Raw genomic sequence first — 115,343 nt, forward strand, 5'->3', positions numbered from 1 at the left:
CGCAGCAAGTGCTCCGCGAAAAGCTGCTTGCGTGCCTGCGTATCGCCATCGACAAACGCACGGCCCGATGCCGTCAGGATGATATCGCCTTCACGCACATCGGCAAACGCCAGAATCTGCAGCAGCTCCGCAACCGGGAACAGCTCATCGACTTCGAGCTGCAATGAGCGCGCAATTTCCGGCATATCGGCGCGACCGTTGTACGGCGCGGCCGCCAAGGTCTCGATCAACCCCGCCATCAAGTTTGTCGATACCGTGGGCAAACGGCTGCCCAACGTCAACTCCTTCTTGCCGCCCGCATCGCCGGCCCGGCTGGTCATGCGCGCGTAGATATCGTCGACCAGACGACGGAACACCGGGTCCAGGCGATTACGCGGATGCATGAACGGCACTTTGATTTCGGCGATCACGCGACCCGGATTCGATGACAGCACCAGAATGCGGTCGCACATGAACACCGCCTCCTCAATATTATGCGTCACGATCAGCACGGATTTGATCGGTAGCTTGCGCTGCGACCAGAGATCCAGCAAATCCGTCCGCAGCGTCTCCGCGGTCAGCACATCCAGTGCCGAAAATGGTTCATCCATCAACAAGATCGTCGGGTCGATGACCAACGCGCGTGCGAACCCGACGCGTTGCCGCATACCGCCGGACAATTCGCGCGGATAGGCATTCTCGAAGCCATCGAGGCCGATCAAGTCGATCGCGGCCAACGCACGGCGCCGACGCTCACGGGCATCGACGCCTTTTGCCTCGAGCCCCGCCTCGACGTTTTGCAGCACGGTCAGCCAGGGAAACAGCGCGAAGGTCTGGAAGACCATCGCCACGCCCTCCGCGGGGCCCTTCAACGGCTTGCCCTTGTATGTCACGTCGCCGCTGGTGGGCGCGATCAGGCCCGAGATGATGCGCAACAACGTCGACTTGCCCGAGCCCGAACGACCCAGCAATCCAACGACCTCGCCTTCATGCAGTGCCAGGTTGACCCCGTCCAGCACCAGGCGGTCGCCTTGACCGGCCTTCACGTCGCCGAATCCACGCGTGACGTCCTTGACTTCGAGAACTGGCGGATCGAGCAACATCGACGCTGCGGCGGTACGGTTTTGATGTGGTGTATTCATTTTTCTATCTCCTTCAATCCAGCCGCAGGCGTGACGCCGCGTACACATAAAGCGGACGCCAAAGCACCCGGTTGAACACCACGACGAAGATCGACATCATCGCAATCCCGAGAATGATCTTCGGGAAATCGCCGGCGGCCGTGGTTTCCGCGATATACGCACCCAGACCATGGGCGGAGAGACGCGTGCTACCCCACTCGACATATTCCGATACGATGCTCGCGTTCCATGCACCACCCGAGGCCGTGATCGCGCCCGTGATGTAATACGGCAGGATGGCCGGAAGCATGGCCTGACGCCACCATTGCCAGCCGCGGATGCCCAGGTTGGCGGTGACCTCGCGAAAATCGTTCGGGTAGGCGGTCGCTCCGGCAATGACGTTGAACAGGATGTACCACTGCGTGCCGAGCACGATCAACGGCGATAACCAGACATCGACGTTCAAGTGGAAGCGCACGATCACGACGACGAAGATCGGGAACAGCACGTTCGCCGGAAACGCCGCCAGAAACTGGGCCAGCGGCTGGATCTTTTCCGCCCAGGCGGGCCGCAGTCCGATCCATACGCCCACCGGCACCCAGATCAGCGACGACAAGGCGATCAGGACAATCACCCGCACCATCGTGATCAGCGCCAACCCGAAGACATGAAACACCTCGTCAAGGGTGACGCCGGTCCGGACAAACAGCACCACCCGCGCCATGACATAGAGGGTCAGCACGACAAGCGCGCAGGCCCAGACAATATCGCCCGGCTTGCCGATCGCCCAACGGCGGAGCACATCGATGGTCTTCGACCCAGCGGCTTCCCGCGACGCGGCGCGCACCACGTCGCGCGCCGCGTCGAGGTGCGCATTGCCACGCACCGGACGCCAGGCCATCGGCCAACGGGCGATGGCGCCAAGCATCAAGGCCATCGGGAACAACGCTTGCCGGATCAGCCGTGTGCGGCGAATCAAGTCGAGCACCCAGGAACGGGGTGCCGTACCGGAACTGGTGTTCTCCATCCGGAACTTGTCGGCCCAGGCCACCAGCGGGCGAAACAGTAACTGATCGTAGGCCAGGATCACGACGATCATCGTGGCGACCACCCAGCCAACCGCGGCCAGGTTACGGTGTGCAATCGCCAAGGACAGGAACGAACCCACGCCGGGCAACGTAATCGTATGATCGCCCACCGTAATCGCTTCCGCCGCGACGATGAAAAACCACCCGCCGGACATCGACATCATCATGTTCCAGATCAGACCCGGCGTTGCATAAGGGGCCTCAAGCTTCCAGAAACGCTGCCAACCACTCATTTGCAGATTGCGGGTGACCTCGTCCAGATCGTTCGGCACCGAACGCAAGGACTGGTAGACGCTGAATGCCATGTTCCACGCCTGACTGGTCCAGATCGCAAAGATGGCCGCCAGCTCGGCCCCCATCACGCGCGTGGGAAACAGTCCGATGAAAAAGGTCACCGTCAACGATACGAAACCGAGAATGGGAACCGATTGCAGGATATCGAGCGCCGGCACCAGCAGTTTCTCGGCACGGCGGCTCTTGGCCGCCATCGCGCCGTAGACCAAGGCGAAGACGACCGACGCCACCATCGCCGCCAGCATTCGGAGCGTGGTGCGCAACGCGTATTCGGGCAGGTTCCACGGATCGAGCGAGACGGCCTGGGTCTGCAAATTAGACACCGGCGCCATGGTTTCGTGGAATCCGACGGCAAACATCGCAATCAGGCATAGCATCAGCGGAAAGGCGCAGGCATCCCACCGATTGGGCAGCAAGCCACGCAGCGTACCGCTCACGCGTGATACGTGCGGCACCGGGGGTATATGGAAACGGAACGACATCAACGAACTCCCACAGCGTCTTGGGCGGGATTGCCGGAAGCGCGAACGGCAATGCGGAGGCGCGGCTTGGTGTCGTCCAATGCACGGCGCGCGGGAGAGGCCGCGTGCGCGAGCGTGGCGGCACGTGCCGGAAAGTCGGCGGCGGCACCGGCCGGGGTGAGGGCCGATGCGTAAAACGAAGCAGACACGGAGGTATGTGAAACCAACAGGCCGAAGAACATCATGGTGCTCCTAGCGTCATGCAAGACGCCTATCGCCGGAAAGCCTGTAGTCCGGCGACGTCGCTGCAGACGTAGGTCCAGGAGACTCCCGGTACCAGACGGCATGTCGACGCGGACTAGCGGCTTTCCTCAATCATTGAGAAAAAGGGCAGAACGTTCGGTATGGGACTACTGTCACCGTCGGTCATGGCCGCTCCTGGTAGGTTGATGAAACTTCACAAAAACAAAAGGAAACGATGAACGCTGCGCATCGACGATCTTGCATGGCGAGGTCCGTGAAGACGACGATGCACGACGACCAGGGTGCACGACACAACGCTCGATTCATCTGGACGGTATCCAGGAAACGAGACAGGTATCGATAAAGCGCGAAGAGAGAATCCGGGAATCGGCAAGGACCCAGGTTTAGACCAGGAATGCCATCGGAACTACGGCGCGCACCGTCCACCAGATTTGGCGGGACAGTGGCGTAAGGAAAAAGCAAGGGAGCCAGGTGTCCTGCCAATCAGGCAGCACTACAGATCGAAGATCGACAACTGCAACTGTCCAAGGCATCCGCCCCTTTCGTGAAGATGGCGCGATTGTACTGATGGTTTGGGAGACTGGTCAACAGGCGAATGCAGAACATTTAACGCATGTGCGCCGTACACGACGCTGTCACGGCAATGATGTAATGGCGACGAAAAACGACGCCATGCGCTCGCCTCGCTACAGGGCCGCCTTCTCTCCACCGCCCAGGTACGCATCGCGGATGCGCTGGTCGTTCAACAGATCCCGTGCCTTGCCTTCGAGCGCAACCTTGCCGGTCTGCAGCACATAGCCGTAGTGCGCGATTTCCAACGCCAGGCTTGCGTTCTGTTCCACCATCAGGAACGTCACGCCCTGCCGGTTGATCGTATGGATCATCTCCAGCACCTTGTCGACGAACAGCGGCGACAACCCCATTGTCGGTTCGTCCATGCAGATCATCTTTGGCCGGCTCATCAGCGCGCGTGCCATCGCCAGCATCTGTTGCTCGCCGCCGGACAAGGTGCCCGCCTTCTGCGTCAACCGTTCTTTCACGCGCGGAAAGAGATCCAGCATCCGGGCATAGTCTTCGTCGATTTCGGCGCGGTCGCGACGCGTGAACGCGCCCATCAGCAGATTCTCACGCACCGTCATCTCACCGAACAAGCGACGTGACTCGGGCACCGACCCCATGCCCCGCCGGATGATTTGCGGCGTGGTCAGGTCATTGATTGACTGGCCATCGAACGTGATCGTGCCCTTGCGTGGCTTGTGCAGCCCGAGCGCGATCTTCATCGTCGTCGACTTGCCGCTGGCATTCCCACCCAGCAAGCTGACAATCTGGCCTTTGCGCACCTCCAGATTCACATCGAAGTGCACCTGCACCGGGCCATAGAAGGTATCGATATGTTCGAGTTTCAACATCACGTCGCTCATACGGCGTCCTCCCCGGCCCGTGCCTTTGTGAAACGCGCGTCATCGAATACGGCGTCGACGCCGGTGTCGCGCGACCCGCCTTGCCGATCGACCCCTGCCTGCCCCGCTTGCGCCCCCCCCACATGCCGATGCCCGAGGTAAGCCTCGATGACGCGTGGATCGTTTCGTACTTCATTCGGGCGTCCTTCGGCGATCTTGCGACCGTTGTCCAAAACGATTACCCGATCCGATAACTGCATGACCATATCGAGCTTGTGTTCGATCAACAGGATGGTGATGCCGCGCTCGCGAAGTTTTTGAATCAGCACAAGCACTTCCGCGGTTTCGCTTTCGTTCATCCCCGCGGTAGGCTCATCCAGCAGCAATACCTTCGGGTGCGATGCCAGGGCCCTTGCAATCTCCACACGCCGCCGGTTCGCATACGAGAGGCTATGCGCCGCCTGTTCGATCCGCGGTGTCAAGCGCTCGCCAAAAAAAGTAAGGATCTCCTTCACCTCCTCACGCAAGGCCGCTTCCTCTCGCCGTTGCGCCGCGGACGACACCAGCGCGCGAAGCAGTTCCGCAATCGCACCAAGCAACGGCCAGCCCTTGCGCGCCGCCCGTAGACGGGAATGCGCGCCGATCAAGACATTGTCGAATACTGTCAGATTGCCGAACACCCGCCCATGCTGAAATGTCCGGGCCAATCCGAGCGACACCAACGCTTCCGGCTTCAACCGGCCGATGTCCTCCCCAACGAAATGCACACTGCCTTCGTCGAGCGAATCCAGATTGGTGATCAGATTGAATAGCGTCGACTTACCGGCGCCGTTCGGTCCGATCACGCTAACCAGTTCGCCTTCATGCAGCGTCAGACTGACGCCGTCAACCGCGGTCACCCCGCCGAAGCGGCGGCGCACGTCTTTTACCTCAAGCATTACCTTTGACATCGTGGCCATCCTTTCCCTCAGCGCGCGCCAAACAGGCCCTGCGGCCGGAACCGAACCAGCAACAACAGGACAAGGCCATAGATCAGCATCCGGTAGTCTGCTGCCCAGCGGAACGCTTCCGGCAACGCCACCAAAACCACTGCACCGAACACCGCGCCAAACACATTCCCCAAGCCACCCAGAATCACCATCGTCAATGCGAGGATGGACACCTGCGAATCGAACGTCTGGTAATTGATATAACTGTACAAGTGTGCGGAAATGCCGCCGCTGATACCGGCCAGCACGCCCCCGAAACCGAATGCGATCGCCTTATACCGATTCGGGCTGATGCCATAAGACCGCGCCGCCACTTCATCCTCGCGCACCGCGCGCAAGGTCCGGCCGAGATGAGAGCGGAGCAGATGAACCTGGATCAACCCGAGGACAACCAGCACGCCCAACGTGAACCAGTAGGTCGCGCGCGGACTGTCCAGCGCCACGCCGAAAACCGACAACGGTGCGATGCCCGTCACACCGAGTGGACCACGTGTCAGGCCATCCCAATTCAAGATGACCAGACCCACCACCTCTCCTACGCCGAGCGTTGCAATCGACACATAGTGACCGCGCAGGCGGAACGCCGGATAAACGAGCAACGTGCCCAATACCGCGGTGATCAAGCCCGCAAGCGGAATCGTCAGGCCCGGTGACCAGTTCAGGTTACTTGACAACAACGCCGATGCATACGCGCCGATCAACAGCAACGCCGCGTGCCCCAATGAAATCTGTCCCACAGTTCCAGCGATCAATGTCAGGCTCAGCGCAAGCACCGCATACAACCAGGCGTTGCTCAATGTTTGCAGGATGTAATCAATACTCCCGCCCACCGGCGCCCAGGGCACGAACGCCGCGATGAGCACCAGCATCAGCATTACGGGCCATCGTAACGTGACGGCTTTCCCTGCTGGGAAAAACGTTCCAGTCAGCGGTTCCGGCGGCAAACCGCGGCCCCGGCTGAACAAGCCATTCGGGCGCCAGATCAAGAAAACCAATAGCAAGCCAAACGCGAACAAATCACGATAGCTCGTGCCGAACAGCGCCACGCCATAACTTTCCACGAGGCCCAGGATCAAACTCCCCGCGATGGCGCCCGGCACGTTACCCAGGCCACCGATCAGCAGCGCAACGACCCCTTTCAACGTGGCCTGAAAGCCCATCGCCGGATCGATCGTGTTGTAGTACATGCCGACCAATAAACCACTGACACCGCCGAGCGCGCACGCGATGGCGAACACCGCCTGGTTCACGGCATTGACGTTGACACCCATCTGCTTGGCCGCGTCGCGATCCTGCGCGGCGGCCCGCACCGCCCAGCCGAGACGGGTAAAACGCAAGAACCAGAACAATACCGCGGCGGTCACCAGACCGATCGCCGCGATCAGGATGTCCAGCGAACCCAACGTCGCGCCAGCAATATGCAGATGCCAGTTCGGCAATGGACTGTCGACCGGGCGCGGGTCCGGCCCGAAAATCAACTGCCCGCACTGGTCAAGCACGAAGCTGATGCCGATGGTGGCAAGCAAAGGCGCAATGCGTGCCGCGCCCTGCAAGGGCCGCAACCCCACGCGCTCGATCAGCATGCCCAATAAACCGCAGGCGATGATGGTCCCGAGCAATGCGACCGGCAGCGGCAAGTGCAGCTTGACCAGGCAGAGCCAGCCGACGAAGGCGCCGACCATATAGACCGAGCCATGCGCGAAGTTGATCAGGTGCGACACGCCGAAGATCAGCGCAAGCCCCACCGCCAGCAGCGCGTAGATGTTACCCACGATCAAACCGTTGATCGTGTAGTCGAGCCATGCAGTCATTGTTTCCGTATCCGTCAGCTTTCAGATAATGCGGCATGAAGCGCGCGTGCCCGCGACGTCGCGGGCAGGTGACGATGCGCATGCGCCATTGGTGCTCAAGGCTGCGGATGCGCCGGCTGCTTGTCCCACAGCGCGAACTTGCCGTCCTTCACCTGTAACGAGATCGTGTTCGCACCCGCCACCCGACGGGTGGCCGGATCGAACGTAATCTGGTTGTAGATCACACTCGGGACATTCCGAATGACGGCCAGCTCGTCATGCACGCCTTGCCGTGTTGGCGCCTTTGCTTCGCGCAATGTGTAGGCCGCCACCATCACCGCGTCGTACGCCCGGGCAGCGAAAAAGCCCGGCTCCGTGTTGTACTTTGCCTTGTAACGCTTCACGAACTCCTGGACGTTCGGCCGCGGATCCTGCGGGAAGAAGTTCGACTGCGTATAAACACCATTGGCGGCTTCGCCCGCCAATTCGAGGAACTTCGGCGAATAAATCGACCCCACCGCCGCGATCGGTTGCTTCAACCCGGCACCGCGCGCCTGGCGTACGATCTGCGCGCCGTCGGCGTAATACGAGATCAATACGACCGCGTCCGGATTGGCGGCATTGATCCGCACCAGCGTCGCGCGGAAGTCCTTGTCCGTGGGCTGATAGCCCTCAGCCGCCACGACCTTCGCCCCATCGGCCTCGATCGTCTTCGTCAAGATCGCCTTGCTGGTCTGGCCCCAGTCCGTGTTCAGGTACAACACCGCAATGCGGTTGAAACCAAGATCCTTGACCGCGTAGTGCGCAAGCAGCGGCTGCTCTTCCGCCTGCGTCACCGCCGTGCTCCACATGTAGTCGCCGCCCTTGGTGAAATCAGGGTGCGAGTTGGTGAACCCGAACTGAACCAGCTTGCCGCGCTGGTAGATTGGCGAAGCCGCCATCGACGCCGCGCTGGAAAAATCACCCAGCTCCATCAGGATGTCCCGATTGCCGACGAACTTCTGCGCGATGGCAATCGACTGACGCGGGTCGCTGCGGCTGTCCTCGAAGTCATAAGCCAATGGACGCCCCTTGATGCCGCCGTTGCTGTTCACGTCTTCCAACGCCAGATCAAAACCGCGCTTCCATTGTTCGCCGTATTGGGCATCCTGGCCTGTCAACGGTCCGCTGACGCCCAACAAATAGGGCGTGCCGCTCACCTTCGCCGGCGTCTGCGCGAACGCGGCCGGCACCGCGACCAGCACGCTCGCGCCGACAACCGCCGCCAACAAAGTCCTCACCAGCCGGCGTTGCGTCCCGTGGGAATGGCCGCGGGACTCGGCACCGGTGCGTGACGCCAAGCGAATATTCTTCAGGATAGCCATCAATGTCTGGTCCTCGTTAGTCAGTGCTCGTCTGTCCGTCCGGTCGCGTCATTACGGCCTGGCGCCGCACACCGGTGGACATCGGTCAGGGGAAAATCTCTCGCTGGCGATGAAATCACAGCCCGTTTCTCGACAACAACGAAGCAATCGGCATATGCATATTGCTTTTTGGCATGACGCGTCATCGCGCGCCTCGAAAACTACTGCCACGGCGCGACACGGTTTGCCCGCCTTCACATGCGCCCGCTGCGGGCCGTATTTGCGCTCCCGTCTCAAAAAATATGCAAATCATTGAATTAAAAAACTATTCGACACGGTTACCCGTTGCTCGTCCACGCGTCATGACCTTGTTGGTCCGGCATCAGGGCGCCAAATCGATGCCGCGCTCCCGCAACGGCAAGCGACGTTTTCTGCCGAAAGTGATCTAAGGATATCGCAAATAAATATATGTTTTTTGCATTCTTGCAGCGCTAGAATTCGTAAATCGCATGATGCACGCCGTCACGCCCATGCCGTATGCGCACGTCACGAACCGGTCTTTCGATAGACGGCACGTGTAGGGACGGGCGTCGAACATCGGCAAGCACGGCGACCCTCTTGTCACGCTTCACCCGTTTTGCTCACGATCTCTACTTCATGGAACTGCATCAACTGGAAGCGTTCTCCGCCGTGATGTCGGTCGGCAGCATTACCGGCGCCGGCAAGCTGCTCGCGCGGTCGCAACCAGCGGTGACACGACAAATCCAGGAACTGGAAGCGGATCTTGGCTATGCCCTGTTCGCCCGAAATGGTCCGCGCGTCACGCCGACGCATGAAGCATTCCTGTTGTACGAGGAAGTCGAGCGTTCCCTGGTCGGTCTGGAAGCGATCACGCAACGTGCGCGGGCGATCGGCAATGGCACCGAACGGCCAATCGCCTTGGCGGCGACGTCGGCATTGGGCACCTCGATCGTTCCTGAAGCATTGCGTCGGGTACTCGAAGACGAGGCCCGCGGCAGCGACGGCGGAGCGGCATGCGGACGCGTGACGCCTGCGAACGCGATTGCGATGCCTCGCTGGCAGGTCAGGACGCAATCGGCGGAGCATATTGTCCATGCCGTACTGACGGATCACGCCGATATCGGGTTGACGACATTACCGGTCGCCCATGACGGGCTTGACGTCCATTGGATAGCGGAAGCGCCATGCGTATTGGCGCTTCCGCCCGGTCACCCGCTGGCGGTTGTGGCAGATCCCGAGCGTGAAGAGAATGGGCTATGGGATCTGCCACCGGTGCCTTTACGCGCACTGCATGGTGTGGGGCTTGCGACCGTGGCCAACCGGCATCGTTTGCGTCACCGGATTGACGCTGCGTTCGCCCGTGCACACGTGACCCCAGCCATCTGGCTCGAATCGAACAGCGGCGCGAACGCACTGATGGCTGCCCGCACGGGCGCCATGGCCGCTGTTGTCGATCCTGCCACCGCAATCGGCCATCAGGGCAATGGCGTGCACATTCGGGCGCTGGCGGAAAGCATTCCCTTCCTATTTGCCGTGGTCACACGTGCCGGCCGGACCCAGTCGCCTAGCGTACAGCGCCTGCTGCAGGCACTGCACGACAGTGCGCGTGGACTGCTGCGGCACGTCACCTTTCACGCAGCGGATGCACATGACGCATTGCTGCAGCAGGATCGATCTGTATCGACGCGGGGCAAAGCGCCCATTCGCACAACCCTGCGCCGTGGCGCCGACACACGGCAACAGATCAGCAACGACGGCGTGTCGATCGCGCGCCGCGCGGCGAAATCGACTGGCAGGCAATGAAGGACTTATTAGCAGGACGCATGATGACATCATCCACACCCACCGCCCATGAAGCCCCCTCGACGCTGCCCCGGTCCGTCGTCGCCAACGCAGAGGCGTCTCTCGACGCGCCGCCTCCCGCCGGTCTTGAGGCGCTGGAGGCGCGCCTCGCGCAAGATTTGAAATGGCTCGCATTACCGGCGGCGTCCTGGATTCCGCCTCGCTTCGTAGATGGCGCGCGCGTGCGCGACGTCGTGATCATCGGCGGCGGCATGGCGGGCCTCGCGCTTTCCGCGGAGCTGCACTTTCTCGGCGTCGACAATCGCCAAGCCTATGACCGCGCGGCCAAGGGTCGCGAAGGCCCGTGGGTCGACTTCGCCCGCATGCGCACGCTCCGCTCGCCAAAGGTGCTGACCGGTCCGGCACTGCGCGTGCCGACGCTGACCTTCCGCGCCTGGTTCGAAGCACAGTTCGGTGTGGCCGCATGGGAAGCGTTGGACAAGATTCCGCGCGAACAATGGATGACATACTTGCGGTGGTATCGCGATGTGCTCCAATTGCCGATCGACAATGGCGTGGCGTTGCGCCGAATACAACCGCGTGGCGATGGCGTGGTCGCGCTAACATTTGAAAGAATCCTTCCAACAACGGAGACACACGACCGGACGCCGCCATCGGCGACAGACCCGCGTGGCGCCTGCACCGCCGACGACCCGGTGCCGCATGCGAACGCCGAAGACGCCACGGTTGGTCGTGTGTGGACGGTCCTTGCCCGTCACGTCGTGTTGGCAACCGGGCGCGACGGCATAGGGGGGCCCGCCGTGCCGCCGCTCGCGAATACATTGCCACGCCATCGTTGGGCACACTCGGCCGATGCGATCGACTTCGGGGCACTCGTGGGCAAGCGGGTCGCGGTAATCGGCGCCGGGGCGTCCGCCTTCGACAACGCCGCGACGGCGCTCGAAGCCGGCGCCGCCAGCGTCGACATGGTGATCCGGCGCCCAGACATTCCGCGCGTCAACGCCCTCACGGGCATCAGTAGCCCCGGCTTGGCATACGGGTTCGAGGCACTGGAATCCGAGTGGAAGTGGCGCATCTTGCACTACGCAGGCAAGGTGCAAACACCTCCGCCACGAGACAGCGTACTGCGCGTCTCACGCTTTCGGAATGCACGATTCCATGTGGGAAGCGCGATTGCGTCGATGCAAGAAACGGATACCGGTGTGCGGATCGACACGGCCCGTGGTCCGATCGAAGTCGATTTCGTTATTTTCGGGACGGGCTTTCACTCACGCTTGTCGGCGCGCCCGGAACTCGCGGATATCGCACCGCATATCCGATTGTGGCAGGACCGTTTCACCCCCACGGAAGACGAGCAGGACCAGGAACTGGCGGAATCGCCGGATCTCGCGGAGGACTTTTCGTTCCAGGAAAAAGTGCCTGGCGCTTGTCCAGGCCTGTCCCGCATCCATTGCTTTAATTTTGCCGCCAGCCTGAGCGCCGGAAAGGTCTCGGGCGACATCCCGGCGATCAGCATTGGGGCGCAACGACTGGCACAACATGTGGTGTCGCGGCTGTTTCAGGACGATCAACAAGCGCACTACGCGGCGCTGCAAGCGTACGCGACGCCGGAATTGCAGGGCGACGAATGGCAACCGTATGTCGCGGACGACGGCCCGCGTTAAATCCGCGCAGAATAAAGTGACCGACCCTGCCTCGCTGGAGGCGCGATTTTTCAGCTATTGGAATTGGCCATGACCCCCTCGAATATTGCGCAAGACACAACCGCGAACAATCAGCAGGCCACGCTTGCGTCGGACAGTCTTTACGACCCGTCGCGGGACACCATCGATCTGGTGACGGCGCTGACGCCCGATGACGCCCGATACCAGATGCGTCACGCTCGTGAAAAAATCGCACGCCATACACAACTGAGCGAACTGGCGCTGTTCGACCCGGCGATCGACGATATCAGCGTCGGTGAGCGCCTCTTCGCCGCCTGGTATGCCGCTTCATTGAGCGGCGTGCCAGCGGTTGCCGGCCTTTACCGCCGTCGCATTGACGTCATGGACGGCAACGAACCGGCTCAGGCCGCAATGGCGACCCTCGATGCGCTGGCACCGGAAGAATCCGCACCGTCCAGCGCGTCGGTACGCGCCGACGGTGCCAACGACGTGGCCCGCATCGCGGGAAAACGCTTCGGCGCGATTGCCACCCATACCATTTTGCTTGCCGATGCGCCGGTACTTGCCGAGCCACACCATATCCAGCATCTGCAGCAGGCCGGGTTCACCACCCGGGCCATCGTCGTGCTGTCGCAGTTGATTGCCTTCGTGGCATACCAGACGCGCGTCGTCGCAATGGTCAATGCGATGGGCGAAAATGCGAACGGCAGCTATCGCCCCACTCCCGCCCCATTGGACCTGATCGAAAGCCGCACCTATACGTTCGACACGCTGGGCTGGAAGGCATGGGCCGATACGGTCCCGCTGGACCGCGCCTCGCCAGACCAGATCAAGGTGCTGGAGGAAAGTCATCCGAAGGCCAAGACGTCCGACTATTACCTGCTTCTGGTCCATGCACCTGAAATCCTGCGCCAACGCTCGCTGGTGTTCAACGCCATCATGTACGGCAACGGCGGCCTGTCGCGCGCGGAACGCGAGCTGGGCGCCACCGTCGTGTCACGCATCAACGGCTGCGTCTATTGCGCCTCGGTGCATGCGCAGCGGTTCGGGCAGTTGGCCAAGCGTGTGGACAGCATCGAGCAGGTGTATGCCGATCCAGAAAGCGCAGGCACCTCGCCGCGTGAACAAGCCATCGTGCAATTCGCCATTGCACTGACCCGTGCGCCTGCCGCGCTCGACACACAGGCGATCACGACGCTGCGCGAGGCGGGGTTGCAGGCCGAGGAAATTCTCGATCTGACGCACTCGATCGCCATCTTCGCCTGGGCGAACCGTTTAATGCTGACCTTGGGAGAACCCACCCACCCGAACGGTCCCGCGGTCATCTAGGCCGCTACCACGGTGCCGTGGGGCATGCCGTCGCCAAACCTGCTCGGCCCTGTCCGAGGCGAGCCGGTCAGGGCAATGCCCGGTGCCCGAAGCACGCCGATATCAGTGGTGTCAACTGCCCTTCCAGCCTCGCTGGAAACGTTCGGAATAACTGAACCGGCTGGCCGGATGAATGCTGATGGCCAGTTCGACGACCTCGGCGCGTCGATTGAAGTATCGCCGCTGCACCCATAACGCCGGATCACGGGATTTCGCGTTGAGCTGCCGCGCGGTACCGGTGGGCAGCGCCACGGCCCGTATTTCCTGTTCCACCTCCACGATCTGTTCGTTGAATTGGCCTTCGATCATCGAAAAAATCGGGGTCTGAAGCGCCTCCTCCAATCCGATTAGCGTGCGATACGCCGGGTGGATGTATACCTCCGTATGACAGATCGGGTCCGGGTGCTGCGTCGAGCGCCGTAACCCGTCCAGCCTTAGCCATCTGTCACCCGGCGTGGCCTGTAATTGCTCGCACAGTATTGGATCGGTGATTTCGGCCATCCGTTTCTGCTTCAATTGCAATACGGTATCCGCACTGTAACGCTGCAGATCGCTCAACTGCTGCATGACCTGCTTGTATCTGCCCGCCGCGTCCACCGCCGTCACCGTGGTGCCCACGCCAGCCTGGCGCTTTACCATACCTAACTGCACCAGTTGCTTGACGGCCTCCCGCACGGTCGATCGACTCGCGCCGTACTGGTCGCAAAGCGCAAACTCTGTCGGTATTGTCGTTCCCACCGGGAAACGCCCGCTCTGTATCTCGTTGATCAACGTTTGCGCCAGTTGCATATAACGCGGTTGCTGCGTTGCCACGATGCCCATCCTTCCCACGTCCAAGAAATGTTGCGTTTCTTATTACACTACAGCCTACGGGCGTAGCAGTTGCTATCGTCGCGTCGTTCCACTCGCAACCCCAGGCCCCTCCGATCAATGCGCGTGCGGCCCGCGGCGCTACTGCCAGCCTTCCAGGCGCAACGTCGCGCGCACGAGCCGTTGCTCATCCTCTTCGATTTCCTTCAAGCTGGCGCAGACACTGGCGATATGATCGGCCGCCGCCTGGCCGGCCTGTTCCGGTTGCTTGTCGATCACCGCACGATATAACGCCATATGTTGTGCGTCGATCGCTCGTTTGTACGGATCGCGGTGATAGAGATTATTAACGCAGGCAAAGACCGAGCACAGCATCAGGTCTGTCAGCGCGCTCAGCGTATGCACCAGCACGGGATTATGGGATGCCTCGCAAATCGCGAGATGAAAAGCGTGATCCCGCCGCGCATGTTCCGACGATGTGACATCACTGTCATGGGCGGCCAGCATCTCCTGATAACGCCGCGTTATCATCACATGGTCGGCCGGCGTGCCACGGAGCGCGGCCAATCGCGCCGCCTCGGTCTCGAGGAGGCTTCGCACCTCGAACAGGTCGTACAATGTACGCGGTTGTGCGCCGAGCAGATACATCAACGGCGATGCTTCCGCACGACCGCTCAGGTTCGCGACGAATGAGCCCTTGCCATGGTTGGTCTGGATAATGCCTCGTGCGCGCAGCACGCTCAGTCCTTCGCGCAACGCGGTGCGGGAGACGCGTAGTTTTTCGACAAGCCGTCTTTCTGACGGTAGCGGCTGCCCGGTCTTGAGCACACCATCGACGATCAGGCGCTCGATCCGCGTGGCCACCGAGGTGGCCACCTGGGTGGTCTCGTCGCCGTCTGCACCACGCAGGCTATCCTGTGCCGGGCGCGTCTTTGTGGCAGGTAGAATCATCATCGTTTGTCCATTCCCGGGCCGCGGTCAGTCGCGGGCGCGGCGTTACACTGGTAAGACCACCCTGCCCATGATAGCGCTTGATAGCCTGATCTACATCGAAAAAACTGGTCGGACCAGTACCACGTCCCATCGACAATCGCGGCGCACGCCGCCAGAATCATCGTCACCGCCGCGACACGCGAGCCTCACGCTCGTCACCCGTCCGCTCACCTGACCCGCCCGCATGGAGTACGCCATGGCCTCTTTTTCCCTTCGTGACGGCCTGCACGTCGCAGACGTCCTCGCCCAGTTCGTAGAAACCGAAGCCCTGCCCGGCAGCGGCATCGCCCCGGAGATTTTCTGGCGGGGCGTGACCGCGATCGTGCGCGACCTGCAACCGAAGAACCGCGCCTTGCTTGCGGAACGCGATCGCCTGCAAACGGCACTGGACGAATGGCATCGGGCGCATCCGGGCCCGATTGGCGCCGGCGCGTCGATGGCCGCGTATCACGCCTTCCTGGAGCAGATTGGCTACATCGTCCCGCCGCCGGCAAGTGTGCAAGCCGTCACAACCGATGTCGACACGGAAATCGCGGAACAGGCCGGCCCGCAGCTGGTCGTCCCGCTGTCTAATCCGCGCTATGCGTTGAACGCGGCAAACGCACGCTGGGGTAGTCTCTATGACGCGCTGTACGGCACCGATGCGCTCCCGGAGACGCAAGGCGCCGAACGCGGCACCGCCTTCAATCCAGCGCGCGGCGCACAGGTTGTCGCCTACGGCCGGCGCTTTCTCGACGATACGGTGCCGCTCGCCAAGGGCTCGCATGCCGACGTGACACGTTACCGCATCGTCGACGGCGCCTTGATGGCGGATCTGGCGACAGGCGCGGCGCCACTGGCATCGCCGGCGCATTTCATTGGATATCAAGGTACGGCCGATACACCCTCGGCGATATTGCTGAAACAGCATGGCCTGCATATCGAAATCCAGATCGATGCAACGGATCGCATCGGAAGCACTGATCGGGCACAGGTAAAGGATATCGTCGTCGAAGCAGCGCTGACGACGATCATCGACTGCGAGGATTCGGTGGCGGCCGTCGATGCGGAAGACAAGACGCAACTCTATCGCAACTGGCTGGGTCTGATGCGCGGCACATTGCAGGAACAGGTACACAAAGGCGGCAAGACCTTTACTCGCGCACTCAATCCGGACCGCCATTACATCGGCGCCAATGGGACGCCGTTGACGCTGCACGGGCGATCCCTGCTGTTCGTGCGTAACGTCGGGCATCTGATGACGAACCCGGCAATACGCGATGCCGACGGCAACGAGATTCCGGAAGGCATCCTCGATGCCATCATGACGACACTGTGCGCGCTGCCCGATTATCGACGCGCGCGCGATGCGTCCCACAGCGCGTCACCACGCGACGCTGCCGATGTACCGCGCAATTCGCGGACCGGATCAATCTATATCGTCAAGCCGAAAATGCACGGGCCGGCGGAAGTCGCCTTCGCGCGCGAACTGTTCGAACGGGTGGAAGATCTTCTTTTGCTGCCGCGTAACACAATCAAGATGGGCATCATGGACGAGGAACGCCGCACCAGCGTCAACCTGGCTGCATGCATTGCCGAAGCTGCCACACGCGTGGCCTTCATCAACACAGGCTTCCTCGATCGTACCGGCGACGAAATGCACACGGCGATGGAAGCGGGACCGATGATGCGCAAGGGCGATATCAAGGGCAGCAAATGGATCGCGGCCTACGAGCGCAATAACGTTGCCGTCGGACTGGCGTGCGGCTTGCGGGGCCGTGCCCAGATCGGCAAGGGCATGTGGGCAATGCCTGACTTGATGCACGCGATGCTCGAACAAAAGATCGCGCAACCGAAAGCTGGCGCGAACACCGCATGGGTGCCCTCGCCCACGGCCGCGACATTGCACGCACTGCACTACCACATGGTCGACGTACAGGCGGTGCAGGCCGCACTCGAAGGCCAATCGCTGGCCGCCTCACGCGCGGCGCTGCTGGAGGACTTGCTGACGATTCCGGTGGTGGCGTCGGCGAATTGGCATGCCTCGGAAATCGACAGCGAACTCGAGAACAATGCGCAGGGCATTCTGGGATACGTCGTACGATGGGTCGACCAGGGCGTTGGCTGCTCGAAAGTACCGGACATTCATGATGTCGGCCTGATGGAAGATCGCGCCACATTGAGAATCTCCAGCCAGCATATCGCCAACTGGCTGCGACACGGGGTGGTGACGGCGGCCCAGGTGGATGCCGTGCTGGCGCGGATGGCCGCGGTGGTCGATCAGCAAAATGCCGGCGATCCGCATTATCAGCCGATGGCGCCGGATCTCGATGCGTCGCTCGCGTTTGCCGCCGCGCGTGCATTGGTTCACGAAGGGCGCGCGCAACCCAGCGGCTATACCGAGCCATTGCTCCATGCGTTCAGATTGCGGGTGAAGGCGCACTGATACCCGGAAATAGCATTGGCGTTCAGTTTCCCAACGAGCCCATGTCCTGCGACGCCAACAGGGTCGGCGGCGGCGAGCATTGGCATTGGCACAAGTCGTTTTCCAATGCCACTTGCTTGCCCATCATCGTCATCGTGTGCGGCGCGCCGTCGCTGATGATGACGCCCTGGGTCTTGCAGGCGGGACACGACACCGGTGCACCAATATAGGCAAGCGGTCGGCCTGCAAAAGACGACTCACCCACACCGTCCAGCACAACGCCATCGGCATTTGTCCTGTCGTCTTTCCGAATAAATTTACGTCCCATCGATCCTCTTCGCTACCGGTGATATCAGGCAGGAAGGGGCGAAGCGACGCCAGACGATCGATAGCACGTCCGCGCCACGGGCATCCACTGCGTCCCTTCCACTGAAACAGAAACCGATATTATCACCGCAAGACAGATCGGTCATGAGCAAATAGCAATGGTGGATCGTGGATTGGGGGATGTCGGACGAATCTCATGACCCTTGAATCCAGGCGCATGCCGCCGAAAACGGCTGTACCGATAATCGAAGAATGCGGGAGCATGCGCGCGCGAATCGTGCAATCTCGCGGCAGAACGACATGGCTGAATCCGGCATGCTGCAACCAGGACGTAGCAATGCGCGGGTGGATCCAGATGCGCCTTCCGCCTATCAGCTTCAGGCTGCCGTTGACAGGGGCGGTCACCGTAACAGGTGGGTGCCGTTACGTAGCACCCTTGTTCACATCACAGCGCCGGAGGCGGGCCGATGGGCGCCGCGAAACCTTGAAAGCCCCATCCAGCAAGGCTATGCCTGACTCCGAGTGACGCAGGCACGCTCTATGCGTTATCCGAACCATTCGACGCTCCGGATCAACGAACGTCCCGGTTGCACCGGGGACGGACGCGCCCAAGAACGGTTCAAGGATAAACGGATACCACGATGGCTACCGCCCTGGCACTTGCCGCCGCAGACCTGCATGCCCCCGTTTCCGCGCCGATCGTGGACGCCGACTATTGGCATCGTCATCCGCTACAGATCGCCATGTGTCTGCGCAATCTGATGTCCCATCACGATCGCATGACGGTGACATTCGACGGCGGCGGTCAATATACGCTGCGGGTACTGGACGTCGATTCGCGAGAAGGCCGGTTCACGTTTGATGCAAGCAACGTGGACGCTGATAATATCGCCTTGCTGGCGTCGGACGCGCTGTCATTCTCCAGCTTGCCGGGCACCATAGAAACGAGATTCACGACCAATGGCGCGATCAAGGTGCACTTCGATGAGCGGCCTGCGTTTGAGGTGTCGTTCCCATCAGCGCTGTTTTTCGCACAGCGACGAGAGCATTTCAGAGTACAGGTTCCCGCGACCGAGCCATTCAACGTGGTCGGCGTTGCGCCGGATGGCGTATGCTTCCAGCTCGAACTCTACGATATCTCACTAGGCGGTATCGCCTTGAAAACCCCGGAACGGCTCCATGGCAAATTCGTGCTGGGGAGCATGCTCCATGATGTGACACTGGAACTCGGGCATTTCGGTTCCGTGGCGGTGAACCTGGAAGTCATGTCGCCGCGCTGCATGACAACCGCCAAAGGCGAGGCGCTTTACATTGCAGGTTGTCGCTTTGTCGACAAACCTGGTTCAGCGGAACGGCTCCTGCAACGCGTTGTCATGCACCTGGAAACCCATCGTCAATCGATGGCACGACGGTTGTGAAGTGCCACGACCAAGTACCACGACCCCATATCATGGCCAAATCGATCGATACCATGACGGAAGGACGGCTTACGCACAGCACCGCACCGCACCGCATGGCGTCATAGCTTGAATGCAGCCCGATCCTTGCCGGCGATCCACCGGGGCGGCTTGCCGCGGCCGGACCACGTCGCGCCGGTGTCGGGATCGCGGTATTGCGGCGCGACGGGCGGACGGGTCGATGTCTTGGCTTCCGTGACTGATTTGAGATTGAAGCCGACCTCCACGGGCATCAACTCGTATTTCGCAATCAATTCCCTGGCCTCGGCCAATGCCGCCCGGCGCGTTTCGGTCCGAAGCCGTTCGATCTCTCGATCAAGCGCTTTGCGCTCGTCGATCAATTTTTCGAGTGAATCAGTCATCTATGTGATCTCTTAAAAATTTTGCGAATGCAGGATAACGTTTAGCCATCCGTACAGCGCATCACCTTTTCCGTAAGCCGCTTGCGGGATATGCTGGGGATAGGGCGATCATCGTCACTTCGAAGAGGCGTGTTCATCGCCCGCACGCCGCAACACATCTCGATAATACGTCTGCTTGATCTTGTATCGGGCCGCATAAGCCACAAACAGCATTGCCCATATCGGTAACGCATTTGCAAGGAAATGCAGGTATGCCCGATTGCCGATCAAGGCCACCCAACCAATCAGCGCGAGCACGAAGAATGACGATGTCAGTGCCCACCCGCGTCGGAAGACCCACCAATAATACGGCAATCCCATTCGTTGCTAAACCTCTGCCGCTTTGGCGGCGATCTCACGGATCGCACGTTCAAACGCGTCAACCGGTTGGCCGCCGGTGACAAGATAGCGTTGATCGAAAATCAGCGACGGCACCGATGAAATTCCGAGCTGGGACGATTGCCGCTCCGCTGCGCGTACGTCATCGGCGTAGGCGCCGCTGTCGAGTACCGATCGGGCTTGCAGGGCGTCCAGCCCCACTGCCACCGCTGCGGCCACCAGCACTTCCGGGTCGTTCGTCGGTTTGCCGTCCGTATGGTACGCCTGCAGCAACGCGCGCTTCAACGGCAATTGCTTGTTCTCGATATCCGCCCAATGCAAAAGACGGTGTGCATCGAAGGTGTTATAGACGTATTCACGCGGCCCGAACGTGAAACCAACCTCCGCACCACGCGCCCGGATCATTGCATGCATTTCCGCGATCTGCGCGGGGGTCCTTCCATATTTCCGCCCGAGATAGTCCACGATCATTTCACCTTCCGCTTGCATGTCCGGATTGAGCTCGAACGGATGCAGCACGATCCGCGCATCCACCTCGGAACCGATACGTTCCAGCGCCAGCAATAGGGACGACAAGCCGATCGCGCACCACGGGCAGGCGATATCAGAGAAGAAATCGATTCTAAGCGGTCGGCTCATGACGCGGGATCCTCGCAACGTGGCGGCAAACGGGCAAAACCGCATTGTATCGAGGTTCCGTCACGCACGGGTCGGCCACGCGCGTGACGGCCCGGTTTTCATCGACGGCCCCTGGAAAAAGCACGACACCAGCGCTAGACACCGTCAAGCGGGACATCCTGGATCAAGGCGGCGTCGAGCGCCCGGATACGACGGTCGACGAAATACCCCCCGCCTTCCGTGTACCGCAGGAACACCGAGGCGCAGACCCGGCAGCGCCACACCCCCGAGCGGTTATACGGGAAATGGCGCGGCGCGATGGGCGCATCGTCGGCCCAATACGTCGTGCTGCCCGGCAAGTACTCTTCGTAGCTCGGCTCATCCACGCCGGGCGGCATCAATGTACCGATTTCCTCGAGTGTCGATTCATCGAAGGAAAGGGGTTGCGATTGCCAACCAGCCAGCGACGATTTCGCGCAGCCGCACGAAATGGAGACGGGGTGTGCAGATGAGAGCGGTACGGCGCGCGCAATCTCGAGCAAGGCAGGCGCATCCAGGAAGGGCATCATGAAAAGGCGAGTGCGGGGTTACGTTACGGTGCGCCGAGGAATTCCCGCACCGACTCGACGAACCGTTCCGGCTCGTCGTGGAACAGCATGTGGCTGCTGTTTTCAAAGTATACCGTTCGTGCGCCCGGTATATGCTTCCCGACCCATGCCACACCCTCCGCCGGAAAAACGGGGTCCTTGCAGGCAGCCAGTACCAACGTGGGCAGCGATATCGTCGGGATGAAATCGCGCCAGTCATGCTGGCCATGATCGGTCATCAAGGCGACGCGCGCGTGTATCGGACACCGCGACGTTTGGGCGATCCAGGCCGCACGTTCATCCGCCGTGGCTGCGCGATGCACGCAATCCGCGATATTTTGCCTGTCGAATGCCGACACGTCAGCCTGCATCATCGTCATGGTGACCGCGAGGTTCACTGGATCGAAGCACTGCGCATGCGCCCATTTCCAATCCCGCGCGGCGAACTGCCGCGGCGTCTGCTGTGCCAACACGAGCTTGGCGATACGCTCGTCACCGAACAATTCAAGATAGCTCCAGATAACCGCACCCCCGACGGACCACCCCAGCAGCGTCGCCTCTCGCAGATCCAGCGTAGTGATCAACTCGCGCAGATCCGCCGCCAGGCGTGATACACGATAGCCGTGGTGCGGTTTATCCGATTCCCCATGTCCACGCAGATCCACCGATATCACGCGCGCATTCTCCGTCAGCGCGGGAATGACCGGATCGAATACGCTGCCGCTGAAGGACCAGCCATGAAGGAGTACGAGAGGCTTACCGGTTCCTCGGTCGGTGTAGTGCAAGCGGATACCGTCACGTGTCTTCAGCCAGGCCATCGTATTTTCCTCCCCCGTGGTGTAATCGATCGATTCACACGCCAACGCCTTCCAGAGCGTCGCCATACCGCTTGCAGCGGACACGCGCAATCGGCATGCCCGAAGAAAGCCGGCGGACGAAAAACCCCCGATGCTCCGGCGCTGCCAAATAGGATGCCCGGTGCATCGGGGGTTTTATCGCCCCGTCGCGTGGATCAGTTTTCGGGGTCGCGACGCGTGGTGCGAATGCCACCGCTCTCACGATCGATCTCGGTGACCTGCATGCCATCGCTCGCTTGTCGAATCGGACGCGGGGACGGTTCGTTCAGCACCGCCCAGAACATCCCGATATCGTTCACGGCATTCATGAACTCGTGAAACTGCACCGGCTTGACGACGTATGCGTTGACGCCAAGCTCATAGCTGTCGAGCAGGTCCTGCTCCTCGCGCGAAGAGGTCAACATGACGATCGGCGTATGACGCAGATTCTTGTCGCCGCGAATCGCCGCCATCACCTCATGCCCGTCCATGCGCGGCAGTTTCTTGTCGAGCAACACGACGGCCGGATCCTCATCGTCCCGTTCCGCCCAGGCACCTTCCCGGCGCAGGTATTCCAACGCCTCCACGCCGTCACGAACGGTGATCACGGGATTCGCCAAGCGGCTTTTCTCCAGCGCAATCAAGATCAATTCAAGATCGTTCGCACTGTCTTCGACGATCAGGATCGGCTTCAACATCTGGTCACCTCGCGATTCCCGGTTTAATTATTGGTTTGATGCATCTTTCTTGTCACTTTTGCGTACACCGCCGGTAGGGGATAATTCTCCCGTCGCCGCCAGTCGCGCAACCGCCGCCGCCGGCGTCTCCCGCACACCGCTCTGCGCACGATAGTGGTGCGGCAAGGAAAGGAAGAACGTGGCCCCCTTCCCCGGCGCCGCCTCCGCCCAGACGCTGCCGCCGTGCCGCTCCATGATGCGCCTTACATGTGCCAGCCCGATCCCGGTGCCGGCGAACTCGTCGTCCGTATGCAAGCGCTGGAAGACACCGAACAACTTCCCCGCATACTTCATGTCAAAACCCGCGCCGTTGTCCTTGACGTACACCACATGCTGTCCCGCGTGGTCGGGCGGCACGTCCGTCGGTGACAACGCCCCAATCTCGATCCGAGGCTGCGCCACCTTTTGCGAAAACTTCACCGCGTTGGAGACCAGGTTCTGCAATGCCAGGCGCAGGAAGGTGGCATCGCCTTCCACCGTCGGCAAATCCCCGACTTCCCAATGGATCTCTCGCGGCCGATCAGCGTTCCGCTGGCCTTCCGCCGCCAATCGCGCCTCGCCCGCCACCACGTCGTCAACGATCGCGCGTAACGGACACTCATGCACATCGAGCGACGCGCGGCCCATCTGCGCGAACGCCAGCAGATCATCCACCAACCGGCCACCGAATTCCGAAGACGTCAGGATGCGCTTGACGAAATTATGGCCGCGTTGACTCAGGTTGCCGCCATCGACCTCGTTCAGCAGCGCCGCGAAACTGTGGATATGCCGCAGCGGCGCACGCAGATCGTGCGATACGGTGTATGAGAAATCCTCGAGCTCACGATTCGCCTGGCCCAGTTCCATGGCCAATTGCGCCAGTTCCTCGGCACGGGTCAACACGATCCCGAGCATCGCGGTACGAAATTCAAACGCCATCTCCCGCTCCGCGGGCAACCATGGCGTCGATTGATTGCGTACGATATCGGTCCACGTCTCGAAGCTTTCGCGGGGCGACAGCGTGTTCGATAACGCGGCCAGTTTCGTCCTTGGATCGCCGGCCCATTCCACGGTCTGGATCACCTCGGGGCGGAACCATATCACATAATTCCGGAACACTTTCGATAGCGACACCGCCAGCACACCGGCAATCGGGCTGTTTTGCATCCAGTCGCATGCCTGCCGCACGCAATCGGTATGCACGATGTCGTCCGGTTGCTCAACCAACCAGTCGACCAGTCTCTCTATATCCCGCTCTTCCGGCGTTTGTCCCAGGCGCGTGATTTTGCCTTCGAAAACAATTGCCGCGCCCGAGGCGGCGGTAAATGCGAGCAAATCGGCCGCATCCGCCACGAGCGCATCGACAAAACTATCGGTTTTGGCCATCTGAGCCAACAGCGCCGACAGGATTTTTCGCAACGCCAGGCGATGGGCCGCCTCGAACTGCAGCTCGCGCGCCTCGATCTGTAACGACAGAATCTGCGCGATGTGCGCGCACGCGGTACGCGCCTCGAAAGGCGGAATGCGCGGCGTATCGTGGTGGCAAGAAATCAGACCCCATAGGTTTCCACCCACGACGATGGACATCGACATCGACGCGGCGGTGCCCATGTTCCGCATATAGCGCAGGTGCACCGGCGAGACGCTACGTAGCGACGCGAGCGTCAAATCGGTATTCGCGCCGCTCTCCGGATGCCGCGCGGGAACCAGCGGCACCGGCACGTAATCGGCATCTGGAATCAGGCGGATACGATTGCGTTGATACAGCATGCGCGCCTGCGTCGGAATGTCGGACGCCGGAAACCGTTGGCCCAGATAGGACGGCAGATCGCCTGGAAGTGCTTCCGCGATAACGTGACCGTGGCCGTCATGGTCGAAACGATAGACCATCGTGCGGCCAAAACCGGTAATTTTCGATATTTGATCAACCGTCAATTCAGCGAGTTCACGAATTTCCGTGGCACGCTGCAAACCGGACAGAAAATCCTGTACCAGCGGATACATCGCGTTATACAGATCACCCTGGTGTTGGGCTTTCTCCAGCTCGACAATACGGACGCCATTGCACTGATGCAATACGACGAACCAGCCCCCCGCGGCGCCCGGCGAGCCTTGCGGCGCAAAGGCCCGCACGCCGGCATCGACATCGGCAAACGCGGGCGCGTCAACCACACCCAGTACCATCGTCGCCCCTTCGTCCAGGCGGGGCAAGGCATCGGTAATCATCGCCGCAGGGCGCTCGCCGAGCGCCTCGGCGAGCGCCCTGCCCGTCAATTCCGCCGCCGCCTTTCCCGACCACTGCCTAATATTGTCGCTAACTTGCGCCACGCAGCCTTTCGCGTCCAGCGTGACCAGATAGCCATGCGGCTGGATGGCACCCGGGACGTGAATGGGCTCTTTCGCGCACTCGACATCCATCGGGTGGCGTGACTGCGGCGCGGATAAGGACATGAGCGATAGGGTCGACGGTCAAAGATTTGATTGTCGCATGCGGCGCCCGCCCATATTGGTCAATGTCCCTTAAATCACCTTGGTGATAGACGGGACCTACCGTGCGGTTTTTTCAATAGCGCATGAATAAGGCGGTATGTCCGTTTTATCATGGAACGCGCAATGCGCTTCGCCTGGATTTCCTCGAAAACGATAAAGGGAGTGATTCATGCCTCGTCTGACCGCGAAAGACTTTCATCCTGCACTATTGGCGCTTTATGACCATTACGCGCACGGCCAGATTACTCGGCGGATGTTCCTGGACCGCGCCGCGAAATACACCGTGGGAGGCATGACCGCCGCCACGGTCCTGTCACTGATGACCCCTGACTACGCGCTCGCCAATCAGGTTTCAGCGGACGATCCGGATATCGTGGCGCAATACATCACCTATCCCTCGCCCAACGGCAACGGGACCGTGCGCGCCTATCTGGTGCGGCCGAAGTCCCAATCGGCGATGGGCACGGGGGCCGGGGCGATCCCTGGCGTCGTGGTCGTCCATGAAAACCGCGGCTTGAACCCGTATATCCAGGATGTGGCGCGGCGCGTGGCCAAGGCCGGCTATCTGGCCTTGGCGCCGGACGGCCTGTCTTCCCTGGGCGGCTGGCCAGGCAACGACGAACGGGGCGTGGCCATGCAAAGCCAGGTCGATCCAACCAAGTTGATGAACGATTTTTTCGCCGGCGTCGAATTCATGCTGCAGCCAAGCATGACGAACGGCAAAGTCGGGATCGTCGGATTCTGCTATGGCGGCGGCGTCGCAAACGCTGTTGCGGTCGCCTATCCCGAGCTGAAAGCCGCTGTGCCGTTCTACGGCATGCAGCCCAAGGCTGAGGATGTCCCGCGCATCAAGGCGCCGTTGCTGCTTCATTACGCAGGACTCGACCAGCGCATCGACGCCGGCTGGCCGGCTTACGAGGCAGCCCTGAAGGCAAACGACAAAGTGTACGAAGCGTACATCTATCCTGGTGTCAACCACGGTTTTCACAACGACACCACGCCACGATACGACGAAAAAGCGGCAACGCTGGCCTGGGACAGAACCATCGCATGGTTCCATAAGTACCTGGCATAGAAGCCAATTTTCTTTTTTGGCACTGATTGACCACGCATTGATAGCCGGCGTTGCGCAAGAAGCGACGGCGGCAACGTGATCCGCGTGTAAACTACCGGCTTTTCGTTTGTAGCCGGTACCGTGCACGTCCCTCCCCGCGCAGCACCGGGCGGCCCGCCGCTGGCCCGCTTATTGGCGGACCTGCAAGCTCGCCCGGTGCATGCCCCCCTTTCCGCATCCGCCCAGACGCTGTCGGACCAATTGAGCCAATGGCTCGATTGGACGGACGCGATCGGCCTGTCGTCGGCGCTTTCATCGCCGATGGGTGCACCCGCACGCGCGGATGCCGCCGCACGGCCGGGAGGTGCACATCCCGATATTGCCATGGCGGCCCAGGTACGCCGTGCACTGATCGACACCATCACCGGGGACAGCGCGTTTGCACCGCGCCGGACGGCCGCCGCGACGGCTTCCGACAGGCGCACGGCACCCGGTGGCGGCCATCAAATCGGCGCTGGAAACGCCATCCACGCGCGTGTTGGCGCGTCGCCCGGCGCAATGCCGCCGAGCTCATCCGCCTTCATTTCCGACGTCGCGCTGGAGGAAACGTTCTTCCGGCAACGCTGCCTGGCTTTACAGCAATCGATGGAAACGCGCATCACCCACTTGCGGGCACATCTGCGGCAAGCGCTTGCCGCGGGTTCCGTCGATGGCGCACGCCTGGCCGCGGTCGATGCCGTCCTCGAACATGCGCTGTCCCGGAAAGAACGCGCTTTGCTGGCCAGCGTCCCGGATATACTCGGCCGCTACTTTAGTCGACTGCATGCCAATGCCCATGACGGCGCGGACGGCATGCCCGACGACGCTACACCTGAACACCACAACCCACAGCGCGCGCCACGGACCTGGGTCGATGTTTTTCGCGACACGATGCGCGGCGTCATGCTCGCCGAACTCGCCTTGCGTTTCGAGCCGATCGACGGCCTCACTGCAGCGCTGCACGCACACACTTTTTTAGCTGAATAGGACGCCATGTCCCGATATCGTCTCCATTACGTCATTTTCCTCGTTGGCCTGGCCGTGTTGTGCTGGGTGGGTGTCGGCTATTTGCGCCAGGGAGGTGCAAGTCCCCTCGCCTTCCTGATGACCCTCGTGATCACCGCCTGCTATGCCGGCGGCGCGTTCGAGCTCGACCGTTATCGCCGCGACAGCGCCACGCTGGCACAGCGTGTCTCGGTGCTGCAGGCCGCCCCCGCTGGATTGGACGAGTGGCTGGCACCGTTGCCCGCGTCGCTGCGCCACGCGGTTCGACTGCGCGTGGAAGGGGAGCGCGGTTCATTGCCAGGGCCGGTGCTGACCCCTTATCTGGTCGGGCTCCTGGTATTGCTTGGCATGCTCGGCACGTTGCTGGGCATGGTGGTCACGTTGCGCGGTACAGGCGCGGCAATGGCGAATGCCACCGATATCGATGCGATCCGCGCCTCGCTCGGCGCACCGATCAGGGGCCTGGGTTTTGCGTTTGGCACATCGATCGCGGGGGTGGCCGCCTCCGCGATGCTCGGCTTGCTTGCCGCGCTATGCCGCCGCGAACGTCTGCAGATCATGCACGTGCTCGACGGCCGGATCGCCACAACATTGCGGGTTTTCTCGCAACGCCACCAACGCGACGCATCCCTGCAATTGCTACAACGCCAAGCCGATGTGATGCCCGCGCTCGTCGCGCGTCTTGAAGCGACAATGGCGGCGCTCGAACAGCAGCAGCTTGAAGCGCAGAAACGGCAGGCCGCGCAGCAGCAGACGTTTCACGCGCATACGGAGCGTGTGTATCTCGAATTGGCCCGCTCCGTTGGTGAGTCAATTCGCCGGAGCGTGGCCGACGGTGCGCAAGCGGCCAGCGCGGCGTTGCAACCGGTGGCGCAAGCCACGTTCGACAGCATCGGCAGCGAGATGCGCGCCTTGCAACGCACGGTGGGTGATGCAGTACAACACCAGCTCGCTGGTCTGACGGACGGTTTCACGCGCTCAACAACCGAGGTTGCCAAGCTGTGGCAAGACGCATTGCAGGCGCACACGCACGCCGGAGCGGAACAGGCGGCGCAACTGAAGGATGCCCTGATCCACTTCACGCACGACTTCGAGACCCGCACCCGCGAGATGCTCGATACGCTGTCCGCGCAATACGGTACGAGCGTGAGCGATGCGGCGCAAGCCTGGCGCGACACGGTAGCAGAACAAGCGCGGGTTGGCGAACAATTGGCCGCCCGGCATGCCCAATCGCTGACCGATGCAGGCGCGGCATTCACCGCCGGCGCGCAGTCGCTGCTCGATGGCCTGGATACGTCGCACACCACGTTGCGCAGGCAACTTGGTGATCAGGAAACCGCGCGCTTGGAAACGTGGCGCGCCGGATTGGAATCGGTCACGGATACACTGCGCGTGCAATGGGCACACACCGCGGCCGAGACGGCACAGCGTCAGCAAGCGATCTGCGATGCCTTGTCGACAACAGCCAAGACGATCTCCGAGCAAAGTGCGGAGCAGGCACGCGGCGTCATCGCTGAAATGGCGAAACTGGCGGCTACCGCGTCGGAAGCACCGAAAGCGGCCGCCGACGTGATCGGCGAGATGCGCGAGCAACTGTCCCAGAGCGTCGCGCGTGACACCGCCACCCTCGACGAACGCGCACGCTTGCTCGATACGCTACAAACGCTACTGAAAGGCGTCAATCTCGCGGCGACCGAACAACGCACGGCCATCGACACCCTGGTTGGGCGTTCGTCGGATCTGCTGTCACGCATTGCCACGGACTTTGCGCAACGCGTGGCGGACGAGACCGGCAAGCTCGACAGCATCGCCGCGAACATCAACAAGGGCGCGTCCGAAGTCGCCAGCCTGGGCGAAACAATGGAGCGTGCCGTCTCGCAATTCGACGCCGCAAACAGCACCCTGGTCACACATCTCGAGCGTGTGGAAGGCGCGTTGGAAAAATCGATGTCGCGAGGTGACGAGCAACTGCGTTACTACGTCGCGCAAGCACGCGAGGTTATCGACCTCAGCATGTTGTCTCAAAAGCAAATCATCGAGAACCTGCAACATCTCGCGGCCCAGCGCGGCCATGACGCACACGTGGCGGAAACCGGAGCGGCCGCGACATGAACGACGACATAGAAGAGGGAATCGGCGGAGGCACGCCTGTATGGGCCGCTTTTGGCGACCTGATGTCGGTGATGCTAGGTGCCTTCGTGTTGATCCTCGTCGGCGTGGTCGGCGTTCAAATGCAGTTGTCGGCCAAGCTGACGCAGGAAACGCAGCATCGGCAACAGGAAGCCGCACGTCGCAAGACCCTGGAGCAGGCGCTTGCCGTGCCGTTGGCGGCCGGGCGGGTCACGCTAATTAACGGACGGATCGGCATAAACGGCAGTGTCTTATTCGAAGTGAACTCAGACCAGTTGCAACCGGAAGGACGCGCGTTGCTGAAGTCACTGGTCCCGCCGCTATCCGCGTATCTGCAATCGCATGATGAGATCCTGATGATCAGTGGCTTCGCGGACGATCGCCAAGTTCGCCGCGCGGGCAATGCACGTTTCGTCGATAATTGGGAACTGTCCGCGCAACGGGCGCTGACGGTCACACGCGCATTTATTGATTCCGGTATCCCCGCGGCATCGGTCTTTGCGGCCGCATTCGGCTCGGAGCAACCCGTCAGCTCGAATGACGACAATGCAGGCCGTGCAAAAAATCGTCGCGTGGAAATTGCCGCCGTGCCTCGGCCGGCGTCCAACGCGAACGCGCCGGAGAACGCACGTGAGTGAGCACCGTGACGACGATGCGCCACAGACGGCAGCCTCGACAAACGTAGCGGCGCAACCCGCAGCGCTTGACGCGCTGCGGGCATTGACCCAGCACCTCGACAATCGGACCTCGCCGCTCGTGCTCGCGATGCAGGTGACGCGGGAAGCGACACACGATGCAGCGTCGCTACGATATCCGGAGATGCCGGTACTGCCCTATTTCCGGCAAGTGTGGGCAGTGCTGCGGTTGGACGGACAGATTCGGCGGTCGTTGCGATATGTACCAGAAAACGCAGGGCCGCTGAACTCCCGCAGCCTCGTCCATCGGGCGTTGTCGCTGATGCAAGATACCGCACCAGGGTATCTACAGCACTTACTGGCCTATATGGATCAGTTGGCGGATCTGGGCGCGGTCACCGTTAGCACGCCGCTTACGTTGCCGACGGCCCACGTGCCGTCCGCCGGGCCGGCCCGGAAACTCCCGAAACGTCGGACCAGACCGTCGTCGAAATTGGTAAAGAAGGGGGTGGAGACGCCTCCACCGAGCAACGACGATTGACCGTATATCGACAACCACCCATTCGTTGTCTTGAACAATTTTCCTCACGCCTTGTCACGGGAGCAAGCGCCCTGCATTCGTTTCAGCCGATGCGTCGCTCGATGCGCGCTTCGGCGCATGATGACGCATATGAAGCGGTCGACACCGGCTTAAGCCATTAGGGCAAAGTCTGGCCGCCCGTTACACCCATCACTTCGCCAGTGATGAAGCTCGACTCTTGCGAGGCAAGCAGGACGTACATCGGCGCAATCTCGGCCGGCTGACCCGGGCGCTTGAACGGCACCTGACCGCCAAAATCCGGGATCGCCTCCGGCGGCTGACCGCCCGACGGCTCCAACGCGGTCCAGAACGGACCCGGTGCGACAGCGTTCACACGGATGCCTTTGCCGATGACTTGTTTCGACAGCGCCTTGGTAAAAGCGACAATAGCCGCTTTCGTCGGCGCGTAATCGAGCAAGTTCGGCGACGGCTGATACGCCTGGATCGAAGCGGTGTTGATGATCGTCGCCCCTTCCGGCAGATGCGGCAGCGCGGCCTTGCTGATCCAGAAGGTTGCAAACACATTCGTGCGGAAGGTCGCTTCGAATTGCTCGGTTGTCAAATCGGCGATAGATGCTTGCGCGGTCTGACGGCCGGCATTGTTCACAACGATATCAAGTCCGCCAAGCGCTTCCACCGCGTGACGAACCACGTTTTTACACACCTCTTCCTTAGACAGATCGGCGCTGATGGCAAGCGCCTTGCGGCCAGCTTTTTCAACCAAGGCGACCACCTGCCTTGCTTCTTCAGCTTCTTCAGGTAAATGGGTGAAGACGATATCGGCGCCTTCACGAGCGTACGCGATGGCGGTCGCGCGGCCGATACCGGAATCCGCACCCGTGATCAGCGCCTTGCGGCCGGCCAGCCGGCCAAACCCTTGATAGCTGTTTTCACCGTGGTCCGGCTGGGGCTGCATCTTCGCGGCCAGGCCAGGTGGCTTTTGCACCTGATGATTAAAGGGTGGCTGCGGATATTGCGTCAGCGGGTTGCGCATCTCGAATTGATTACGGACGGTGTTGTCACTCATCTTTGGCCTCCAAAAAGCGCGTTTGAGAAAAACTCCCTTGCGCTGACGCAAACGCTGTTCCTACTAAACGGCCACGTATGCCGCGTCAGCCGTATACGCCCTGCTTCCGTGCATCTTGCGCTGCCTCATGCGACGCTTTTCAACACCGCTGAGGCTGATGAACGCGCACACGCGCAATACGAATTCACCCGGAGTGCGACAATCTGCCACTCCGACCCGCGACCACGCCGCCGTTATAGCGGTCGTCCCTGCGGCATCGCACATTTGCCATGCCGCCTTCCGACCCATTTAACGAGAGTGTCATGAGTCTTTCGATCAAGGCCCGCGTGGGCCTCACTTCCGGTCTGCTGGCCATCATGCTTGTCGCCATTGGCGGCCTGGGCATCTATGGTTTGAATCAGTCCAATGCCGCGCTGAAAAACACCTTCAAGAATCAGATGCCGGCGGTCCGTTATACCGGTGATTCCGTGCTGAATGCGACCCAGGAACGCACGACCGCACGCCGCGCGATGGCCAGCATGGGTAACCCGAAGATGGAAGAGTCCATCTCGGCAGGCCTGGCATTGCGCGCCGACTCCGACAAGGCTTGGAGCCAATTCATGGCAATCAAGAAATCGCCGGAATCGCTGGCTTTGGCCACCGCCATGCAGGAAAAACGAATTGCGCTACAGAAGGCATATGACGCTGTCTATGCTTCCTTGCGCAACAATGATGCGGCGCGCGCCTCCGATGAGATGGTCAACGTTGCCACCAACTATGCCGCATTATTGAAATCCCGGGAAGATTTGAATACGTTCCTTTCGACGAAAGCCGAGAATGGCTATAACGCCGCGACGTCGACGATGGATATGGTAATGAACTTCACCATTGCCGCAATGATCGTCGGGGTCCTGCTGGCAATCTGGTCCTGGTGGTCATTGGGTCGCGCAATCGGCGTGCCACTGCGCTCGGCGCTGGGACACTTCGATGCGATCTCCGAGGGCGACTTGCGTGCACGCATCGCCGCAGCCAGCAACGACGAGATGGGCCAATTGATGGGTGGTCTCTCAAAAATGCAGGAAAGCCTGGTTCAAACCGTGTCTTCGGTGCGTTCCGGCAGCGAAGCCATCGCTACCGCGAGCCAGCAAATTGCCGCCGGCAATAACGACCTGTCGTCGCGCACGGAACAACAGGCGGCGTCGTTGCAGGAGACCGCGGCGAGCATGGAACAACTGACCGCAACGGTACGGCACAATACCGAAAACGCCCGTCAGGCGAGTGGCTTGTCTTCAACTGCACGGGATGCGGTGCTGGAAGGCAGCGAGATTGTGGCCCAGGTCGTGGAAACAATGGCAGGCATCAACGAAAGTTCCGGCAAGATCGCCGATATCATCGGCATGATCGAAGGCATCTCATTCCAAACCAATATCCTTGCGCTGAACGCTGCGGTGGAAGCAGCGCGTGCCGGCGAGCAAGGTCGGGGGTTCGCTGTCGTGGCGGGTGAAGTACGCTCGCTGGCGCAACGCTCGTCAGCAGCCGCGAAGGAAATCAAGGAACTGATCGAAACATCCGGCGAACGGGTCCAGACCGGGACGAATCTGGTCAGCCGCGCGGGTGACTCGATGGATCGGATTGGCACTGCGATCCAGCGCGTGACGGATATCATGGGCGAGATTGCCGCGGCATCGGACGAACAAAGCCGCGGTATCGAGCAAGTGAATCAGGCTGTCTCGCAAATGGACGAGGTCACTCAGCAGAACGCCGCATTGGTCGAGCAAGCGGCCGCGGCGGCGGGCTCGCTGGAATCGCAGGCGGCCCAACTGCGTGAGTTGGTGTCCGTATTCAAGGTAGCGGCCTGATCACGCTCGATCAATAAAACGTACCCTAACCGCTTGCCTGGCATGAGTAACCGGCGGCGCGCGGCGAAGAACCGCGGCGCGTGATGCGATGCCAATAGAAGGGAATGATGCCTTCGGTATCATTCCCTTCCGCATGTGGACCTTACCTGGCGAATAATGGACCACGTCATCCGCCAAGATAAAATACATCAGTTGTCGTGAGCCACGACGATGTCTGCACATGGAAAAGGTGCGCTGATGAAACCCGTCCACTTCTCACTACGCGCTGCAACATTGGAAGATGAGCCCTTCCTGCTCGCGCTACGAACGCGGACAATGACACGCTATCTTCGAAAAGCCGGGCAAGCGATTGACGAAGCAGCACACCTGGCACGTATCCGATTCCATCTCGAAGACGCCCGGATTATCCAGCGCGACGGGGTCGACGTTGGCCTGCTAAAGGCTTACCGATCGGACGGGCAATGGGTTATATCGCAAATCCAGATATTGCCGCAGTATCAGCATCAAGGTATCGGCGCATCGGCGATCCGTAGCGTGCTCGCCCTGGCAGCGCGTGACAACATGCCGGTCTCGCTACAGGTTCTTAAAGTGAATCCCGCGCAACATCTATATGCAAAACTCGGGTTTTATATCGTATCCGAAACCACGAGTGCCTACCACATGCGTGCCGATACCTGACAAGGTCGACGATACGTGCAATGACCCTACTTCAATTGCTGCTTCTTTCTCATTGCGCCACGTGAGGCGCCCGATTTCTCGAGGCGGTTTTCCCATTCGTATCGCATCGCAGCGTCCCTCCGAGAAGTGGATGGGAATGGTATAAAATTTCGATACACAACGAAGGAAGACGGCAATGACGATTCTGAATGAAAAACTCACATGGCGTTACGCAACGAAGAAATACGATCCCAGCAAGCACGTACCTGCGGATAAGCTGGAACGGATCATCGAAGCCGTACGTCTGGCACCCACGTCCAGCGGGTTGCAGCCATTCGAATTGCTCGTCGTAAGCAACGCCGAGATTCGCGCGAAAATCCGTACCGTGGCATGGGATCAGGCGCAAGTAACCGATTGTTCGCACCTGCTCGTGTTTGCGGCATGGGACGACATCACCCCAGAGCGGGTCCATATGATGTTCGACCTGACCAACGACGTACGAGGCTTCAAGAATGAAGGCTGGGAAAACTACCGCAAAATGCTGCTCGGTATTGTCGCCGATCGCGGCACGGAAGCAAATTTCCAGGCCGCGGCACGACAAGCCTACATCGGCCTGGGCGCCGCGGTAATCGCCGCCGCGTTCGAAGAGGTCGACTCCACACCAATGGAAGGTTTCGACCCGGCAGCGGTGGACGACATCCTCGATCTGAAGTCGAAGCATCTGCGCAGTGTCGTCATGCTACCGTTGGGCTATCGTGCGGCCGAAGGCGATTGGTTGGTAAACCTGAAGAAAGTACGCCGTAGCCGTGAAAATTTTGTCACCGAAGTAAAATAAACCGCTCTCTCCTGCGCCCCCCCGCCGTCGACAAACTGTTCCACTGCCAGCGATAGCGGTTTTGTGAGCGACGACAAGGAAAAGACGGCGCAGGCATCCCCGCTCCTCGTCTACTGCGGTCCCGCGACAACAAAACGGCCCGGTATCGCCTCGCATTAAATTGGCGTGGCGAGCCGCCATGCGACAATTACTCACGCGATATATATTGAGATGAAGTAAGGTTTTTGCAAGGTAACCTTATGTCCGATGGGTCCCGCAAATCAAACCAGGCCATGGATGGGTTTTCACTTTGCGTCGCCATGATTCGACGCAACGATAACGGCACGCTTGTTGTTACCGCCTGCAATGACGCATTTTTCCGGATGGTGGGTTGGACGGACGCAGCGAGGCCAGGTTTCCCGATTCCGTTCGATACGCTCATGCCCGCGTCCGCGCCGCGCGCGTTTCGTGAAACGCTCGTCCGGTATTTTATCGGCAAGGAAACCGACGGACGTGAGCAGACACACGATTTTCGAGAAGGCCCACATCGATGGCGCCTTTCGCTCAAGCCAATCACGCTAGCGCAGGACCGTCTTAACGTAACCGAGGTTCTTGTGACCGGCGTAGACGCCGCCGCAACGCGGGAGCCGGAATCCGCGCCGGAAGACAACACCTCACGCTATCAGGCCTTGGTGGATTTGGCCTACGATGCGATCGTGACCATGGATCAGCAGCACAACATTACGTTGTTCAATCGCGCAGCCGAAAATATGTTCGGCTATACGTCGGCCGAAGTACTGGGCCGTCCCATCGTCACGCTGTTACCCGAAAAGTTTCGCGCCGGACATCCCCGGAAAGTGCAGCAATTCGCGGACACCTATCAACCCAGGGTCCGACAAGCCACACCGCCCCGCATGGACGACACGAATAGCGTCTATGGACAGCATCGTGACGGGTCCATCATCCCGGTGGAAATCGCGGTATCCAAAATTGAGTTGAATGGTGCCACGGAATTCATGGCCGTCGTCCGCGACATCTCGGATCGTTTTCGTCTTATGCAACTGCTGAAAAAGCAGGCGACGACGGATGCCCTGACAGGCTTGCCGAACCGACGGGGGTTTTTGGCATTCGTCGAGCAAATATTAGCCACCGATGATGACCTTTCGGTGTTTATTCTCGACATCGATCGCTTCAAGGACATCAACGATCGTCACGGTCACGATGCCGGTGACGAGGTACTACGCGCGCTGGGGGAGACCGGCGCCGCAATGACGCCGGAACCTTATCTATTTGCGCGCTGGGGCGGTGAAGAATTTGTTGCCGCGCTGCCCGGCGCAAATGCTGACCTCGCACGCCGCATCGCGGATGACCTACGACAACGATACGAAAGACAGGATTTCAAGCAAACGTCGGGCCGCATGCCAACCCCTTTTACCGTGAGTATTGGCGTGGTCACGCGAGCGCGCGGTGAGCGCGACGTCGATGCACTGATGAAGCGCGCCGACAAAGCGCTGTACCGCGCAAAGGCATCCGGCCGGAATCGCACCGAGTCGGCATAATCCATCACGAAACGTGCCGATTACCGCCCGCCTTCAGCTAGCGGACAACGCCACTACGATAGACGATGCAACCATCGAAGCGAGTTTAAGCGGAGTTCCCTGAAGTCGAAGGCCCTATCTGCGTTTTGATGAAGATGTCAGGCGTGGTATCCCGATAAGTGTGTTGGTGCTTTTCGTGTTCTGGATGCCATAATGGCGTCACGCGCCTTGTCGGCGCTCTTTGCTTGTGCGACAGGAAAGAAACGAATTGGCCCAACATTCCTGAACATGCTTAACGATCTCAGCGCGTTTGATATTCTGATCGACGCGTATCTCGTCTTGGACGACCGCTATCACGTCATCGCCGCGAACGCGCGGTATTGCGTTCTGACGTGTCAAACACGCGCCGACATTATTGGCCGCAGTATTTACGAGATCAACCAGCATGGAACCCCGACGGAACGAGAGGGGCGAGACAACCTGCTGACGGGACTGTTTGCAAGACTACAGTTTATCGAGACCGCCGAGACCTCGCCGCTGGTATATCCCTTGCCAGGCGCATTGGCGGCAAGTGAGCCACGCTATTGGAAAATTTTTGCCAATAAAAGAAAGCTATCTCGACGATCAGGTATTCAGGAAACCTGCTATATCCTACGGCTGCAGGACGTGACGGTCAGTTATCTCCAAGAAATCGATCATCGAAAACAACAAGCGATTCTTCGGTCCAAGGCGCAACTACGCCAGCGTCTGGCGCTTGACGCCCAGCGCCAATCCGAGACCGACACCGAAGCCTTGAAAGAGGCATTGTCTTTTGCACGCGTGGGCGCGTGGACGCTGGACCTCAACACCGGGATCATTGATTGCACAGTGCAGTGCAAAGCCAATTACGGGATGCCATCCGATTATTTGATGACTAATGGCAACTTGCTCAACGAGTTGATTGATCCAGTGGATCGTGATCGCGTACGCTTGGTCCTGGAAGACGCCTTGGAACGTAGGGGATCGTTTGACGTCGAATATCGTACGACCTGGCCAAGCGGTGAAACGCGGTGGGTGATGGTTCGCGGTAAGTTTCCAGAGAGCGAAGACGGAACGTCAAACCGCCTGAGCGGCTTTTCACTGGACATTACGGCGCGAAAAATCCTGGAATTGGAAAACGAGCAACGGATGAAAGCAGAAGTCGATGCGCGTCGCGCCAGCGAGGATCGCGTAAATTCGATAGACACCTTCGTGAGCGCGGTCAGTCATGAACTGCGATCACCATTGAACGCAATCGGCTCATGGGCGCAACTGCTCGACAGACCGGATCACATTGCCCTCTCTAAAGCGGCCGACGTTATAAAACGCAATGTGCGGCAACTCAGCTCGATGGTCGAAGATCTGCTCGACACCGGCGCAGTTATCAATGGCAAGCTCAACGTGTCATTGAAACCCATCGATCTCATGCCGGTGGCAAAGAGCGTGGTGGAGGATGTCCGTTTAAATGTCGAAGCCAAAGGGCTCGCGCTTGAGACCCATTTCGAGGCAAGCTGCATGATCCTGGGTGACGAAACACGCCTGCGGCAGGTGTTTTTCAATCTGCTGACCAACGCAATCAAGTTTACCGATCGCGGTGTGATTACCGTATCCCTGGCAATCACCGAGAAAACCGCACGTTTTTTGATACACGACACCGGAATCGGCATTGGCAAGGACACGCAAAGCAGGATCTTCGATCGTTTCAATCAAGCAGCGAGCATCGGGACGGAACGGGCCGGAGGCCTCGGACTCGGTCTGTGGATTGCCAACACGATAGTAGCGGCACATCACGGGACGTTGCTTGTCGAGAGTGATGGTGCGGGACACGGCTCGACATTTGTCGTCGAGCTTCCCAGGAAGCAAGTCTGAACGCCAGGACGTACATAGAGAAAGCTGATGCTAAAGCCAATTTTGCTTGTGGAAGACAGCCCGCATGATCGGGAACTGATCACGATGGCGCTGGAAAAATGTCGCCTCGTAAACCCCATCGTGACCGTCAACGACGGTGAAGAGGCACTGGACTATCTGTTCCGGCGCGCCGCCTGGAAAGACGTACGGGACGATCTACCAGCGTTCGTCCTCCTGGACAAGAAATTGCCCAAAGTCGACGGCCACGAAGTATTAGCGGCCATTCGAGCAGACAAACGCACGGCCTATTTGCCCGTGTTGATGCTGACCTCGTCAAAACACGAAGCGGACTTGCTCAAGAGTTATGAAATGGGCGTGAACGCCTACGTGGTCAAGCCTATACAATATCAAGAATTCATGGAGGCGGTAAAAGACATCGGCATGTTCTGGGCCGTGCTTAACGAGCAGCCGCCCCACACCGTTCGCGCCGAAGGCGAGCCCATGGTCGTGACATCGATCAACACCACCACGGGCAAAGTCGTGACCGACAGGCGCGGCGGATAAGGTGCGCACCGGATTGCTCCGCAAAGCGACGACCGAACGCAACATCACAAGGGCGACAGTTGGCGTTGCAGAAAAATCAGCGCACGCGTGATCGTATCGTCGAATGGTCCGGCATTGGCGTTATCGACATGACCATCAACGCCGTTATCGGCCAGCATCGGCGCGGCACCAGTTTGCATCGGCTCGCGCGTCTTTACCGGTAACGGCGTGTGACGACGATAGAATCCGTGATCCTCGCCTGGATACGCTTGCACATTGCAGATGGCATCCGCATCACGTGCCCGCCCGCAAAATGTCCTCACCGTCTCGATCGGAACGCGGCGGTCGTTCTCCCCGTGGAAGATCATGGTAGGAGGCAATGCCTTCACCGATAACGCGCTCGGGGAAATCTGCCGAGCCAGCGGCTTCAGATACCATCGCGCCGGCGTGACCAGATCCACAACCGGATTGAACAGAATCAACGCCGCAGGTTTCTTTTCGGGGCGCGCTTCCATCGCCGTCACCAAAGCCAACTGTCCTCCTGCCGATCCGCCAGACAAAACGATGCGTGAGGGTGCGATACCCAATTCGCCAGCGTGTCTCCTGACCCATTTATAGGCGGCGCGCGCATCCGCCACCGCCGACAGCGGCGTGGTGCCATCGCGGCAACTGACCCGATAATCGGCAATGATCGAGACATACCCTCGTGCTGCGAAAGCGTGAGCTTGATCGACAAATGACGTGACGGAGCCGCTGCGCCAGCCACCGCCGAAGAAGAACAGGATGGCGCTCGACGGGACCGCGTTTGGTCTCGCCGGCTGAAACACGAACAGCCGTAATGGCCGATTCGACGCGGTGCGGTAGATGATGCTTTCCGCATCCGGCAGGGTCTCCGGCGCGGGCCCGACTTCCTTGCAGGCACTCTCGCCCGGTTCCAGGGTAAATCCAGGCAGGACGCTCCGCGAACGGGCCTGCTGCAAGGTCGTGGGCACGTCGCTATCGTTGCGCATGTCTCCCTTCGAGCATGCGCCCAATACCAGGACACTGCTCAAGAGGCAACAGACAAGACGCATCGCCGATGACCAAGCAGCTCCCGGCCCATATTCAATAGCACGTATAGCGGCGACATTCATCGGATGCCCTAGCGCGCTTTTCTGCTCGCCGACATCCCTGATCACGTCACGCTCGTCCACAATCTACTCGCTTTCGTTCTTGCGTCGGCACGAAGCCGATCTTTACGGCCGCTGGCCGCGCACGGTCCCTGCAAGGCGCGACAATAACGCCTGCTTGCGAAAATGCGCCAACATCTTCCTCACACCATCCCGGCCAGAGCAACTGTATCCGACGATAGCGGAAAACAGGCAGAGACGCATCAGGGGCATGCCCTGCACACGCGCCGCGTCCCAAAAACAACAATGTACCCCTTCATCCGCGGCACGGTACGCGCACGCTGCTCTGCCAAAGCCCAGCGTAATCGCCCCTTTCTTGCGACGCTGCACGGACGTCATGACCGCGTTACGTGTTACGTAACGCGCAGGTAACGCGGCGCATGGCGTGCATATCGTGGGAAGGGCGCGGCGCCCGCCGCCTTCGCCGGGAGAGGAAACGGGACGCGGCGATGAGACCTATTCAGCGCCGCGTCAAGCGTGGTGTGTCAGGCGGAACGTCGAGACAGCGTCCGTGAGCTGACGTGTCTGAGTATGCAGGGAGGCAGCGGCAGCAGCGGCCTCTTCGACCAGCGCTGCATTCTGTTGTGTCATCTCGTCCATTTGTGTGACAGACTGGTTGATCTGATCGATTCCCTCGCTTTGCTCCTGCGACGCCGAACTGATTTCACGGATCACGTGGGAAACACGCGCGATGGCATCCGCGACTTCCTTCATCGTCGCACCAGCGCGTCCCGCACGCTCCGATCCGTCCCGTACCTGTTCCGCCGAAGAATCGATCAACGACCGGATCTCCTTCGCCGACTGCGCGCTACGCTGTGCCAGTGCGCGCACCTCGCCCGCCACGACCGCAAAACCGCGCCCCTGTTCGCCAGCACGCGCAGCTTCCACCGCCGCATTCAAGGCAAGGATGTTGGTTTGAAACGCAATGCCGTCAATCACGGCAATGATTTCCCCGATCCGCGCGGAGCTGGCGGCAATGTCGCGCATCCGCGCTACCACATCGTCCACTGCCCGCGCGCCGCCGGAGACCACATCCAGCGCGGTACTGGCCAACGCATTCGCCTGTGACGCATGCTCGGCGTTCTGCCGCACGGTCTGGGTGATCTGCACCATTTGACTGGCGGTCTCGCCTAGCGATGCGGCCTGGCTCTCGGTCCGCGCCGACAAGTCCGCGTTACCAGTGGCAATTTCGTCGGCGCCCAGATTAATACCATGGGCCGTGTCGCGCACCGTCTGCACCGTACCGGCAACGCTATGCTGCATCGCCCGCAACCCAGCGAACAGCCGGCCGATTTCATTGGTGCCGCGCTCGGGAACGAGTGTCACCAGATCGCCCTTCGCAATCCGCTGGAAATGCGCGCCCACTTCGTCGAGCGGTTGCACGACCTGGCGGCGCAGCATCGCGAACACGATCGCGATGACAGCCACCAGCGCCAACAGAATCGCGCCGCCAATCAGGCGAAACGCACGCAAACGCGCGTCCACCGCCTCGACATAACGTTGACTGGCCTCGTTGCCGAATGCCACGAACTTACCCTGCGTCGCAAGATACCGATCCTGAAACCCTTGCGTCGGCTGATCGAGGAAAGCCTGCAAGTTGTTGTTGTCGAGATAGCCGACAAGTTCGGAAAGCGCCTTGTGATAGGCGCGATAGTTTTCCGTCAATCCATCGGCGAGCTGCGTGTTCTGCATATCGATTTTCGGCGCCGTCGAGAATGCATCGAATGCCTGCCCTGCCGCCTCAAGCTGCTCTTTCGCGTGGCCGACAATATCGAGTGGCTCCGGCTTACCACCGATCATCCGCGTTCCTGCCCGGGAGAGATTGATCCGCGCATCCATCAGATGCTGGGTGGCGTTGTTGATTTCGTTGACTTGCCGGAGTGCAATGCTGGACAGATTTCCTACATCGTCATGCGCCCGTGTCAGCGCGACGAACCCGACATAAATCGTCACAACCTGGAGAATAAAAAAGAGGCAGAGCACGGTCAGTAGACCGCGCGACAAACTCAGTCGTTGAAGCATGGCGTGAAAGAGAGGAAAAACGATCTCGGGTGGGATACCCAGCATGCGCGATACCAGGGTTAACGGCAATTCACCCCGCTCCTTGAGCCCGTGCACGCATGAAGACCGTTACGAACGGATACTGCCATGAAAGGAAAGTTCGACCGAATCCGTATCTTAAAAAACAATTATTACCGTCATTACGTCCGATTTAACGGTATGATTTTTATAGAAAATCCATAATATGTTACAAAATGAAACAAGCATCTGATTCGCCCTTCAGTGCCCGGGAATCACGTCGTATACCGTGCATGGAAGACACATTTCAGTGCGTGAACATCTGAAAAAAGACCGCGGCGAAAGAAAAGGTCGCGTGAATCCATTCGGTAATCGAAGTTATCGCACTCCCGACCAACATCCTTACTTCGAATGCGGTCACGAAAGTGACACGCTATTGCGAGCAAGATGGGTGCCGCAATATACCGTCCGGGTTGGGTGGACGATAAGCCCATATTGTATTGAACAAATCAAGCAGCCAATGGCGAAAATGGACAGCGTTACGCAGCAGGATGTCAGTCTGGGGGAGGACGCGTCGGCGGCAGCCCAATCGATGTCGAGCCGATTGCCGATATTAGCGGTGGGGAGAGAACGGATTCAGATCGCGGACCGCATGGAAAGCGATCAGCACACGGTGACGTCGGCACAGCTGATCACGCAGCGCGTACTGGATACCGTAAAAATAGCGATGTCGATGCAAGCCCCACCGCCACGCATTATGCGTACGGTGGAATAGAGAAACATCGCTGCCTTTCGATCAACGCACCATACAGGGGCGCTTGTTATCGAATTGCCAGTTCGGCACCAGATACTGCATGGCGACGCTGTCATCACGCGCACCCAGACCATGCTGCAAATACAGCGCGTGGGCTTTTTCCAATTCGTCGTAGTCGACTTCGACACCGAGTCCCGGCGTTTGCGGTACGACAACCTTGCCACCAACGATCTGGAACGGCGCACGCGTCAGGCGCTGCCCGTCCTGCCAGATCCAATGTGTATCGATTGCCGTGATCTTGCCTGGCGCGGCGGCAGCCACATGCGTGAACATCGCCAGCGAGATATCGAAGTGATTGTTCGAGTGCGAGCCCCAGGTCAGCCCCCAGTCCGCACACATTTGCGCAACCCGTACCGAGCCCTGCATCGTCCAGAAATGGGGATCCGCCAGCGGAATGTCGATGGACTGCAACTGCACCGCATGGCCCATTTGACGCCAGTCCGTCGCAATCATATTCGTCGCTGTCGGCAGACCTGTCGCACGCCGGAACTCAGCCATCACTTCACGTCCGGAATAACCGTCCTCGGCACCGCAGGGATCTTCCGCGTAGGCCAGCACGTGATGTTGGTCTCGACAGAGACGGATCGCCTCGGCCAATGACCAAGCACCATTCGGGTCCAGCGTGATCCGTGCATCAGGGAAGCGCTCGGCCAGCGCGGTTACCGCCTCGATCTCCGCGTCGCCACTGAAGGCGCCGCCCTTCAACTTGAAATCGTTAAATCCATACCGTGCATGCGCGGCCTCGGCCAGTTTGACCACGGCCTCGGGCGTCACGGCTTCCTCGGTGCGCAGGCGTTCCCATTCGTCGGCCGGATTCGCCGACGTTGCATAGTCGAGCGGTGTCCTGCGCCGATCACCGATATAAAAGAGGTAGCCGAGCATCTCCACTGCGTCGCGTTGCTGCCCTTCACCCAATAACGCTGCCACCGGCACGCCCAGATGCTGTCCAAGCAAGTCCAACAGCGCCGATTCCAGTGCGGTAACAGCGTGAATCGTCGTACGTAAATCGAAAGTCTGTAAGCCGCGACCACCTACGTCGCGATCCGCAAACGCAATCCGCGCCTTGTTCAGCAGGCCACGCATGTCGCCAATCGACTGACCGATCAGCAACGCACGCGCATCGTCAATCGTCTGCCGGATCTTTTCGCCGCCCGGTACTTCCCCCACGCCGGTGTTCCCCGCGCTATCCTTCAGCAAAACGATGTTGCGGGTGAAAAAGGGACCGTGTGCCCCGCTCAGGTTGAGCAGCATGCTGTCGCGTCCTGCAACCGGGACGACCCGCAGTTCAGTAATGGTCGGTGCGCCCTTTGCGGCGATCGTGTTGGCGGTCATCTGGCAATCCTCGCGTGTTGTCTTGTGTCGAGCGCGAAAGGTCCGCAGCCTGTGGTAGCACATCGCAGGCGTACTCGAATGTGTGACATGACTTCTGTTGTCCGACAACGATTGTAGCGAATTTGACTTTTTCGGCCAACGACGCGTTAACCCTGAGCTTTAAGCCAATCGAACAGCTATAAATGCGCGATATGATGTCTTAAATACACCCACTTATTATACGATGTCGTATAACTATTTACTTTATTCTCGGCGTTGCTGGCGCGTGCTGCTGACCGAGAAACAAGGTCGCCTCGGTCTTCTTCGGAAGAAGTCATGACTTCACTGACCGATAAGGTGTTTGCCGCCTTGATGTCAGACATATCGGATGGCCGGTTACGACCAGGAATGCGGCTACCCACCGAAAACGGCTTGATGCAACGGTTCTCGGTAAGTCGGTCCGTGATACGAGAGGCAATCTCGCGGATGCAAGCCGAGCGGACCCTTGAGACGCGACATGGCGTGGGCAGTTTCGTTCTGGCGCCGCCAGCCCGGGCGGTCATGCTTGATTCTCCTCCCCAGACAACGCTCGTGGACGCATTTGCCATCCTTGAATTTCGCACGGAAATTGAATGTGCGGCGGCGGCTTTCGCCGCGCTACGGCACACCAATGCGCATCGGCGGCAGATGGCAGATGCGCTCGATCAGTTCGAGCAAGCACTATGCAACGGGAGCACCGACGTGGTGGCGCACGACATTGCGTTCCACTCCGCAATCGCGGCCGCCAGTGGCAATCGTTATTTCCTGGATGTCCTGCAACAAATGGGCCGTGGCGTGAGCCCGCGTTCGCAATTGGCGGCGAGGGAAATCGCCGCGCTGGATCGCGTCGCGCTTTTACGAGACGTTCTACGGGAACACCGGCTGATCGAGCAGGCTATCGTACGCCGCGATGCCGATGACGCCCGCGCAGCGATGCGCATGCACTTGGCGCACAGCCGTGAACGACTGAGGATCGCAGCAGGATTAGCGCAAGGCGTTTGAAGCCGTGCCGTCCTCAAACGCCTTGCGCCGCGCCACTGACCATCGCCAGGATCATGTCGTTCAGCCGCGTCAAAGCGAACGGCTTGTGCAGAACACGTGCATTCGAAATGCCGTCCAGCGCCGCTGTATCCGTGTAGCCGGTGATCACCAGCACCTGCAACTCCGGGTGCAACTTCTGCGCGGCGCGGGCCAGATCAGCGCCGTTCATGTTCGGCATCGAATAATCGACAAGCAGCACATCGGGCCGCGCCAGAGTCATCAATTCGAGGCCGCGGACGCCCGAGGATGCCTCCGTCACCGAGAAATTCTCACTCTCCAGACCCGCGACCAATGAATCACGGACATTGTCATCGTCATCGACGAGCAATACCTTGATTCCGCTACCTACTCCTTGCATTGCCTTCGCGGCGATAAGCGTGGCCGGATGCACAGCTTCCGTGGACTCCGGCGCGGCGGCCACTGGGAAGAACAGACAGAATGCCGTGCCCTCGCCCGGTGTGCTACGCACCTTCACGGCACCACCGCATTGATGCGTGATACCCCAGACTTGCGACAGGCCAAGACCCGTCCCCTTGCCCACCGGCTTTGTCGTGAAAAAGGGATCAAAAACCTGATTCACCAGCGTCGGTGCGATACCCACGCCCGTATCGCTGACGCACAGCTCGATATAGTCACCGGGCGTCAAGTCGGCAGGCAAGTCGTTGTCACGAGGCGCATACGTGCTGATCGTGATGCGTCCGCCTTTCGGCATGGCGTCGCGTCCGTTGCTGACCAGGTTCAAAATGGCCAGCTCAAGCTGATTCGGATCCGCCATCAGATACGCCCCGGGCGCGCCTGGCACGAACCGCATCTCCTGCGTTGCATCGAGCGAATGCCGCGCCAGCGTCGCCAATTCCTGAATCAGTTGATCGACACACACTGGCTGCAAGGTAAGTTTCTGCGTCCTGGAAAACGCCAGCAACTGACTCGCGAGACGCGTACCGCGCTGCGTCGCGCCCAAGGCATTGGCAACAAATCCATGGGCGGGGTGACCCGCATCCAATTGCCTGTTCGCTAATTCGAGATTGGCACTCAAGCTCATCAACAGATTATTGAAATCATGCGCGATGCCGCCAGTCAACCGCCCCACCGCCTCCATCTTCTGCGCCTGCGTCAATGCCTCTTCCGCGCGTTGTCGTTCACGTGCCTCATGCCGCAGTTCGTTGTTGGTCCGCTCGAGCTCCGCCGTACGCGCGGCCACGACGTGCTCCAACTCCTCGTGACTGCGCGCCAGCCGCGCCTCGGCCTGCCGCAGCCGGTCATTGGTCGCGGCAACCGCGACCAATTCGTCACGAATTTGAAATTGGCGCCGGCGCCCGGTCAACGCGGCTTCAATGGCGCTGACAAGAACCAGCGCGCTCATCGGGCGCTCGATGTACACCACATTCGTCATGCGCTTCGGCAAGCGTGCCGCAAGCCGTTGCTGGATCGAGGAATCAGCGCGGCTACGTCGCGCCAAAACGATAAAAGGAATGTCCGACCAAGGCGGCTGCGCATCAAGACGCTTTTCCAGTGCCGCCAGATCAATGCTGGCCAAGGCTTCGTCGGTCAACAGCACCGCACCGCTCGCTTCATGCAGTTGTTCCAGCAGCCACTGCGAGGTAGGGCACACCACCGGATCGATATCCAGCGTACCAAGAATATCGGTAAGGATCGCGGCATCGCGACCATACGGCGCCAGAACAATGACCTGTCGCGAAAAGGGAACCATTATCGACCACGTGCCTCGTCTTCTGGCTCTTGCAGCATGAGCGCACTCGGCGCGCCAGTATAAGTCGGCGTGCCGGTCAGGATGCCATTGAAAGACACCAACGGTGCACTGATGTCGATGCCGGCGGTGCTGACGACCAATTCACGAATCGTGTCCTCATGCTGGTTTCCACGATTCTTGATAACGGATAACGCCTTGCGCACACGTCCGTTGGCTTCGAAGAAGCGCAGCAGAATGACCGCGTCTGCAATATAGCTGATGTTGATCGTGCCCACGCTCATGCTGCCAACCAACCCCATTTGCGGGACGATCAGGAAAGTGGCAACGCCTTGCTGATTCAGAAACGACAGCAATTCGTGCAGTTGCAGCACCAGCTCTTTTTCCTGCGGCATGGCAGAGACATAGCCGTTCAGGCTGTCGATCAAAATCACCCGGGCACGGTTCTCCCGCACCTCGCAACGCACCATCGTCGTGAATTCCCCAGGAGAAATTTCCGAGGGATCGATCTGGCGGATATGCAGGATCCCCGAGTCGATATGCCGCTGGAGGTCGATGCCGACACAACGCGCTCGGACCAGCATCGTGCCGATCCGTTCATCAAATTCATACACGACGCTGCGCTCGCCGCGTTCGCATGCGGCGGCGATATATTGAAGCGATAACGTCGTCTTGCCGGCACCGGCCGGACCGGTAATCAACGTACTGGTGCCGCGTAGCGGACCACCACCCAGAAGCGCGTCGAGCTGCGCATGGCCGCTGGCCAGCGGGTTGTCGTCAAACATGACATGGTGCTCCGATGCAATCAGGCGCGGGAACACTTTCAGCCCTCCCTTCCGGATCGCATAATCGTGGAATCCTTCGCGAAACGCACTGCCGCGCAATTTCTGCACCTGCAAACGCCGACGCGCGATACCAAAATCAAGTGCCAGACGCTCCATCGTCAGCACGCCGTGCGCAAGACTATGTAAATCCAGGTTATGGCCGTTGGGTGCGGTCATATCGTCCATCAGCAGCACCGTCACGTTTTGAGAAGCGAAAAACTGCTTCAGCGAGAGGATCTGCCGACGAAAACGCTGCGGCTCCTGCGATAGCAAACGCAGTTCAGACAAACTGTCGAAAACAATGCGCGCCGGGGCCGTCGCCTCTACCTGCGCGGAGATCATTTTCACAACCTCGGTCAACTCCGCTTCCCACGAGTGCAGGATCGACTGATTGTCGTCGAACCGCATCGCGGCGCCAGACTCCCCCAACTCGAACAGCGTGATGCCATCGAGCGACCATCCATGCCCGCGCGCCACCTCGTCGAGCTCCTCCACGGTCTCCGACAACGTGATGTACAGGACCTTTTCACCCTTTTCCAGGCCGTCGCGCAGAAATTGCAAGCCAAATGTCGTCTTGCCTGTTCCTGGGGTACCCTCTACCAGATACATCCGACGCGGGGGCAAGCCGCCATGCAGGATATCGTCGAGTTCCGCCAGTCCGGTTGATACGCGGGTATTCGTGCTATTCATGTGCATCTGTAAACAAGGCAGGTTTTGAGGCCCGGATCGTCGCACTGTCGGCGTTTCCAGTGACAGCTGGGCGCTTGGAGCAAGACCCATGCATGTTATATGAAGGCACGAAGAAAGAAGGCGGCCATGATCAGAACGCCCGGCGACGCGAAAACGCGGCCCCGTGTTCGGCAATCTGATCAAAATCGACGGAACGGCGCTCGAAACTGCGAGTCTACACGCGGCGGTAAACTTCACCGCAATTTATTGCGTGTGGCAAAAAAACGATGCCAATGCGCACATCCGCCGCGTTTCCGGCAGGATTTCGCGCAACGGTTCGTTGCGTCGCGATCATCACGGCATTCAACATGGCGGCAAGCACGGTGACTGCTTGGTCAATCACCCCCCCCTTGACCAAGCGCGTGGTTATTGTCCATGGGAACCGCAGGCACGCGACGAGTGCCTTGAACTGTTACTTCGCATCCGGCAATGCATATGCGATCACGTAATCGCCGAGCTTTGTACCGAACGATCCATGTCCACCCGCAGCGATGACGACGAACTGTTTACCGCCCGCTTCATAGGTCATCGGCGTGGCCTGGCCACCGGCGGGGAGGCGGGCCTGCCATAACGCATCACCCGTATTCGTGCTGAATGCCCGGAGATAATTGTCCGCGGTCGCCCCGATGAAAAAGACATCGCCGGCAGTTGTCATCGGCCCACCCAACATTGGCATCCCCATCTTGAAAGGCAATGGTATCGGCGAGCTGTCGCGCACGGTTCCGATACGCTTTTTCCAGACGATCTGGTTGGTCTTCAGATCAACTGCCGAGATGTAACCCCAGGCCGGTTCCTTGCAGGGAAAACCGAGCGGCGACAGGAACGCGTTCAACTTCACGCCAAACGGCACGCCATATTGCGGTTGCACGCCGGACTCGCTTCCCGGACCGCCCTTGTCACCCGCTGGTGGCGCGATCGGATTATTCGGTCCACGCGGCACCAATTGTGAGACGAACGGCAATGCAATAGGATTCGCGATGGCGATTTGACGATCGGTATCCACCGCCAGCCCGCCCCATTCGAACATGCCCAGGTTGCCCGGGAACACCAACGTACCCTGTTCCGAAGGCGGCGTGAATGTACCCTCATAACGGAGGCGATGGAACATCACGCGACACATCAACTGGTCAAACATTGTCGCACCCCACATGTCGGCGCCCGTCAATTTCTTGCTCGGACGGAAGGTGAGTTCGGAAAACGGCTGCGTTGGCGATACATGGTCGCCGGCGGCCGCGCCCTGCGGTACAGGCTTTTCCGGAGCAGGAACGACGAGTGCACCCGTACGACGGTCCAGCACGAAGATATTTCCTGTTTTTGCCGGGGCATACACCACGGGCACCACGTTGCCGGATTTGTCCGTGATATCGGCAAGGGTGGGCTGCGCCGGCAGATCCATATCCCACAAATCATGGTGTACGGTCTGGTAGAACCAGGCGAGCTTGCCGGTAGAGGCGTGTAACGCCAACAAGCTGCTGGCGTAGCGCTCCTGTTCCGGAGTGCGGTTGCCGCCCCAGATGTCCGGCGTGCTCACCCCCATCGGAAGATACACGAGATCCAGCTTGGCATCGTAGACAGCCGGCGCCCAGGAATTGGGCGAGTTCAACGAATAGTGCCCGCCTGGCGGCAGCAACCGGTTCGGGTCCTTGGCACCCGGATCAAATGCCCACACCAGCTTGCCGCTTTCGACGTCGAAACCGCGAATGACGCCGGATGGCTCACGCGTGGAATAATTATCCGTGACTGCACCGGCCACGATGATCACCTTGTCGGTCACCACTGGCGGCGACGTCGGCTCATATTGTCCGGCGGTGGTAACCGGTTGACCCGCCTGCAAGTTCAGGTCTCCCTTGTCGGCAAAGTCCGGGCATAACTGCCCCGTTTCCGCATCTAGCGCGTAAAGATGACCGTTGTTGACCGGTAGAAAGATACGGCGCTGGCAAATCGCGGCGCCTGACCCCGCTGCGTCGGCCATGGGAACCGTGGGCCCACTTGCGATGGGTGCCGCGACAGCAATTGCGCCTGAAGCAGGCGCATTCGTGACCGCACCACCCATCGCCGCTGCACCCGTCATCTCGTGATAGGAAACGCCGCGACAAGTTACGTGCTGGAAGCTGGGGTTCGTCTGCAAGTGCGGGTCGAATCGCCAGACTTCCTTGCCCGATGCGGCATTCAATGCAAACAGGATCTGGTGCGGAGAGCACAGGTACAGCAAATTGCCGACCTTGATCGGCGTCACTTCATCCGTGATCTCACCCGGGTCCGACGCGCGCTTCATATCGCCCGTACGGAACGTCCACGCCACCCTCAAATCCCTTACATTGTCGGCATTGATCATCCGCAAAGGCGAATAGCGCGTACCAGTCTGCGTACGTCCGTAGGCCGGCCAATCGCCCGAGGCCACGCCATCCTGGGAGGAGAGCGCCGCGGAAGCCGTTTGTTGCGGCAATATACCGTTGATTTCCTGCGGGTCATTGAGCACCGCATACGCCAATACCACCGCGCTTACCCCGATGCTGCCGATCAACGCAAACATCGGCCGTTTCCGACTGCTCGACAGCGTCCGATACACGAACGGCAATACCAGCCATACGCCGAAGATCACTAGCACATCAAGGCGCGGTGCCAGCGCCCAGAAATCGAAGCCTGCCTCCCAGACGGCCCAGACTGTCGTGCAAAGCAACAGCAGCGAGTACAAGACAAGTGCGGCCCCCTGCCGCTTCGCCAGCATCGCCGCCACTACAAGCATCACAATCCCCGTAATCGCGTAATACGGCGACCCTCCGATCATGCACAACCAGACGCCACCGGCCAGCAGATACAGCCCGGTAAGCACGGCAAAAATCACGCTGAGAAGACGCGGCACGCCGGAAGGCGCTTCCTTCTTCATGAGAACCTCGTTTTTCAATATTGGATAAACCGGACGATCTGCGGAACGCTGGACGCGCGCAGACGGGTAGGGGCGCCCCAATGGAGCAACGAACCGCCATTTTTCGAAATAATGATATTGTCTGAGTTTCTATGCACTTCTGATCATTATCCTACCGGGCTTCGGAAAAAAGCGTACGCCCATATCACAGGGCGCGGCAGTAGTGGCAAACACCCTTGCTGCACTAGACAGCAACGAGATGCAAGGTTAACGTAAGAAAAATACCAATAACGCTTATGCACGGTTCTATTTCATACAATACGCTAGTGCGATAAAGAACGTAGTAAATGCACTCGATTTTAGAAGTTGATTGCAAAATGACGTTTCGAATTTTCATAACCCGTTCGAATAACGATTGCGGGCTGTATGCCTAATGTGAAAATGCGGTTGCCAAGGTCAATTCGAGACCTCCTACAGCGCATGCGCAGCAGCAACATGCGGCTTCGGCACATGATTGCATGTACACGGCAAGGTTCAACTGCACAGTTTTTATTACCGCACTACGCCGGTTGTCTCGTGCATTGCGAACAAAGCGACTCCCCTCTCCTGCCCGCGAAATCCTGAAACATGAGAAGCGCCGTCAGGCATGAGAAATGCTTATTTGTATTCCCAGGTCGCCACACGCATTGTCCCAATGCGGTTGCCGTGCCCTTAGAACAATATTCAAATGAATACCGCGACTGAAGTATCGAGGAGAGCACCCGTGTTTGATCGTAGTACGCGCGCCAGACGCGCCCAATCCCTGTCGCTACCGCGCTCTCAGGCGCGCAATCAATCCGCCATGGACTTTCGACGCAGCAAGCATGTACTGAGCGAATCGGCACGGCCACCTTATTCACCGGCCGTGCTGGGAACGGCAGCATTTGCCGCGCTGGCGCTGAGCGGCTTGGCCGCTTACGGTGCATGGCGCGGCTGGCAGTCGGCACGCCCCAGTGGCAACCGGGCCGTGCCGCAACCCGTGAAGCCGGTCGATATAGCGCGTTACGCAGGGCGTTGGTACGAATGGGCGCGCTACGAGAATCGCTTTGAGCAAGGATGCGAACGGGTGACGGCGGAGTATCGGCCAACACGCGACGGTATGCTGCGCGTTGTCAACACGTGCGGCTGTCACCCCGATGCCCCATCCGCGCACCGCAACGAAGGTAAGGCAAAAATTGTTGCTGGCAGCCGTAACGCCAAACTGAAGGTCTCGTTCTTCGGCCCGTTCTACCTCGGCAATTATTGGATCCTAGATCATGACGACGACTATCAATGGTCCATCGTTGGCGAACCGAGTGGGCGCTATCTCTGGTTGTTGACGAGAGAGGCTGTGCCAGATGAGCACATCATCGCGGTCCTGATGAGTCGTGTCGTCGCCATGGGTTACGACACGACATTGTTACGCCTTACGATGCAGTAAAAATGGCAGAGCCACTGGCAGAAAGTGATCTTGCCAGTCCAGCACATCAGCTCAGAAGATTGTCCTTGATCATGGAGACGACATCCTTCGCCCGACCGCCCATGACGGCTTTTGCCGAATAGAGCGCGGTGCCGAATACTTGTGCTTTTTCGATAACCGGCGGCATGACCAACTCCATCCTATCGGTCGTGACGTCGAGGAGCGCCGGGCCGGGGTGCGCCAACCATTTGCGCACCGCGTCTTCCAGCGCCTCGGCGTTTTCGACACGGCGCCCATAGATTCCAATCGCTTCCGCGACCATCGCGAAATTGGGATTTTTCAGGTCCGTGTATGCGTCCAGCAAGCCTTCCACCTTCTGTTCGAGCTCCACGAAGCCGAGCGAGCCATTGTTAAACACCGCCAGCTTCACATCGATCTTTTCCTGTACCGCCGTGATCAGATCACCCAACAACATTGTCAATCCCCCATCCCCGCAGAGACCAATGACTTGTCGATCGGGAAACGCCTTTTTCGCGCCCAGTGCCTGCGGCATGGCATTCGCCATCGTGCCATGCGTCAGGCTGACAACAGTGCGGCGCTTACCGGTCGCACGGGTATGACGTAGCAGCCAGACCATCGGCGAACCGCAGTCAGCGGTGAATACGGCATCATCATCGGCAAGGCGATCGATCACCGAGGTCAGATACTGCGGGTGAATCGCACCTCCCCTACCCACTTTGGCGCGCGAATCCCACTGGGCCTTTGCCTTCTCATGACGCTTGACACTATGTTCGAGAAAGCGCGCGTCTTCGTGCGGCATCAACAGTGGCAGCAATGCGTCGAGTGTCGCGCCGATGTCCCCGACCGCGCCTATTTCGATTGGATGACGACGGCCCAAATGGGTGGCATCGATGTCGATTTGCACGATGCGGGCTTTTTCCGGATAAAACTGACGCCACGCGAAGTCGCAGCCGAGCAAGAGCAAAGTATCGCATTCAGAAACAGCTTCATAACCAGAAGCGATTCCGAAAATCCCTGTCATGCCAACGTTGTAGGGATTGTCATACTCCACGAAATCCTTGGCACGCGACGTGTGCGCAAACGGCGATTTCAGTCGATCGCACAACGCCATGATCTGCGCGTGCGCACCCTCGCAGCCGGAGCCGCCATAGACGGTGATCTTCTTTCCGGCGTTGAGTATGGCAGCAATGTTTTCCAGTTCGATATCATTCGGCCGCACAACGGGCGCGGCACGATGCACGGCGAATGGCGGCGCCTCGGGCGCCTCCGCGCTGGATACATCCACCGGAAGAATAATCACCGCAACGCCGCGCTTTGACAACGCCGCCTGTGCCGCCATGGCGGCCACGCGGCCTGCTTGTGCCGGGCTGCGCACCTCCTGGCAGAAAACGCTACACGTATCATAGATTGGCTTGAAATCCACTTCCTGTGGAAAGTCGAAGCCCAGTTCGTCGCGCGTGATCTGGCTTGCGATCAATACCACCGGGGCACGATTGCGATGCGACTCGAACAAACCATTGATGAAATGCAGGCTGCCCGGGCCGCAGGACCCCGCACATAATGTCAGACGGTCGGCAAGCATGGCCTCCGCGCCCGCGGCGAACCCGGCGACTTCTTCGTGTCGCGTGTGAACCCATTCAATCTCGCTACGACGGATCGCATCCGTGACGTAATTCAACGTATCGCCTGGAATGCCCCAGCAATGCCGTGCTCCGGCTGCCTGCAACGTTTCCACAATGACATCCGCAACACGCTTGCTCATCGCATTTCTCCATATGGGGGCGGGAGAAATTCATCCCTGGGTAACTAGACTGCACTTGTGTCTAACATACCGGGGATTGACGACACCTGCACGACGGCACGATGGAAAAGTACTGTCAGGCGATACGCTCACGCCGGTGACATTTGCGCTGTCATGCGGCGTGCATCGCGGCGCTTCTGATCAATATCCTGCCGCCGTGCCGGCCGGTCGACGCGGGTCGTTTGCACCATACAACCACCCTACACGCACCTTTCCCGACACACCCGCATCATTACCGGAACTCGCGCCTTCCGAAACGACGCTTGTGCCGGGCAAGCCAACGAGAATGACCTCGGCCGCACCCCATGGGGTCTGTTCGACCATCTTGTAGCCCATCTTCTTCATGATCGCCAACGTATCGGGCGATACACCCTGCGTCTCGTAATACACTTCATCCGGGAGCCATTGCTGATGGATTCGCGGCGCGTCGACGGCTGCCTGCGGTGCCATCCCAAAATCAATGACGTTTAGCGCCGTTTCCAGCGTGATCGTGATGATTCGCGAGCCGCCCGGCGAGCCCAGGACCATGAACACCTTGCCGTCTTTCGTCACGATCGTAGGGGCCATCGACGACAGCGGTCGTTTCCCTGGCGCAATGGCGTTTCGTTCGCCCTGCACCAAACCATACAGGTTCTGTGCGCCAACTTTTGTCGTGAAGTCATCCATCTCATCGTTCAGGAAGAAGCCCGTATTCGGCGCCATCACGACGGCACCAAATCGACCATTGATCGTATAAGTGGTGGACACGGCATTGCCCTGGGCATCGGCAATCGAATAATGGGTCGTCTCGGGTTTCTCATGCAGGCCGTCACCAGGCTTGACGGTCTGCGACGGCGTTGCGCTATCGGCTTCGATCCGTGAACGTATATCCGCCGCATAGCGTTTGCTCAGTAACTTGTCGAGCGGGTTGTTGACGAATGCGGGGTCGCCGAGCAAGGTGTTGCGATCCAGGTACGCATGGCGCATCGCTTCCGTCATCACATGCAACGCCGCGGCCGACCCGTAGCCCATCGCGCGCAAGTCATAGCCTTCCAGTACGTTCAGAATTTCGCACATCGTTACGCCACCGGAACTGGGCGGTGGTGAAGAGATGAACGTATAACCGCGATAGCTGCAACGCAACGGTTCCGTATCATCGGCTTTGTAAGCAGCAAAATCGGAAGCGCGCAACAAGCCGTTGCTCTTTTCCGATGCCGCCTCGATGGATTGCGGAATCGCGCCGTGATAAAAAGCATCAGGCCCCTCCAGCGAGATACGCTCGAGCGTACGGGCCAGGGTTTTTTGCACCAGACGATCACCAGGTTGCAGCGCACTGCCGTCCGGACGCAGGAAGATACGACGTGCTTCGGCATCATCCTTGAATTGGGCCACCGTCGTATCGAGAATATCGGTGTCAGCGCGAGTCAATACGAAACCATCGCGTGCAAGTGCAATCGCCGGTGCCATCACTTGGCGCCGCGTCAGCTTGCCGTAGGTGCGTTGCGCCAGATCAAGACCTGCAACTGTACCCGGCACACCCACCGCACGATAGCCATACAGGCTTTCTCCTTTGCGTAAGTTGCCGTTTTCATCGAGGTACATATTCGCCGTTGCGGCAGCCGGTGCCTTTTCCCGAAAATCAATGAAACGGTCGCGGCCATCCGCAAGGTGGATCGTCATGAACCCGCCGCCGCCGATATTGCCGCAACACGGATTGACCACCGCTTCGGCATAGCCGACAGCGGCAGCCGCATCTATCGCATTACCTCCCATTTTCAGTATATTGACGCCAATATTGGTCGCCAGGGATTGCGATGTCACCACCATGCCGTTTTTTGCCTCGACAGCAGGCATCGATGCCGCGCGCACGGTCACCGGCGCGCATACTCCGCTCAATAAGACGACTGTCGCAATGGGCACGATGCCGCGATGCACCCGCAATGTGTGCGTGCCTAAGACGGTAGGAATTGAGTGTATGACAGCGCATAGGCGAAGGATGGAAAGGCGCGCTGGCGCTACCGTACGAACACCGGCAACGCATGCCACTGCACGCGCGAAGGCAAAGCATTTCATCGACGAACTCCGACAGATAGTCAGGCCATTGTACTTATCCTGAAATAATCCGTTAATTCGCGATCGGCACGTCCAGGGTAATTTCCGACAAGCGGGCAGGAACGGCGGAGGCGCCTGCCATGCCGTTCCTGCCCGCTGCTGTCAAATGACGACATCGCCCCCTGATCTGGCGACCCGGCTTGGCCTCAAACTACACAACCAGATCGGCTCGACCACGCAGAGCCGGCACCGGCAGGAACGTTGGCTGGAAACATCCACATCACACGGAAGCACAGCTCAACCTCTTTATTATTATAAAATATAAGCATATACTTTAGGGTAATATAGAACTGTCGTAGGAGTCATCATGCTGTTCCGACAAATCTTCGATCGCACATCAAGCACTTACACCTACCTGCTGGCATCACGCGTCGGCGGCGAAGCGCTGATCATCGATCCGGTCAAGGAGCATCTACGGCAATACCTTCAATTGATCACGGAACTGGATCTGAAACTGGTGCAAGCGATCGACACGCATACTCATGCCGATCACATCACTGCGCTAGGTGATCTCCGGGATGCCGTGCAATGCACCACCGTCATGGGCGAACGCACCCATGCCCAATGCGTCAGCCGACACGTGCATGAAGGCGAAATACTCGATGTCGACGGCGTGCGGCTTCAGGCGATCTATACACCCGGCCACACCGATGAGTCATTCAGCTTCGTGCTACGGCCCGAGCAGCCACGCGCCGTCTTTACCGGTGACGTATTGCTGATTCGAGGCAGCGGTCGAACTGATTTTCAAGGGGGAGATCCGCATCGGTCATGGGATTCCATTACCAACAAATTGTTCAAGCTGCCCGATGACACGCTCATTTACCCGGGTCACGACTACAGGGGCATGACCGCATCGTCGATCGGCGAGGAAAAGCGCTGGAATCCGCGCCTGGCGGGTAAGACAGAAGCCGAATACGTGGCGTTTATGACCGGACTGAACCTTCCGAATCCTGTCTTGATGGACGTCGCCGTGCCGGCGAATCTTGCCTGCGGTCAATCGACGGTTGCCGCAAGCAACACCGTCATCCAACAAGACTGATGCACGCAAGGCACGCATGTCTATCTTGATTCCGTCCTTGATGGTAACAGGTGGGGGCGCCGCTCAAGCGCTGGCCGCCGCCGTCTGCGGGGCGTTCGTCAGCTTTGCGCTGGGTCTGGTTGGCGGCGGTGGCTCCATCCTGGCCGTACCATTGATGTTGTATGTCGTGGGCTTGAATAATCCGCACATCGCCATCGGCACCGCGGCACTCGCCGTCGCCGTGAATGCTTATCTGAACTTGATCCCGCATGCACGCAGTGGCAGCGTGCGATGGGGCGCCGCATTCGCATTTGCGGCCAGTGGCGTGCTGGGTGCCTCAGTTGGCTCCAGCGTCGGCAAACAGATCGATGGACAGCGATTAATCGTTTATTTTGCGATGTTAATGCTGTTCGTCGCCGTTCTGATGTTGCGAGGTCAATCGCGTCCAACGTGCGCGGCGAATGCGGCACCTGTGCGCTATGGCCGCGTTTGCTGCACAGGCATCGGTGCTGGTAGCTTGTCTGGATTTTTTGGGATTGGCGGGGGGTTTCTCGTCGTCCCGGGCTTGATGCTGTCGGCCAGGTTGCCGATTATCGAGGCAATCGGTACATCCCTGTTCGCCGTTGGTTCATTCGGCCTCACCACCGCCGCCAACTATGCCATATCAGGACAGCTCGACTGGCAAATCGCCCTGGAATTCGTCGCGGGAGGCGTGGTCGGCGGATGGATCGGGGCGCGCGCCGCCACGCGGCTTGCACAACTACGCGGCGTCTTGAATATCGTATTCGCCGTGATGATCGTCATGGCCGCGAGTTACATCCTGTACCGTTCAGGTTGAGCGATAACGCCAGGCGACAATACACTTGAGCCTATGAAACAGGAGGCATCAGTGATGTGCTGCCGTTGCTGCGTTATTTGTCCGGGTGCGTGCTCTGGCCTTCACGATCCTGGACCGCGAGTGGCGCCATCCCGGACGCGACGTCGCTTTGCGCGGCCGCTTTACCTTCCCCCTGTTTCTGCAGCATGCTCTGCGCGCGCACAATCACGGCTTCCAATGAAAAGGGCTTTGGCAGCATCTCCATGCGCTCGCCAAGGAAGCCATTGGCCGTTGCCACCTCGGCATAGCCCGTCACGAACAGTACGGGCAACTGCGGCCGCAACTCGCGGGCAATATCGATCATCTGACGCCCATTCATACCGGGCAAGCCGACATCGGTCACCACCAAATCGACCGTCTCGTCAGACGAGAGTATGGCGAGTCCCGACGAACCATCGTGTGCAGATAAGGTCCGGTACCCGGATTGCTCGAACAGAACGCCGAGCAATTCGCGAATGGTTGCGTTGTCGTCGACAATAAGCACTGTTTCGCCGGACCCCAGGTGATGATGCGCGCGCTCTTCCACAGCGGAATGGCCTCGCCCGTCGTCGGTCGACACTTCAGGGAGAAGCAGTTCGACGATCGTGCCACTGCCGACCTGGCTATTAATACGCATGAAGCCGCCCGATTGCCCCACAAAACCATGTACCATCGACAGCCCCAATCCCGTCCCACGACCCGACGGCTTCGTTGTGAAGAACGGCTCGAACGCCTGATCGACGACATGCTGCGGCATGCCAGTGCCCGTATCGGTTACGGCAATACAAACATAGCGGCCCGGGTGCGCATCCTGATGCAATTGGGCCATCGCTTCACTCACTTCTTCGATGCGCGATTCGACTGACAGCGTCCCGCCATCCGGCATGGCATCGCATGCGTTGATCGAAAGATTCAGCAGCGCACTTTCTAACTGATGCGGATCGCATCGCACACGGCAGGGCTGGCTGTCAGGCAACAGCCTGATCTCGATTTTCTCGGCGGCTGACTGTCGCAGCAGATCGGTCAGCGTCGGGATCAACTGCGCGACATCCACGGCCCGCGGTGCCAACGGTTGTCGACGAGCGAACGCCAGCAGACGATGCGTCAATGCCGCAGCCTTGCGTGCCGAACCCATTGCCATCCCGATAAATCTATCCAACTCGGACAGCCTGCCTAGCGCAAGAAGTTGGCGGATCAATTCGAGCGGGCCCAATACGCCTTGCAACATATTGTTGAAGTCGTGGGCGAGACCACCAGTCAAGTGTCCGACCGCCTCCATCTTCTGGCTCTGGCGCAGTTGCTGTTCCAGCAGTCGCTGCGACGTCATGTCAAGCCCGACGCCGGTGCGGCGCACGGGCATGCCATCGTCATTGAAATACGTGTGTCCACGCGACAGCACCCAGCGCGTCGAGCCATCAGGATGACAGATTCGATATTCAAGCTCGAGATCGCCGCGGCGAATCAGGCCGCCCGTCATTGTCTTGCGTAAAGCGATCAAATCATCGGGATGCACATTCGCGAGGAAACGGACGCGCTTGATGCCGCCAGCAGCTTCCGCGGGATCGATACCATATAGGGCGGCAATGGCCGCATCACAAAAGAAGCAGTCACTGCCGACTTCATATGTCCAAACGCCCACGCCATTGACCGCGGACAACGCCAGCCGCGCGAAATCCTTCGAATCATGCAGTGCGACTTCCCGCTCCCGCTGTTCCGTAATGTCACGGACGGCGCAGTACAGATAGTCACCTTTGCGCATCGCCGACCATGCGGCGAGTCGGTAGGTGCCATCGGCGCACAGCAGTCGATTCTCGAATTCTTGCGTGGCGCCGTCGTCTTCGAGATCATCAAGTGCTAGCGACAACCTGTCGCGGTCATCCGCATGCGCGAGCGTGCATAACAACCGACCGATGACGTTTTCGGCTAGCCAGCCGAGAGTGCGCTCCCACGTCCGGTTCACATCGACGATCATACCGTCACGGTCTACGATCGCGCGCATCTCATAGCTGATCCGCGAAAAGGGATCATCCTCCCGTTCTCGCACGCGTAAAGCCTTCAGCACGCCGCCGATGCTAGCCGTGGACTGCGCGATGATCGGTCCCGCGCCCTCGTTCGGAGGCGCGCGCTCACCGCCAGCAGGTGCTGGGCTGGAAACGGCGTTGTCGATGATCATGCCAATAAGAGGAGCAAAAAGGCCGTTGAAATTTTTACCAGACCGTGTAGGTCGAGCCGATGACGACTGGCGTTATCCCTACAATCGTCTCATTTCCGGGCACTTCCTGCTTGACAACCAAGCATCACACCATCATTTAACATAATCATGACCGCACTATCCGCCGTTGCGGGGCTGTCTTAAATTGTCCGGTCGTGCTTTTGTTATTGACGTCGTTTTGCCGTTCGCTTTCTCTAGCATCGGGTGGCAGGCGACGAAGCCGCCTGCTCCAACGCGCTTTTTGTACCAGATCGTGCTAGCTGCCTCCCATGCTCCTGCGCTGAAGTAAGTCAGCCGCTGTTTCTTCCGTGTTGCAAACGCCTTTCCCACCCAAATGTCTTCACCACGATGCCTGCAAGATGGCAAAGGTTGCCGCGGGCGATGAGGTGATGTGGACGCCCTTTCACCCTCTTCAACCTATGCTTGGACGCGGGAACCATTAGACCGCGATCATCTCCCGTACACCGTGATCCACCATTTCCGCACCAGTACCGCCGGCGACGATTTCTCCACGCCGCATCACCCAATATTGATCCGCGAGCGCTTGCGCGAACTCATAATATTGCTCCACCAGCAGAATCGTCATCCCGAACTCGTCGACCAATCGACGTAGCGTCCGTCCGATATCGCTGATGATCGAAGGCTGAATGCCTTCCGTCGGCTCGTCGAGAATCAATAGTTCCGGCTCGCCCATCAGCGCCCGGCCGATCGCCAGTTGTTGCTGTTGTCCGCCCGATAAATCCCCGCCACGTCGGTGCCGCATGTCGTGGAGTACCGGGAACAACGCGTGAATCCGCTCAGGTACCTGCTTGGGAATGGTATGAGAGGCAGCGCCGATCAGCAGATTCTCCTCCACTGTCAGTCGCGGAAAAATATCCCGTCCTTGTGGCACATAGCCGAGACCACGCGCGACACGCGCAGGCGTTCCCAACCGCTCCAATGCTTCTCCTTGCCATTGAATGCTGCCGGTCTTCACCGGGGTCACACCCATCAAGCAACGCAATAGCGTCGACTTGCCCACGCCATTTCGGCCCAGCAGCACCGTGAGCTTGCCGGTAGGCACATGCAACGTCACGTCGCGGAGGATGTGACTGCCGCCATAGTATTGATTCAATCCCGCTACTTCCAGCATTGCCGCTCCTCGATTGTCGCTATCGGCCCAGATAGGATTCAATGACGCGCTCGTCACGCTTCACCTGGTCCAGCGTGCCTTCCGCAAGCACCGAGCCTTCCGCCATCACTGTGACCTTGCCGTGCGTTCCCGCCAGTGCGGCGACAAAATCCATGTCGTGCTCCACAACCATCATCGAGCACTGCCCCCGCAGCGTTTCCAGCAACGCGGCCAGCGCCATCGTTTCGTCGTCGGTGATGCCGGCCGCGGGTTCATCGAGGAGCAGCAATTGCGGCTCCTGCATCAATAACATGCCGATCTCCAATCGCTGTTTCTGGCCATGCGACAACAAGCCGGCCAGCGTGTATGCCTGCGCTTCCAATTGAATGGTCGACAACACGCGTTCGATGCGTGCCTGCGCGGTCTGATCGAGTTTCGAGCGCAACGCCGCCAGCCAGCGTTTATCGGATTTCATCGCCAGCTCCAGGTTTTCCCAAACCGGATGCTGTTCGAATACCGTTGGCTTCTGGAATTTGCGACCGATTCCGGCACGCGCGATTGTCGGTTCGTCCATGCGCCGCAAATCCAGCGTCTGCCCGAGGAACACCTTCCCGCTCTGCGGACGCGTCTTGCCCGTGATCACATCCATCATTGTCGTCTTGCCCGCGCCATTGGGGCCGATCACGCAACGCAGTTCCCCGGCATCGATCGACAACGTCAATTGCTTCAGTGCTTTGAAGCCATCAAAGCTGACACTGACATCCTCAAGGTAAAGGATGGGGCCATGCGACACATCGACCGTGCCAGGTTTTACGATATGCCCCAGACCAGAGGTCATATTGGCGGCCGCGCCGGACACCGGCTCCTTTGTGATATCCGTCATCACACCTTGCTCCTCTGCGTTGCCGAAGTGCCGTGGCCCGCTCGCGTCACGGTGTCGCCACCACCCTGAATGCGCTCGTCACCAGGCGATGTGCCTTCACCGCCGTAGCGGGCAGGCTTACGGAATACACCGGCCAAGCCGACGATGCCTTTGGGCAACAGAAGCGGTACGAGCACGAAGATTGCGCCAAGGAAGAACAGCCAATATTCCGGATACGCGTTGGTGAAAAACGTTTTGGCGAGATTCACCGCGATTGCACCGATAATCGGCCCGATCAAGGTACCGCGGCCACCCACCGCAACCCAGATCGCCATCTCGATCGAATTGCCCGGCGACATTTCGCTGGGATTGATGATGCCAACCTGTGGCACGTACAAAGCGCCAGCGATACCGCACAAGATCGCGGACAGTGTCCAGATGAACAGCTTGTAGGCAAGCGGACTGTAGCCCAGGAACATCAGTCGCGATTCACCGTCGCGAATAGCCGTCACAACGCGTCCCAGCCGCGAATTAACGATCCAGCGCAACGCGAGGAAAGCGATGATCAACACCGCGAACGTCAGCACGAACAACGCTACGCGCGTATGGTCATCAGTGATTGGAAAACCCGCTATGCGCTTGAAATCGGTGAAACCGTTGTTCCCGCCAAAACCGGTTTCATTGCGAAAAAAGAGCAGCATGGCCGCATATGTCAGCGCCTGCGTGATGATGGACAGATAGACGCCCTTGACCCGTGAGCGGAACGCAAAGAAACCGAAGATCCAGGCAATCAACGCCGGCGCCAACATGACGAGCAGCATGGCATAGAGCAAGTGCTGCGTGCCTTGCCAGTACCAGGGCAAAGCGTGCCAATCCAGAAACACCATGAAATCCGGAAGGTCGCTGCCGTACTTGCCCTCGTGGCCGATCGCACGCATCAGGTACATGCCGATCGCATAACCGCCCAAGGCGAAGAACAGACCATGGCCGAGACTGAGGATACCGCAATAGCCCCACACCAGGTCCAAGGCCATCGCCGCAATCGCATAGCACATCAGCTTGCCGCCAAGCGTGATCGCATACATCGACAAATGCCAGACACTGCCTTCAGGTGCCGATAATGCCGCAAATGGCGCGGCAACCCCCACGAGCAAGACGGCGATGAGCAAGCCAACCCAACCGGCACGTGACAGCAAACGTGCACGCTCGGGCAGACCCAGTGCAAACCCTTCCCCGGCCGATACCGAGGATGATGCAGCGGAAATGGGCACCATCGATCACACCTCCGCGCTGCGCCCTTTCAGGGCGAACAGGCCCTGGGGCCGTTTTTGAATGAATAGCACAACCAGCATCAGCACACAGATCTTTGCAAGCACCGCTCCCCAGAACGGCTCGATGGCCTTGCTGACAACGCCCAATCCGAATGCACCAATCACCGTGCCCGCCAATTGCCCTACGCCGCCGAGGACCACGGACATGAATGAATCGATGATGTAAGTCTGGCCAAGATCCGGACCGACGTTGCCAATTTGAGATAGTGCACAACCACCGAGTCCGGCAATGCCTGCGCCAAAAGCGAATGCGTAGCAGTCGACGCGCGCGGTGCGTACCCCGACGCAAGCGGCCATGCGGCGATTTTGCGTCACCGCGCGGATATACAGACCGAGTCTCGTCCGGTTCAACACCGCCCATGCCAGCACGATCACCGCCACGGAGAAAGCCAGTATAACAAGCCGGTTATAGGGCAAGATCAGTCCCGGCATTATCGCGATACCACCACTCATCCAGCTCGGGTTGGCCACTTGTACATTCTGCGCGCCGAACACCATCCGGGTTGCCTGCATCAGCAAGAGGCTGATGCCAAATGTGGTCAGCAACGTTTCCAGTGGTCTACCGTACAAGTGGCGGATGATCAGTCGCTCGATGACAACACCGGCCACCGCGGCCGCCAGGAACGACGCCGGCACCGCGAGTATCGGATACCATTCAATCGCATTGGGCAGGTATTTGACAAACACGTTTTGCACGACATACGTTGCATAAGCCCCGATCATCAGGAACTCGCCGTGCGCCATATTGATAACGCCAATCAAGCCATAAGTGATGGCCAAGCCCAGCGCCGCCAATAGTAAGACACTACCCAAACTCAGGCCAGCGAAGACGACACCTGCAATTTCAGCGCGTTTTTGCATCGACGCCAGTCGGTCGATACCGTCCTGCGCGGCCGCGCGGACACGGGCATCGCTTTCGGTATAGGCGCCTCCAGCCGTCTTCCGCGTCAGCGGACGCAACATCTCCAGACCGCCAATACGCCCGTTCTCCGCGATCAGTTGTACCGCCTTCAAACGTTTATCGGCGCTTGGATCGTGCAGCGCCGTCATGGCCCACAATGTTTCCAATTTGGCATGCAATACGGGATCGTGCTCCGATGCCAGCGCTGCATCAACTTGCGCCGCGGCACCCGGGTCGGGATTGCGCAACATCGCATCGATCGCCGCGCCGCGCACCGCCGGATCACTCGACGTCAGACGGCTTGCGGACGCGAAGCCATCGACGCGCGCCCGCAGCACATTGGGCAACGTGATCTGCTGCGCATTCCCCGCCTCATCAGCGCTGACTGCCTTATCGGTCAACGCATCACGGAAATTATCGCCATCGCCTAACAAGATGCGATTGCTGTCATTTACAAAGACATTATCCTTCGCAAGCGCCTGCAACAAGCGACTCGCCGTTGGATCGTGGCTGGCACGTGATGCCAATTGTGCGAGCGCCGCAGCCTTGGCGTCGAAGTCATCGCCAGCCAATGGTGCGAGATCACTATCCATGAGCGCATGCGTGGTCGTGCCGGTTGCTGCAGACGCATCCCGCACCGCCACCACGGAAGCGGCAAGGCCCGTGGATGCCGTCGAAGCGGCGGGCAAGGCGTCGGTGGCAAAAGCGGTTCCGCTTCCCGTCGCCACGGCGAGCAATAGAATAACGTCGCGTGCTACACGCAAAACAGAACGGGAAAGAAAAGAAGGTGCCGCAGTAAACGGCAATATCACGGTCGCGTTTGATGCTACAACGCACCGTGACGAAATGTGGGATTCGAGCATGAGTCAGGCCAACGTCCACTGCTGAGATAACCGGCAGGCGTGCATAGGTTCACGCCTGCCTCGTGCCATCAAAATGCCTTTGTTGCTTTCAGCCCAACCGACGCATCAAATCGGCAATTGGCGTGGCTTGTGCAACGACGTCCGGCTTCTTGTCGTTACCTGGAATGAATGGACTCCACGGCTGCGCCCGGATCGTGCCCTTCGTATGCCACACCACGTTGAATTGGCCGTCGGCGCGAACTTCACCGATCATTACCGGCTTGTGCAGATGGTGATTACCATCCATTTCCAGCGTGTAACCCGATGGCGCGGCAAACTTCTGCCCGATCATTGCCGTACGAACCTTGTCCACATCGGTGCTCTTGGCCTTCTCCACCGCCTGGCGCCACATGTGCATGCCGACATAGGTGGCTTCCATCGGATCGTTCGTGACCCGCTTGCTTCCGCCAGGCAGGTTGTTCTTTGCCACCCAGTCCGCGAACTGTTTCTTGAATTTCGTATTGACCGGATTACGTAGTGACATGAAATAGTTCCATGCGGCTAGATTTCCCACCAACGGCTTGGTGTCGATACCGCGCAACTCCTCTTCACCCACCGAGAATGCCACCACCGGCACATCTGTCGCCTTGAGGCCCTGATTGCCGAGTTCCTTGTAGAACGGCACGTTCGAATCGCCGTTGATCGTGGAGATCACGCAGGTTTTGCCGCCTTGGGCAAACGTCTTGATATTCGCGACGATGGTCTGATAATCGCTATGGCCAAACGGGGTATAAACTTCCTGGATATCCGTATCTTGCACACCCTTCGAATGCAGGAAAGCACGCAGAATCTTGTTTGTCGTGCGTGGATAGACGTAGTCCGTGCCCAAGAGAAAGAAGCGCTTTGCCGCCCCACCTTCCGCACTCATCAAATATTCCGTCGCAGGGATTGCCTGCTGGTTCGGCGCCGCACCCGTGTAGAAGACGTTACGCGACATCTCTTCGCCTTCATACTGCACGGGATAGAACAACAGGCCGTTCAGCTCTTCGAACACCGGCAATACGGACTTTCGCGACACCGAGGTCCAGCAACCAAACACGACCGCACACTTATCCTGCGTGATCAGTTGACGCGCTTTTTCGGCAAACAACGGCCAGTTCGATGCCGGGTCTACGACAACGGGTTCGATCTTGCGTCCCATCACCCCACCACTGGCATTGATTTCGGCAATGGTCATCAATGCCACGTCTTTCAGCGATGTTTCGGAAATCGCCATCGTACCCGACAGCGAATGCAGAATGCCGACCTTGATCGGGCCACTGCCACTTTGCGCGAACGCGCCCGGAATCTGTGCGGCAACGCCTGTCATGCCTGCTGCGGAAGCCATCTTTAAAAACGCACGTTTGTCCATTGCTTTCCTTTCGGTCAGATGAGTGCACGACGACCGTCGTGAGGTAACTAAAATGGGAGAAAGTTTCAGAAGATCCGCCCCGCGCGGATTGATTCGCTTGCCTGTTCCCGTGACAGCAGAGCATAACCGTTAATCAGCATTTACCACAATTGCATTTTCATATTTTACGTAGCAATACTAATTTATTGTGAAATCTTACGTTTGATCTTTTCTGTTTTTTTATTGCCACGTGCAACACGCCATGACAGCGAGCACGAAAGCACGTTATTGACCGGTGTGGGCGCAAAGAGAACCAATGCCTGTCTCCATATTGTGCATGTCCGGCATAGCATCGCCGCGTTATCGCACCTACGAATACAAGATATGTGCCAGCAAATTCGCACCAGATTGGCGCATTGAGGCAGATCCGGACACCCCGAAAATCACGGATTTGGCATTTTCTCTTCGAGACACTATTTATTTGCACAAAAATGCACCAAAGCAGGGCGACATGGGCGAACCCGTGCCGTGGTCTCGCAAGCGCAACATGCGCAATCGTCCACGACGAAACCCCTGGCGCCCATACTTGGCCCCGGCCAGGGCGCAGGAGTCCGTCACGCCGTTACGTCAGCAACGACATTCTCTCTCAGAAATCAATTCGCGCCGGATCATATAAGGGCTCGTCACTAAACACGACGTAGTCTTGCCATGTCTGGTTGACCAGTTGACCTTTGGCGATGAGATCTCCTACTTTCTGATTGTCCAGCGCGCCGCCCACCAGCGTTGGATTCACAGTGCTGTGATAATTGCCGCTTTCGAAGTCGTAAGCGGTGATGCCATCTTTTGTCATGAACTGCAAATCACGGTAGGTCGACGAACTGATGGACGCGCGGATAAACGTTGGGGTATCCAGTTTGGTGGAACGATACAACCAGAGTTCCGATTGGTAGGCACCGTCAAAGGGGCCGCGATTCAACCTGACATTCCGATACTCGAAAAACCCCCCGGAATCAAGATTAAAGAGGTGAAAACCCCACGCGTCCTGGATAACCAGCTGTCCGCCGGTCGCATTCCATTGCCGGACATTGATCTCGATCACGGGATTGGCCCCGTTCCCACGCCAGGCCAACGCCGTCAGCTCGTTCAGTGTCTTACCGTTATAAAAAGATGAAGGCGAATCCGGTGGCGCGCCCCATAGCGCTTTATCAGTCAGATACGTGCCGGTCTGCTGGTGTGGCATCATCACGTTATAGCAGTGAATACCGTCTGCATTAAGGATAACCAAGCTTTTATAGCCGGTGGTATTCGTTGGAAAAATAAAAACTTAAAACGTCGACCGGAAGCGTCCTGATTAGTAACAAGCCGGCTCGCGTCGTAGCCGTCGAACGCACCGCCCGACAACGGCTTGTTCACGAATGCCGACGGATCTCCAGGCTTATCGCCCCCGGCATTCCACCGGGTACTCCAGCTATACGGCGTGTAATAGTAAAAGGCCATATCTCGCTCCGTTTTCCTTTCGTTGATTGGAAAACAAAGCGTAGCAACGCAACCGTTGTTAAAGCGTTGATGAGGCCAATCGATATAATGCTGAAATGCAACGCTGTTCAGTGATTGAAAGCAGCCGACGTGCTAACCGTTCGGCGGCTTGACATGCAAGTCTATATAGAGAGCACCTGCGCCCGCACCATCTGCTGCTTCGCATAACGCATCGTTGGCAAGCCCACGAAGCGAGCGAACGCAACATTGAAAGTACTCGCGGAAGCGTACGCCTCATTAGCGCAAGCAGTCTTTGCCGATTGGGCGCAAGCGACCCAAGTCACCCACGCTATCGACGGACGTCGCGGAAGCGGTCTGGCGAGCCGTGACCGATCCGTCCTCACCCATGCGGATTCCGACCGACGAGGACGCCGTTACATGGTTCAACGCGTTACGTGGCACGACCGCGAATGGGAATCGCAGCCTGCACGGGCGGCGATTGTTTTCTGGAACGTTAGCCGTTATAGCTCGTAGCCTGGCTTGCGAACCAGCGTGTCCATCACCGCCTTGATACGCGGATCATAGACTTTCTCCTTCCACTCTTCGCGCGGAATCATCTCAATGGCCACCGAAATCGCGCTGTCGGAAGACCCCAGATGCTTTTTCAATACATCAGCAAGCGCTTCGCCAATGTCGTGCTTCTCTTTCGCGCTCAATTCGCGAGGATAAAGTTCAAGTGTGATGTGCGGCATTGTTCTCTACAGACGACGTCAAGGAAAGGGCTGGGAAGGGCAGGAACGGGTGCCTTCCCCTTTGTCGCGGGATCCCCCGCGCCGACATTCTGGCATGACTGGCGTCACTGCGCTCGCGTTCACCCTATTGCGCCCTTGCCGAGGTTACGCTTTTTCGGCACATGCTCAACCATCCGTCGATCGCGAGACGGCCTCCCATGCATCGATTTCCGCGGCAAGCGTCGAAAGCTTGCCCCTGACAAGCGCCAGCGCATCGCTTCCGAGCAACAGATGCGCCGGCGGCTTTTCACTTTCAATCGCCGCCAGCATGGCATGTGCCGCTTTTATGGGGTCTCCTTGCTGCTTCCCATTTTTCTCCTCGCGCGCTTTGCGGATCGGATCAAACAGCGCGTCGTAGTCCGGGATGGTGCGCGCGGTTCGTTGCATCGAGCGCCCCGCCCAATCGGTACGAAACGATCCCGGCGCCACCGCCGTCACGTGGATGCCGAACGGCAGCACTTCCTTCGCAACTACTTCGGATATGCCCTCCAATGCGAATTTGCTGCCACAGTAATAAGCAATACCCGGCATCGTGATGAACCCACCCATCGACGTAATATTCAGGATGTGACCACGGCGTCGTTGTCGCATATAAGGAATCACCGCTTTCATCATTGCGACCGCGCCGAACACATTCACGTCGAATTGCCGGCGCATGTCTTCCAACGATGATTCCTCCATCACCCCTTCATGACCATAGCCTGCGTTGTTGACAAGGACGTCCACCGCGCCCACCGACGTTTCGATGCCCGACACCGCGGCATCGATCGATGCAAATTCTGTGACGTCCAGCGTGATAGCGATGGCTTTGTGATCGCGTGCTTGGAAGTCGGTTCTTGCCGCCTCAGTCCGCACGGTGCCCACGACCCGGTAGCCTGCGGCCAGCGCCTCTTCGGCCAACGCGCGGCCGAACCCGCTGCTGACGCCCGTGATCAAAATCGTTTTACCCGATCCCATGCATTGCCTCTCGCGTTGATGAAATAAATTGCATGGTATTCTCATCATAGGCGCGCATTCAGACCAGATTCTGCAGAATTATTGCCTATTCCTATGATATCGCACCTCGCATCTTCCTCGACAGATCCCGTCGCGTCAGGCACCGCCATCGATGAACAATGCCGGATGGTCCATCTACTCAAGGCGCTAGCACCCACGGAAGGGTACAACCTGACCGCACTACCAGATGTGCGTCTTCTACGATCCGACCGTCCATTGACCCGCACACCGGTCCTTTACGATCCTGGGATCGTGATTGTTTGCCAGGGCACGAAGCGTGGATTTTTTGGTGATCGAATCTATCAATACGACGCACAGCACTACTTGTCCGTGGCCGTACCCGTGCCGTTCTCGATGGAAACGGACGCCACACAGGCGCATCCGCTACTGGCAATCTATATGCATCTGAATTTCCAACTCGCCGCCGAGTTGATTTTGCAAATCGATGCACACAACATGCCGTCAGGTCAGGATTCGCCGCAACCGATGATGTCCAGTCCGATGGACGCATCGCTGCGTGCATCAGTGCTACGATTTCTGGAAGCAATGGCGCACCCCAGAGACGCGGCAATACTCGGCCCGATGCTGGTCCGGGAAATCTACTATCGCGTCTTTACCGGCAGCCAGGGCAATGCCATGCGAGGCGCATTGGCAATGCGAGGCCAATTCGGGAAAATAGGGCGCGCGCTGGAGCGCATTCACGCGGGCTACGCCGAGCCGCTCAATCTGACGATGCTGTGCGATGAAGCAGGCATGAGCATGCCCACGTTCCATAGCCATTTCAAGGCGATTACCCATACCTCGCCAATGCAGTACGTGAAATCGATTCGACTCCATCAGGCGAGGTTACTGATGGTGCGCCAGGACATGACGGCCGAAGCAGCGAGTCACGCGGTAGGCTATGCCAGCCCATCGCAATTCAACCGCGAGTTCAAGCGCCTTTTCGGGTCGACGCCGGCATCCGAAACCAGGCGCATGCGCACGACCTTCGCGCTGCCGCCGGCGTTTGCCGACGCCAAGTTCGTCTCGTCACACTGATAGGTGCTCGCGTCACGCTAATCGAGATGCAGGGAACCTGCCATTTTCGTGATGATGGGCCCCCAGAGCGCCTGTTCCGCTACAGGGTACGTGAATGATACGACAGCCAGCGTCTCGTCGCGGATAATCATCTTCTCGTAGACAATTTCGTTGTCTTCCGTCTTGCACGAAAACGCGACAAGATCGCGCTTGCTGACTTCGTAGCTGGCAGGTTGACCATTGCAAGCCCCCTCTTCCTCTCCTTGGAGCAATGCAACAGGCGTGTCATCGGTCGCATTGTATCGGCCCCACACCGCGACGCGTGCACCGCCTGTCTTGGCCGAAAATGCGAGACCGTCGCCGTCGTCCGCTTCCTTTCCGGGCGTAAGTAAATCGTCAGGATACGCAATTGAATATCCGTATCGAGCGTTTGCGTACGTGGCAAAGCCCCTTTGCTCAGACGCGCTCGATGCGCCGGGCACTTCCTCTACGTCTCCCGCTGCAGCCAAAGGCAATGTCGTTGCACCGGATGCGGACACTGTTGAAGCAGGCTCGATTGCAATGCAGAAAATGCCATGCAATCCGAGACAAATCGGCAAAAGGCAACGAGTCAACACGGTCCGGATCGACATGGATATCAAGGCAGCGGGTGGGGCGGCAACGGCGTCGACAATCATCGCACTTTCAATAGAAAGCGTCCACCGACTCGTATCTGTGCACCTTGGCGGCGAAGTACCAGAACGCCAGGCCGAATCGTGCATCAAAGCATATCCATCCTGTTGACTTTATACTCGGAGAGAGATCTGAAACCCAGAACAAGTGAGTGGCGGCATGCGTTTAATATCTTACGTCGTAGGATTGGCGATTGCCATCTATCTAGCCTCGGGGCTCGGCCTGTTCCTGATGCAGGACCGCATGCTGTTGCCCTCGACGCCTTATGCACCGGATTTGCGATCGGTGCCACATCCCGCTGAAAGCATCGATGTGTGGCGTGCGCATGATCAATACGCCGGCTACATCGTAACGCCAATCGGACGCTCGCTTCGCGGCACCGTCATTGTCTATCACGGCAATGAGGAATCGGCGGAAAACAAGTTGCCGCTCGCCGATGTATTTTCTCATATTGGTTATCGCGTCATCATTGCCGAATATCCTGGACACGGCCGCCGACAAGGGCCGCGCCTGATGAGCGCGGCATTGACCGCATCGCGCGAAACGCTGGCCACTGCGCTTGCGAAATGGGGCGGTCCGGTCTATCTGGTCGGGGAGTCCCTCGGCGCCGGCATGGCGTCGCAGGTGGTGCAAGGCAATGAAGCTGCTATTGCGGGGGTCGTACTCTTCACACCGTGGGATTCGCTCGCTAATGTCGCCGCTGAAAAATATCCCATCTTTCCGGTACGCTGGTTGTTGCACAATGACTTCGATTCGATCGCCGCGGTATCGCATTACCGCGGACCGCTGGTAATCGTGGGCGCGCAGGAAGACACGCTCATTCCCGTGGATCACGCTCGCCATTTTGCCAACGCGCATACAGCCAGCAAGTTGCTGCTGTTGCCGTCGGCGAATCACGATAATTGGTTCGATGCAATGACGCGGAATAACTGGCAGGATTTACTGCGAACGTTGCGGGCCGTTTGACAAGTGTTCAAAGAATGGCGGGTTCAGCAAGTTTGCCCCCCGCTCCTGAACGTTCGATCCGCATCAAACGCAGCCCCGTCAAGTCGCGACCATCTCGCCGATGATCCAATCGATCACCGACGTCCTGCGTGGCTGCCAGCCCAACTGCGACCGAGTGTACTTACTTCGCACGCGGCTGTTGGAGCCCAGTGCATAGGACGCCATCTCGTACCCCCACTCCTCCTTTGCAGCATCGAGCGGCCAATCCTGCGCAACCCCGAGGTGCAACGCGGTGGCAATTGCTGCCGTCATGTCCCGGAACGAGGCTTCACCGCTTTCCACGAAGAAAAAACTCGCGCCGGGCGCGCGGTCTGCCTTCTCCAGCGCCAATGCATACAGTTCGGCAACATCATCGATGTGTACATTGGACCACCGATTCACACCAGGACCCACATGTCGAACGACTCCGCTCTTCTTCGCTTGTCCGACGAAGCGCGGCAACTGCACACTACGTGTGCCTGGCACCACGCCATGGCCGTAGATCAGCGTATTGCACAACACCACGGAACGGACACCTCGATGCACGGCGTCGCGCACCTTCGTATCGATGGCAACGCGCGCAACCTTGTCCGGCGTGGGCATCGGCAACGTGTCCTCATCGTAGATCGCATCCGACGGCAAGCCACCGGACGCGTCACCCACAATGCTTGAACCACTCGTGTGCAGGAAGGCCTTTCCGCTGCCAGCCAAAGCCGCGAGTACCGCATCAATGGCACCTTGATGGTCACTGTCCGCAGCATTGATTACGGCATCCGCAGCCGCAGCCTGCATGGTCAGCAAACCGGTATCCTCCAAGCTACCTAGGATCGGCGTGATGCCAAGTGCTTCCAAAGCCGCTTTTGCTCCGCACGACGAATCAGTCCACTGACCTGATTGCCCCGCATAGCCAAATGCGCAGCGATACCGCCGCCGATGAATCCTCCAGCGCCTGTTACGAAAACCCGCATGATCAACTCCTTCAAGATAGTACGACGTGTCCGATGAGACCGAACCTGGCATCGATATCCCATCAAGCGGGGCACTTTCGCATATACGCGGATATTTTCAAATCATATTTGATTCGTAGTCGATAATATAGACTGCTCGATTAGTCTGATGTGACAGCACGCATCAGTTGTAGGCAGTGAGGCATATTTACCGTTTTGCGAAACAGCATATTCAACGACCCTCATTTTACATTCATACGTAACACCATTGCGCTGAGCAGCCACGTGCTCGGAAGATCATGCCGGTCACGTAGCTGCGGCGAACAGAGGTCACGTGAGTAACGGTGAAACGGTTGCCCGACAGTTGGAACTATCGCAATGCTTTGGCCACTTAATCGGCTCAAAACTAGTCTATATGAGGTTACCCAATGAGCATGATTGATAGCAAAGGCCCCGAAGTTGTCTGGGCCCCGAGTACAACAGAAAATGCGCCTCCTGCCTCCACCAAAGCGGCGCCTTTGAGCAATGCCGATGTCCGGAACAGCTACAACGATGGCGTCACTTCGGCTTACGAAGACAGTTTCAAGACAAAGTTCAAGGAATTTCACGACAAGGAACAGTGCTTTGGCGATAACCTGGCACGTGAGGCGTTTGACGCACGCTCGAAGATCAAAGCAGATCACCAGGCGCAAACATCCACTTTGGGGCGCTTTGCGATTTGGGTACGAAATCTATTTACGTATGGCGGCGCCAACGCAAGCTACAGCGGTTTGAGCAAAAGCAAGAACCCGGAGGAGATTGCGTATTCGGCTTTCAAGACCGACGGCAGCGACCTGGGTTTGAAAGGCAACGGCTTCGGCGAGAAGCTGGAAGTCTGGAAAGCAATCAGGGACGTAACCACGCTGTATCCCGAAGACGTTACCCCTGCCATGATTGCGGTCTTCAAGGCGCAGCCCCGAGGGAAAGTGGACGTTGATGCCATCCTCGCCGCACGTACGGACATTTCCGCCAACCCGGCCCTGAATCTGTTTGATGTGAAGTCGGACAATAGACGACATTACATTTAAACGCGATGTCACCAAAAAGCGAAGTGGCTAAAGGCACGCGTTTAAATAAACTTAATAGCACCATGGCGCGGTGACCACGTTGGTTAATCCGACGTTATCCGCGGCGCGGCGCTTGTCCATCTCTTTTCATTCGATTTAAAAAAAGCAGCGCCAACACCAATAGATCGTCGATGTGCTGCGGATACGCCACGGCCCGCTATTGTAATAGCGTCCTATTGATCAAAATAAAAGTGAAGAGGAGGAAAACCGAGCGCATCATGGGGTGCCGCCAGCGGGTCTACGTCAATCAAGTTATCGTCGTCTGCGCCCTCCTTCATCCTGAAATCGAGATATTCAAGGCGTTCTCCACCTGGATTTGCAATAGCTACCGGGGCTGTCGGAACGGTGACTAAAAATACGGATAACTTTTCGTCCAGCGTCGGAGGAAGTGCACCGTAGGTTGAAACGATGGCATTTCGTTTAACCCCCGCGAGTAATAAATCACGAAGAATTTCTTGCCAGATCAGATCATCGAGCAACGCTCGCATTTGCTCGTCATCATCGCATAATCGGTACGCATCAGGGATTGCCAATTCGCCTTTTGCAATACGGCGAACATGATAGTGCAAGATTGCCCATTCGAGATTATTGCGATATATATCACGCAAATCAAATCGATCGCAGAACGTAACCAGTCCCGCTTTTCCCGCGACAATACAATCCGGAAGAATTTCCCAGATCTTTGCAACCTGCTCGACAATGACCGCCGAAAACGTATCGCTTGGCGCCACGGCTGACGAGGCCGGATCGCGAAGGAAAAAGTTCACTCGCATACGAAGGGCGGTGTCGTCGAAAAGAAGATGAAGCTGCAACCGGTGTTCTGGATCATTGGTGTCCGCCACGTCCGTGTAAAATTCCCGAGGAAGGGAGGTCAGCGTGTCCAATACGTCCCCCCAGTACCGTATCGGTATGGCACTAAAAACATGGGCGGCTATTTTTCCGATACGCTGCTTGACCGTCCATCGAACCCCATTGTCTTCTCTCAAGACCAGGTTTGCCCACATCTGGATGAGCGCGGCGTCGGCACGTGCGGCCAGCTTTACTTGATTCGCGGCCCGACACTGGGCCACGACCTCGTCACGCCAGACGGCGAACTCTCCAATGAGTCGTTCGTAAGCGCCTCTTGTGACGACGCGATCGAACATCGCATTGCCGGCGACCGTGTCGTGCAGGCCCACCGTATTCGCAAGACGATGCATCAATACCGGGTGCGTCTGCCATGGTGCTTGCGTTCGTACCGCAGCACAGATTCCTCGCCAGTCTCCACCGATTTGGTCGACGTCGGTTTGATGATAGAAACGCCAAAAGACCCACTGTTTATCTAGATCGGAACCCAACGCGTTTAATGTGTCGGCTTCGAGCCTGGAAAACAGGGGTTGCAGTCTCGGCCACGCCTCCAAGGCCCAACGTAGCGTATTGTCGCGTGGCCTCTCATCGTCACTGTCGAGGTTTTTTCGTACAAATGGCGCGATCTCGACAACATGACGCTTGAGTACCCGATTCAAAAACGCTTCGTCATCGGATCGCCATCTGTCGCACAGGCACGTTGCCGCTTGCCAGTTCCGCAATGTTGGATACCGCGCGATCACACTGACCAGGATGTCGTCCAACGCAACGCCCTGCTCCTGCGTCGCGCCAAAGTCGCAATGCATCCGCTCGGCGATGTTGCATTGATCCGCTATTTGAAGCAATCTGCGGCTCATTAACGCCATTAAGCCCGTTGACCAACGAGGTGAATTTTCTCCCATTCCACCACAGAAATTATCCAGAAGCGCGCCACGAGCGAACGGTTTCGGCAATTCCGCCATGTCCCCGATTAGCACGGTTTCCGCCAGCATCTCCTCCAAGGCAGACGGGCGACAGGAAGTTGGCAACCTGCATAGAAAAGTCAGAGCGATATTCACTCCTCGGCTCCTCTGCCATCCTCCTGGGTCCTGGACGCCATACCAGGCGCTGATCAGCAAGTCCCGCGTACGCGCCGCACGTGCGTCGTCGCTCAGTCGGGATGTATCTGCCTGGTGCACCACGGTGATCGCGCGTTCCCATTGTGCATTCAAGGCGTCCCGGTCGCGTACTTCGATCTTTCGTACTTTCCGTGAAAGCACCCTGAGCAATGCAGGTTGCCAGCTGTCATATTCCGTCAAGATCGCCTGCAAGGCAGCGCAGATTCCCAGGCCGTCCCTGGCACCCCTGATTGCTTCCCACGTCTTCGTATCGGATCGAATAATGGATGGGGCGACAACGCTGACCTGGGCCAGCCGGAAAAATCGTACACCGATAAAAACCGGTAATGCTAAAAATAACGTCCCGCGGCAAATCAAACAAGTCGAAACCAGCGAGAAACCACGGTAGTCTTTCTGTTGTTGGTCTCTGCCGAAGAAGAAGGGCCGCCTCCGCCATATGGCGACTGCGTTCTTCGTCGCCCCGCAAAAAATCATCGGGCGTTTCCCTATCTTCTTGTCTTGCGCGCGTGCTGTCGTCCACAAGCGGCACAACCGGGGTACCTGCCCCATTCATACCGATGTTCGAAGCGCGAACGCCGTCCATGATTTTTCCCTTTGAATGGAAATGATTTGGAGATTAGCAGCGCGCTGCCTGCTTTTCATGCACTATTACCTGCCACGAACGAACAATTCGTTATGCGCGCGATTTTTGCGGCGTGCGGCGGACGGGTATCCGCACGAACTTACGATGACAAGCGCCGCCACACATCAGACCCATCGTCCTAAACCTTGGTGTTTGCCCGATAATGACAACACTATTCCAGGTTTCCGTTACAGAGGGAGCATGCCGATGCACTTCGACCTTATCATTCGTAACGCCACACTTCCAGACGGCCGTACTGGCATCGACATCGCGGTCGACAATGAGAAGATCGTTAAAATCGCGCCATCGATCGCCGCAGAGGCCGGCGAGGACATCGACGCGACAGGTCGACTGGTTTCTCCGCCGTTTGTCGACCCGCACTTTCACATGGATGCGACGTTGTCGATGGGAACACCACGAATGAACGTGTCAGGGACGCTGTTGGAGGGCATCACGCTCTGGGGCGAGCTTCGGTCCACATTGACGCGTGATGCCGTGGTCGAGCGGGCACTGAAATACTGCGACATCGCCATTTCGCAAGGCCTGCTGCATATCCGCAGTCACGTCGACATAAGCGATCCACGGCTTATTACAGTCGAAGGCCTGCTCGAAGTACGACAAAAGATCGCACCCTATATCGACCTCCAACTTGTCGCGTTTCCGCAAGACGGGTACTACCGGTCGCCAGGTGCGGTCGACGCGTTGAACCGGGCCCTTGACATGGGCGTGGACGTGGTCGGTGGCATCCCGCACTTCGAGCGAACCATGGCGCAAGGCGCTGCATCGGTGGAGGCGTTGTGCCGCATCGCAGCTGACCGGGGCTTGCCGGTGGACATGCACTGCGATGAAACCGACGATCCGATGTCGCGCCACATTGAAACACTGTCAAGTGAAACGATACGCTTCGGCCTCCAAGGACGCGTGGCGGGTTCGCATCTCACCTCAATGCATTCGATGGACAACTATTATGTCTCCAAGCTTATCCCATTAATGGCAGAGGCGGACATCCAGGTCATTTCCAATCCGTTGATCAATATCATGCTGCAAGGGCGCCATGATACCTATCCAAAACGTCGCGGTATGACACGGGTTCGAGAGCTGATGGACGCCGGACTGAATGTCGCATTCGGACATGATTGCGTGATGGACCCATGGTACTCGATGGGTGCCGCCGATATGCTGGAAGTGGGTCATATGGCTATCCACGTGGCGCAAATGGCCGGCGTAGAGGACCGGAAACGCATATTTGACGCGTTGACCGTCAACGGCGCGAAAGCAATCGGTCTGGACGGCTATGGCATTGCGGAAGGGTGCAACGCAGATCTCGTCGTACTGCAAGCCAGAGACCCCTTGGAGGCGCTTCGCCTGAAGGCAAACCGTCTCTTCGTCATCCGACGCGGCAAAATCATCGCGCGGGGTACACCGCGCGTAAGCGAATTACTGGTGCAAGGGCAGTCAAGACGAATCGACCTCGCGGCATGATTCTGGTGATATGCTCTACTGATCCGCTATTGTTCGGAGGTCTATATTTTGACAACTAGGCGCTAATGGCTCGCCTGAACGACGAAAAAACCGCCGCGCGCGGTTGGCTGCATTCGACACGGACCATTTGCGAAAACGTGGACCAAAAATCGCTGCCCCAAACCCTATACGTTACGAAATCGCGTTATGCTTCGGTCCTTCCCCCACAACAGCGATGCGACGAACCTAGCTTCTTAGCGTTAGGGCACCGGAAACGTGTATGCATGATGTCGCATGGATCGTGATTTTTGTTGCGGCGGCGGTAACGGTACTATCGCGCAATCGATGGCTGAGTTTTTCCCTGCTCGTCATTGGCTACGGCATGGCACTGGCGGATGGCTTGCTCGGTTTGGCGGCATTCATACCCCTCGCGTTATTGATGCTTGCCGCCTATATCGTACACTCGCCTCGCCTGACCCACGTTCGATATGCCGGCCATGTGTTATTTATCGTTGTCGCCATCGCACTCAGCGTGCATTGGTTGCCCGGGTTTCACAATTCACGGGTCATTGGACCGGAACGATTCACAGCGGATGCTGTGCCGTTCACGATGTACTTGAACCTCGACAAACCGTTGATTGGTTTTTGGTTGGTGCTCGTGTTGCCATGGATTCAATTACAGCGCCCTTGGCGCGCCGCGATATTATCTGGCATGGTCGTGCTGGTCATCACGGCAGCGGCCTGCCTTTCCCTTGCAACGTGGCTCGAACTGGTTGCGTGGGCGCCTAAATCTCCCGCTGACAGCCTGCTTTTTCTTGTGAATAACCTGCTCCTCGTTTCGTTTGCCGAGGAAGCACTGTTTCGCGGCTATTTGCAGGCCGGTCTCGCGCGTCTCTTCAAAGACCACCGCTACGCAAGTGCGCTGGCCATAAGCACAGCCGCCTTTTTATTTGGATTGGCCCATCTGTTCGAGGGATGGCAGTGGGCGGCCGTAGGTGGTGTGGCCGGCGTTGGATATGGGCTAGCCTATCATTTCGGCGGTCTTCGAACCGCCATAATGGTTCATTTCGGCGTAAATGCGCTGCATTTCTTTTTATTCACCTATCCCATGCTTCAATCCACGGTGCAAGGTTAAATGCCATTATTTGCGATCGCGGATTGAAACGCTTTACGTATCGACCCGCTCATCGGCAGGCATTCGACAGACGCGGCGCTCAATCCCCTAGATATTCCGGTTCGATCTGAATATTCTTTTCGCCGGCGGCTTTCTTTTCCCAATAGCGCTTTACCCAATTCTCGAAAGTCTTTCCTGCGGCCGTATCTTTGCCTGTGAAGGCTATTGCGCGTACGTCCATATAGGAAATGATTTCTTTTTCCTGCTTCCCAAGTGGAATGATGCGAACAAAGCATTCCCTGAACGCCTCTTTGTACTGACGGTCATACAGATAACCCGCGACGGCAGAACCGTCTTTACGGGTAATCGTGACATCGCCACGATAATCGAAGGCTTTCTCGATCGCGTCACGCACTTCGGCTTCCGTCGTCAGTTCCGGCGTCCAACCCTCCAGACGTTCGTGCACTGTGCCCGCAGCGTGTTCTTGCTCGTCTGGGCGAACGTGCGCAACAGCTTGCTCGGTGGCGTCAACCGCGAGGATACCTTCCTTATTTTTTGCCGCGGCACGCTGCGCTGTGGGCACGAACACCATGGGAACTTCGTGGGACTTGGTTTGCCACGTCGCAAGCAGATCGTTTGCTCCTTTGTCCTCGTACTTGTCGAAGAGCATCGCCTTGACCGTCTGGAACAGGCCTTTGAACGAGCCGAACGTATAATTCACGCCGCTGGCTTCATAACCCGAGTGGACCATGCAGTTCGCACATTTCGGATTACCGCTTTCGGTACCGTACTGTGACCACTTCACACTTTCCATCAGTTCATCGAAGCTGTCGGCGTAGCCATCCTGCAGCAAATAGCATGGCTTTTGCCATCCAAAGATGCTGTATGTCGGCATTCCCCAAGGCGTGCACGTCAGATCTTTTTTGCCCATGAGAAATTCCATGAACATCGGAGAAGCATTGAAACGCCAGCTTTTCTTTCGATTCGAAAGGATGGCGCGGAAAAGCTTCTTCGAACGTGCGCGGCCCAGGAAGTGCGCCTGATCGGGTGCCTTGTCGTAGGTATAACCCGGCGAGACCATCATGCTTTCCACGCCCGCCGTCATCATCTCGTCGAAGTGCGAGCGCACGCTGTTTGGATCAGCACCATCGAACAAGGTCGTGTTCGTCGTCACCCGGAAACCGGCGGCTACCGCTGCGCGCACACCTTCCATGGCAATGTCATAGCCGCCTTCGCGGCACACGGAAAAATCGTGATGTTCGCGCTGACCATCGACATGGACCGAGAAAGACAAGTATTTACTTGGCTTGAACAAATGCAACTGCTTGGCCAACAGCAGTGCGTTCGTACACATATACACATACTTCTTGCGCGCCACGAGGCCAGCGACAATCTCAGGCATTTGCGGGTGTAGCAACGGCTCACCACCTGGTATAGCCACCATCGGCGTGCCGCATTCCTCCACTGCTTTAAAACATTCTTCTGGCGTGAGTTGCGACTTCAGGATGTGCGCGGGATATTGAATCTTGCCGCAGCCTGCACACGCGAGATTGCAGCGCATCAGGGGCTCAAGCATCAGGACGAGCGGGTAACGGGCACGACGCATGAGCTTTTGCTTCAGAACGTACGTTGCCACCGTCCAAGCTTGTGAAATGGGCACTCCCATGCTGCTGATTCTCCTAGATAAACCTGTAACTCGACAAGGCCTTGTCACATGTAAGCCACGGGGGCGCCTACAGTTTTTCGGACCGGTTTGGCACCGAGTGACGCCGAGCCCTGTCAAGCAAATCACTATATCGACTATTCAATGGACGTGCGCACGGAACGGGTAGTAACCCTCGCGTCAACCGGATTATAGCGCTTGCTTGATAGAACCTGGATCGACGGCAAGACAACACCGGTGATATCGGGCACTTAAGAGACAGTGGACGGTTACAACCGGCACCCGGTCTTTTTCGGACCACGGTAAGAATTGCAACTTGCCATTGCGTGGACCGCGAGGAGGTCTGCTGAAAATAGATTTCAAAACCCGCGAAGAATAAAATTAATTCATTGATTTTTAAAGAGAATATCATGCAGCTGCGGCAAGCGCCTCTGTCAAGCGAGATGGTGCGCACGCGGCGCCCGGTCCATGATGGGGCTCGACCGCCCCCCCCCAAGCGATATCAGGCGGGCGCCATGTGGAAGGAATACGTTATCTGTCGGATTCTCGCTTATCGCCAACGCTAACTGCTTACCGGCGATTTATCCAGCCGGACTTCGACGTCTAGTCTGTCGCCAACCGCGAGAAGAGAGCGAAATCGCCTGGCGTCCCGCGTACCATGCGATACGCCCTGAGTCGGCCTTCGTAGGCGTATCCACATGACTTCAAGACCTTTTGAGAACGCCTATTCGTCTCTAACACCGTACCCTGCACCCTCACCCAGCCGAGGTGCTCAAATGCCCAGGATGTGACGGTGGCGCACACGGCACGTGCAATACCTTTTCCCCACATTGTCGGCGTGAGATCGTACGCAATTTCCGCGGTCTTATTGATGTCCGATACGGTGTGGAAACCCACCGTCCCGATTAGCTCCAATGATCCACTGTCGACAATCGCAAGCCTTCGATCGGACTGCGGCGCAGACGATTCGATATTATCGAAAAGCGGCAACAGATCGCATTCAGAACTGAGATTCCAACTTGTATGTTCGAATACCACTTGGAGTCGAAGATACGCATACCAGGCTGCCGCGTCGGATCGTTCGAGCTGCCGCAAGGTTACGCCCGGATGCCTGCATATCGGAGGATGTAGGATTTTCATCGCTAGCGCCCAGGACGTTGGCAAGACATTATGATACGAATCTGGCGGTGTAGTGCATCCGCACGCGCTTGAGCGCTTTGCCAACACCAACTCTCATTCACATCCAATGCGAAATTGGATCTTATTTCCGGAAACGACATTCATCCGATGTATTTCAATACGCCGTCGTTATCGCCCTTGCGGCTCAGGGGGGCGGAAGTCGCGCTGGCACTGGAGCAAGCGGAAGCGCGCCATCTGCAGGAACAAGTAGAAACTTGAAAGAGCATACGCAATCAATCAGCTTGATGTGGAAATCGACCTTTGTCCGCACGCCGACGCAAGCGCACGCCGAATATTGGAAGCGCGTGGTTATACGACAGGGGCGCTCAGCAACACATACGTGTGCCAACCTACGCGCCATGATGCAGTGGCATATCAAAATGATGCTATTGAAGTGATCGACGACAGGAACGAAATCGAAAAAACGTTCATCAAAGATTCAATGGCCGGGTTTGCGGAACAGCTTGTCCCGCGCCCAGCCATTTTACTGGAAACACTTGCGCGAATAGCCGTGGCAAGAACCGACACCCTGCTATACGCGGCACGCTTGAAAGGGGTTACCATCGTGACCGCTGGAATGAGCATCTTGGAAGTCGGCGCTGATCGGATCGCCCATTTTTATATCGCCAGCACCCTTCCGACCTATCGCGGGCAGGGAGCGCAACTGGGACTGCTACACGCGAGGTTGCTGACGGCAAAGCGAATGGTATGTCGTCTGGCATTCGTTACCGCAAGGCCGGCGAACGTCAGCGCACGGAATGCTGAACGCGCCGGATTCACCCTTGCCTATACCAAAACCACGTTTATAAAACCCTGCGTGGACATCGCATGATACACAGACGAACGATGCTCCCGAGCAATCGAGGAAAGCCGATACGCTGAAATATCGTTATCACTGCGTGGGCCAGGGCGGACGAAGCCGATGCCGTCCCGTCATCAATGAAAGGTGCGACCGTATGGATGGACGACTGCTCTGACGAATCAGATCTCTTTGCTGTAAAAAGTCGTTCCACAGAACGCCCCATTTGGCATCAACGCATAATTCGGCACCGTTCCCACGCGCTGCCAGCCCGCGCGCCGGTATAGCCGTTCGGCGTCGCCTCCCGTCTCGGTATCGAGGACAAGCACTCGCTTATTCTCGTCCCGTGCGACGTGTTCAATCTCTGCCATCAGTCGCCGCGCGATACCATTTTTGCGCGCACTTCGATGCACCAGCATTTTTGCGATATCGGCGCGATGCGGCTGGTTCTCCGGTTGTGCCGTAATCATTTGCACGGTTCCCACGATCCGGCCGTCGCCGTCTTCGGCGACCAATAACACACATTCGTTGCGTGCGACGCTCTCGGCAACTTGCTGCCAGAAGCGCAAGGCTTTTCCCCTGGAAAATGGCAGCATGAAACTTATCGATGCGCCTCCCTCCACGCAGTCGATAAGCACATCGGAAAGGGCTTCAACGCATGCCGCGGCTTCGTTCGCCCCGACACGCTTTATGACAATATTCTCGATCATCCGTTTCTCCGTTCATTGGGATACAGGGTGGTCAGCGCAACAAGATAACGGGCAGCCTTGCGGGCGGAATTCTTAAACACCGTAGGGCAGTCAAGCCGCACTGCGAGACAGTCACCAGGCTCCAATCGCCAGACCGTCTCACCTACCGTGATATGCATTTCGCCTTCCAGGATCCAGACTTGTTGTTGAATATCCACCTCGCGCGGGCCGGAATCGTAGCTAACGCATCGGCCAGCGGGAAAGTTCACTTCCACTAACTGGATTGCCGAGGGGCAGAGAGGTGACAGGCGGCGTCGAATGTAGCCGGAGGCGGGGTCGGTCCAAACTGATTGTTCAGCAGCGCGCGAAACAGGGGAAGGCGCAGCGGTTGGTACGGCACTTGGCTCGAACAGCGAGGCAAGCGGCACGCTGAGGGCCGTCGCGAGTTTGTCGAGAACCACTGCCGTCGGACTACTCTGCCCGCGCTCAATGAGCGATATATTGGACCGGCTCACTTTGCTTCGATCAGCAAGTACATCAAGAGACCAGCCTCGTTCGTCACGAAGGCCTCGCAGTCGCCGTCCAATAACCAGGTTGACGTCCATCTTATGCCATTTTCCTGGATGCCATTTCCAATAAAATAGAATCTCAAAAACAGGTTGTCAACGCGTATGTCGATTCTCTTGCCTGCCAAACATGGACGGATAGATTGGCATTGAAACCACTTTTCGTCAGACGCATCGTCACGAGTCACGCCCCTCCAAACTGCACTGCCCCGCGCCCGCACATTGCGGGTGATTTTGCCTCGCGATGGCACGGATGGCCGAGACCCGGTGCCGTACCGTTCCAAGCACCCACCATGGAGCTGGATTATCGGCAACGTACACTACGATTAGCGGGCCGATCAGGATCCCGCCATTCGCACCATCGTCGATCAGTTGGTCTTCAGAGCGTGTAGCAGTGATCGGCTTATGGGACAGTAATTTTGCAAATGGTAAAAAGCGTATCGCGCAGCCAGCGATGAGCGGGATCAGCATGAAGGCGGGGATGCCAAATGGCCGACACCGCGATCTCCGGTGTTCGTACGGGGAGTTCGAAGCACTGAACGCCCGCACTACCGGCATGACCGCTCAGCAAGGCACTCCCAAGGCATGAATGCGGGACGAGCCCAAGAAGATCCGAGCCGCGTACGATCTGCAACGCGTTGGCATAGGTGAGTGCAACCATGGCAATGGTCCTGCGCAGACCCTGCTTGCCCAACGCATCGTCCACCGGGCCGAAAGGTAGCCGTTTTCGTGACACGACCACATGCTGATAACTAGCGTAGCGTTTTGCGGTCACTTTTGTCAAAAGCGGATGACCTACTCGACAGATACCCACGAACCGATCTCGAAACAGCAACCGCGTCTTAAGTTCCGGGGCGGCGGTTCCAAGTACGCCGACCTCCAGGTCAATCACACCGTCGCGAAGTGGTCGTGCATCCTTGTCAGGCTTCGATACGAACCGGATACGGACGTTGGGTGCGGTTTCGGTAATGGCCCCCATGAGCGATGCGCCTGCTAGGTCGACGAAGCCATCATTCGCGCGAATCGTGAACGTCCGCTCGAGCGTGGCGACGTCCAATGCGCTGCCTGCGGGCTGAAGGACGGCTCTCGCGTTTCGGGCAAGTTCATGGACGTACTCACCCAGTTGCTCGGCATACGGCGTTGGAACGAGCGTCCTCCCGGCTAGCACCAGCAGTTGATCCCCGGTCGCGGCCCGCAGTCTCGAAAGCGTCCTGCTCATGGCCGATGGACTCAAGCCGAGTCGGTGCGCTGCCTTGGTCACGCTGCACTCGGCGAGTAAGACATCCAGCGCGGTAAGAAGATTCAAGTCCACGTCTTGCATGTCGCGTCGTTCTCCGCGGTAATTATTCGTTGATTCCGATGCAATCTATTATTGCATCTCACGCGTCTGGTGCAATGCGTCTTCCCGCACGAAAATCAAGGCAATCCAATCTAAAAGAACCTTGATGAAATACGGAAACGGCCATAACGCCCACGCGATCCTGCTCATCGGTGCATCGTGTGAACTCGGGCACGGCATGGCTGCTGAACGCGTGAAAAAGGCGTGGCACGTCGCGGGCACCACGCGTCCGGTCGGCGACCGGACAACACCGCATGATGACCTGGCCGAACAGAACCCAGGCCGCGTCGAGGTCGAGACCGTCGACCTCTTTGAAGACGAACAGATCACGGCACTCCATGCCCGTTTATCGGGAAAACCGGGGCTCGTGTACCGCGATCCCATAATTCACACCTTGCCCTGGTAATCAGAGACTCAGCCATGAAACTGATCGGAATTGAAGAACATTTTCTGACGTCAGAAATTCGCGACGCTTGGCACGCCCTCGCCTTGGATACGACAGATCCGAGCGTGGCGTTTCATTCCGGCTCGATCGAAGGGCGCCTGCTTGATCTCGCGGGAGATCGACTCGCGCTGATGGACGAAACCGGACTGGACATTCAGGTCTTGTCATTGACGACCCCAGCGCTTCACGACCTTGGACGGGAAAGCATCGATATCGCCCAGCGAACCAACGACGCGCTTGCCGAAGTGGTTGCGCACCATCCTACACGCTTTCAGGCCATGGCCACATTACCCGTGTCCATGCCGGACGAGGCGGCTCTCGAACTGGAGCGCTGCGTCAAGACATTGGGCTTCAAGGGGACGGTGTTGTGCGGAAAAGTCGGCGCGCGCCATCTCGACGACCCGAGCCTGTCCCCTATATTCCACATGGCGCAATCGCTAAGCATGCCAATACTGATCCATCCCCGCGTGCCTGATGCCGCAGTGAGAGCCGCTTACTACTCGGGCTTCACCCCGGAGCTTGACGCGGCTTTCGCCACCTATGGCCTCGGCTGGCACTATGACGCGGGCGTTCAATTCCTTCGTCTCGTGCTCGCCGGCACGTTCGATCGCATGCCGGAACTTCAGGTCATTCTCGGTCATTGGGGGGAGGTGGTGCTTTTCTACGCTGAACGTCTGGCAGCAATGGACAGGGTATCCGAACTGGCCCAACCGATCGCGAGCTACTTGCGGAAAAATCTTTACGTCACGGCGAGCGGGATGTTTCTGCCGCATTACCTGGAGCGTGCCGCTGCGGTTGTCGGCGTTGATCGGCTGCTGTTCTCAACCGACTTTCCTTACCAATATCGTCCCGGCCATGACGCCCGACGGTTTTTGGCGCATTGCGGGCTCGCGGAACACGAAAAAGCCGCATTTGCACATGGTAATTGGATGCAACTGACTGACAAAAAGTAAAAAGCATTCGCGATTTACGACTGCTACGAAACCTCACCCGCTTTGGCAGACACGGATTGACCCATCCGCGGCGGAAGCGCGATCTTGTGAAAGACGCATGACCTGCTGAAGACGCCACCGTGTGTTTCTTAAAGAAATCGATATGGGATCGATCACGCAAAAGATGCTTGCCCAAACACTGAAAAGACTGAAGCGTGACGGGCTGGTGGAGCGCACCGTTTTCCAGGCCAAGCCGATCACGGTCGAGTACACACTGACGCATTTGGGTGGCACCCTGATTGAGAGTGTCACTGTTTTGGCACATTGGGCGGAATCGAACATGGATACCGTTTCCGCTGCCCAGACGGCGTATGACAACGCAACCGTCGGCGGCGCTAGATAAGAACCGCGGACGATATGAGAATCGGCGCGCTTCCGGCACGGCAACCCTAAACGGCCGGGAACAACTCATCGCGCACGGTAATGACCAGACGGTAAAGAGAGGGTCTGGATCACGCTTTCAATCGCCATGTCGACTGTTGTTTTTGCTGTGTCAATCACCAGATGATCTACATCCCAGACGTCACACGGGCGGTCAATCACGCTCTGCCACGTAGGCAAAGCGTGATTGGAAATATTGGCGACTCGCTGCTCGACCCTTTCACGATGCAGCGCTTTATCGGAACATACCAGTTCGACTTCAATATGCCGGACACCTGTTGCGTGCGCCACTGCCCTCCAGGCACGTCGTGTAACATCCAGTAGATTTGCAGCATCCGCGACAACGTCGATCCCTAAGTGTAAATTATCACGGGCTATTGCATATCCTGCCATATACCCAGCCGGTCCGATGTCGGGAGAACCGTTACCGGATGCGATAAAGGCCTGCTCAAGCGTGTCGATCCGCACATAGGCGGCTGCGATTTTCCTGGCAAGACCCCGCGCAAGTGTCGTCTTTCCAGTCGCGGGCAGCCCACTTAATGTAACGAGCATCAGACATCTCTACAATCTTTACGTTCGTCCAATTTGAACTAATTTTCAATAATGGGACCAAGTCTGTCCAATAAGCCGGTCTGTTTGAGTAACAAACATTTGCAAGGCATTCGCTTAACGACTTGTTCGCTTGACATGCCCTTATGCGCGTTGGCAATGCATGCTAATCAGGCGTGGATAAACCCGTAATCGCTCTCCGCATTCACTCCCTCCGTGCGGTGTCTACACCAGAACCTCCCGCCAACCTGGTCCGACGAAAATCGGCCAACCTTGCCACTACTCGTTTTTCAAACCCAAACAACCAGGGACGCAGATGGCTCGCGTGTTTTTCGATTGCATGCCAGGAGAAATATGCCAACACCGCGGAGATGCATATCGCAAGCGGGAAAACGACATACCAATGCATTCCGCCCTTGCCTAGCGTTGCAATGATAGCTTGCTCAATCGGAAACCCATACAAGTACATCCCGTAAGAATAATCACCTGAGGAGATGATTTTCAAACGCTGAGGTTCAAGCAAACCCAAGTACACGGTTACGTAAGCAAACAACCCCGGTGTCACCGAGTCTCCCCAGAATGCCAACGGCATCGAGCTACCGACAAGGATCGCGACAGCAATCGCCACGAACAAATACTTATTCCAAATTACTTTTGAACGGTAGACATAGAACAAGATTCCATAAAGGAACGAAAATACCAACCGCTCGCCACTCACTGAACCATCCGCGATTGAATGGTCCGCGAGGTTGTGACTGAAAAAATAATGGTGGATTATCAGGATGAAATTCGCAGACAGAACAAGGGCGAGGAACACACCTTTTTTACGTGTTGCCCCAATAAGTGAGAGAAGAGCAATCGAGATATAACATTTAAGCTCCCAGGGAATGGTCCACAACTGCCCGTTCACGACATGCGGGAAAGGGTTGCTAGAAAAGACGCCTGGAAGAAAAAAGTGAATATCCCCTATGATATTGAGAAAGTAGCGCGCGAATTCAGGATTGGAAAAATAGTGTGACAAGGATAGATCAGTGAATATTGATCCGATGATGAAAGCACAAAGGACGGTCTCGACAAGTAAAGCAGGAACCAAGCGAATAACACGCAGACCAAGAAACGAAATCAGCGTCTTGCTTCGTTCCAGGCTCCCTGCCACGAGAAAACCGCTTAACGAGAAAAACATCGGGAGTACCGCGGCGTCAAGCGGCCGAAAGATACCATGCGCATCGTGAAACATCACGTTGTACCCTGCGCACAAATCGAAGCTGTGAAAAAAGATAACGAAAACAGCCAAGCTGATCCGCAGATAATCAAATCCCGCAGGGCGTCCACCCGTGGCTATCAATCGATCTTCGAATGTAGTGCGCAGCATGCTTCCCGTCATTTTTATATTCCTATTTTCTGGAACAGATGAATTCTTGTCGCCTTATCTCTCAAAAAAACCAAGCAAAATAATTACAATATCGATGCTAATTGCACCTTGATCGTTCTCGCGACTGACAACATTCTTTTCGATGGTACAGTAAAAATATCATCGAAGATATGAGTGCGCTCGACGTCGATTTGCTGTTGCCTGACGGACGGGAAGGCACGGTAACGGTCCTGGCCCGCTTGTAACGCAATAATCTTTGACCTAGCTGTCTATCCCATTTCATAATGAAAAGCATGTCAAAGCATTGATAAGTGCTTTTTCATGGAAGAAACAGTGCCATCAGGCAGAAACGGTCGTATCACCCAACGGCGTTTTCTCGAACCTAATACGCACCTTCTTTGGTACCGCATTCGATCGGACCCTCCTTGCGGAAGTCGACCTGCGTGGCGAAGTCAATGCGATTTTATGGCATGTAAACAATGCGAGCTGCGGGCAAGAATGCCTATCCGACCACGCATTGCCTATCACCGCATGGCGCGCCCTTTACCCAGGGCCGGTTTCTTCGACTGGTACTCGAGTTGCTTGATGCCCTCTGTCAAGCATGTCTTAATGCAGCGATTTCTTTCCCGAAAAAATGGATTTCATTCGCTACAACGCGTTTCGTATCGGCACAATCTCTGCTGCTTCATTGCTAGCTCTCTTCTGTACAAATGCGATCGCGCAATCGGAAGATGCCAATGAATCCCAGTCAACCAATGGGCAGGCGTTTAGTAATCAGTGGTCTTTTGCTCTTGGTGCTGGTGTAATGACCTCGCCAACTTATCCTGGTGCAAGTGACAAGAAGACGAGAGTCGCCCCGGTGTTCAACGCCAGCTACAATCGCTTCTTTATCGGCGCCTACGACGGCGCCCCGACGGTTCCCTTCGGCATTGGCGCCTATTTTTACCGAGATGCCCACTGGCAAGCAGGGATAGCGATTTCGTATGACTTCTTCAGTCCCCGGAAAGTATCGGATGATTCGGAGAAGCTTCACGGTCTCGGTGATATTGATCGAACCGCCCATGCAACCCTGTTTGGTCGATACACCAAGGATTGGTGGGCCGTCACAGCATCGGTGACAACCGATATCGGCGGCAAGGACCAAGGAACACAGGTTCACTTGGGTGCGGAGGGAAAGTATCCCGTGACGTCGAAATTCTCACTCCATGCCGGTCCGAGCATTACCTGGGCGAGCGCACAGTCGAACAAGACCTTTTATGGTATCAGCGCGACACAAAGCGCCAATTCCGGGTACGCGCAGTACTCACCGGGTGCGGGCATCGCGGATGTCAGTTTTGGCGTGGGCGGGGACTATCAATTATCGAAACACTGGAATGTGGGAGCACGCGCAAGCGTCTCTTATCTGCCAAACAAGATTAGTGACAGCCCGATTGTCGGGACCCGTACACCGGTGAGCCTTGGTGCGTATCTCGGCTATCGTTTTTGAATCGACGGCTGGGGTCGGGTGCGCACGCACTTGCAATCACTGACGCTTTACAAAAAACCAAACCGGCCAGGCTCCCGCATGGCGCAAGAACTTGGCCAAAAAAGACTGCGTTCTGAGATGTTGCGCGCACGACAGAACCTGCCACGGCGGGTTCCAGTGCAAATAAGTAAAATCGTTGAAATGTTTCTTATAAGTCGGACATTTTATCGATCAAAGAAGATCACATTCCATACATCAGTCTCGACGGCATTTCTGAGGCCGAGCTTCGCGAGATCGAACTGAACTTTACGAATGCGATCCATCATTTCGATGTCTGACATCGTGGCCATGGCATTTCTGAAGCGTTGGAAGCCGGGCATCACATTCTTTCGCGACTTGACATTTCGATGGTCCTGCTCAATCTAATTATTCAGGTACTTCGAAGACCGGATCTTCGTCTCTTCCCGCGGTAGACCATCGGCCTACTCTCCCGCACCGCGCGGTGCAAGGCAGCATGACCATCGAACCAGAGCCGTCCGGATACCTGGCTGCAATCGAGACCTCTGAACCACTGCAACATGAAGCTTGGCAAACCAAGGACGTCCATGCATGACCATGCCCTCGTGTGACGTCGCCCCACTCGATAAACGCGCATTTTGCTAAATCGCCGACAAGCACATTCGGTGCAAGCGCCAACGCAACGGTAGTCGCCGCGCTCGCAACGATCGCTTCTCTATAGACCGATGACTCCGCTCGCACCTAGCCTAGGGTAGAAATAACTCGGGCGGTAACCAGCGTGCCGCATGATGTATCCGGTAACCGTATTTGAAAACATGTCTTACATGAACTATAAGACATGGGCGCAGACGCGGCGCTCGAAAGACAGTGAGATCAGTGTCGCGGCGAAAAGCCACTTGCCGTACAGATGCCGATCAAATGCCTGCCAGCCGATATCGAACGCTTCTCCACAAAACGCGACGGATACGGTTGATGCGGACTCCGTTGCCCCGGAGAACGCCGGGGCGGTTCATCAAATCCATAGGATAGCTATGCCAGTCGATGCCATGCAGCACAGAACGAACGCGGGCCGCCACGAGTACAGGCCGGCGCACGCGATATGTGAGAGCCATCAGCGCATCCGACAGGGACTGCCCGACGATATTCGCCTGTTCGCCGCGGAGCTTTCACATATCAATCAGACAACGGAAACCGTCACTCGATCCCCGGTCGCCTTGAACAACGCCCGCCCGGATGCCATGACGACGGCCGTGCGCCTGATGCTGCTGCTCAGTCAGGTGCGGCAGTCGCCAGACGCTGACTGTGGCCCCCAGGACGTCCCAACATGCATGCATAGCGAGGCCTCACTGTCCTCGCCCGCTCGTGTGATACCTCCCGTGTCGGCCGCCGCTCATATCCTGACGCCATCCGTCGATGCGGAAACACGCTACCTCGATTCGTGGCTTCTCCCAGGTGCTAGCGCAATGCCAGCGCCATCCGCGCATTCTGACGGCACACAAGAAACCGCCACGATCATCAACAATATGCGCATTATTCGCGACGAACGGGAGAAAGGCGATCTCATTCGCTCTCTGAAACAAGCACTCGTGCAGAATGGCTGGTTGGACATACGCGATGCGGAAGACTTCGAATTTTCCCTGAAGACCTTATCGAGTGGCGTGCCGTTGCTGATCGTACCAATGGAAACACCGCCCGATGGGCCTCCACGCGTGAAGCGCCTTGCGCAAAGCAAGATCGATGAGGACATCGTCCGGCATATCGCAGCACATTGCGCCATTGAAGAAGAAGTGCTAAACGCCAACGGCGAGAAAGAGGGGAAAGTCCTGCTATACGAGGCGCAGCGCACCGAGAACTACTTCCGCCGCCTCTATGACGGGCACGACGGCGGCCCATCTCCAGAGATACGCGGGGCGGCAAACGGCCTGAACATCGCCACTGACCTGCTGAGCTTTGGCATCAAGCCACTCATAACGAGCATCATCGCCAATGCAAAGCGGAGCGAGTACTACCAGTCTCGAGGAGACGTAATCTGTGCCGAACGCTACAAGCACCTGAGCATTGCGAGTTTGTCGACTTCGCTCGACATCGACGGGCTCACGCTGGCACGCAAAGCCATGCCACGAAAAGCCAAGCCTGCGGAGCTGCGGCATACGCTGCCTGCGGACAGAAACGCGGCCTACTTTACGCGCGATCCGGCTACCGGCATACGTCGCGAGATCCTGCTGCGCGTCGCACCCGGGCGCGACGCGATAGGCGACGGTTCCGGCAACGAGGTATTTCTCAAGCCATCCGGCCGCAAGAACGAATATTTGACTTATCACCCGCATGCTCAGAGGCCGGAACTGCTGGAACGGCGCGTCGTAGTGGACGAGAAAACCATGCGTTGGCGTTACTCGGACGACTTCGATACCCGCGAACTGAACGTCGATATCCGCGAGGGTAAGCGCCAGATATCGCTACACGGAGAGCACTACGACTTGCTACGCAATGCCGACAACCAATACGAGATCGTTGTACGCCGGGCATCGGGCGAAGTGAGCTTGCTCCCGGTGTATATGGAGCCGCTATCGGGCACGTGGCATATTGCGGTTGAGAACGCACAACCCGTTTTTACGCGCGAGCAGAAAGCCTTGCTTGAACGGGTGTGCCGCGCGCGCGACGATGACGTCTACTACATTCCATCACCCAACAACAACGCGGGCTATTACGGCAGCGGGGCGATTTATCGTGCGGAAAAGAGAGACGATACTTCGCATTACAGCTATGGCACTTTCGTTGAGATGGATGGCAAGTTAGTGCCTGTCACACAACGCACAACACCCGGGCATGGTCTGCATTACGAAGTCGTCGACCCCTCGGGCGCAGGTGAAGTCGGTCTGCCCGTCGCGTTCGATGGCGCACGCTGGCGCTTTGAAGCCGATAGCGCGCCACAAGTCTCGAAAGAGGTCAAACAGCTGGTTACCCCCGCTATGCTTGCCAGCGACATTCAGTCCGCGCGGCTTTCCGCTCCCGACGCACATGGTCTTAACTGGGACATGCAAAACAACGCGTATCTTAAGGTGGACGGAAGCTACATAAAGGTCACGCACTTTAATGAAAATCGCTTTGCCATCCGCCAAAGCGATGGGAGCAACATCATCCTGCGCTTCAGAGATGGGAAATTCTTCAGGGAGCGTATCAGCGAACGGCTGCAGAACATTCGCACGGTCGGCTTGAACGGCCATAAAGAAGAAAATTCAGCTTTTATTATCAGTAGACTTCGGAATAAACAAAAATTATTCGAAGACGGAGTCGAACGATTTCCAACTTGTGACGTCAAGGTACAGGAATTACTTAAATTAATCAGAAAAGACAATGAAATATGGAAAGACGTCCAGGATAAATTGGAAGTGAGAGCTATTAAACAAAAAGAGGGCGGGAAAGAAATCGTTCTCCATCCTGAAGATGAATCAGAGGAAAGATGGTCTGGCGCATATCACGTATATCTCACCGTTCAGCACGAAGGTAAAAGACTGATTATAGACCCCTACATTGGAGGCAAAGACTCATGCGCTCGCGTTGATGAGCGAGATTTTATCAAGTCACACTGGAAGGGGGAAGAAGGAAAGGAATATGTCTTGGAAACAATCGCACCTATTAGCGAAAGTGATAAGGATGGCGATTACATCCCCCCGTACTCCGTTGAAGATTACATGAATTATTTATTCGATCCTGAAACTTATGAATCACATAAATTTTATTACGAAGCCTAGTGTTCCGGGTCGAAATGGACAAGGTCTTGCCTTGGTCGCAACGGGCATTGTCATGCATGGGCGCCCCTGGTTTGCCAAGCTTCATGTTGCGGTGGTTCAAAGGTCTTGATTGCAGCCAGGCATCCGGACGGCTCTGGTTCGATGGTCATGCATGCTGCCTTGCACCGCGCGCGGTGCGGGAGATGAAGGCTGATGGCCTACCGCGTGAAGAGACGAAGATCCGGTCCCGGCCGACTGCACACGGTTGACCGGATGCGCGTGTTCATCATGTCCCTCCCCCGCGCAAACTACGCCAGCAGCTTCAACACCACCGGATAAAGCGTTACCACCAGGGCCAGCGCCATGACGATATTGAACGTCCTTACCCAGCTCGGACGCGACAGTACACGCCGCATCGCGGTACCGAATGCAGCCCACAAGAAGATGCATGGAAAGCCAATAAGACAAAACACGAGCGCCATGTATCGTGCATTGATATCGACGTCGTTGCTCAGATGCAAGGTCGTGGCGGCCGTCAGGACCATCATCCACGCTTTCGGGTTGATCAATTGGAAGGCCATGCCTTCGTAGCAACGCATGGGACGTGACGTGCCCTTTCGCGTTTCTATCTGCCCGGACGTTCCAATCTTCCAGGCCAGGTACAGCAGATAGACGACACTGCCTGCTTCGAGCAGGGGATAAAGAATAGGAAAGCGCGTGAACATCTTCCCCAGCCCGAAGCCGACACCCAGCATCATGACTGACACGCCCAGACTAATCCCTACCATATGCGGCATCGTGCGCCGAAGACCAAAGTTGATGCCTGAAGCCAACAACATCATATTGTTCGGTCCCGGCGTAATCGACGTTACCAGCACGAATAACATCGCGGCGGGGAGAGCACTCATCAAGGTGTCTTGAAGCATAAAGGCATCACGCTGTGGCAGTTTCGATCAACAGTCGGCCATGAGCACATGGCTGCAATTGGAACTCTGATTGTAGCGACTCCTTCAAGTACAGTACCGGTACAATTCAGCCAATAATTGACAGCACACTCTGCCCTGCTTTCATCAGAACGGTCGATCGCGAATGCCGCGGTGTCGTGCGTTTGTGTAATGCGGATTTAGTAAAGCAATCTTTTAGATTCAGGTGTCACGTACCTTCGTCATGGATCCAACGCGCGAGTGATCACAATCCGTCAGGTCGTATACCATCCGCTATTGACGTATTGCAAGGGGAGGTTGAAACGACCGTTCATGCAACACGGGTTGTTGCGGCAAGCCTCGCTCTCTACCGTCCGGTGACAACACATGGCGCAGAATATTTACGACGACCCCACGTTCTTCTCTGGCTACAGCCAGCTTCCCCGGCAGGTGCATGGGCTGGATGCCGCCCCCGAATGGCGGGCGATCCAGACCTTGCTGCCCGATCTGAAAGGCAAGCGCGTCGTCGATCTGGGGTGTGGCTTTGGCTGGGCATCGCGATGGATGCGGGCTCAGGGCGCGGCTTCCGTCCTCGGACTAGATCTATCTGCGAATATGATCGCGCACGCCATTGCGAATACGGCAGACGCGGCCATCACGTATCGTATTGCCGATCTCGATGCGCTGGATCTTCCCGAAAAAGCGTTCGATCTCGCATACAGCGCGCTGACTCTGCACTACATCCAGGATTTTGATCGCCTCGTACACGTGATTCATCGCGCACTTGTTCCCGGTGCGCGGTTCGTTTTTACCATCGAACATCCAATCTTCATGGCGTCGACCCATGCACGCTGGATCAACGACGACGCAGGTCGCAAGACCTGGCCAGTCAATGACTATTCGATCGAGGGCGAACGCCGGACAAACTGGTTTGCCGACGGCGTTCTGAAGTATCACAGAACACTCGGTACGACATTGAATGCGCTGATCAACGCGGGCTTTAACATTCGCCGGGTCGAGGAGTTTGCGCCAACACCCGAACAGATTAAAGAGATGCCCCAGTTGATCGAGGAACGGGAGCGCCCCATGATGTTGATCGTGTCCGCCGCTACCTGATCGGCCTTTGCGTTCAGATCAAACCGTATCGGATTGGCGCAAATGGAACAACGCCACGATGCCGGACAATCCATGCGCCTGCTCGTTCAACGTCGCCGAAGCAGCGGTTGACTGCTCGACAAGCGCGGCGTTTTGCTGTGTCGCTTGATCCATCTCGGCGACACTGCGGTCGATCTGACCAATGCCCGCGCTCTGCTCGCGCATTGCACCGTCGATTTCTCCAATGACGCGATTGACCCGATCGATCCCCGCGACAATCTCTTGCATCGCCACGCCGGCCGCCTGAACGCGCTGCGCACCCGTATTGACACTGGTCTCGGAGGCCTTGATCAGGTCTTTGATCTCGCGGGCGGCGGTGGCGCACCGCTGCGCCAGCGTACGCACTTCTCCCGCCACCACGGCGAAACCACGGCCGTTCTCCCCAGCCCGTGCCGCTTCGACTGCCGCGTTCAGCGCGAGAATGTTGGTCTGAAACGCGATACTGTCGATCACGCCAATAATCTCAGTAATACGCGCCGACGACCGGGCAATGTCTTCCATCGTGGCAACCGCGCTCGTCACGACTTCCCCTCCGCGCGCCGCCGCGTGGCTCGCCGAGGTGGCCAGCCGCGTGGCCTCCACCGCGGAATCAGCCGACAGCCTGACGCTGGCGGTCAACTGCGTGAGGGCCGCCGACGTATTCTGCAGATTGGAGGCCGACGTCTCCGTACGTTGCGACAGATCGCGATTGCCCGCTTCGATTTCATTGGTCGCGGTTTTCATGTTCTCGACGCCGGCGCGCACGTCCAGAAGCACGGCGCCGATCTTGTCGACGAACGCATTGAACGACGCGGAAATCTGTGACACCTCGTCACGGCCGACCACCGGTAAGCGATGCGTAAGATCGCCACTGCCGGAGCCAATGGTATCCATGGCATCGCGCACTTGAGAGAGGCTGCGAAACGAGTGCGCGGTAAAGAACGCGGCAATGCCCACCGCCACCAACGTCAGCAATACCATCGACACCCCGAGCGCTTTGAGGACATTGGTAAGACCTGTCGTTGCCTCCGCCTTGTCTAGCGCGATCACCAGATACCAGTCGGTACCCTGCACCGGCTGCGCCTTGAGGAGTTTCGCGGCACCGCCCAGATCGACTTCCATCGGCGCGCCCCCCTGCGCGAGCGAAGCGAGTGCATCCGGCGTAAGCGCAGGCGAGATAGTGGAGGCCTGCTTCAGAATCAAGCTTGCATCCGGATGCGCGATGATTTGTCCATCGCGCGCCACGACGAATGCAAGGCTTGAGGGAGTCGGATGCACTGCAGTCACCACTTCGCGCACACCTTCGAGCGGCACGGCACCGCTCAATGCACCGGTCGCTTCACCATTACGCATCAGCGGCGCGGAAAAAGATACGTAGGGCACCCCCGTCGACGAGTCGCCGTACGGCTTCGTGACCATCACCGTACCAGCCGCGATGGCAGCTTTGTACCAAGGACGCGCAGTTGGGTCGTAGTCTTTGGGTGTGGTGCTGCTCGTCGAGAAAAACGTCTTGTCGCTCCACCCAACAGTGGTTATCGGAAAACCATCGGCGGCACTCATATGCTTGACCAGACCTCGCGGATCGCCGTGCTCGACCTCCTCTGCCGTGACTTTCACGGCCTGGGTCTTGGCAGCCACCCATTTGTCGATAGCGAGCGCATTGGCGCCGGCCAGGGCCGTCAAGCTATGCGCGATCGTCTCCATTATGTTGGCGCGTACCGTGAGGTAGGCCGTTGCGCCCGAGAGCGAGAGCGCTCCGATGACGATGGCAGAGGAAATGATCAGGATGCGGGTTCTGAGTGAGGAAATCATGTTTCCGTGAAAAATTAAAAGGCGTTGCGCGAATTGGGGCTTCTGCCGCGACATTACGGCACGACCCAAACCCTGGCTTCAGATTCACCGCCACGGATTACGGCAGAAAAAAGGAGAAATTAAGGGTGATCGGCAGAGACGACTCTTCGCGTTGATGCGATCCGCATTTTGTCGAGCACTGTGCCGTTGTTCGGGTAGCTGAAAAATAAGGGGTTTTACTTATCTCAAAAATCTGGGACACCGTGCTTTTCGCGGAAGAACGAGCCATGCCGATTCCCAATATGCTTCACCCGCCAATCTGAAAACCGGCCGTTCCCTTGGCGAAATCAGTTGGCCGCTCTCGGGAAAATTGATTCTTGAAATGAAACCGGTATCGGCGTGTTGTCTTGCTAACCGGCACGGCAAGCAAGGGTAATCCCTGCATTGCTGTTTTTTTTTGATGTTGCCATTGTAAACGTATGTTGTCGACGACGTACATTTATACGAAAACGGCGACTTTAATCTGGTCGTCGCACCGGCTGGCGCAGCCGCCAAACGCGGCGTCGGAGACAGGAAAACCCCGTCGCCCTGAGAGTCGAGGCGACGGTTGCTTCGCGCAGGAACTACCCGAAGGAGAACATCGCATGGCAAAGGAAATTTTGGTCGCATTCGGTATCGACGTGGATGCGGTGGCCGGCTGGCTAGGTTCATATGGCGGCGAGGATTCCCCCGACGACATCTCACGCGGCCTGTTCGCTGGGGAGGTTGGGTCGATGCGATTGCTGAAGCTCTTCGAGCGCGAAAAGATCCGCACCACCTGGTTCATTCCTGGTCATTCAATCGAGACCTTCCCCGTGCAGATGAAGGCGGTCGCGGCAGCGGGACATGAGATCGGCATCCATGGCTACAGCCACGAAAACCCGATCGCGATGACGCCGGAGCAGGAAGAAACCGTGCTCGATCGCAGCATCGAGCTGGTCACACAACTGGCGGGCCGGCCGCCGACGGGTTACGTCGCGCCGTGGTGGGAATTCAGCAATGTCACGAACGCACTGTTGGTGAAGAAGGGGATCAAGTACGACCACAGCTTGATGCACAACGACTACCACCCGTACTACGTTCGCGTTGGGGATTCGTGGACCAAGATCGACTACAGCAAGCATCCCGACACTTGGATGAAGCCGCTCGTGCGCGGACAGGAAACCGATCTCGTGGAAATCCCCGCGAACTGGTATCTCGATGATCTGCCGCCGATGATGTTCATCAAGAAAGCCCCCAACAGTCACGGCTTCGTGAACCCCCGCGATATCGAGCAGATGTGGCGCGACCAGTTCGACTGGGTGTATCGCGAGCACGACTATGCGGTGTTCCCGATCACGATTCACCCGGACGTATCCGGTCGCGCACAGGTTCTGCTGATGCTCGAACGCCTGATCGCGCATTTCCGCCAGCACGAAGGCGTGCGCTTTTGCACCTGCGATGAAATCGCCGACGACTTTCTGCGTCGTCATCCTCGCAAGCCCTGACCTCAACCGCATGATCTGATAGAGACCTGCCCCGACCATGTCACCCTCCGAACTCCAAGAAAGTGCCAAGATAAAAGAGAGTCCGCTTTCCACATCCGACTTCCGGCTGGAGGCGATTCTGCCATCCGACGTGAAGCGTGCGACGGTCGTCGCATTCTTCGCCTGGGTCTTTGCCGTGTACGACTTCATCCTGTTCGGCACGCTGTTGCCCGAAATCGGCAAACACTACCAATGGGACGCGGCGGCGCAAGCGGAAATTGCCACATTGGTCGCGATCGGCACTGCGGTGATCGCGTTTGCAATCGGGCCGTTACTCGACAGGCTCGGACGCAAGGCAGGATTGTTATGGACGGTTGCAGGCGCGGCGGTGTGCTCGGGGCTAACAGTCGTGGGTGGCGCGATGGGCCAGGTACCACTCGTGCTGATCCGTTCACTGTCCGGCCTTGGCTATGCAGAGGAAACCGTCAATGCGACTTATCTCAACGAGCTGTATTCAGCCGCCAATGACCCGAAGCTCAATCGCAACAAGGGCTTCATCTACAGTCTCGTACAGGGCGGCTGGCCGATCGGCGCACTGATGGCTTCGGGCCTGACGGCGTTGCTGCTGCCGCGCATTGGCTGGCAAGGCTGCTTCGTATTCGCGACGTTTCCCGCGGTCATCATCTTCTTCATGACACGGCGTCTTAAGGAAAGTCCGCAGTTCCTGCTGAATAAGCGCATCAAGCAACTGCGCGAAGCGGGCGCGGGCGAGGAAGCACGCAGCCTGGCCCACACACATGGGGTCGACTATGAAGCGCACAGCCGCGCGGGCCTGGCCGAAGCGTTTCGCGGCAGCGCGCTACGCGCGACGCTCGTACTGGGCGGCGGCATTCTGCTCAACTGGTCCGCGATCCAGGTCTTCAGCGTGCTCGGCACGACGGTTCTGACGCGCGTGCATAACGTGTCGTTCGAGAACTCATTGCTGATTCTCGTCCTGTCCAATGTGATCGGCTATTGCGGTTATCTGAGCCACGGCTTCATCGGCGACAAGATCGGACGACGCAATACGCTTGCGATAGGCTGGATGCTCGGCGGCCTTTCTTTCGCCGCCATGCTGTTCGGACCGAGCAGCTCGGCGGTGGTCGTCGCGCTCTACAGCCTCGGGCTGTTCTTCCTGATCGGCCCGTATTCGGCGGCGCTGTTCTTCATTGGCGAAAGCTACCCGACCACGATCCGCGGCACGGGCAGTTCCATCGTTCACGCGATGGGTCCGGTGGGAGCGATCCTGGCGGGCGTCGGCGTGACGTCAATGCTCAATCACGGCGGCGACTGGCTACATGCGGCGCTGTGGTTCGGCGCGCTGCCATGCTTCCTGTCAGGGGTATTGATCCTGTTCGCACGGCACGTGAATCCCGCCGCATCCCATTAACCTGTCCGGAGAGCGTTTCGTGAAAGCAGCATTGGTAACAGGGGCGGCAAGCGGCATCGGTCAGGCGCTGGCAGTGGCCTATGCGGAGATTGGCGTCGCAGTGGTGGGCGGCTATTTCCTCGGCGACCCGCACGATCCGGAGGCCACCGCGCATGCGGTCCGACAGGCGGGCGGCCAGTGCCTGATGCACGCGGTGGACGTGACGTCCGCGGAACAGGTCGAAACTTTCGCCATGGCGGCGCTTGAACGATTTGGGTGCCTCGACTACGCGGTCGCCAATGCAGGACTGCTGCGGGCATCGCCGCTCACCGACATGAGCGATGCGCAGTGGCACCAGATGCTCGACGTCGATCTGTCCGGGGTGATGCGTACCTTCCGTGCAGCGGCACGGCACATGCGCGACGGCGGCGCGATGGTCGCGGTGTCGTCGATCGCGGGCGGCGTGTACGGCTGGGAGAACCACACGCATTACTCGGCGGCGAAGTCGGGCGTGCCCGGCCTGTGCCGTGCGGTGGCGATGGAACTCGCTCCGCGCGGCATCCGCTGTAATGCGGTCATTCCCGGCCTGATCGAAACGCCGCAGTCGCTCGACGCGGTGAACTCGCTCGGCCCCGACGGCCTGCGCGAAGCGGCGAAGGGTATTCCGCTAGGACGTATCGGCCGCCCGCGGGAGATCGCCGCACTGATCCGCTACCTGACGAGCGACGACGCCTCGTACATCACGGGGCAGTCAATAATCGCGGATGGCGGGTTGACCGTACGGTGGCCAGGCTGACCAATCTGATTCGCCCGATTCATCGGACAAGGACATAACCATGGCTGCAACATTCTCACTCGATGGCCGCAGTGCGGTGGTAACGGGCGCCGCGAGCGGTATCGGCGCGGCGATCGCGCTCGCCTATGCCGAAGCGGGCGCGCAGCTCGTGCTCGCCGATCTCAACGAAGCACGCCTCTCCGCGCAAGCCGATGTATGCCGCGCATACGGCGCGCACGTGCACACGGTGATCGCCGACGTCGGTGAAGAGGCGGGCGCAAATCGCATCGTCGACAGCTGCATCGAGATGTATGGCAGCATCGACATTCTCGTGAACAACGCGGGGATACTGACCCAGGCGCGTTGCACCGACCTGAGTACGAAGATGTGGGACGACATGGTACGCATCGACCTGCGTAGCGTGTTTCTGTGCTCGCGTCGCGCGCTGCCTGCAATGACCGCGCAACGCTGGGGACGCATCATCAACATCGCCTCCCAACTCGGCATCAAGGGAGGTGCCGAGCTCACGCATTATTCGGCGGCCAAGGCCGGCGTGATCGGATTCACGAAGTCGCTGGCCATCGAGGCCGCGCCGGACAACGTGCTCGTGAACGCGATTGCGCCCGGCCCCATCGAGACACCCCTTGTCGACAGCATCAGTGCATCGTGGAAGGAAATGAAATCGAAGGAGCTACCGTTGCGGCGCTTTGGCCGTCCCGAGGAAGTCGCACCCACGGCCCTTCTGCTCGCATCCGATCCTGGTGGCAATCTGTTCGTCGGGCAGACCCTGGGGCCAAATTCCGGCGACGTGATGCCCTGACGACAACGGGAGAGTGCGATGTGCGGCATGTGTGGACTGTTTGGCGGCGGCGGCCACTGGTCAAACACGGTGGCGGCGGGGGAAGGCGCGAGCGCGCGGCAGCAACGCTATGTGCAGATCGCGCATGCGAACCGCCTGCTCGAAGGCTTCCGGCTGACACTGTCCGATTTCCATGGTCAGTCGTTCGTGTTGTCGTCTCCGACCGGTGCGCAGGTTATCGTCGACGATTTCATGCAGATATGGAAAGCTGCGGAAGCGATGCTCGGCCGTTCACTTGATCCGCTGACGTTGTTCGCGGACGAGGAGTCGTCATGAGCCTTGCGTACGACGTGATTCCGGTGACCATCGTCACGGGCTTTCTCGGCAGCGGCAAATCCACGTTGCTGGCCGACGTGCTCAAGGGCGACGCCGCCCGGGATACGGCGCTGCTCGTCAACGAGTTTGGCGAGGTCGGCCTGGACCATCTGCTGATCGGCGAAGTGGAGACGGAAACCGTGCTGCTCGACAACGGGTGTGTCTGTTGTGCGATTCGCGGTGAGCTAAAGGATGCGCTGGCGTCGCTGTTCTCCCGGCGCGTGCGTGGCGAGGTGCCGCCATTCTCGCGCCTCGTGCTCGAGACCACCGGACTTGCAACGCCCGCACCGATCGTCGCGACCCTGCTGGGAGACCGCGTGGTGTCCAGTCATTATTCGATCAGTGCGATTGTCACGGTTGTGGATTCCGTCCACGCCGTGCGGCAACGCGCGCAGTATCCGGAGTGGCTCGCGCAGGTCACGGCGGCTGACCGGATCATCATTAGCAAGACGGACCTTGTTGATGAAAATGCGCTCGATACGCTACACGAATCGCTCGCGCGCTTGAATCCGGCCGCGCACATCGCACACCGCACGCGTGCGGATGGTGCGGCGGTTGTGCTGGCCCCGGCGACAAACGCGCACGACTTCGCGGATTTCGTCCGACGCACCGGCATGCATGACGCCAGGACGGCGAAGGATGACGCGGCAGCGCTGGCGAACCCACTCGCGCGGCTGGATGCAACGGCAACGCATCACGATGGCTTTGCATCGCTTGACGCGTTCTGCATGGAATTTGAAGAACCAGTGGACTGGGCCGTTTTCACACTATGGTTTACATTGCTGCTGTCGCGCCACGGTGATAGCATTCCCCGGGTCAAGGGTCTCCTTGCGCTTGCCGGCGCGACGCGACCAGTCGTGCTCCATGCGGTGCATCATCTCGTACATCCTGTGCTGCATCTGGATGCATGGCCTGGCAGCATCCATGACGATCCCGCAGACATGCACAAATCGCGTCTCGTGTTCATCGTGCAAGGCCTGTCGCGAGATGCGGTAGTCGATTCGTACCGGCGTTTTCGTCGGCATCTTCACACAGCAGAAACGATCCGTTGAATCCAGTGCGCCAGCGTCCTTCCGCCCCCGCGGTGCATGCACCCAAAGTCGAGTTGCGCGTGCTGGGCACGACGGTGACGCTGCAGGAACACATCCGCAAGCGTGCGGAACAGGATCTGGGCATCCGGCTTCGCTTCATCGTCGAGGATGGCGGCAGCGTGCAACGCGAAGGCGTCATGCATCCCGACAGGTACGATCTGTACGATCAATGGTTTCACAGCATCGACTGCCTGTGGCCCACCCACGCACTGCAGCCTATCGACGTGGCGCGCATTCCTCGTTGGAACGACATCAATACGCCACCGCTCACGGCGCGCATGGGCCGCGTGAACACGCGGACGACGGCGAATGCGCGCGGCAGCGCGGGCTGCGTCCCCGCCGATCGTCTGTATGTGCAAGCCGACGGCTCGCTCTCGCACACGCCGACCGGGCGCGTCAGCATGCTGCCCCTTACGCACAACGTGGACAGCTTTGTGTATCTGCAGGACGCGATGCCGAGCTTGCTCACGGACCGCGAGGAAAGCTGGGCATGGCTGCTGGCGCCGGAACTCGCCGGGCGCGTTGCGCTGCAGGCGGATGCCGCGATCGGCGCGATCGATGCGGCACTTGCCGTCCAGGCAAGTGGCCTGATGCGCTTCGACGACATCGGCAATCTGAGCATCGAGGAAATCGACGGGCTGATTGCAACGCTGATCGACTTCAAGCGGCGCGGGCATTTCGCGGGTTTTTGGTCGACTTTCGCTGAAGCCGCGCAACTGATGATCACGAACAAGGTAGCGATTCAGAGCATCTGGTCGCCGGCCACGGTGGAACTGGCGCGTGCCGGCCTGAAGTTTCGCCTGGCCCAGCCTCGGGAGGGATATCGCGCGTGGTTTGGCGGCATCGGCATATCGCGGTTCGCGCAAGGGCGGGTGCTGGACGCCGCTTACGCGTATCTGAACTGGTGGCTGGACGGCTGGGCCGGCGCGACGGTCGCGCGCCAGGGTTTCTATATCTCCCACCCGGAGCGCTCGCGCGCGTATATGAGCGATGCGGAATGGGCGTACTGGTACGATGGTGCCCAGGCGCCGACGGATCTCCCGGGACCCACATCCGCGCATCTGGTTCCGATGGGTCAAAGGCGGGATGGCGGCAGCTACGCCGCACGCATGAGCCGGATTGCGGTATGGGATTCGGTGATGGATGAGCATAACTACCTCGTGCGCCGTTGGACCGAGTTCATGCGGTGCTGACGGCGACCGTCCGTTGAAGATGACAAGACACGCCAGGGCTTCCCGATCCTCAGGTTCGCCCACCCCGCACACCGATATTCGTCGGCCGACCCCGCCGCGCAAGGCCACCGGTGCCTTCCCGACAGCTTCTCCGGACGTGCCGCTCGAGGCCGATACCCGCTTACGCTATCGCGTGATCCATGAGCAGTTGAAATCGGCCATTGCGCTTGGCAACATCGCGCCGGGCCTGGTGTTGCTGGAGGGCCCCGTCGCGCGCATCTTCGGCACGAGTCGCGTGCCGGTCAGAAAGGCGTTCGAAATGCTGCACGGGGACGGTCTCCTCCATACCTTCGAAGGACGCGGCTATCTTGTCGCCCATGCGGATGGTAGCGTGCCGGAGCCGCTACGCGCGCCTATCTCGGAAAGCACGCTCGGTTTCGACCGCCCGCTCGAACCGCTCGACATTCCTTCGAACAGCGAACGCATCTACGATTCGCTCGAAGCCGCCATTTCACTGGGTATTGTGTTCGGGCATTTCCGCATTGATGAAAGCAATGCCGCCGAGGCTTTCGGCGTAAGTCGTGGCACGGTTCGCGAAGCGCTGAACCGGTTGCGCGATCGCGGGCTGGTCGAGAAATCCGCATATTCGCACTGGCTATGCGGACCGCTCACCGCACGTGCGGTGCGTCAGGACTACGAGCTGCGCGCGTTGCTGGAGCCCGCCGCGTTGCGAGCAGGTGCGCCATCCTTAACGCGTGCGCAGCTGGAAGCGGCACTACACGATGTCGAGCGCGCGATCGAAACTCCCGATTCCGTTGATGCGGTTGCGTTGCACAAACTTGAAACGACGTTGCATGACACGTTCCTCGCGGGCGCACCGAACCCCAAACTGGTTGCCACGATCAGTCATGCGCACATGCCGTTGATCGTCAACCATGCATTCTACGATGCGTTTAGATTACATCCGGAGCCAGGGACGCTGGCGGAGCATCGGGACATTATTCTGGCACTGTTGCATGACGATCTCGACACCGCTTGCAATGCGCTGGCGACGCACCTGCAACACGGGGAAACGCGAACGCGTCAACGGTTGAAGGTGCTCGCAGTGCTACCCGATCCCGATCTGCCCGGTTATATGCAGCGAATTGCGTAGTGGTTAGTGCCAGCTCACTTTTGCTTCAAGGTTCAACACCGTTGGTTGTCGGGATGATCTTCGTCAAAGAACGCCACAAGCTTCCGGCATCTTCACGCACAACCATCCTGCTGCCATCGCACATTCGTTGGAGCAGTTGTCTGAGCATGGCCTGAGTCTGCGCGATGATCGCGACCGCGGTTGCGGCGTTTCTGAAACACCTGAAACCGAGCATCACGTTCGTTCTCGACTTGATGTTTCGATGGGCCTGCTCAACCATATATTGTTCAGATACTTCGAGGACCGGACTTTCATGTCTTCAAGCAGCAGGCCATCGGCGTTCGTCTCCCGCACCGCACGGTGCGATGCAGGGTAACGATCGAGCGTGATAGTCTCTGGAGGCTGGCCCTGGTGTAGGATCGCCTTGCGAAAAAAGCTTTGGCTGCGGCTACTTTGGTTTGGCCCTGAGTAAGAAGTCCACTGTCCGGCCATCTCGATCAACCGCCCGGTACAGGTAGACCCATCTGCCACGAATCCTCATGTAGGTCTCATCGACCCGCCACGAGCCACCCGCAGGGATCGCGATGCGGCGCCACCATTTAGCGAACTCCGAGGTAGAGCCTTTCACCCAGCCCATCGTGGGAGCCAGCGATAAACCGCGCTCAGCCATCATTTTCAACAGATCGCGTAGGCTGAACTTGTAGCAAAGGTACCAGCGCACGCACAGGACGATGGTTCATTCACCTCTGGCGTTGATTTCCGCAAGACGCTCGTCAATTGTATCGAAGTAAGCTTCACCCTTCGCAGCCATCACCTCTCGAGGATGCGGCCGACCGAGGCTCTCGAACATCTCGATGACATCGTCCCCGCGCAGCCGCTCCGGAAGCTTGGCGAACGCCGCCCTGAGCGTCTCCGCTGGAGACGCTTGCTCCTCAAGGATTTCATCGGCTTCGTGATAGTCCGCGTGCTGAACATGCGTGTTCTGCAAGATGCCGGGCAGAATTTCTCTCGCCTCGTCAGCAGACGTGGCTCCGAGTGCCTTCAGACTGTTGGCGATCTCGTACAGGAGACTCTGATTCTCCGTCTTCTGCAGTTCTTGGAACTCGTGGATCACATCGGCGGGATCGACATTGCCGAGGTCGGCGCCTTCCAGTGTTTCATGAGGCACGATCCCTTGCTGGATACTGGCGTCAAAGGTTCCCGCAGGATGGCTTTTTACGAGCATGGAGAGATTTTGCGCGGCAAACAGTGCATCCCGCCGTCGCGCGGTGTTGCTCCTCCTCAACTCAGGCGAAGAATCCACCACCACGTTGTGTGTGGAGAATCGTTTGGAGGCTATCCTGCTTAGCTTACCGGTCTCATCGACGACCTTAGCCTGTTCGGCGAACCCCACGCTTTTGCGAGCATATCCCGGCTCCGCATGACGAAGAAATGCGGTCGTGAGTTCCGTCTGTTGCTCGGCGTGCATGAGCTTCACCAAGGAATTCTCGGGAAGTGGCTTGCGCTTGAGCGCACTGCGAGGCGGCATCGACGACGTCGCAGCGGATGCCGCCGAGGACTTCGGGCCGCGATTTGTCAAGAGTGGTAGCGAAAATGGAAAAGACAGGCCCTTCCTGCCACCGCTCGCCGGGGCCTGCTTACCACTGGTCGCAGAGGCCGTTGTCGTGCTGGCATCTGTGCTCGAAGAAGCGTGCTGTGTCCTGCTGCGAAAAAAGCTGATGGCACTCATGGTCGGCTATCTTTTTCTGAAGGTGACAAATAAAATCGGCCCAATACCTTCATAGTCCCCCTTGGAAAGACGCGAGGTTGCCGTGCCAGCGAAAAAGAAGCGAAATCAGCGAATATTTGATGCGCGTGGCATGCTGGGGATTGGAAGAGAGCCCCTCTCGAAGTACGCGAGCTCTGCCACCTGTCAGTTACGAACCGGCCAGACCCGTGCGCATTCTCCCGACGCCACGCAGTTACGCCTTAAGCACAAAAAAGATATTCATAAATACAGCGCAACGCGGTCAAACGGGTTTTATCAATACGTCTATTTTATGTGGAATCCCTGCACCCTCGGCGGCGAAGACACAATGCGTGTTCGTTTTTCACCGGCGACGATAGCGTCCCTCAATTTCTCGTCATTTGCAGAAAGCCACTGCCCTTCGTGAGAAATTCGCTTTCCCGCTTCATCCCATTTATTCAGCTTTTCAATCAGACGCCTGTTGAACTCTGGAGCAGGACAAGCGATATTCAACCATGGGTCGCAGATAATTATGCCTTCGTCCCATTTACTCATATCGCGCTCCCAAATTTTTTGTTCCGCGCACCCATAAGGCAGAATAGCGGCAAAAGCATGTGCAATCGTGGACCCACCAATCACGATATGAGCAGCCTTAACATTCCTGCCAGATAGCCTTTCCATCGCCAGCCTCGACAACTCACCGCAGTTATGTGCCGTTGCATTTTCGATGTCGCATAGGTTTCGCAAACTATTGCCGCGCAAGCGGCTTAAACTGGCGCTGGCCGCCTTCAACCTTGCGACTTCCAATTCCTGATCGACTTTGGTTCGCCATTTATTGCTGGACTTAAAATTCGGGCTTTTATAATACGTCGTTCGGATATCCTTTAATACTTCCCGCGCAATAGACAAGTTTGCGATCGTGGTGTTTCCCGGGGTATCGATTGCAGGAATAGCGCGACTTGGGCCCGGCGCGGCGCCCTGAACGGTTCGCGGTAGCGCACAGTTCGCCGCCTTAAACAAACCAGAAAGACCACCTAAGTGGACAGTGCGGCTCCGTCGCGGCGACCCGGGCCGTGCTGCCGCTTCTGCCGGGTTCACATCAGCATTCCCCGATTGCGTTATACCAGCAACGTTAGCTACTGTACCAATTATGGGTTTCATACTGACTGAAGATTGTAAGCAACGGGGGCGTCATCAACGATGACAAACAACAAAGCCTTTCGCGAATGTCTGGTGCGAAAGATCAACGCACGGGACAACGTAAAGCGCCGATCCCGTCTCATTTTCGGGTCGCTTTAGACAACATGCTTCGCGCAATAGGCAACGGTTCGCTCCAAAGCGGTATCCATGCGGTCTCTGAGCATCTGCTTGCCCGCCTTGCCGTCCGCTAGTTCCGCGATCAGTTCATACCCACCACGAAAATCTTCCGGCAAACCGCGCGGTTCGCTGCCCGGTGTATGTAGATCCCTGATCGCGTCGAGCGCGAACAGCACCTCCTCGGTCGAGTGGCCGCCGTTGAACACCAGGCAAATCATGATCGTCAAATGCAAGTCTCGCTGTGACAACTGCGGACGACTTTGTCCGAGATGGTGACCAAAGGACGCTACCATGCCGGTCTGGCCTGACGCACCGTTGACGATCGGCTGGCCGCGCGCGAGGGCGTCCTGTTCGAAAGCGGAAAGACGTTCCGGAGTGACCACGCGACTGTGCGTCCAGCTTTGTCCTTTCCAAGGACTCTTCGTGTTGGCGGCGTTTGGCTGATAGTGCAGCCAGTTACCCGGATCCTGCGCGCGCACACCGGACAGTTGAGACTTACCTCCGGGCTTTTGTGTGCTAAGGAAATCGCAGTAGAAATCGAAGCATCGGCGGTACCACTCGGGACGTTCTATTTCACCGCGCTCAGACACGTTGTGAATCGCCAAAACCATGCGCTGTGCGACGTTGACAGTTTTAATTGCTTCAATGCCGTTCGAGGTGTCCGCCATACATGCCTTTAGCGTGTCCATCGTCGGGTGATCCAAAAAGTTCCGCATCGACTGCGACAGCCCGAACCAAGGCCGCACGTCACTGCGGAGTATGCTCACCAGCTCATTGAACACGGCAGGCGGATACGACTCCATTGTTTCAACAATACCGTGCCCGAGCTCACGTGAGACGCGTAAAACGTTTTTTGGCGGCCAGCGTACCAGATCTTCTACCAGCAACGATTCGAATGTGCGGCCGTACAGGTTGTCAGCGAGCTGCGGGACGGTTACCGGCTTCGCGATTTCGGCCGCGAGTTTGGTGAATTGATCGTGCAGCAACACGTCGTCGCCAACGCGAGCGAGTGCGTCATGGACAAATGCTGCGACCGCAAGACGACTGAACCCACTGGACAGGAAGAGCTTTTTTGCATCGACGAGCAACGCCTGGTTGACTGGATTGCGCTCCATGCCGAGCAGATGCATCGCGCGCACCAGAATGTCGCGTTCGGCGCGCGGTGCCTCGCGCGGGCCGCGAGCGTTCGTCGTCGTCAGCGGTTTGATTACCGCGTTCTCGAGCATGGTAACCAGCGCCGGGGATATATGGTGCAGTGGCGCAAGATCCTCGATCCTGCCGAAACCGTCGAACGTAACTGGACTCTTGGCATCGCCAGCGTCGGCGAGAATCTCGTTAGCCACCTTGGGATCGATGGTGGCGCCGATCAACCGGTCGATCCGTTCCAGCATCCGCTCGGGGGGATTAGTAGGCGACACCGCAAATGCTCCGGACGCCGACACAGTCGACCTTTCGGCGCGCGGCATGGCGGGGGGCGACGAACTTGTAACGAGCGTACGAATATCCCGGCGCGGTGGCATTGAACGCACGGTTGCAGCCGCATGCGTCGGAATGTCCGTTGCATTAGGCATCCGCGCGCATGCGGGAAGGCATGCCAATCCCTCAAAAGTCGGTAGCGACAACGGACGGCGTTTCGGCTCGGATGCGGCAGCTTCGGATGAATTCGATGGCGCGCTGCTCCTTGGCGGAGATACCTCAGCAGATTTCGACGAGATTCGCATCATGGGTGCATGTAGCCAGCCAGTTAAGCTGAAGTATTAGCGGTTAGCTCACCAATACTATGCATCAGGCATGCGCGCGCTGACCGTCAGACCGAAGGATAGGTGCCTCTAACGAATAAAAATAGCCTACGAAGCGGTTTTGGTGCAAATAGGTGAGCGTGTTGAAATTTTTTTACATGTAGGATGTCTTATCAAAAAGACAGAACAGCATTCCATACGGCAAGCAGAGCGGCATCTTTGAGACAGAGTTTAGTCACATCGAACGGGCCCTTGCGAATGCGATGCATCAATTGGATGCCGGAGATCGTTACCGCGGCATTTCTGAACCGTTTGAAACTGAGCATCACGTTTGTTATGGACTCGATGTTTCGATGGGCCTGCTATATCACATTGTTCAGGTACTTCGAGGAGCGGACCGTCATGCCTTCAAGCAAGCAGGCCATCTGCCTCCATCCCCCGCACCGCGCGGTGCGAGGCAGCGTAACCATCGAGCGTGATAGTCTCTGATGGCTAGCCCTGGTGCATTCTCGTTGCGCAAGCAATGTCGGAGCTGTTGAGATTGGTAACTTCAGACGGGCATCTGTTGAAATACACCGAACTCGTCATCTCGGTGTAGGGAATTACGCCGCCGCAGGCCGCATCGAACAGCGCATCGATGCCGCCGCACCGTAGCGCTGGCTCAAGTAAACAAGCCGTAGGAAAACCGACGTAAGATGTCGTGATGAAAAAAACCAAAATCGCTCTATACCAGTCATCGCTTCACACCTTCGGTCATCAGCTGCGCGGTGTGTTGGTATTTCCGCTTCCAGCTAAGTCTGCGTGACACTGCGTAATTGCTTTTCGAGCGTGGGGTCGGCGTGTGCTGCGCTCGAACCCGGTACCGGGCAAGATCGTCACCGATCAACTGCGCAGCTCTCCAGCGGCGAAAGCCGAGATTCCGGATCTAGCGAATGTGAAACACGTGTTCGTCAAAAGCGGCTGCTCGCCTCAACGGCCGAGCCAAGAACCGCCACCAACCTACACGCGGACGCGAACGACGTATTCGCGGTTTTCGCAGCCCGACACGCACTCGGAAATTTCTATAGTGCTTCGGGCCGATCCGTCAACATGTCATGTCACGCTCAAGCGCCATCAGCTGCGCGCGTCAGTTCATCGCAAAAAACTCGCAGCCCAGTTCGAGGCGTGGGGCAAATTTACCAACATCACCCAAAACCGGTCTACTGGTTTCTGACCGGCACTCGCTCCCTGACCTTGTGCTGTCCGTGCTCCCCAAGTTGACAGTGCCCAGCCGACGCTGACTGCTACCATGCCAATGCTGGCTTTCTCACAGAGCCTGGTGAGGTCGTCAGCCTTTGGCTTCCAATCGCACCCACCTTGAACGCCGAAACCGCGTCCTTGAGCTTGATCGATTGCTCTTCGAGTGACTGTGCTGCTGCGGCGGCTTCCTCGACCAGCGCGGCATTCTGCTGTGTTACTTCGTCCATTTGACCTACCGCCTGATTCACTTGCTGAATGCCACGACTTTGCTCCTCCGAAGCGGAGCTGATTTCCCCGACGATATTGGAAACTTGCTTGATGGCTTGCTTTACCTGGGCCATCGTGGCGCTAACCTCTGTTGCTTGGGAAGCACCTGCCTCAATCGTCGTCACGGAAGAGGTGATCATTTCCTTGATTTCCTTGGCTGCAGCGGCGGAGCGTTGAGCCAGATTACGGACCTCGCTGGCAACCACCGCAAAACCGCGGCCTTGCTCACCGGCACGCGCGGCTTCAACAGCGGCATTCAACGCAAGGATATTTGTCTGGAAGGCAATGCCTTCAATGACCCCTGTAATTTCAGAGATCTTGCTTGAGCTGCTGCTGATCCGGCCAATAGTGCCGACCATAGACTGAACAGATTGCTCACCGGCATCGGCGATGTCGCTGGCTTTGGTCGCCAATGCATTGGCTTCGCGCGCGTTATCGGCATTCTGTTTGACCGTTTCAGTCAGCTGCGTCATGCTTGCAGCCGTCTCCTCCAGCGATGCCGCTTGTTGTTCGGTACGCGTGGAAAGCTCGGCGTTTCCGCTAGCAATTTCATGCGATGCAGTTGTAATGTATTCCGTTGCCTGGTGAATGCCACCAATCGTCGATGTCAACTTGTTGCGCATGACCTGCATCGAATACAGCAAGCTGGAAGCGTCGTTGTTTTTCAGCAGAAAATCGACCGTAAGATCGCCGTCTGCAATCTGCCCGACAACGCTGGCCGCGAGATCCGGCTCACCGCCAAGCTGCCGCTGAATGCTACGCACGATCAAGATACAGACAGTTAGCGCAACCAAGATTGCAACAGCAATCAACGAGAGCATCGCAGCCCTGGCAGAGCGGTACGTCGCATGCGCAGCCGCGGCCTGGATTTCCCCTTGGCTCACTACATAATCTCTTAACTGAGCGAGCGAACCGGTCCATCGATCAAG

Annotated in this window: 94 protein-coding genes and 6 pseudogenes (2 of these 100 cut by a window edge); 45 read left to right on the forward strand and 55 right to left on the reverse strand. The window is 58.2% G+C overall.

The window, feature by feature from the left end; translation table 11 throughout:
* The 7 genes from WM40_RS02475 to WM40_RS02505 form a co-directional block, all read right to left on the reverse strand.
* Positions 1-1,121: the 5' portion of an ABC transporter ATP-binding protein gene (locus tag WM40_RS02475; RefSeq protein ID WP_024904849.1), read on the reverse strand. Its footprint begins 217 nt before the window's first position; only the first 1,121 of its 1,338 coding nucleotides appear in the window; the start codon lies at positions 1,119-1,121; the stop codon falls past the left edge of the window.
* Positions 1,122-1,134: 13 nt separating this feature from the next.
* Complete coding sequence (locus WM40_RS02480) at positions 1,135-2,964, reverse strand: ABC transporter permease (protein WP_024904850.1); 1,830 nt, start codon at positions 2,962-2,964, stop codon at positions 1,135-1,137.
* Positions 2,964-3,185, reverse strand: a complete 222-nt coding sequence (locus WM40_RS02485; protein WP_157685678.1) for a hypothetical protein — start codon at positions 3,183-3,185, stop codon at positions 2,964-2,966. The genes WM40_RS02480 and WM40_RS02485 overlap by 1 nt, the downstream gene beginning before the upstream one ends.
* A gap of 708 nt (positions 3,186-3,893) precedes the next feature.
* A complete protein-coding gene (locus tag WM40_RS02490; protein WP_024904852.1) occupies positions 3,894-4,628 on the reverse strand; it encodes an ABC transporter ATP-binding protein in 735 nt (244 codons plus the stop codon).
* Complete coding sequence (locus WM40_RS02495; protein ID WP_236693351.1) at positions 4,625-5,557, reverse strand: ABC transporter ATP-binding protein; 933 nt, start codon at positions 5,555-5,557, stop codon at positions 4,625-4,627. The genes WM40_RS02490 and WM40_RS02495 overlap by 4 nt, the downstream gene beginning before the upstream one ends.
* A 17-nt stretch (positions 5,558-5,574) precedes the next feature.
* A complete protein-coding gene (locus WM40_RS02500) occupies positions 5,575-7,407 on the reverse strand; it encodes an ABC transporter permease (protein WP_024904854.1) in 1,833 nt (610 codons plus the stop codon).
* Positions 7,408-7,502: 95 nt separating this feature from the next.
* The gene (locus tag WM40_RS02505; protein WP_046152067.1) at positions 7,503-8,750 is read right to left on the reverse strand and encodes an ABC transporter substrate-binding protein; all 1,248 of its coding nucleotides are present in this window, start codon (positions 8,748-8,750) and stop codon (positions 7,503-7,505) included.
* A gap of 636 nt (positions 8,751-9,386) precedes the next feature.
* On the opposite strand from WM40_RS02505, the gene WM40_RS02510 reads away from it, so the two are divergent.
* The 3 genes from WM40_RS02510 to WM40_RS28510 all read left to right on the forward strand — a co-directional run bounded on the left by WM40_RS02510 (position 9,387) and on the right by WM40_RS28510 (position 13,546).
* Entirely contained in the window at positions 9,387-10,553 is a 1,167-nt protein-coding gene (locus WM40_RS02510) for a LysR family transcriptional regulator (protein ID WP_024904856.1), read from the forward strand.
* Between the two features lie 23 nt (positions 10,554-10,576).
* A complete protein-coding gene (locus WM40_RS02515) occupies positions 10,577-12,217 on the forward strand; it encodes a SidA/IucD/PvdA family monooxygenase (protein ID WP_081765089.1) in 1,641 nt (546 codons plus the stop codon).
* 69 nt (positions 12,218-12,286) lie between these two features.
* Entirely contained in the window at positions 12,287-13,546 is a 1,260-nt protein-coding gene (locus WM40_RS28510) for a CMD domain-containing protein (protein WP_082102391.1), read from the forward strand.
* Between the two features lie 111 nt (positions 13,547-13,657).
* Here WM40_RS28510 and WM40_RS02525 read toward each other — a convergent pair whose 3' ends face one another.
* Both WM40_RS02525 and glcC read right to left on the reverse strand, forming a co-directional pair.
* Entirely contained in the window at positions 13,658-14,398 is a 741-nt protein-coding gene (locus WM40_RS02525) for a GntR family transcriptional regulator (RefSeq protein WP_313905210.1), read from the reverse strand.
* A gap of 138 nt (positions 14,399-14,536) precedes the next feature.
* Positions 14,537-15,346: a transcriptional regulator GlcC gene (gene glcC / locus WM40_RS02530; RefSeq protein ID WP_201779116.1), complete on the reverse strand. Its 810-nt coding sequence runs from the start codon at positions 15,344-15,346 to the stop codon at positions 14,537-14,539.
* Positions 15,347-15,584: 238 nt separating this feature from the next.
* Between glcC and WM40_RS02535 the strand changes: the two genes are divergently transcribed.
* Positions 15,585-17,813, forward strand: coding sequence for a malate synthase G (locus WM40_RS02535; RefSeq protein WP_046152068.1), 2,229 nt, complete (start codon positions 15,585-15,587; stop codon positions 17,811-17,813).
* 22 nt (positions 17,814-17,835) lie between these two features.
* Here the strand turns inward: WM40_RS02535 and WM40_RS02540 are convergent, their stop codons facing one another.
* On the reverse strand, positions 17,836-18,120 hold the full coding sequence (locus WM40_RS02540; protein WP_024904863.1) for a PAAR domain-containing protein: 285 nt from the start codon (positions 18,118-18,120) through the stop codon (positions 17,836-17,838).
* Between the two features lie 640 nt (positions 18,121-18,760).
* Between WM40_RS02540 and WM40_RS02550 the strand changes: the two genes are divergently transcribed.
* Positions 18,761-19,537 carry a flagellar brake protein gene (locus tag WM40_RS02550; protein ID WP_046152069.1) on the forward strand — a complete coding sequence of 259 codons (777 nt, stop codon included), beginning with the start codon at positions 18,761-18,763 and terminating at the stop codon, positions 19,535-19,537.
* A gap of 101 nt (positions 19,538-19,638) precedes the next feature.
* On the opposite strand, the gene WM40_RS02555 is transcribed toward WM40_RS02550, so the two are convergent.
* The 7 genes and pseudogenes from WM40_RS02555 to WM40_RS02585 all read right to left on the reverse strand — a co-directional run bounded on the left by WM40_RS02555 (position 19,639) and on the right by WM40_RS02585 (position 25,524).
* Positions 19,639-19,938: an H-NS histone family protein gene (locus WM40_RS02555; RefSeq protein WP_024904866.1), complete on the reverse strand. Its 300-nt coding sequence runs from the start codon at positions 19,936-19,938 to the stop codon at positions 19,639-19,641.
* Positions 19,939-20,052: 114 nt separating this feature from the next.
* The gene (locus tag WM40_RS02560) at positions 20,053-20,298 is read right to left on the reverse strand and encodes a hypothetical protein (protein ID WP_024904867.1); all 246 of its coding nucleotides are present in this window, start codon (positions 20,296-20,298) and stop codon (positions 20,053-20,055) included.
* A gap of 6 nt (positions 20,299-20,304) precedes the next feature.
* Positions 20,305-20,955, reverse strand: a complete 651-nt coding sequence (locus WM40_RS02565; protein ID WP_046152070.1) for a DsbA family oxidoreductase — start codon at positions 20,953-20,955, stop codon at positions 20,305-20,307.
* 134 nt (positions 20,956-21,089) lie between these two features.
* Entirely contained in the window at positions 21,090-21,503 is a 414-nt protein-coding gene (locus WM40_RS02570) for a hypothetical protein (RefSeq protein ID WP_024904869.1), read from the reverse strand.
* 23 nt (positions 21,504-21,526) lie between these two features.
* Positions 21,527-22,405: an alpha/beta fold hydrolase gene (locus tag WM40_RS02575; protein ID WP_236693352.1), complete on the reverse strand. Its 879-nt coding sequence runs from the start codon at positions 22,403-22,405 to the stop codon at positions 21,527-21,529.
* A gap of 224 nt (positions 22,406-22,629) precedes the next feature.
* Positions 22,630-23,055, reverse strand: a pseudogene (locus WM40_RS02580) (response regulator); the annotation flags it as partial.
* 27 nt (positions 23,056-23,082) lie between these two features.
* Positions 23,083-25,524 carry an ATP-binding protein gene (locus tag WM40_RS02585; RefSeq protein ID WP_024904872.1) on the reverse strand — a complete coding sequence of 814 codons (2,442 nt, stop codon included), beginning with the start codon at positions 25,522-25,524 and terminating at the stop codon, positions 23,083-23,085.
* 208 nt (positions 25,525-25,732) lie between these two features.
* Between WM40_RS02585 and yghX the strand changes: the two genes are divergently transcribed.
* The 5 genes from yghX to WM40_RS02610 all read left to right on the forward strand — a co-directional run bounded on the left by yghX (position 25,733) and on the right by WM40_RS02610 (position 30,967).
* Complete coding sequence (yghX, locus tag WM40_RS02590) at positions 25,733-26,638, forward strand: YghX family hydrolase (protein WP_046152071.1); 906 nt, start codon at positions 25,733-25,735, stop codon at positions 26,636-26,638.
* Between the two features lie 120 nt (positions 26,639-26,758).
* A complete protein-coding gene (locus WM40_RS02595; protein WP_024904874.1) occupies positions 26,759-27,643 on the forward strand; it encodes a DUF3348 family protein in 885 nt (294 codons plus the stop codon).
* A 6-nt stretch (positions 27,644-27,649) separates the two neighbouring features.
* Positions 27,650-29,773 (forward strand): DUF802 domain-containing protein, encoded by a 2,124-nt coding sequence (locus tag WM40_RS02600; RefSeq protein ID WP_046152072.1) that lies wholly within the window; start codon positions 27,650-27,652, stop codon positions 29,771-29,773.
* A complete protein-coding gene (locus tag WM40_RS02605) occupies positions 29,770-30,429 on the forward strand; it encodes an OmpA family protein (RefSeq protein ID WP_046152073.1) in 660 nt (219 codons plus the stop codon). The genes WM40_RS02600 and WM40_RS02605 overlap by 4 nt, the downstream gene beginning before the upstream one ends.
* On the forward strand, positions 30,422-30,967 hold the full coding sequence (locus tag WM40_RS02610) for a DUF2894 domain-containing protein (protein WP_052738135.1): 546 nt from the start codon (positions 30,422-30,424) through the stop codon (positions 30,965-30,967). The genes WM40_RS02605 and WM40_RS02610 overlap by 8 nt, the downstream gene beginning before the upstream one ends.
* A gap of 157 nt (positions 30,968-31,124) precedes the next feature.
* Here WM40_RS02610 and WM40_RS02615 read toward each other — a convergent pair whose 3' ends face one another.
* Positions 31,125-32,033, reverse strand: a complete 909-nt coding sequence (locus WM40_RS02615; RefSeq protein WP_024904878.1) for an SDR family oxidoreductase — start codon at positions 32,031-32,033, stop codon at positions 31,125-31,127.
* 302 nt (positions 32,034-32,335) lie between these two features.
* Between WM40_RS02615 and WM40_RS32230 the strand changes: the two genes are divergently transcribed.
* From WM40_RS32230 to WM40_RS02645, 6 genes are all read left to right on the forward strand, one after another.
* Positions 32,336-33,871: a methyl-accepting chemotaxis protein gene (locus tag WM40_RS32230; RefSeq protein WP_024904880.1), complete on the forward strand. Its 1,536-nt coding sequence runs from the start codon at positions 32,336-32,338 to the stop codon at positions 33,869-33,871.
* A gap of 237 nt (positions 33,872-34,108) precedes the next feature.
* Entirely contained in the window at positions 34,109-34,549 is a 441-nt protein-coding gene (locus WM40_RS02625) for a GNAT family N-acetyltransferase (RefSeq protein WP_024904881.1), read from the forward strand.
* Between the two features lie 175 nt (positions 34,550-34,724).
* Positions 34,725-35,363 (forward strand): NAD(P)H-dependent oxidoreductase, encoded by a 639-nt coding sequence (locus WM40_RS02630; RefSeq protein ID WP_024904882.1) that lies wholly within the window; start codon positions 34,725-34,727, stop codon positions 35,361-35,363.
* 299 nt (positions 35,364-35,662) lie between these two features.
* On the forward strand, positions 35,663-36,901 hold the full coding sequence (locus tag WM40_RS02635; RefSeq protein WP_236693353.1) for a sensor domain-containing diguanylate cyclase: 1,239 nt from the start codon (positions 35,663-35,665) through the stop codon (positions 36,899-36,901).
* 267 nt (positions 36,902-37,168) lie between these two features.
* On the forward strand, positions 37,169-38,767 hold the full coding sequence (locus tag WM40_RS02640) for a PAS domain-containing sensor histidine kinase (RefSeq protein WP_046152161.1): 1,599 nt from the start codon (positions 37,169-37,171) through the stop codon (positions 38,765-38,767).
* A gap of 27 nt (positions 38,768-38,794) precedes the next feature.
* Complete coding sequence (locus WM40_RS02645; protein ID WP_024904885.1) at positions 38,795-39,310, forward strand: response regulator; 516 nt, start codon at positions 38,795-38,797, stop codon at positions 39,308-39,310.
* 44 nt (positions 39,311-39,354) lie between these two features.
* Here WM40_RS02645 and WM40_RS02650 read toward each other — a convergent pair whose 3' ends face one another.
* The 3 genes from WM40_RS02650 to WM40_RS02660 form a co-directional block, all read right to left on the reverse strand.
* Complete coding sequence (locus WM40_RS02650) at positions 39,355-40,482, reverse strand: alpha/beta hydrolase (RefSeq protein ID WP_082102393.1); 1,128 nt, start codon at positions 40,480-40,482, stop codon at positions 39,355-39,357.
* A gap of 42 nt (positions 40,483-40,524) precedes the next feature.
* Positions 40,525-40,797 (reverse strand): hypothetical protein, encoded by a 273-nt coding sequence (locus WM40_RS02655; protein WP_046152075.1) that lies wholly within the window; start codon positions 40,795-40,797, stop codon positions 40,525-40,527.
* 132 nt (positions 40,798-40,929) lie between these two features.
* Positions 40,930-42,480, reverse strand: a complete 1,551-nt coding sequence (locus tag WM40_RS02660; RefSeq protein ID WP_036011909.1) for a methyl-accepting chemotaxis protein — start codon at positions 42,478-42,480, stop codon at positions 40,930-40,932.
* A gap of 517 nt (positions 42,481-42,997) precedes the next feature.
* Between WM40_RS02660 and WM40_RS02665 the strand changes: the two genes are divergently transcribed.
* Entirely contained in the window at positions 42,998-43,252 is a 255-nt protein-coding gene (locus tag WM40_RS02665) for a hypothetical protein (protein WP_024904888.1), read from the forward strand.
* A 21-nt stretch (positions 43,253-43,273) separates the two neighbouring features.
* Here WM40_RS02665 and gudD read toward each other — a convergent pair whose 3' ends face one another.
* Positions 43,274-44,623, reverse strand: coding sequence for a glucarate dehydratase (gudD, locus tag WM40_RS02670; RefSeq protein ID WP_024904889.1), 1,350 nt, complete (start codon positions 44,621-44,623; stop codon positions 43,274-43,276).
* A 315-nt stretch (positions 44,624-44,938) separates the two neighbouring features.
* On the opposite strand from gudD, the gene WM40_RS02675 reads away from it, so the two are divergent.
* Positions 44,939-45,643 carry a FadR/GntR family transcriptional regulator gene (locus WM40_RS02675; RefSeq protein ID WP_046152076.1) on the forward strand — a complete coding sequence of 235 codons (705 nt, stop codon included), beginning with the start codon at positions 44,939-44,941 and terminating at the stop codon, positions 45,641-45,643.
* Positions 45,644-45,656: 13 nt separating this feature from the next.
* Here WM40_RS02675 and WM40_RS02680 read toward each other — a convergent pair whose 3' ends face one another.
* From WM40_RS02680 to WM40_RS02690, 3 genes are all read right to left on the reverse strand, one after another.
* The gene (locus tag WM40_RS02680) at positions 45,657-47,393 is read right to left on the reverse strand and encodes an ATP-binding protein (protein ID WP_024904891.1); all 1,737 of its coding nucleotides are present in this window, start codon (positions 47,391-47,393) and stop codon (positions 45,657-45,659) included.
* Complete coding sequence (locus WM40_RS02685) at positions 47,393-48,904, reverse strand: ATPase domain-containing protein (protein WP_024904892.1); 1,512 nt, start codon at positions 48,902-48,904, stop codon at positions 47,393-47,395. Before WM40_RS02685 ends, WM40_RS02680 begins: the two co-directional genes overlap by 1 nt.
* Before the next feature lie 451 nt (positions 48,905-49,355).
* Complete coding sequence (locus tag WM40_RS02690; protein ID WP_046152077.1) at positions 49,356-51,830, reverse strand: glucose/quinate/shikimate family membrane-bound PQQ-dependent dehydrogenase; 2,475 nt, start codon at positions 51,828-51,830, stop codon at positions 49,356-49,358.
* A gap of 742 nt (positions 51,831-52,572) precedes the next feature.
* On the opposite strand from WM40_RS02690, the gene WM40_RS02695 reads away from it, so the two are divergent.
* Positions 52,573-53,268, forward strand: a complete 696-nt coding sequence (locus WM40_RS02695) for a lipocalin family protein (RefSeq protein WP_244141693.1) — start codon at positions 52,573-52,575, stop codon at positions 53,266-53,268.
* A 46-nt stretch (positions 53,269-53,314) separates the two neighbouring features.
* Here the strand turns inward: WM40_RS02695 and WM40_RS02700 are convergent, their stop codons facing one another.
* Positions 53,315-55,030, reverse strand: a complete 1,716-nt coding sequence (locus WM40_RS02700) for a thiamine pyrophosphate-dependent enzyme (protein ID WP_024904896.1) — start codon at positions 55,028-55,030, stop codon at positions 53,315-53,317.
* Between the two features lie 180 nt (positions 55,031-55,210).
* The gene (gene ggt, locus WM40_RS02705; protein WP_081765095.1) at positions 55,211-56,902 is read right to left on the reverse strand and encodes a gamma-glutamyltransferase; all 1,692 of its coding nucleotides are present in this window, start codon (positions 56,900-56,902) and stop codon (positions 55,211-55,213) included.
* Between the two features lie 565 nt (positions 56,903-57,467).
* On the opposite strand from ggt, the gene WM40_RS02710 reads away from it, so the two are divergent.
* Together WM40_RS02710 and WM40_RS02715 are read left to right on the forward strand one after the other, a co-directional pair.
* Positions 57,468-58,199 (forward strand): MBL fold metallo-hydrolase, encoded by a 732-nt coding sequence (locus WM40_RS02710; protein ID WP_024904898.1) that lies wholly within the window; start codon positions 57,468-57,470, stop codon positions 58,197-58,199.
* Positions 58,200-58,215: 16 nt separating this feature from the next.
* Positions 58,216-59,016, forward strand: coding sequence for a sulfite exporter TauE/SafE family protein (locus WM40_RS02715; RefSeq protein ID WP_236693354.1), 801 nt, complete (start codon positions 58,216-58,218; stop codon positions 59,014-59,016).
* A 73-nt stretch (positions 59,017-59,089) separates the two neighbouring features.
* Here WM40_RS02715 and WM40_RS02720 read toward each other — a convergent pair whose 3' ends face one another.
* From WM40_RS02720 to WM40_RS02765, 9 genes are all read right to left on the reverse strand, one after another.
* Complete coding sequence (locus WM40_RS02720) at positions 59,090-61,207, reverse strand: hybrid sensor histidine kinase/response regulator (protein WP_052738137.1); 2,118 nt, start codon at positions 61,205-61,207, stop codon at positions 59,090-59,092.
* Positions 61,208-61,685: 478 nt separating this feature from the next.
* On the reverse strand, positions 61,686-62,378 hold the full coding sequence (urtE, locus tag WM40_RS02725) for an urea ABC transporter ATP-binding subunit UrtE (RefSeq protein ID WP_046152078.1): 693 nt from the start codon (positions 62,376-62,378) through the stop codon (positions 61,686-61,688).
* A gap of 19 nt (positions 62,379-62,397) precedes the next feature.
* A complete protein-coding gene (urtD, locus tag WM40_RS02730) occupies positions 62,398-63,240 on the reverse strand; it encodes an urea ABC transporter ATP-binding protein UrtD (RefSeq protein ID WP_046152079.1) in 843 nt (280 codons plus the stop codon).
* Positions 63,240-64,493: an urea ABC transporter permease subunit UrtC gene (gene urtC, locus WM40_RS02735; RefSeq protein WP_082102394.1), complete on the reverse strand. Its 1,254-nt coding sequence runs from the start codon at positions 64,491-64,493 to the stop codon at positions 63,240-63,242. The genes urtD and urtC overlap by 1 nt, the downstream gene beginning before the upstream one ends.
* Positions 64,494-64,496: 3 nt before the next feature.
* Positions 64,497-66,098 carry an urea ABC transporter permease subunit UrtB gene (gene urtB / locus WM40_RS02740; protein ID WP_046152167.1) on the reverse strand — a complete coding sequence of 534 codons (1,602 nt, stop codon included), beginning with the start codon at positions 66,096-66,098 and terminating at the stop codon, positions 64,497-64,499.
* A 304-nt stretch (positions 66,099-66,402) separates the two neighbouring features.
* The gene (gene urtA, locus WM40_RS02745; protein ID WP_024904903.1) at positions 66,403-67,704 is read right to left on the reverse strand and encodes an urea ABC transporter substrate-binding protein; all 1,302 of its coding nucleotides are present in this window, start codon (positions 67,702-67,704) and stop codon (positions 66,403-66,405) included.
* 625 nt (positions 67,705-68,329) lie between these two features.
* Complete coding sequence (locus tag WM40_RS02750) at positions 68,330-68,926, reverse strand: hypothetical protein (protein WP_046152080.1); 597 nt, start codon at positions 68,924-68,926, stop codon at positions 68,330-68,332.
* Positions 68,927-69,680: 754 nt separating this feature from the next.
* Entirely contained in the window at positions 69,681-69,911 is a 231-nt protein-coding gene (gene pptA / locus WM40_RS02760) for a tautomerase PptA (protein WP_046152082.1), read from the reverse strand.
* 165 nt (positions 69,912-70,076) lie between these two features.
* The gene (locus WM40_RS02765; RefSeq protein ID WP_046152083.1) at positions 70,077-70,907 is read right to left on the reverse strand and encodes an oxidoreductase; all 831 of its coding nucleotides are present in this window, start codon (positions 70,905-70,907) and stop codon (positions 70,077-70,079) included.
* 165 nt (positions 70,908-71,072) lie between these two features.
* Between WM40_RS02765 and WM40_RS02770 the strand changes: the two genes are divergently transcribed.
* Positions 71,073-71,984, forward strand: a complete 912-nt coding sequence (locus tag WM40_RS02770) for an AraC family transcriptional regulator (RefSeq protein WP_046152168.1) — start codon at positions 71,073-71,075, stop codon at positions 71,982-71,984.
* Positions 71,985-72,001: 17 nt separating this feature from the next.
* Here the strand turns inward: WM40_RS02770 and WM40_RS27625 are convergent, their stop codons facing one another.
* Positions 72,002-72,640: a hypothetical protein gene (locus WM40_RS27625; protein WP_052738138.1), complete on the reverse strand. Its 639-nt coding sequence runs from the start codon at positions 72,638-72,640 to the stop codon at positions 72,002-72,004.
* Positions 72,641-72,794: 154 nt separating this feature from the next.
* Between WM40_RS27625 and WM40_RS02780 the strand changes: the two genes are divergently transcribed.
* Positions 72,795-73,601 (forward strand): alpha/beta hydrolase, encoded by an 807-nt coding sequence (locus WM40_RS02780; protein WP_046152084.1) that lies wholly within the window; start codon positions 72,795-72,797, stop codon positions 73,599-73,601.
* Positions 73,602-73,679: 78 nt separating this feature from the next.
* Here WM40_RS02780 and WM40_RS02785 read toward each other — a convergent pair.
* Positions 73,680-74,587 (reverse strand): annotated as a pseudogene (locus WM40_RS02785) (NAD-dependent epimerase/dehydratase family protein).
* A 407-nt stretch (positions 74,588-74,994) separates the two neighbouring features.
* Between WM40_RS02785 and WM40_RS02790 the strand changes: the two are divergent.
* Positions 74,995-75,633 (forward strand): hypothetical protein, encoded by a 639-nt coding sequence (locus tag WM40_RS02790; RefSeq protein WP_046152085.1) that lies wholly within the window; start codon positions 74,995-74,997, stop codon positions 75,631-75,633.
* 212 nt (positions 75,634-75,845) lie between these two features.
* Here WM40_RS02790 and WM40_RS29880 read toward each other — a convergent pair whose 3' ends face one another.
* Positions 75,846-76,871, reverse strand: a complete 1,026-nt coding sequence (locus WM40_RS29880) for a hypothetical protein (protein WP_162199028.1) — start codon at positions 76,869-76,871, stop codon at positions 75,846-75,848.
* A 1,594-nt stretch (positions 76,872-78,465) separates the two neighbouring features.
* On the opposite strand from WM40_RS29880, the gene WM40_RS02800 reads away from it, so the two are divergent.
* Together WM40_RS02800 and WM40_RS02805 are read left to right on the forward strand one after the other, a co-directional pair.
* Positions 78,466-79,740: an amidohydrolase family protein gene (locus WM40_RS02800; RefSeq protein WP_036012878.1), complete on the forward strand. Its 1,275-nt coding sequence runs from the start codon at positions 78,466-78,468 to the stop codon at positions 79,738-79,740.
* A gap of 259 nt (positions 79,741-79,999) precedes the next feature.
* On the forward strand, positions 80,000-80,854 hold the full coding sequence (locus tag WM40_RS02805; protein ID WP_046152087.1) for a CPBP family intramembrane glutamic endopeptidase: 855 nt from the start codon (positions 80,000-80,002) through the stop codon (positions 80,852-80,854).
* A gap of 79 nt (positions 80,855-80,933) precedes the next feature.
* Here the strand turns inward: WM40_RS02805 and hpnH are convergent, their stop codons facing one another.
* Both hpnH and WM40_RS02815 read right to left on the reverse strand, forming a co-directional pair.
* Complete coding sequence (gene hpnH, locus WM40_RS02810) at positions 80,934-82,499, reverse strand: adenosyl-hopene transferase HpnH (protein ID WP_024905582.1); 1,566 nt, start codon at positions 82,497-82,499, stop codon at positions 80,934-80,936.
* A gap of 600 nt (positions 82,500-83,099) precedes the next feature.
* Positions 83,100-83,636: a GNAT family N-acetyltransferase gene (locus tag WM40_RS02815; RefSeq protein ID WP_024905583.1), complete on the reverse strand. Its 537-nt coding sequence runs from the start codon at positions 83,634-83,636 to the stop codon at positions 83,100-83,102.
* 114 nt (positions 83,637-83,750) lie between these two features.
* On the opposite strand from WM40_RS02815, the gene WM40_RS29885 reads away from it, so the two are divergent.
* A complete protein-coding gene (locus WM40_RS29885) occupies positions 83,751-83,894 on the forward strand; it encodes a hypothetical protein (protein ID WP_157685682.1) in 144 nt (47 codons plus the stop codon).
* A gap of 76 nt (positions 83,895-83,970) precedes the next feature.
* On the forward strand, positions 83,971-84,507 hold the full coding sequence (locus WM40_RS27630; RefSeq protein ID WP_157685683.1) for a hypothetical protein: 537 nt from the start codon (positions 83,971-83,973) through the stop codon (positions 84,505-84,507).
* Between the two features lie 149 nt (positions 84,508-84,656).
* Here the strand turns inward: WM40_RS27630 and WM40_RS02825 are convergent, their stop codons facing one another.
* The 3 genes from WM40_RS02825 to WM40_RS02835 form a co-directional block, all read right to left on the reverse strand.
* Positions 84,657-85,184, reverse strand: a complete 528-nt coding sequence (locus tag WM40_RS02825) for a GNAT family N-acetyltransferase (RefSeq protein WP_024905585.1) — start codon at positions 85,182-85,184, stop codon at positions 84,657-84,659.
* Positions 85,181-85,768, reverse strand: a complete 588-nt coding sequence (locus WM40_RS02830) for a helix-turn-helix domain-containing protein (RefSeq protein ID WP_046152088.1) — start codon at positions 85,766-85,768, stop codon at positions 85,181-85,183. The genes WM40_RS02825 and WM40_RS02830 overlap by 4 nt, the downstream gene beginning before the upstream one ends.
* A 364-nt stretch (positions 85,769-86,132) precedes the next feature.
* The gene (locus tag WM40_RS02835) at positions 86,133-87,050 is read right to left on the reverse strand and encodes a LysR family transcriptional regulator (RefSeq protein WP_046152089.1); all 918 of its coding nucleotides are present in this window, start codon (positions 87,048-87,050) and stop codon (positions 86,133-86,135) included.
* A 124-nt stretch (positions 87,051-87,174) separates the two neighbouring features.
* Between WM40_RS02835 and WM40_RS02840 the strand changes: the two genes are divergently transcribed.
* The 3 genes from WM40_RS02840 to WM40_RS02850 all read left to right on the forward strand — a co-directional run bounded on the left by WM40_RS02840 (position 87,175) and on the right by WM40_RS02850 (position 88,848).
* Complete coding sequence (locus WM40_RS02840; RefSeq protein ID WP_157685684.1) at positions 87,175-87,474, forward strand: Rossmann-fold NAD(P)-binding domain-containing protein; 300 nt, start codon at positions 87,175-87,177, stop codon at positions 87,472-87,474.
* 14 nt (positions 87,475-87,488) lie between these two features.
* On the forward strand, positions 87,489-88,466 hold the full coding sequence (locus tag WM40_RS02845; RefSeq protein ID WP_046152091.1) for an amidohydrolase family protein: 978 nt from the start codon (positions 87,489-87,491) through the stop codon (positions 88,464-88,466).
* Positions 88,467-88,608: 142 nt separating this feature from the next.
* Positions 88,609-88,848 carry a winged helix-turn-helix transcriptional regulator gene (locus WM40_RS02850; RefSeq protein WP_052738140.1) on the forward strand — a complete coding sequence of 80 codons (240 nt, stop codon included), beginning with the start codon at positions 88,609-88,611 and terminating at the stop codon, positions 88,846-88,848.
* 65 nt (positions 88,849-88,913) lie between these two features.
* Here the strand turns inward: WM40_RS02850 and WM40_RS02855 are convergent, their stop codons facing one another.
* Together WM40_RS02855 and WM40_RS02860 are read right to left on the reverse strand one after the other, a co-directional pair.
* Entirely contained in the window at positions 88,914-89,438 is a 525-nt protein-coding gene (locus tag WM40_RS02855; protein WP_024905590.1) for a P-loop nucleotide/nucleoside kinase family protein, read from the reverse strand.
* Between the two features lie 202 nt (positions 89,439-89,640).
* A complete protein-coding gene (locus tag WM40_RS02860) occupies positions 89,641-90,819 on the reverse strand; it encodes an acyltransferase family protein (RefSeq protein ID WP_052738141.1) in 1,179 nt (392 codons plus the stop codon).
* A 622-nt stretch (positions 90,820-91,441) separates the two neighbouring features.
* On the opposite strand from WM40_RS02860, the gene WM40_RS02865 reads away from it, so the two are divergent.
* Positions 91,442-92,293 (forward strand): MipA/OmpV family protein, encoded by an 852-nt coding sequence (locus WM40_RS02865; RefSeq protein WP_024905592.1) that lies wholly within the window; start codon positions 91,442-91,444, stop codon positions 92,291-92,293.
* 203 nt (positions 92,294-92,496) lie between these two features.
* On the opposite strand, the pseudogene WM40_RS32725 reads toward WM40_RS02865, so the two are convergent.
* Positions 92,497-92,795 (reverse strand): annotated as a pseudogene (locus WM40_RS32725) (DDE-type integrase/transposase/recombinase); the annotation flags it as partial.
* Between the two features lie 280 nt (positions 92,796-93,075).
* On the opposite strand from WM40_RS32725, the gene WM40_RS27635 reads away from it, so the two are divergent.
* On the forward strand, positions 93,076-96,042 hold the full coding sequence (locus tag WM40_RS27635; RefSeq protein ID WP_157685685.1) for a hypothetical protein: 2,967 nt from the start codon (positions 93,076-93,078) through the stop codon (positions 96,040-96,042).
* Between the two features lie 287 nt (positions 96,043-96,329).
* Here the strand turns inward: WM40_RS27635 and WM40_RS02885 are convergent, their stop codons facing one another.
* A complete protein-coding gene (locus WM40_RS02885) occupies positions 96,330-96,929 on the reverse strand; it encodes a LysE family translocator (protein ID WP_236693356.1) in 600 nt (199 codons plus the stop codon).
* Positions 96,930-97,331: 402 nt separating this feature from the next.
* Here WM40_RS02885 and WM40_RS02890 point away from each other — a divergent pair, with 402 nt between their 5' ends.
* A complete protein-coding gene (locus WM40_RS02890) occupies positions 97,332-98,060 on the forward strand; it encodes a class I SAM-dependent methyltransferase (RefSeq protein WP_024905597.1) in 729 nt (242 codons plus the stop codon).
* 18 nt (positions 98,061-98,078) lie between these two features.
* On the opposite strand, the gene WM40_RS02895 is transcribed toward WM40_RS02890, so the two are convergent.
* Complete coding sequence (locus WM40_RS02895; protein WP_036012889.1) at positions 98,079-99,890, reverse strand: methyl-accepting chemotaxis protein; 1,812 nt, start codon at positions 99,888-99,890, stop codon at positions 98,079-98,081.
* Positions 99,891-100,513: 623 nt separating this feature from the next.
* On the opposite strand from WM40_RS02895, the gene WM40_RS02900 reads away from it, so the two are divergent.
* Genes WM40_RS02900 through WM40_RS02935 form a run of 8 tightly spaced genes read left to right on the forward strand, consistent with a single transcriptional unit; the run spans position 100,514 to position 108,147 of the window.
* Positions 100,514-101,395 (forward strand): polysaccharide deacetylase family protein, encoded by an 882-nt coding sequence (locus tag WM40_RS02900; protein WP_024905599.1) that lies wholly within the window; start codon positions 100,514-100,516, stop codon positions 101,393-101,395.
* Positions 101,396-101,432: 37 nt separating this feature from the next.
* On the forward strand, positions 101,433-102,803 hold the full coding sequence (locus WM40_RS02905; protein ID WP_046152092.1) for an MFS transporter: 1,371 nt from the start codon (positions 101,433-101,435) through the stop codon (positions 102,801-102,803).
* Positions 102,804-102,822: 19 nt separating this feature from the next.
* Positions 102,823-103,578 carry an SDR family NAD(P)-dependent oxidoreductase gene (locus WM40_RS02910; RefSeq protein ID WP_046152093.1) on the forward strand — a complete coding sequence of 252 codons (756 nt, stop codon included), beginning with the start codon at positions 102,823-102,825 and terminating at the stop codon, positions 103,576-103,578.
* Between the two features lie 40 nt (positions 103,579-103,618).
* A complete protein-coding gene (locus tag WM40_RS02915; RefSeq protein WP_024905602.1) occupies positions 103,619-104,377 on the forward strand; it encodes an SDR family NAD(P)-dependent oxidoreductase in 759 nt (252 codons plus the stop codon).
* An 18-nt stretch (positions 104,378-104,395) separates the two neighbouring features.
* Entirely contained in the window at positions 104,396-104,692 is a 297-nt protein-coding gene (locus WM40_RS02920; RefSeq protein WP_046152094.1) for a hypothetical protein, read from the forward strand.
* Positions 104,689-105,783 carry a CobW family GTP-binding protein gene (locus tag WM40_RS02925; RefSeq protein ID WP_024905604.1) on the forward strand — a complete coding sequence of 365 codons (1,095 nt, stop codon included), beginning with the start codon at positions 104,689-104,691 and terminating at the stop codon, positions 105,781-105,783. The genes WM40_RS02920 and WM40_RS02925 overlap by 4 nt, the downstream gene beginning before the upstream one ends.
* 5 nt (positions 105,784-105,788) lie before the next feature.
* A complete protein-coding gene (locus tag WM40_RS02930) occupies positions 105,789-107,015 on the forward strand; it encodes an ABC transporter substrate-binding protein (RefSeq protein WP_236693357.1) in 1,227 nt (408 codons plus the stop codon).
* Between the two features lie 19 nt (positions 107,016-107,034).
* Positions 107,035-108,147 (forward strand): GntR family transcriptional regulator, encoded by a 1,113-nt coding sequence (locus WM40_RS02935; RefSeq protein ID WP_081765178.1) that lies wholly within the window; start codon positions 107,035-107,037, stop codon positions 108,145-108,147.
* Positions 108,148-108,172: 25 nt separating this feature from the next.
* Here the strand turns inward: WM40_RS02935 and WM40_RS32730 are convergent.
* Together WM40_RS32730 and WM40_RS29475 are read right to left on the reverse strand one after the other, a co-directional pair.
* Positions 108,173-108,859 (reverse strand): annotated as a pseudogene (locus tag WM40_RS32730) (IS6 family transposase).
* 3 nt (positions 108,860-108,862) lie between these two features.
* Positions 108,863-109,606 (reverse strand): hypothetical protein, encoded by a 744-nt coding sequence (locus tag WM40_RS29475; protein WP_157685686.1) that lies wholly within the window; start codon positions 109,604-109,606, stop codon positions 108,863-108,865.
* Between WM40_RS29475 and WM40_RS02950 the strand changes: the two genes are divergently transcribed.
* A complete protein-coding gene (locus WM40_RS02950) occupies positions 109,593-109,910 on the forward strand; it encodes a hypothetical protein (RefSeq protein WP_024905610.1) in 318 nt (105 codons plus the stop codon). The genes WM40_RS29475 and WM40_RS02950 overlap by 14 nt on opposite strands.
* Positions 109,911-110,158: 248 nt before the next feature.
* Here WM40_RS02950 and WM40_RS02955 read toward each other — a convergent pair whose 3' ends face one another.
* Positions 110,159-110,950: a hypothetical protein gene (locus WM40_RS02955; RefSeq protein ID WP_157685687.1), complete on the reverse strand. Its 792-nt coding sequence runs from the start codon at positions 110,948-110,950 to the stop codon at positions 110,159-110,161.
* A 197-nt stretch (positions 110,951-111,147) separates the two neighbouring features.
* Positions 111,148-112,587, reverse strand: coding sequence for a hypothetical protein (locus WM40_RS02960; protein WP_157685688.1), 1,440 nt, complete (start codon positions 112,585-112,587; stop codon positions 111,148-111,150).
* A gap of 46 nt (positions 112,588-112,633) precedes the next feature.
* Between WM40_RS02960 and WM40_RS02965 the strand changes: the two genes are divergently transcribed.
* On the forward strand, positions 112,634-112,930 hold the full coding sequence (locus tag WM40_RS02965; RefSeq protein WP_024905614.1) for a hypothetical protein: 297 nt from the start codon (positions 112,634-112,636) through the stop codon (positions 112,928-112,930).
* Positions 112,931-113,081: 151 nt separating this feature from the next.
* Here WM40_RS02965 and WM40_RS32735 read toward each other — a convergent pair.
* Positions 113,082-113,400 (reverse strand): annotated as a pseudogene (locus WM40_RS32735) (DDE-type integrase/transposase/recombinase); the annotation flags it as partial.
* A gap of 263 nt (positions 113,401-113,663) precedes the next feature.
* On the opposite strand from WM40_RS32735, the pseudogene WM40_RS02975 reads away from it, so the two are divergent.
* Positions 113,664-114,121: pseudogene (locus tag WM40_RS02975) on the forward strand (DDE-type integrase/transposase/recombinase).
* A 70-nt stretch (positions 114,122-114,191) separates the two neighbouring features.
* Here WM40_RS02975 and WM40_RS32235 read toward each other — a convergent pair.
* A protein-coding gene (locus tag WM40_RS32235; protein WP_330218150.1) for a methyl-accepting chemotaxis protein crosses the window boundary here: on the reverse strand, positions 114,192-115,343 show its 3' portion. Its footprint extends 537 nt past the window's final position; 1,152 of the gene's 1,689 nt are visible here — the last part of the coding sequence; its start codon lies beyond the right edge, outside the window; its stop codon occupies positions 114,192-114,194.

The sequence above is a fragment of the Robbsia andropogonis genome (assembly GCF_000970345.1).
GTDB lineage: Bacteria > Pseudomonadota > Gammaproteobacteria > Burkholderiales > Burkholderiaceae > Robbsia > Robbsia andropogonis.

Bases quoted from the DNA above. Each gene is read 5' to 3' on its own strand.
- WM40_RS02830 (WP_046152088.1), bottom strand. From the start codon at position 85,768: ATGGACGTCAACCTGGTTATTGGACGGCGACTGCGAGGCCTTCGTGAC.
- WM40_RS02560 (WP_024904867.1), bottom strand. From the start codon at position 20,298: ATGGGATTGCCGTATTATTGGTGGGTCTTCCGACGCGGGTGGGCACTG.
- WM40_RS28510 (WP_082102391.1), top strand. From the start codon at position 12,287: ATGACCCCCTCGAATATTGCGCAAGACACAACCGCGAACAATCAGCAG.
- WM40_RS02605 (WP_046152073.1), top strand. From the start codon at position 29,770: ATGAACGACGACATAGAAGAGGGAATCGGCGGAGGCACGCCTGTATGG.
- WM40_RS02790 (WP_046152085.1), top strand. From the start codon at position 74,995: ATGAGCATGATTGATAGCAAAGGCCCCGAAGTTGTCTGGGCCCCGAGT.
- WM40_RS02640 (WP_046152161.1), top strand. From the start codon at position 37,169: ATGCTTAACGATCTCAGCGCGTTTGATATTCTGATCGACGCGTATCTC.
- WM40_RS02770 (WP_046152168.1), top strand. From the start codon at position 71,073: ATGGTCCATCTACTCAAGGCGCTAGCACCCACGGAAGGGTACAACCTG.
- WM40_RS02715 (WP_236693354.1), top strand. From the start codon at position 58,216: ATGTCTATCTTGATTCCGTCCTTGATGGTAACAGGTGGGGGCGCCGCT.
- WM40_RS02890 (WP_024905597.1), top strand. From the start codon at position 97,332: ATGGCGCAGAATATTTACGACGACCCCACGTTCTTCTCTGGCTACAGC.
- WM40_RS02535 (WP_046152068.1), top strand. From the start codon at position 15,585: ATGGCCTCTTTTTCCCTTCGTGACGGCCTGCACGTCGCAGACGTCCTC.
- WM40_RS02750 (WP_046152080.1), bottom strand. From the start codon at position 68,926: ATGATGCCACACCAGCAGACCGGCACGTATCTGACTGATAAAGCGCTA.
- WM40_RS02500 (WP_024904854.1), bottom strand. From the start codon at position 7,407: ATGACTGCATGGCTCGACTACACGATCAACGGTTTGATCGTGGGTAAC.
- urtA (WP_024904903.1), bottom strand. From the start codon at position 67,704: ATGGACAAACGTGCGTTTTTAAAGATGGCTTCCGCAGCAGGCATGACA.
- WM40_RS02860 (WP_052738141.1), bottom strand. From the start codon at position 90,819: ATGACGGGAAGCATGCTGCGCACTACATTCGAAGATCGATTGATAGCC.
- WM40_RS02515 (WP_081765089.1), top strand. From the start codon at position 10,577: ATGACATCATCCACACCCACCGCCCATGAAGCCCCCTCGACGCTGCCC.
- WM40_RS02550 (WP_046152069.1), top strand. From the start codon at position 18,761: ATGGCTACCGCCCTGGCACTTGCCGCCGCAGACCTGCATGCCCCCGTT.
- WM40_RS02905 (WP_046152092.1), top strand. From the start codon at position 101,433: ATGTCACCCTCCGAACTCCAAGAAAGTGCCAAGATAAAAGAGAGTCCG.
- WM40_RS29880 (WP_162199028.1), bottom strand. From the start codon at position 76,871: ATGCATCGTCTTGCGAATACGGTGGGCCTGCACGACACGGTCGCCGGC.
- WM40_RS02800 (WP_036012878.1), top strand. From the start codon at position 78,466: ATGCACTTCGACCTTATCATTCGTAACGCCACACTTCCAGACGGCCGT.
- urtD (WP_046152079.1), bottom strand. From the start codon at position 63,240: ATGACGGATATCACAAAGGAGCCGGTGTCCGGCGCGGCCGCCAATATG.
- WM40_RS02865 (WP_024905592.1), top strand. From the start codon at position 91,442: ATGGATTTCATTCGCTACAACGCGTTTCGTATCGGCACAATCTCTGCT.
- WM40_RS02690 (WP_046152077.1), bottom strand. From the start codon at position 51,830: ATGAAGAAGGAAGCGCCTTCCGGCGTGCCGCGTCTTCTCAGCGTGATT.
- WM40_RS02510 (WP_024904856.1), top strand. From the start codon at position 9,387: ATGGAACTGCATCAACTGGAAGCGTTCTCCGCCGTGATGTCGGTCGGC.
- WM40_RS02825 (WP_024905585.1), bottom strand. From the start codon at position 85,184: ATGATCGAGAATATTGTCATAAAGCGTGTCGGGGCGAACGAAGCCGCG.
- WM40_RS02570 (WP_024904869.1), bottom strand. From the start codon at position 21,503: ATGATGCCCTTCCTGGATGCGCCTGCCTTGCTCGAGATTGCGCGCGCC.
- hpnH (WP_024905582.1), bottom strand. From the start codon at position 82,499: ATGGGAGTGCCCATTTCACAAGCTTGGACGGTGGCAACGTACGTTCTG.
- WM40_RS02485 (WP_157685678.1), bottom strand. From the start codon at position 3,185: ATGTTCTTCGGCCTGTTGGTTTCACATACCTCCGTGTCTGCTTCGTTT.
- WM40_RS02845 (WP_046152091.1), top strand. From the start codon at position 87,489: ATGAAACTGATCGGAATTGAAGAACATTTTCTGACGTCAGAAATTCGC.
- WM40_RS02660 (WP_036011909.1), bottom strand. From the start codon at position 42,480: ATGCTTCAACGACTGAGTTTGTCGCGCGGTCTACTGACCGTGCTCTGC.
- WM40_RS02935 (WP_081765178.1), top strand. From the start codon at position 107,035: ATGACAAGACACGCCAGGGCTTCCCGATCCTCAGGTTCGCCCACCCCG.
- WM40_RS02920 (WP_046152094.1), top strand. From the start codon at position 104,396: ATGTGCGGCATGTGTGGACTGTTTGGCGGCGGCGGCCACTGGTCAAAC.
- urtC (WP_082102394.1), bottom strand. From the start codon at position 64,493: ATGGTGCCCATTTCCGCTGCATCATCCTCGGTATCGGCCGGGGAAGGG.
- WM40_RS02495 (WP_236693351.1), bottom strand. From the start codon at position 5,557: ATGTCAAAGGTAATGCTTGAGGTAAAAGACGTGCGCCGCCGCTTCGGC.
- WM40_RS02700 (WP_024904896.1), bottom strand. From the start codon at position 55,030: ATGAGCAAGCGTGTTGCGGATGTCATTGTGGAAACGTTGCAGGCAGCC.
- gudD (WP_024904889.1), bottom strand. From the start codon at position 44,623: ATGACCGCCAACACGATCGCCGCAAAGGGCGCACCGACCATTACTGAA.
- WM40_RS02615 (WP_024904878.1), bottom strand. From the start codon at position 32,033: ATGAGTGACAACACCGTCCGTAATCAATTCGAGATGCGCAACCCGCTG.
- WM40_RS02635 (WP_236693353.1), top strand. From the start codon at position 35,663: ATGATTCGACGCAACGATAACGGCACGCTTGTTGTTACCGCCTGCAAT.
- WM40_RS02575 (WP_236693352.1), bottom strand. From the start codon at position 22,405: ATGGCGACGCTCTGGAAGGCGTTGGCGTGTGAATCGATCGATTACACC.
- WM40_RS02585 (WP_024904872.1), bottom strand. From the start codon at position 25,524: ATGTCCTTATCCGCGCCGCAGTCACGCCACCCGATGGATGTCGAGTGC.
- WM40_RS02710 (WP_024904898.1), top strand. From the start codon at position 57,468: ATGCTGTTCCGACAAATCTTCGATCGCACATCAAGCACTTACACCTAC.
- WM40_RS02835 (WP_046152089.1), bottom strand. From the start codon at position 87,050: ATGCAAGACGTGGACTTGAATCTTCTTACCGCGCTGGATGTCTTACTC.
- WM40_RS27625 (WP_052738138.1), bottom strand. From the start codon at position 72,640: ATGATTGTCGACGCCGTTGCCGCCCCACCCGCTGCCTTGATATCCATG.
- WM40_RS02965 (WP_024905614.1), top strand. From the start codon at position 112,634: ATGGCGGGGGGCGACGAACTTGTAACGAGCGTACGAATATCCCGGCGC.
- yghX (WP_046152071.1), top strand. From the start codon at position 25,733: ATGCCTCGTCTGACCGCGAAAGACTTTCATCCTGCACTATTGGCGCTT.
- WM40_RS02885 (WP_236693356.1), bottom strand. From the start codon at position 96,929: ATGAGTGCTCTCCCCGCCGCGATGTTATTCGTGCTGGTAACGTCGATT.
- WM40_RS02950 (WP_024905610.1), top strand. From the start codon at position 109,593: ATGAGCTTCACCAAGGAATTCTCGGGAAGTGGCTTGCGCTTGAGCGCA.
- WM40_RS02720 (WP_052738137.1), bottom strand. From the start codon at position 61,207: ATGATCATCGACAACGCCGTTTCCAGCCCAGCACCTGCTGGCGGTGAG.
- WM40_RS02780 (WP_046152084.1), top strand. From the start codon at position 72,795: ATGCGTTTAATATCTTACGTCGTAGGATTGGCGATTGCCATCTATCTA.
- WM40_RS32230 (WP_024904880.1), top strand. From the start codon at position 32,336: ATGAGTCTTTCGATCAAGGCCCGCGTGGGCCTCACTTCCGGTCTGCTG.
- WM40_RS02680 (WP_024904891.1), bottom strand. From the start codon at position 47,393: ATGGTTCCCTTTTCGCGACAGGTCATTGTTCTGGCGCCGTATGGTCGC.
- WM40_RS02665 (WP_024904888.1), top strand. From the start codon at position 42,998: ATGGCGAAAATGGACAGCGTTACGCAGCAGGATGTCAGTCTGGGGGAG.
- WM40_RS02815 (WP_024905583.1), bottom strand. From the start codon at position 83,636: ATGAAAATCCTACATCCTCCGATATGCAGGCATCCGGGCGTAACCTTG.
- WM40_RS02645 (WP_024904885.1), top strand. From the start codon at position 38,795: ATGCTAAAGCCAATTTTGCTTGTGGAAGACAGCCCGCATGATCGGGAA.
- WM40_RS02490 (WP_024904852.1), bottom strand. From the start codon at position 4,628: ATGAGCGACGTGATGTTGAAACTCGAACATATCGATACCTTCTATGGC.
- WM40_RS02805 (WP_046152087.1), top strand. From the start codon at position 80,000: ATGCATGATGTCGCATGGATCGTGATTTTTGTTGCGGCGGCGGTAACG.
- glcC (WP_201779116.1), bottom strand. From the start codon at position 15,346: ATGATTCTACCTGCCACAAAGACGCGCCCGGCACAGGATAGCCTGCGT.
- WM40_RS27635 (WP_157685685.1), top strand. From the start codon at position 93,076: ATGATGTATCCGGTAACCGTATTTGAAAACATGTCTTACATGAACTAT.
- WM40_RS02630 (WP_024904882.1), top strand. From the start codon at position 34,725: ATGACGATTCTGAATGAAAAACTCACATGGCGTTACGCAACGAAGAAA.
- WM40_RS02915 (WP_024905602.1), top strand. From the start codon at position 103,619: ATGGCTGCAACATTCTCACTCGATGGCCGCAGTGCGGTGGTAACGGGC.
- WM40_RS02900 (WP_024905599.1), top strand. From the start codon at position 100,514: ATGGCAAAGGAAATTTTGGTCGCATTCGGTATCGACGTGGATGCGGTG.
- WM40_RS02765 (WP_046152083.1), bottom strand. From the start codon at position 70,907: ATGGGATCGGGTAAAACGATTTTGATCACGGGCGTCAGCAGCGGGTTC.
- WM40_RS02600 (WP_046152072.1), top strand. From the start codon at position 27,650: ATGTCCCGATATCGTCTCCATTACGTCATTTTCCTCGTTGGCCTGGCC.
- WM40_RS02685 (WP_024904892.1), bottom strand. From the start codon at position 48,904: ATGAATAGCACGAATACCCGCGTATCAACCGGACTGGCGGAACTCGAC.
- WM40_RS02505 (WP_046152067.1), bottom strand. From the start codon at position 8,750: ATGGCTATCCTGAAGAATATTCGCTTGGCGTCACGCACCGGTGCCGAG.
- WM40_RS02895 (WP_036012889.1), bottom strand. From the start codon at position 99,890: ATGATTTCCTCACTCAGAACCCGCATCCTGATCATTTCCTCTGCCATC.
- WM40_RS02655 (WP_046152075.1), bottom strand. From the start codon at position 40,797: ATGACGTCCGTGCAGCGTCGCAAGAAAGGGGCGATTACGCTGGGCTTT.
- WM40_RS02855 (WP_024905590.1), bottom strand. From the start codon at position 89,438: ATGCTCGTTACATTAAGTGGGCTGCCCGCGACTGGAAAGACGACACTT.
- pptA (WP_046152082.1), bottom strand. From the start codon at position 69,911: ATGCCGCACATCACACTTGAACTTTATCCTCGCGAATTGAGCGCGAAA.
- WM40_RS02565 (WP_046152070.1), bottom strand. From the start codon at position 20,955: ATGAGCCGACCGCTTAGAATCGATTTCTTCTCTGATATCGCCTGCCCG.
- WM40_RS02840 (WP_157685684.1), top strand. From the start codon at position 87,175: ATGAAATACGGAAACGGCCATAACGCCCACGCGATCCTGCTCATCGGT.
- WM40_RS02675 (WP_046152076.1), top strand. From the start codon at position 44,939: ATGACTTCACTGACCGATAAGGTGTTTGCCGCCTTGATGTCAGACATA.
- WM40_RS02540 (WP_024904863.1), bottom strand. From the start codon at position 18,120: ATGGGACGTAAATTTATTCGGAAAGACGACAGGACAAATGCCGATGGC.
- WM40_RS02480 (WP_024904850.1), bottom strand. From the start codon at position 2,964: ATGTCGTTCCGTTTCCATATACCCCCGGTGCCGCACGTATCACGCGTG.
- WM40_RS02850 (WP_052738140.1), top strand. From the start codon at position 88,609: ATGGGATCGATCACGCAAAAGATGCTTGCCCAAACACTGAAAAGACTG.
- WM40_RS02555 (WP_024904866.1), bottom strand. From the start codon at position 19,938: ATGACTGATTCACTCGAAAAATTGATCGACGAGCGCAAAGCGCTTGAT.
- ggt (WP_081765095.1), bottom strand. From the start codon at position 56,902: ATGCCTGCTGTCGAGGCAAAAAACGGCATGGTGGTGACATCGCAATCC.
- WM40_RS02925 (WP_024905604.1), top strand. From the start codon at position 104,689: ATGAGCCTTGCGTACGACGTGATTCCGGTGACCATCGTCACGGGCTTT.
- urtE (WP_046152078.1), bottom strand. From the start codon at position 62,378: ATGCTGGAAGTAGCGGGATTGAATCAATACTATGGCGGCAGTCACATC.
- WM40_RS02625 (WP_024904881.1), top strand. From the start codon at position 34,109: ATGAAACCCGTCCACTTCTCACTACGCGCTGCAACATTGGAAGATGAG.